This window comes from Pseudomonas sp. PLB05 (assembly GCF_021106615.1).
In the GTDB taxonomy this organism is placed as follows: Bacteria; Pseudomonadota; Gammaproteobacteria; order Pseudomonadales; family Pseudomonadaceae; genus Chryseomonas; species Chryseomonas benzopyrenica.
In genome coordinates, this window is sequence record NZ_JAJOHO010000003.1 from 227,080 (window position 1) to 337,806 (window position 110,727).

General features: G+C 64.9%; 104 protein-coding genes, 7 tRNA genes and 4 pseudogenes (2 of these 115 cut by a window edge). 52 read left to right on the forward strand and 63 right to left on the reverse strand.

Features of this window, described 5'->3' with window-relative positions; genetic code table 11:
• Positions 1-1,484: the 3' portion of a carboxy terminal-processing peptidase gene (locus LRS53_RS13795; protein ID WP_231356294.1), read on the forward strand. Its footprint begins 598 nt before the window's first position; only the last 1,484 of its 2,082 coding nucleotides appear in the window; its start codon lies beyond the left edge, outside the window; it ends in the stop codon at positions 1,482-1,484.
• Between the two features lie 92 nt (positions 1,485-1,576).
• Positions 1,577-3,322: a bifunctional diguanylate cyclase/phosphodiesterase gene (locus LRS53_RS13800; protein ID WP_231356295.1), complete on the forward strand. Its 1,746-nt coding sequence runs from the start codon at positions 1,577-1,579 to the stop codon at positions 3,320-3,322.
• 3 nt (positions 3,323-3,325) lie between these two features.
• Here the strand turns inward: LRS53_RS13800 and LRS53_RS13805 are convergent, their stop codons facing one another.
• The 3 genes from LRS53_RS13805 to LRS53_RS13815 all read right to left on the reverse strand — a co-directional run bounded on the left by LRS53_RS13805 (position 3,326) and on the right by LRS53_RS13815 (position 5,091).
• On the reverse strand, positions 3,326-3,697 hold the full coding sequence (locus LRS53_RS13805) for a hypothetical protein (RefSeq protein ID WP_064307163.1): 372 nt from the start codon (positions 3,695-3,697) through the stop codon (positions 3,326-3,328).
• 5 nt (positions 3,698-3,702) lie between these two features.
• A complete protein-coding gene (locus tag LRS53_RS13810) occupies positions 3,703-4,167 on the reverse strand; it encodes a YkvA family protein (protein ID WP_231356296.1) in 465 nt (154 codons plus the stop codon).
• A gap of 150 nt (positions 4,168-4,317) precedes the next feature.
• On the reverse strand, positions 4,318-5,091 hold the full coding sequence (locus LRS53_RS13815) for an FKBP-type peptidyl-prolyl cis-trans isomerase (RefSeq protein ID WP_017642777.1): 774 nt from the start codon (positions 5,089-5,091) through the stop codon (positions 4,318-4,320).
• A gap of 255 nt (positions 5,092-5,346) precedes the next feature.
• Here LRS53_RS13815 and LRS53_RS13820 point away from each other — a divergent pair, with 255 nt between their 5' ends.
• From LRS53_RS13820 to LRS53_RS13855, 8 genes are all read left to right on the forward strand, one after another.
• Positions 5,347-5,637, forward strand: coding sequence for a hypothetical protein (locus LRS53_RS13820; protein WP_017642776.1), 291 nt, complete (start codon positions 5,347-5,349; stop codon positions 5,635-5,637).
• A gap of 63 nt (positions 5,638-5,700) precedes the next feature.
• Positions 5,701-6,375, forward strand: a complete 675-nt coding sequence (locus tag LRS53_RS13825; protein ID WP_231356297.1) for an ABC transporter ATP-binding protein — start codon at positions 5,701-5,703, stop codon at positions 6,373-6,375.
• Complete coding sequence (locus LRS53_RS13830; RefSeq protein ID WP_231356298.1) at positions 6,372-8,831, forward strand: FtsX-like permease family protein; 2,460 nt, start codon at positions 6,372-6,374, stop codon at positions 8,829-8,831. Before LRS53_RS13825 ends, LRS53_RS13830 begins: the two co-directional genes overlap by 4 nt.
• The gene (locus LRS53_RS13835; protein WP_231356299.1) at positions 8,821-9,873 is read left to right on the forward strand and encodes a lipocalin-like domain-containing protein; all 1,053 of its coding nucleotides are present in this window, start codon (positions 8,821-8,823) and stop codon (positions 9,871-9,873) included. Before LRS53_RS13830 ends, LRS53_RS13835 begins: the two co-directional genes overlap by 11 nt.
• 123 nt (positions 9,874-9,996) lie before the next feature.
• A complete protein-coding gene (locus tag LRS53_RS13840; RefSeq protein WP_231356300.1) occupies positions 9,997-10,308 on the forward strand; it encodes a DUF6482 family protein in 312 nt (103 codons plus the stop codon).
• A 163-nt stretch (positions 10,309-10,471) separates the two neighbouring features.
• The gene (locus LRS53_RS13845; protein WP_231356301.1) at positions 10,472-10,903 is read left to right on the forward strand and encodes a DUF4440 domain-containing protein; all 432 of its coding nucleotides are present in this window, start codon (positions 10,472-10,474) and stop codon (positions 10,901-10,903) included.
• Positions 10,904-11,046: 143 nt separating this feature from the next.
• Positions 11,047-12,072 (forward strand): TerC family protein, encoded by a 1,026-nt coding sequence (locus LRS53_RS13850; RefSeq protein WP_231356302.1) that lies wholly within the window; start codon positions 11,047-11,049, stop codon positions 12,070-12,072.
• Positions 12,073-12,088: 16 nt separating this feature from the next.
• Positions 12,089-12,376, forward strand: coding sequence for a hypothetical protein (locus LRS53_RS13855; RefSeq protein WP_231356303.1), 288 nt, complete (start codon positions 12,089-12,091; stop codon positions 12,374-12,376).
• A gap of 499 nt (positions 12,377-12,875) precedes the next feature.
• On the opposite strand, the gene LRS53_RS13860 is transcribed toward LRS53_RS13855, so the two are convergent.
• On the reverse strand, positions 12,876-13,349 hold the full coding sequence (locus LRS53_RS13860) for a GreA/GreB family elongation factor (RefSeq protein WP_231356304.1): 474 nt from the start codon (positions 13,347-13,349) through the stop codon (positions 12,876-12,878).
• Positions 13,350-13,488: 139 nt separating this feature from the next.
• Between LRS53_RS13860 and LRS53_RS13865 the strand changes: the two genes are divergently transcribed.
• On the forward strand, positions 13,489-14,322 hold the full coding sequence (locus tag LRS53_RS13865; RefSeq protein WP_231356305.1) for a DUF1206 domain-containing protein: 834 nt from the start codon (positions 13,489-13,491) through the stop codon (positions 14,320-14,322).
• Here the strand turns inward: LRS53_RS13865 and LRS53_RS13870 are convergent.
• From LRS53_RS13870 to LRS53_RS13885, 4 genes are all read right to left on the reverse strand, one after another.
• Entirely contained in the window at positions 14,296-14,529 is a 234-nt protein-coding gene (locus LRS53_RS13870; RefSeq protein ID WP_331275308.1) for a hypothetical protein, read from the reverse strand. The two genes, LRS53_RS13865 and LRS53_RS13870, sit on opposite strands and share 27 nt — an antisense overlap.
• 24 nt (positions 14,530-14,553) lie before the next feature.
• Entirely contained in the window at positions 14,554-18,579 is a 4,026-nt protein-coding gene (hrpA, locus tag LRS53_RS13875) for an ATP-dependent RNA helicase HrpA (RefSeq protein ID WP_231356306.1), read from the reverse strand.
• A 142-nt stretch (positions 18,580-18,721) separates the two neighbouring features.
• Positions 18,722-19,501, reverse strand: a complete 780-nt coding sequence (locus LRS53_RS13880) for an SGNH/GDSL hydrolase family protein (RefSeq protein WP_064307172.1) — start codon at positions 19,499-19,501, stop codon at positions 18,722-18,724.
• A gap of 152 nt (positions 19,502-19,653) precedes the next feature.
• Positions 19,654-21,333 (reverse strand): long-chain fatty acid--CoA ligase, encoded by a 1,680-nt coding sequence (locus LRS53_RS13885; RefSeq protein ID WP_231356307.1) that lies wholly within the window; start codon positions 21,331-21,333, stop codon positions 19,654-19,656.
• 259 nt (positions 21,334-21,592) lie between these two features.
• On the opposite strand from LRS53_RS13885, the gene LRS53_RS13890 reads away from it, so the two are divergent.
• On the forward strand, positions 21,593-22,063 hold the full coding sequence (locus tag LRS53_RS13890) for a MaoC family dehydratase (protein WP_017642763.1): 471 nt from the start codon (positions 21,593-21,595) through the stop codon (positions 22,061-22,063).
• A gap of 153 nt (positions 22,064-22,216) precedes the next feature.
• On the opposite strand, the gene LRS53_RS13895 is transcribed toward LRS53_RS13890, so the two are convergent.
• The 15 genes and pseudogenes from LRS53_RS13895 to LRS53_RS13960 all read right to left on the reverse strand — a co-directional run bounded on the left by LRS53_RS13895 (position 22,217) and on the right by LRS53_RS13960 (position 37,854).
• The gene (locus LRS53_RS13895) at positions 22,217-22,792 is read right to left on the reverse strand and encodes a DUF1349 domain-containing protein (protein ID WP_231356308.1); all 576 of its coding nucleotides are present in this window, start codon (positions 22,790-22,792) and stop codon (positions 22,217-22,219) included.
• A 53-nt stretch (positions 22,793-22,845) separates the two neighbouring features.
• Positions 22,846-23,913, reverse strand: coding sequence for a protein-glutamate methylesterase/protein-glutamine glutaminase (locus LRS53_RS13900; RefSeq protein ID WP_231356309.1), 1,068 nt, complete (start codon positions 23,911-23,913; stop codon positions 22,846-22,848).
• Positions 23,913-24,410: a chemotaxis protein CheD gene (locus LRS53_RS13905; protein ID WP_231356310.1), complete on the reverse strand. Its 498-nt coding sequence runs from the start codon at positions 24,408-24,410 to the stop codon at positions 23,913-23,915. The genes LRS53_RS13900 and LRS53_RS13905 overlap by 1 nt, the downstream gene beginning before the upstream one ends.
• Before the next feature lie 11 nt (positions 24,411-24,421).
• On the reverse strand, positions 24,422-25,234 hold the full coding sequence (locus LRS53_RS13910; protein ID WP_231356311.1) for a CheR family methyltransferase: 813 nt from the start codon (positions 25,232-25,234) through the stop codon (positions 24,422-24,424).
• Between the two features lie 2 nt (positions 25,235-25,236).
• Positions 25,237-25,719, reverse strand: coding sequence for a chemotaxis protein CheW (locus LRS53_RS13915; protein WP_231356312.1), 483 nt, complete (start codon positions 25,717-25,719; stop codon positions 25,237-25,239).
• On the reverse strand, positions 25,719-27,380 hold the full coding sequence (locus LRS53_RS13920) for a methyl-accepting chemotaxis protein (RefSeq protein WP_231356313.1): 1,662 nt from the start codon (positions 27,378-27,380) through the stop codon (positions 25,719-25,721). The genes LRS53_RS13915 and LRS53_RS13920 overlap by 1 nt, the downstream gene beginning before the upstream one ends.
• 334 nt (positions 27,381-27,714) lie before the next feature.
• Positions 27,715-28,221, reverse strand: coding sequence for a chemotaxis protein CheW (locus LRS53_RS13925; RefSeq protein WP_017642755.1), 507 nt, complete (start codon positions 28,219-28,221; stop codon positions 27,715-27,717).
• Between the two features lie 3 nt (positions 28,222-28,224).
• Entirely contained in the window at positions 28,225-30,399 is a 2,175-nt protein-coding gene (locus tag LRS53_RS13930; protein WP_231356314.1) for a HAMP domain-containing methyl-accepting chemotaxis protein, read from the reverse strand.
• Between the two features lie 48 nt (positions 30,400-30,447).
• Positions 30,448-32,205 (reverse strand): annotated as a pseudogene (locus LRS53_RS13935) (methyl-accepting chemotaxis protein); the annotation flags it as partial.
• A 177-nt stretch (positions 32,206-32,382) separates the two neighbouring features.
• Positions 32,383-32,883 (reverse strand): annotated as a pseudogene (locus LRS53_RS23970) (MCP four helix bundle domain-containing protein); the annotation flags it as partial.
• Between the two features lie 20 nt (positions 32,884-32,903).
• Positions 32,904-35,069, reverse strand: coding sequence for a chemotaxis protein CheA (locus tag LRS53_RS13940; RefSeq protein ID WP_231356316.1), 2,166 nt, complete (start codon positions 35,067-35,069; stop codon positions 32,904-32,906).
• Positions 35,066-35,371 carry an STAS domain-containing protein gene (locus tag LRS53_RS13945; RefSeq protein ID WP_231356317.1) on the reverse strand — a complete coding sequence of 102 codons (306 nt, stop codon included), beginning with the start codon at positions 35,369-35,371 and terminating at the stop codon, positions 35,066-35,068. The genes LRS53_RS13940 and LRS53_RS13945 overlap by 4 nt, the downstream gene beginning before the upstream one ends.
• 18 nt (positions 35,372-35,389) lie before the next feature.
• Positions 35,390-35,761, reverse strand: coding sequence for a response regulator (locus tag LRS53_RS13950; RefSeq protein WP_007162125.1), 372 nt, complete (start codon positions 35,759-35,761; stop codon positions 35,390-35,392).
• A gap of 11 nt (positions 35,762-35,772) precedes the next feature.
• The gene (locus tag LRS53_RS13955) at positions 35,773-36,801 is read right to left on the reverse strand and encodes a methyl-accepting chemotaxis protein (RefSeq protein WP_442968526.1); all 1,029 of its coding nucleotides are present in this window, start codon (positions 36,799-36,801) and stop codon (positions 35,773-35,775) included.
• A gap of 285 nt (positions 36,802-37,086) precedes the next feature.
• The gene (locus LRS53_RS13960) at positions 37,087-37,854 is read right to left on the reverse strand and encodes an FCD domain-containing protein (protein WP_231356318.1); all 768 of its coding nucleotides are present in this window, start codon (positions 37,852-37,854) and stop codon (positions 37,087-37,089) included.
• 221 nt (positions 37,855-38,075) lie between these two features.
• Here LRS53_RS13960 and LRS53_RS13965 point away from each other — a divergent pair, with 221 nt between their 5' ends.
• From LRS53_RS13965 to LRS53_RS13980, 4 genes are all read left to right on the forward strand, one after another.
• Entirely contained in the window at positions 38,076-39,770 is a 1,695-nt protein-coding gene (locus tag LRS53_RS13965) for a lactate permease LctP family transporter (RefSeq protein WP_231356319.1), read from the forward strand.
• A 73-nt stretch (positions 39,771-39,843) separates the two neighbouring features.
• Positions 39,844-40,668: a (Fe-S)-binding protein gene (locus tag LRS53_RS13970; RefSeq protein ID WP_231356320.1), complete on the forward strand. Its 825-nt coding sequence runs from the start codon at positions 39,844-39,846 to the stop codon at positions 40,666-40,668.
• A gap of 5 nt (positions 40,669-40,673) precedes the next feature.
• Positions 40,674-42,119 carry a LutB/LldF family L-lactate oxidation iron-sulfur protein gene (locus LRS53_RS13975; protein WP_231356798.1) on the forward strand — a complete coding sequence of 482 codons (1,446 nt, stop codon included), beginning with the start codon at positions 40,674-40,676 and terminating at the stop codon, positions 42,117-42,119.
• On the forward strand, positions 42,116-42,784 hold the full coding sequence (locus LRS53_RS13980; protein ID WP_231356321.1) for a LutC/YkgG family protein: 669 nt from the start codon (positions 42,116-42,118) through the stop codon (positions 42,782-42,784). Before LRS53_RS13975 ends, LRS53_RS13980 begins: the two co-directional genes overlap by 4 nt.
• Before the next feature lie 222 nt (positions 42,785-43,006).
• Here the strand turns inward: LRS53_RS13980 and LRS53_RS13985 are convergent, their stop codons facing one another.
• The 3 genes from LRS53_RS13985 to LRS53_RS13995 form a co-directional block, all read right to left on the reverse strand.
• A complete protein-coding gene (locus LRS53_RS13985; RefSeq protein WP_082731538.1) occupies positions 43,007-43,477 on the reverse strand; it encodes an MEKHLA domain-containing protein in 471 nt (156 codons plus the stop codon).
• Between the two features lie 104 nt (positions 43,478-43,581).
• A complete protein-coding gene (locus LRS53_RS13990; protein WP_231356322.1) occupies positions 43,582-44,703 on the reverse strand; it encodes a YncE family protein in 1,122 nt (373 codons plus the stop codon).
• A gap of 102 nt (positions 44,704-44,805) precedes the next feature.
• Positions 44,806-45,810, reverse strand: coding sequence for a ribonuclease Z (locus LRS53_RS13995; RefSeq protein ID WP_231356323.1), 1,005 nt, complete (start codon positions 45,808-45,810; stop codon positions 44,806-44,808).
• Between the two features lie 186 nt (positions 45,811-45,996).
• Here LRS53_RS13995 and LRS53_RS14000 point away from each other — a divergent pair, with 186 nt between their 5' ends.
• Positions 45,997-47,241, forward strand: a complete 1,245-nt coding sequence (locus LRS53_RS14000) for an acyl-CoA dehydrogenase family protein (RefSeq protein ID WP_231356324.1) — start codon at positions 45,997-45,999, stop codon at positions 47,239-47,241.
• Between the two features lie 65 nt (positions 47,242-47,306).
• Here LRS53_RS14000 and LRS53_RS23975 read toward each other — a convergent pair whose 3' ends face one another.
• A complete protein-coding gene (locus LRS53_RS23975; protein ID WP_442968527.1) occupies positions 47,307-47,738 on the reverse strand; it encodes a methyl-accepting chemotaxis protein in 432 nt (143 codons plus the stop codon).
• A 108-nt stretch (positions 47,739-47,846) separates the two neighbouring features.
• Positions 47,847-48,623: pseudogene (locus LRS53_RS23980) on the reverse strand (PAS domain-containing protein); the annotation flags it as partial.
• A 211-nt stretch (positions 48,624-48,834) separates the two neighbouring features.
• Here LRS53_RS23980 and LRS53_RS14010 point away from each other — a divergent pair.
• From LRS53_RS14010 to LRS53_RS14025, 4 genes are all read left to right on the forward strand, one after another.
• On the forward strand, positions 48,835-50,001 hold the full coding sequence (locus LRS53_RS14010) for an acyl-CoA dehydrogenase family protein (protein WP_231356326.1): 1,167 nt from the start codon (positions 48,835-48,837) through the stop codon (positions 49,999-50,001).
• Between the two features lie 10 nt (positions 50,002-50,011).
• Positions 50,012-51,097 carry a sigma-54 interaction domain-containing protein gene (locus LRS53_RS14015; RefSeq protein WP_231356327.1) on the forward strand — a complete coding sequence of 362 codons (1,086 nt, stop codon included), beginning with the start codon at positions 50,012-50,014 and terminating at the stop codon, positions 51,095-51,097.
• A gap of 77 nt (positions 51,098-51,174) precedes the next feature.
• Complete coding sequence (locus LRS53_RS14020) at positions 51,175-52,035, forward strand: pirin family protein (RefSeq protein WP_231356328.1); 861 nt, start codon at positions 51,175-51,177, stop codon at positions 52,033-52,035.
• 55 nt (positions 52,036-52,090) lie between these two features.
• Positions 52,091-52,432, forward strand: coding sequence for an FKBP-type peptidyl-prolyl cis-trans isomerase (locus LRS53_RS14025; RefSeq protein WP_231356329.1), 342 nt, complete (start codon positions 52,091-52,093; stop codon positions 52,430-52,432).
• Between the two features lie 13 nt (positions 52,433-52,445).
• Here the strand turns inward: LRS53_RS14025 and LRS53_RS14030 are convergent, their stop codons facing one another.
• Together LRS53_RS14030 and LRS53_RS14035 are read right to left on the reverse strand one after the other, a co-directional pair.
• Positions 52,446-52,634 carry a hypothetical protein gene (locus LRS53_RS14030; protein WP_231356330.1) on the reverse strand — a complete coding sequence of 63 codons (189 nt, stop codon included), beginning with the start codon at positions 52,632-52,634 and terminating at the stop codon, positions 52,446-52,448.
• Positions 52,635-52,858: 224 nt separating this feature from the next.
• On the reverse strand, positions 52,859-55,552 hold the full coding sequence (locus LRS53_RS14035) for a glycoside hydrolase family 5 protein (protein WP_231356331.1): 2,694 nt from the start codon (positions 55,550-55,552) through the stop codon (positions 52,859-52,861).
• Positions 55,553-55,995: 443 nt separating this feature from the next.
• Between LRS53_RS14035 and xth the strand changes: the two genes are divergently transcribed.
• Positions 55,996-56,784: an exodeoxyribonuclease III gene (gene xth, locus LRS53_RS14040; RefSeq protein WP_231356332.1), complete on the forward strand. Its 789-nt coding sequence runs from the start codon at positions 55,996-55,998 to the stop codon at positions 56,782-56,784.
• A gap of 6 nt (positions 56,785-56,790) precedes the next feature.
• Here the strand turns inward: xth and LRS53_RS14045 are convergent, their stop codons facing one another.
• Positions 56,791-57,183 carry a hypothetical protein gene (locus LRS53_RS14045; protein ID WP_017640340.1) on the reverse strand — a complete coding sequence of 131 codons (393 nt, stop codon included), beginning with the start codon at positions 57,181-57,183 and terminating at the stop codon, positions 56,791-56,793.
• A gap of 252 nt (positions 57,184-57,435) precedes the next feature.
• Between LRS53_RS14045 and LRS53_RS14050 the strand changes: the two genes are divergently transcribed.
• Positions 57,436-58,281: a sigma-54-dependent transcriptional regulator gene (locus LRS53_RS14050; RefSeq protein WP_160923051.1), complete on the forward strand. Its 846-nt coding sequence runs from the start codon at positions 57,436-57,438 to the stop codon at positions 58,279-58,281.
• A 126-nt stretch (positions 58,282-58,407) separates the two neighbouring features.
• On the forward strand, positions 58,408-59,418 hold the full coding sequence (rfbD, locus tag LRS53_RS14055) for a dTDP-4-dehydrorhamnose reductase (RefSeq protein WP_269216731.1): 1,011 nt from the start codon (positions 58,408-58,410) through the stop codon (positions 59,416-59,418).
• Between the two features lie 70 nt (positions 59,419-59,488).
• Here rfbD and LRS53_RS14060 read toward each other — a convergent pair whose 3' ends face one another.
• Positions 59,489-61,057: a catalase gene (locus LRS53_RS14060; RefSeq protein WP_231356334.1), complete on the reverse strand. Its 1,569-nt coding sequence runs from the start codon at positions 61,055-61,057 to the stop codon at positions 59,489-59,491.
• A gap of 260 nt (positions 61,058-61,317) precedes the next feature.
• On the opposite strand from LRS53_RS14060, the gene LRS53_RS14065 reads away from it, so the two are divergent.
• Both LRS53_RS14065 and LRS53_RS14070 read left to right on the forward strand, forming a co-directional pair.
• A complete protein-coding gene (locus LRS53_RS14065; protein WP_231356335.1) occupies positions 61,318-61,593 on the forward strand; it encodes a hypothetical protein in 276 nt (91 codons plus the stop codon).
• A 74-nt stretch (positions 61,594-61,667) separates the two neighbouring features.
• Entirely contained in the window at positions 61,668-61,874 is a 207-nt protein-coding gene (locus LRS53_RS14070) for a carbon storage regulator (protein WP_231356336.1), read from the forward strand.
• 21 nt (positions 61,875-61,895) lie between these two features.
• Here LRS53_RS14070 and LRS53_RS14075 read toward each other — a convergent pair whose 3' ends face one another.
• Complete coding sequence (locus tag LRS53_RS14075) at positions 61,896-62,366, reverse strand: hypothetical protein (protein ID WP_231356337.1); 471 nt, start codon at positions 62,364-62,366, stop codon at positions 61,896-61,898.
• A gap of 577 nt (positions 62,367-62,943) precedes the next feature.
• On the opposite strand from LRS53_RS14075, the gene LRS53_RS14080 reads away from it, so the two are divergent.
• Entirely contained in the window at positions 62,944-63,228 is a 285-nt protein-coding gene (locus LRS53_RS14080; RefSeq protein WP_231356338.1) for a hypothetical protein, read from the forward strand.
• Positions 63,229-63,286: 58 nt separating this feature from the next.
• Here LRS53_RS14080 and LRS53_RS14085 read toward each other — a convergent pair.
• The 5 genes from LRS53_RS14085 to dapA form a co-directional block, all read right to left on the reverse strand.
• Positions 63,287-63,376, reverse strand: a tRNA-Ser gene (locus LRS53_RS14085).
• A gap of 80 nt (positions 63,377-63,456) precedes the next feature.
• Complete coding sequence (gene purC, locus LRS53_RS14090; RefSeq protein WP_007162774.1) at positions 63,457-64,167, reverse strand: phosphoribosylaminoimidazolesuccinocarboxamide synthase; 711 nt, start codon at positions 64,165-64,167, stop codon at positions 63,457-63,459.
• Between the two features lie 157 nt (positions 64,168-64,324).
• Entirely contained in the window at positions 64,325-65,083 is a 759-nt protein-coding gene (locus LRS53_RS14095) for an MBL fold metallo-hydrolase (RefSeq protein WP_231356339.1), read from the reverse strand.
• The gene (gene bamC, locus LRS53_RS14100; protein WP_231356340.1) at positions 65,022-66,206 is read right to left on the reverse strand and encodes an outer membrane protein assembly factor BamC; all 1,185 of its coding nucleotides are present in this window, start codon (positions 66,204-66,206) and stop codon (positions 65,022-65,024) included. The genes LRS53_RS14095 and bamC overlap by 62 nt, the downstream gene beginning before the upstream one ends.
• Before the next feature lie 14 nt (positions 66,207-66,220).
• Complete coding sequence (gene dapA / locus LRS53_RS14105) at positions 66,221-67,099, reverse strand: 4-hydroxy-tetrahydrodipicolinate synthase (RefSeq protein ID WP_017640330.1); 879 nt, start codon at positions 67,097-67,099, stop codon at positions 66,221-66,223.
• Positions 67,100-67,252: 153 nt separating this feature from the next.
• On the opposite strand from dapA, the gene LRS53_RS14110 reads away from it, so the two are divergent.
• A complete protein-coding gene (locus tag LRS53_RS14110) occupies positions 67,253-67,813 on the forward strand; it encodes a glycine cleavage system protein R (RefSeq protein WP_007162770.1) in 561 nt (186 codons plus the stop codon).
• A gap of 22 nt (positions 67,814-67,835) precedes the next feature.
• Positions 67,836-68,309, forward strand: coding sequence for a peroxiredoxin (locus LRS53_RS14115; protein WP_231356341.1), 474 nt, complete (start codon positions 67,836-67,838; stop codon positions 68,307-68,309).
• Here the strand turns inward: LRS53_RS14115 and LRS53_RS14120 are convergent, their stop codons facing one another.
• A complete protein-coding gene (locus tag LRS53_RS14120; RefSeq protein WP_184290996.1) occupies positions 68,310-68,564 on the reverse strand; it encodes a sulfurtransferase TusA family protein in 255 nt (84 codons plus the stop codon). It abuts the gene before it with no gap.
• Between the two features lie 95 nt (positions 68,565-68,659).
• On the opposite strand from LRS53_RS14120, the gene LRS53_RS14125 reads away from it, so the two are divergent.
• Positions 68,660-70,099: a M48 family metalloprotease gene (locus LRS53_RS14125; RefSeq protein WP_160923041.1), complete on the forward strand. Its 1,440-nt coding sequence runs from the start codon at positions 68,660-68,662 to the stop codon at positions 70,097-70,099.
• Positions 70,100-70,117: 18 nt separating this feature from the next.
• Here LRS53_RS14125 and nadA read toward each other — a convergent pair whose 3' ends face one another.
• Positions 70,118-71,176 (reverse strand): quinolinate synthase NadA, encoded by a 1,059-nt coding sequence (gene nadA / locus LRS53_RS14130; RefSeq protein WP_231356799.1) that lies wholly within the window; start codon positions 71,174-71,176, stop codon positions 70,118-70,120.
• Positions 71,177-71,387: 211 nt separating this feature from the next.
• On the opposite strand from nadA, the gene LRS53_RS14135 reads away from it, so the two are divergent.
• Complete coding sequence (locus tag LRS53_RS14135; protein WP_231356342.1) at positions 71,388-73,241, forward strand: pyruvate kinase; 1,854 nt, start codon at positions 71,388-71,390, stop codon at positions 73,239-73,241.
• Between the two features lie 21 nt (positions 73,242-73,262).
• Here LRS53_RS14135 and LRS53_RS14140 read toward each other — a convergent pair whose 3' ends face one another.
• From LRS53_RS14140 to apbC, 5 genes are all read right to left on the reverse strand, one after another.
• Complete coding sequence (locus LRS53_RS14140; protein WP_231356343.1) at positions 73,263-74,153, reverse strand: S66 peptidase family protein; 891 nt, start codon at positions 74,151-74,153, stop codon at positions 73,263-73,265.
• Positions 74,150-74,953 carry an MOSC domain-containing protein gene (locus tag LRS53_RS14145; RefSeq protein WP_160923038.1) on the reverse strand — a complete coding sequence of 268 codons (804 nt, stop codon included), beginning with the start codon at positions 74,951-74,953 and terminating at the stop codon, positions 74,150-74,152. Before LRS53_RS14145 ends, LRS53_RS14140 begins: the two co-directional genes overlap by 4 nt.
• A gap of 72 nt (positions 74,954-75,025) precedes the next feature.
• Positions 75,026-75,955 (reverse strand): chemotaxis protein CheV, encoded by a 930-nt coding sequence (locus LRS53_RS14150; RefSeq protein ID WP_231356344.1) that lies wholly within the window; start codon positions 75,953-75,955, stop codon positions 75,026-75,028.
• A 115-nt stretch (positions 75,956-76,070) separates the two neighbouring features.
• Positions 76,071-76,637, reverse strand: a complete 567-nt coding sequence (gene dcd, locus LRS53_RS14155; RefSeq protein WP_007162761.1) for a dCTP deaminase — start codon at positions 76,635-76,637, stop codon at positions 76,071-76,073.
• An 81-nt stretch (positions 76,638-76,718) separates the two neighbouring features.
• Entirely contained in the window at positions 76,719-77,813 is a 1,095-nt protein-coding gene (apbC, locus tag LRS53_RS14160; RefSeq protein WP_158896505.1) for an iron-sulfur cluster carrier protein ApbC, read from the reverse strand.
• Positions 77,814-77,935: 122 nt separating this feature from the next.
• Between apbC and LRS53_RS14165 the strand changes: the two genes are divergently transcribed.
• From LRS53_RS14165 to LRS53_RS14185, 5 genes and pseudogenes are all read left to right on the forward strand, one after another.
• Positions 77,936-79,087 carry a M14 family metallopeptidase gene (locus LRS53_RS14165; protein ID WP_231356345.1) on the forward strand — a complete coding sequence of 384 codons (1,152 nt, stop codon included), beginning with the start codon at positions 77,936-77,938 and terminating at the stop codon, positions 79,085-79,087.
• A gap of 220 nt (positions 79,088-79,307) precedes the next feature.
• On the forward strand, positions 79,308-81,347 hold the full coding sequence (metG, locus tag LRS53_RS14170) for a methionine--tRNA ligase (protein ID WP_231356346.1): 2,040 nt from the start codon (positions 79,308-79,310) through the stop codon (positions 81,345-81,347).
• Between the two features lie 171 nt (positions 81,348-81,518).
• Positions 81,519-82,514 (forward strand): annotated as a pseudogene (locus LRS53_RS14175) (RnfABCDGE type electron transport complex subunit B); the annotation flags it as partial.
• On the forward strand, positions 82,511-83,149 hold the full coding sequence (gene nth / locus LRS53_RS14180; protein WP_160923034.1) for an endonuclease III: 639 nt from the start codon (positions 82,511-82,513) through the stop codon (positions 83,147-83,149). The pseudogene LRS53_RS14175 and the gene nth, both read left to right, overlap by 4 nt.
• Before the next feature lie 140 nt (positions 83,150-83,289).
• Positions 83,290-83,469, forward strand: coding sequence for a PA3496 family putative envelope integrity protein (locus LRS53_RS14185; RefSeq protein ID WP_231356348.1), 180 nt, complete (start codon positions 83,290-83,292; stop codon positions 83,467-83,469).
• Positions 83,470-83,678: 209 nt separating this feature from the next.
• Here the strand turns inward: LRS53_RS14185 and LRS53_RS14190 are convergent, their stop codons facing one another.
• Together LRS53_RS14190 and LRS53_RS14195 are read right to left on the reverse strand one after the other, a co-directional pair.
• Positions 83,679-84,896, reverse strand: coding sequence for an argininosuccinate synthase (locus LRS53_RS14190; RefSeq protein WP_017640314.1), 1,218 nt, complete (start codon positions 84,894-84,896; stop codon positions 83,679-83,681).
• A gap of 116 nt (positions 84,897-85,012) precedes the next feature.
• A complete protein-coding gene (locus LRS53_RS14195) occupies positions 85,013-85,963 on the reverse strand; it encodes a flagellar protein MotY (RefSeq protein ID WP_231356349.1) in 951 nt (316 codons plus the stop codon).
• 141 nt (positions 85,964-86,104) lie between these two features.
• On the opposite strand from LRS53_RS14195, the gene pyrC reads away from it, so the two are divergent.
• From pyrC to bfr, 4 genes are all read left to right on the forward strand, one after another.
• A complete protein-coding gene (gene pyrC, locus LRS53_RS14200) occupies positions 86,105-87,148 on the forward strand; it encodes a dihydroorotase (RefSeq protein ID WP_231356350.1) in 1,044 nt (347 codons plus the stop codon).
• Between the two features lie 2 nt (positions 87,149-87,150).
• Entirely contained in the window at positions 87,151-87,822 is a 672-nt protein-coding gene (rnt, locus tag LRS53_RS14205; protein ID WP_442968528.1) for a ribonuclease T, read from the forward strand.
• A 118-nt stretch (positions 87,823-87,940) separates the two neighbouring features.
• Entirely contained in the window at positions 87,941-88,156 is a 216-nt protein-coding gene (locus tag LRS53_RS14210) for a bacterioferritin-associated ferredoxin (protein WP_231356352.1), read from the forward strand.
• A 193-nt stretch (positions 88,157-88,349) separates the two neighbouring features.
• A complete protein-coding gene (gene bfr, locus LRS53_RS14215; RefSeq protein ID WP_017640309.1) occupies positions 88,350-88,826 on the forward strand; it encodes a bacterioferritin in 477 nt (158 codons plus the stop codon).
• 60 nt (positions 88,827-88,886) lie between these two features.
• Here bfr and grxD read toward each other — a convergent pair whose 3' ends face one another.
• Positions 88,887-89,213: a Grx4 family monothiol glutaredoxin gene (grxD, locus tag LRS53_RS14220; protein ID WP_017640308.1), complete on the reverse strand. Its 327-nt coding sequence runs from the start codon at positions 89,211-89,213 to the stop codon at positions 88,887-88,889.
• A gap of 243 nt (positions 89,214-89,456) precedes the next feature.
• On the opposite strand from grxD, the gene LRS53_RS14225 reads away from it, so the two are divergent.
• Positions 89,457-89,861, forward strand: coding sequence for a DUF3597 domain-containing protein (locus tag LRS53_RS14225; protein ID WP_231356353.1), 405 nt, complete (start codon positions 89,457-89,459; stop codon positions 89,859-89,861).
• A 193-nt stretch (positions 89,862-90,054) separates the two neighbouring features.
• The gene (argF, locus tag LRS53_RS14230; protein WP_231356354.1) at positions 90,055-90,972 is read left to right on the forward strand and encodes an ornithine carbamoyltransferase; all 918 of its coding nucleotides are present in this window, start codon (positions 90,055-90,057) and stop codon (positions 90,970-90,972) included.
• Positions 90,973-91,017: 45 nt separating this feature from the next.
• On the opposite strand, the gene LRS53_RS14235 is transcribed toward argF, so the two are convergent.
• Positions 91,018-91,800: a PhzF family phenazine biosynthesis protein gene (locus tag LRS53_RS14235; RefSeq protein WP_231356355.1), complete on the reverse strand. Its 783-nt coding sequence runs from the start codon at positions 91,798-91,800 to the stop codon at positions 91,018-91,020.
• A gap of 295 nt (positions 91,801-92,095) precedes the next feature.
• On the opposite strand from LRS53_RS14235, the gene LRS53_RS14240 reads away from it, so the two are divergent.
• The 5 genes from LRS53_RS14240 (at position 92,096) to metR (ending at position 98,195) form a co-directional block, all read left to right on the forward strand.
• Entirely contained in the window at positions 92,096-92,968 is an 873-nt protein-coding gene (locus LRS53_RS14240) for an MIP/aquaporin family protein (protein WP_017640304.1), read from the forward strand.
• Positions 92,969-92,998: 30 nt separating this feature from the next.
• Entirely contained in the window at positions 92,999-94,507 is a 1,509-nt protein-coding gene (gene glpK / locus LRS53_RS14245) for a glycerol kinase GlpK (protein WP_017640303.1), read from the forward strand.
• Between the two features lie 171 nt (positions 94,508-94,678).
• Positions 94,679-95,443 (forward strand): DeoR/GlpR family DNA-binding transcription regulator, encoded by a 765-nt coding sequence (locus LRS53_RS14250; RefSeq protein WP_007162742.1) that lies wholly within the window; start codon positions 94,679-94,681, stop codon positions 95,441-95,443.
• 156 nt (positions 95,444-95,599) lie between these two features.
• Positions 95,600-97,129, forward strand: coding sequence for a glycerol-3-phosphate dehydrogenase (gene glpD / locus LRS53_RS14255; protein ID WP_231356356.1), 1,530 nt, complete (start codon positions 95,600-95,602; stop codon positions 97,127-97,129).
• Between the two features lie 148 nt (positions 97,130-97,277).
• The gene (gene metR, locus LRS53_RS14260; RefSeq protein ID WP_064307222.1) at positions 97,278-98,195 is read left to right on the forward strand and encodes a transcriptional regulator MetR; all 918 of its coding nucleotides are present in this window, start codon (positions 97,278-97,280) and stop codon (positions 98,193-98,195) included.
• A 22-nt stretch (positions 98,196-98,217) separates the two neighbouring features.
• Here metR and LRS53_RS14265 read toward each other — a convergent pair whose 3' ends face one another.
• Positions 98,218-98,478 (reverse strand): type B 50S ribosomal protein L31, encoded by a 261-nt coding sequence (locus tag LRS53_RS14265; protein WP_059314409.1) that lies wholly within the window; start codon positions 98,476-98,478, stop codon positions 98,218-98,220.
• 393 nt (positions 98,479-98,871) lie between these two features.
• Between LRS53_RS14265 and LRS53_RS14270 the strand changes: the two genes are divergently transcribed.
• Genes LRS53_RS14270 through LRS53_RS14285 form a run of 4 tightly spaced genes read left to right on the forward strand, consistent with a single transcriptional unit; the run spans position 98,872 to position 103,866 of the window.
• Complete coding sequence (locus LRS53_RS14270; protein ID WP_231356357.1) at positions 98,872-100,644, forward strand: N-acetylglutaminylglutamine amidotransferase; 1,773 nt, start codon at positions 98,872-98,874, stop codon at positions 100,642-100,644.
• 13 nt (positions 100,645-100,657) lie between these two features.
• A complete protein-coding gene (gene ngg, locus LRS53_RS14275; protein ID WP_231356358.1) occupies positions 100,658-102,397 on the forward strand; it encodes an N-acetylglutaminylglutamine synthetase in 1,740 nt (579 codons plus the stop codon).
• Positions 102,394-103,581, forward strand: a complete 1,188-nt coding sequence (locus LRS53_RS14280; RefSeq protein ID WP_017640298.1) for an osmoprotectant NAGGN system M42 family peptidase — start codon at positions 102,394-102,396, stop codon at positions 103,579-103,581. The genes ngg and LRS53_RS14280 overlap by 4 nt, the downstream gene beginning before the upstream one ends.
• Positions 103,582-103,635: 54 nt before the next feature.
• Entirely contained in the window at positions 103,636-103,866 is a 231-nt protein-coding gene (locus LRS53_RS14285; protein ID WP_007162735.1) for a YheU family protein, read from the forward strand.
• Between the two features lie 15 nt (positions 103,867-103,881).
• On the opposite strand, the gene LRS53_RS14290 is transcribed toward LRS53_RS14285, so the two are convergent.
• The 13 genes from LRS53_RS14290 to LRS53_RS14345 all read right to left on the reverse strand — a co-directional run bounded on the left by LRS53_RS14290 (position 103,882) and on the right by LRS53_RS14345 (position 109,977).
• Positions 103,882-104,211: a YnfA family protein gene (locus LRS53_RS14290; RefSeq protein WP_007162734.1), complete on the reverse strand. Its 330-nt coding sequence runs from the start codon at positions 104,209-104,211 to the stop codon at positions 103,882-103,884.
• Entirely contained in the window at positions 104,205-105,347 is a 1,143-nt protein-coding gene (locus LRS53_RS14295; protein WP_231356359.1) for a GNAT family N-acetyltransferase, read from the reverse strand. The genes LRS53_RS14290 and LRS53_RS14295 overlap by 7 nt, the downstream gene beginning before the upstream one ends.
• A gap of 134 nt (positions 105,348-105,481) precedes the next feature.
• Positions 105,482-105,557: transfer RNA gene (locus LRS53_RS14300), tRNA-Glu, on the reverse strand.
• 34 nt (positions 105,558-105,591) lie between these two features.
• Positions 105,592-105,667 (reverse strand) — tRNA-Ala (locus tag LRS53_RS14305).
• A gap of 40 nt (positions 105,668-105,707) precedes the next feature.
• Positions 105,708-105,783: transfer RNA gene (locus LRS53_RS14310), tRNA-Glu, on the reverse strand.
• Between the two features lie 33 nt (positions 105,784-105,816).
• A tRNA-Ala gene (locus LRS53_RS14315) sits at positions 105,817-105,892 on the reverse strand.
• 40 nt (positions 105,893-105,932) lie between these two features.
• Positions 105,933-106,008 (reverse strand) — tRNA-Glu (locus tag LRS53_RS14320).
• Between the two features lie 41 nt (positions 106,009-106,049).
• Positions 106,050-106,125, reverse strand: a tRNA-Ala gene (locus LRS53_RS14325).
• Positions 106,126-106,224: 99 nt separating this feature from the next.
• Positions 106,225-107,103 carry a ParB/Srx family N-terminal domain-containing protein gene (locus LRS53_RS14330; protein ID WP_026083922.1) on the reverse strand — a complete coding sequence of 293 codons (879 nt, stop codon included), beginning with the start codon at positions 107,101-107,103 and terminating at the stop codon, positions 106,225-106,227.
• Between the two features lie 70 nt (positions 107,104-107,173).
• Complete coding sequence (locus LRS53_RS14335) at positions 107,174-108,295, reverse strand: beta-ketoacyl-ACP synthase III (RefSeq protein WP_231356360.1); 1,122 nt, start codon at positions 108,293-108,295, stop codon at positions 107,174-107,176.
• Positions 108,296-108,367: 72 nt separating this feature from the next.
• On the reverse strand, positions 108,368-109,357 hold the full coding sequence (locus LRS53_RS14340; RefSeq protein WP_231356361.1) for a DctP family TRAP transporter solute-binding subunit: 990 nt from the start codon (positions 109,355-109,357) through the stop codon (positions 108,368-108,370).
• Between the two features lie 187 nt (positions 109,358-109,544).
• Positions 109,545-109,676 carry a hypothetical protein gene (locus LRS53_RS23650; protein WP_007162893.1) on the reverse strand — a complete coding sequence of 44 codons (132 nt, stop codon included), beginning with the start codon at positions 109,674-109,676 and terminating at the stop codon, positions 109,545-109,547.
• A 61-nt stretch (positions 109,677-109,737) separates the two neighbouring features.
• Positions 109,738-109,977 carry a DUF2789 domain-containing protein gene (locus tag LRS53_RS14345; protein WP_017641794.1) on the reverse strand — a complete coding sequence of 80 codons (240 nt, stop codon included), beginning with the start codon at positions 109,975-109,977 and terminating at the stop codon, positions 109,738-109,740.
• A gap of 139 nt (positions 109,978-110,116) precedes the next feature.
• On the opposite strand from LRS53_RS14345, the gene cprA reads away from it, so the two are divergent.
• Positions 110,117-110,727 carry the 5' portion of a cationic peptide resistance protein CprA gene (gene cprA, locus LRS53_RS14350; protein WP_231356362.1) on the forward strand. Its footprint extends 541 nt past the window's final position, so 611 of the gene's 1,152 nt are visible here — the first part of the coding sequence; the start codon lies at positions 110,117-110,119; its stop codon lies off the right edge, out of view.

Genomic DNA, 110,727 nt, shown 5'->3' on the forward strand with positions numbered 1-110,727 from the left:
AGCTGGCACGCCTCAACCAGACCCGCAGCGAAGACGTCTTCCAGGCCTATATCAACGCCTTCGCCGAGTCCTATGACCCGCACACCCAGTACCTCTCGCCGGAAAGCGCCGAGAACTTCGACATCAACATGAGCCTGTCGCTCGAAGGCATCGGCGCGGTACTGCAGAACGACAACGACTACGTGCAGATCCTGCGCCTGGTCCCGGCTGGCCCGGCCGACAAGTCCAAGCAGATCGCGCCGGCGGACAAGATCGTCGGCGTCGCCCAAGGCGATGGCGAGATGGTCGATGTCATCGGCTGGCGTCTGGACGAGGTGGTCAAGCTGATTCGCGGACCCAAGGGTTCCAAGGTGCGGCTGGAGATCATTCCGGCGAGCAACGCGCCGAACGACCAGAAGACCAAGGTGGTCGCCATCACCCGCGAAGCGGTCAAGCTCGAGGAACAGGCCGCCCAGAAGCACGTGATCGACGTTCCCCACGAGGGCAAGCACTACAAGCTCGGGGTGATCAACGTGCCGGCCTTCTACCTGGACTTCAAGGCCTACCGCGCGGGCGATCCGAACTACAAGAGCACCACGCGTGACGTGAAGAAGCTCATCGGCGAGCTGCAGAAGGAAAAGGTCGACGGCATCGTCCTGGACCTGCGCAACAACGGCGGTGGCTCGCTGCAGGAAGCCACCGAACTGACCGGTCTGTTCATCGACCAGGGGCCCACCGTGCTGGTGCGCAATGGCGACGGCAAGGTCGAGGTGCTGGCCGACGACGAAGGCGGTGCCTTCTACAAGGGCCCTCTGACCGTGCTGGTCAATCGGCTGTCCGCCTCGGCGTCGGAGATCTTCGCCGGTGCCATGCAGGACTATCACCGCGCGCTGATCGTCGGTGGCCAGACCTTCGGCAAGGGCACCGTACAGACCATCCAGCCGCTCAACCATGGCGAGCTGAAGCTGACCATCGCCAAGTTCTACCGCGTCTCCGGTCAGAGCACCCAGCACCAGGGCGTGCTGCCGGACATCGACTATCCAGCGGTGGTGGATACCAAGCAGATCGGCGAAAGCGCCCTGCCCGACTCCATGCCCTGGGACACCATCCCCCCGGCGGTGAACGGCCTGAGCAACCCCTTCGCCAACTATCTGCCGGAGCTGGTCAAGCGGCATGACGTGCGGGTGCAGAAGGATCCCGACTTCATCTTTGCTCGCGAGCGGCTGAAGCTCGCCCAGGAACTGGCGGCGGATACCACCGTCAGCCTCAACGAGCAGAAGCGGCGCGCCGCACAGACCGCCCTGGACAACCGCCAGTTGGCCATGGAAAACCAGCGTCGCCAGGAGAAGGGCGAAGCCCCGCTCAAGGAGTTGAAGAAGATCGACGAGGACAATCCCGCGATCGACGACGACAAGACCAAGCCGCAGGATGACGCCTACCTGATGGAGTCCGGTCATGTAATGCTGGACTATCTCGACCTGAGTCAGACACCGCCCAAGCGCTGACATCAAAGCGTCACATCTCTGTCGTGAAATGCCCGGGGGTCGCCAAGTGCGACCCCCGGGCATTTTCGTTTCTGGGTTCTTACAGGTTTACCATGACGCTTAACGACCAGGCTGGGGTGTTGGATCGCATTCTCGCCAACTGCGAGCTGCATTCGCTCTTTCAACCCATCGTTTCGTTGAGCGAGCGGCGCATCCTGGGCTATGAGGCCCTCATTCGCGGCGCCTCCAATACCCCGCTGCACTCGCCCCTGCCCCTCTATGCCACCGCCCGTCAGGCCGGCCGCCTGTCCGAACTGGAAATCGCCGCGCGCCAGCAGTCTTGCCTGACCTTCCGCGAACTGGCCCTGGATGGTCTGCTGTTTCTCAACGTCTGCCCGGAAACCCTGCTGGAACCGGCGCACCAGTCGGGCCAGACCCTCAAGTTGCTGCAGCGCCTGGGGTTGTCTCCCGCGCAGGTGGTCATCGAACTGACCGAGCAGGCGCCCATCGATGACTTCGCGCTGCTGGCCACCGCCCTGCATCACTACCGGGCCATGGGCTTTTCCATCGCTCTGGACGATCTGGGTGCCGGCTATTCCAGCCTCAGACGCTGGTCGGAATTGCGCCCGGACTTCGTCAAGATCGATCGGCATTTCATCGAATCCATCCACCGCGATGCGGTGAAGCGCGAATTCGTCGGCTCCATCCTGAAGATGGCCGCAGCCTCCCGCGCCCAAGTCATCGCCGAAGGCATCGAGACCCACGAAGAGTTGTCGACCCTGGCCAGCATGGGTGTCGACCTGGTCCAGGGCTATCTGCTGGGCCGCCCCACCGCCGCGCCACCGCGGGAGATCCAGACCCTGTTGCCGGTCATGGTCAGCCGCAGTTCGGAGCTCGCCGAGGAGTCCACCACGGTCGCCGGCCTCCGGGTGGAACAGGTCGCCGTCGGCCAGGACATGCTGATCCCGGCGGTGCTGGAGCGCTTTCGTCTGCAACCCAGCCTCAATACCCTGGCGGTGGTGGATGACGACGACCGCCCAGTAGGCATCGTCCATCACCACGAGCTGAGTTCGGCGCTGCTCAAGCCCTTCGCCCACGAGGTGTTCGCCCGCAAGCCCATCGCCCGGTTGATGAGCCAGGACTTCCTGGCGACCGAATCCAACCAGTCGCTGCAACAGGTCAGCCGCCTGCTCACCACCCGCGCCCGCCAGCGCATCGAAGAGGATTTCATCATCACCGAAGGCGGCCGCTATGTCGGGGTCGGTCGAGTCATGGATGTCTTGCGGCTGATCACCGAGCAACGCATTCAGCAGGCCAAGCATGCCAACCCGCTCACCCAGCTGCCCGGTAATGTGCCCATTCAGCAGTGCCTCACGCGTTTGCTGGATCAGCAGCGCGAAGCCGTGGTGTGCTACGTCGACATCGACGGTTTCAAGCCCTTCAATGATCTCTATGGCTACGCCAAGGGCGACGAGGTCCTGCTCTGCCTGGCGCAGACGCTTTCCGAGCGCCTGGATCCGCAGCAGGATTTCGTCGGCCACATCGGCGGCGACGACTTCCTGGTGGTGCTGGGTTCGACGGACTGGCGGAAAAGACTGAACGGTCTGATGGCGGCCTTCCAGGAGCGCTGCCGGCATTTCTATCGCAGCGAGCACCTGGAGGCTGGCTGTTTTCTCGCCTACGACCGAGATGGTCGCCGTCGCGAGTATCCGCTGCTGTCGCTGTCACTGGGGGTCGTGGAGCTGGACAAGGAGGCCGGCAAGCGAGTGGATGCCAGCGGCCTGGCCGGCCTCGCCTCGGAAGCCAAGCGCAACGCGAAGCAGGTACCCGGCTACAGCCTGCACCTGATGCGCGCCTGACGCCTACTCCTGGTGGTGATCGGGATAGCGGTGCTCGAACACCCGCGTCACCTCGGCCGCATGCCAGCTGACGGCATCGGTCACCTGGGGCGAGCCTTCCAGCGCACCCAGGCGCAGGGCGCAATCAAAGAAGCCCTCACGGGGGATACGGGTGCCGCTCTGGCTGACCACCAGCGCACTGCGCAGCGGTCGACCCTCGCGACGATCGAGAGCGGCCAGGTATTCCAGCGCCGTGGTCAGGGTCACCATCGCCGGCTGGGGCAATCCCAACCGTTCGATGACCGAGCGATAGGTCAGGAGGCTGCGGCTACGCCGCGCGCTCTCCAGTTCATCCAGCAGGGCCAGCCAGTGCTGGCGACTGATGCGTACGCTCAAGCCGTTCAATCCCGCAGCTGATCGAGGGCGACACCTGCCGCCGGCCGCTCGTGCTTGTCAGGCAGGGCCGCAAGGGCCGCCTGCTGACTCGCGGTACGGTTATCACGCCAGGCACGGAAGCCGTCCAGCTCATCGCTGCAGGCCTTGCCGATCCAGGCCAGGACGGCGAGGTCGTCGAGCAGACCGAGCATGGGTACCCAATCGGGAATGAGGTCGATGGGCAGGAGGAAGTAGACCAGGCCGCCCGCCACGGTCAGCAGCGTCTTGCGGCTGATCCCGCGGTATTGGCCACGCCACCAAGCCAGCAGCAGCTGATGGAACAGGCTCAGGGTATCGCGCGCCTCGCCGAGCTTGAGCCCCCGCTTGCTGGTCTTGCGTGCGACTCCCAGCAACAGGGCTGGCAGCCGGCCGCGGATCAGCAGCCGCTGGGCGATACCAAGGTAGCGATCAAAGTTCTTCGGCGGCTTCATGGACACCTCGAGCGGGTAAGGACGATAGGTGCGGACCTGCAGGGCACAGGGCGTTGCACACCCGGGTTTGGATCGCACCGATGTCCCAGGGTTTCCCCGGCACCATGTAAAACGCCCTGCGAGCAGGGCGTTTGGCGGAGCGAGAACCCCTTACTTCTTGGCCGGGGCCTTTTCGGCAGCGGCCGGAGCATCGGCAGCCGGAGCAGCCGGGGCGTCTTCGGCGTCCGCGGCAGCGGCGTCCTTGATGCCGAGCAGTTCCAGGTCGAACACCAGCACGGAGTTGGCCGGGATCGCCGGGCTCGGGCTCTGGGCGCCGTAGGCCAGCTCGGAGGGGATGTACAGCTTGATCTTCTCGCCGACGTGCATCAGCTGCAGCGCCTCGACCCAACCCGGGATCACACCGTTGACCGGCAGGTCGATCGGGGTGCCACGCTTGATGGAGCTGTCGAACACGGTGCCGTCGACCAGCTTGCCCTCGTAGTGCACGGTGACCACATCGGTGGGCTTGGGCTGCGGGCCATCGGCCTTCTTGACCACTTCATACTGCAGGCCGGAGGCGGTGGTGATCACGCCAGGCTTCTTGCCGTTCTCTTCGAGAAACTTCTTGCCGGCCTTGGCGTTGTCTTCGCTGACCTTGGTCATCTTCTCTTCGGCACGCTTCTGCAGGGCGGCGAAGGCTTCGGTGAGCTGCTGATCGGTCAGCTTCTGATCCTTCTTGCCTACCGCATCCTCGATACCCAGGGCGACGGCCTTGGGATCCAGGTCGTCGATGCCTTCCTGGGCCAGGCTCTTGCCCATGTTCAGGCCGATGCCGTAGGACGCCTTCTGGGCCGGGCTTTCCAGCTCGACCTTGGGCTTGGAGTCGCAGCCGCTCAGAACCAGACCCACCAGGGCCACCGCTGCTGCCAACCGATACTGTTTCATGTTGATTCCTTATCCGTGCGCATTGTGCGCGTTCAAACAACTGATCGAGCTTACAAGGAGACCTGCTCGCTTGCCATCGCCAGGCCTCTAAATGGCTGCAAAGGATAAGATTTCAAGCTTATGTCTGCCTGAACATCGCGTGAACGAGCGGCGGGCAGCCCCTGCGACGTCTTGTCCGGGGCACCCGAGCAGTGGCGACCGCCAGGCGTCCAGGCGCTAAACTAGCGCCTTCTTCAGTGCCTGTCAGAGACCTCCATGTTCGAGCCCAACGATCTGAATCGCCCGCCCCTCGACCTCGCCCGCGAATCGCGCAAGGCCGGTGGCTACGGCCTGCTGTACTCGGTGCTGCTGGCGATCGGCATTCTGCTCTATCACCACTGGGTGCCCAGTGCCTTCCCCGGCAGCCTGCTGCAGATGTCCCTGGCGCTGCCCGTCATCCTGTTCGCCGGCAGCGCCGTGTACTACCTCACCATGGTGCGCAAGTGCGAGCGCCTGCAGCGCGAGGAAGACGAGAAGACCGGCAAGGGCAAGACCAGACGCCGCTAGCCGCGCTGAACGTCGCCGCCCCCGCCCGGTCGATTGCAGACCACGACCGGCGCTGGAGGCGCAATGCTGACCATCACCGATCTGCACAAGAGTTATCCTACGCCCCAGGGCCCACTGCCGGTCCTGCGCGGCGTGGACCTTAGCCTGGCACGGGGCGCGAGTCTGGCGCTCATGGGCGAATCCGGCAGTGGCAAGAGCACCCTGCTGCACCTGGTCGCCGGGCTCGACCGGCCTGACCAGGGCCACATCCAGGCCGCTGGCCAGGAGCTCTCCACCCTCAACGAACGGGCCCTGGCTGCCTGGCGCCGCGAGGGCATCGGGCTGATCTTCCAGCAATTCAACCTCATCGCCAGCCTGACGGTGGCCGATAATCTCGCCTTCCAGGCGCGGCTGGCCGGCCGTCATGATCCGCGCTGGCAAACCGAACTCGCCGAACGCCTGGGGCTGGCCGCCCTGCTGGAGCGCTATCCGGAGCAGCTTTCCGGCGGCCAGCAGCAACGCGTGGCCCTGGGGCGCGCCCTCGCCTCCCGGCCGCCCCTGCTGCTGGCCGATGAACCCACCGGCAATCTCGACGAAGCCAGCGGCGACCAGGCCCTGGCGCTGCTGCTGGAGCTGGTGGCCGAGACCGGCAGCAGTCTGCTGATGGTGACCCACAGCGCGCGCATCGCCAGCCATCTCGATCGCACCCTGCAGCTGGAACGCGGACGCCTTGGCGGCGCAGCCGTGGCCCGGCCATGAGGCTGCTCTTCTGGAGTCTGCACAGCCTGGTCAGCCACTGGCGGCGGCATCCCATGCAACTCGCCGGCCTGATCGCCGGCCTGTGGCTGGCGACGGCACTGCTGATCGGGGTGCTGGCGCTCAATGCCCAGGCCCGCCAGAGCTATGCCCAGGCCAGCGCGCTCTTCGGTGCCGACCAGTCGAGTCTGGAGGCCCGCGACGGCAAGCGCTTCACCCAGGCGCTGTTCGTCGAACTGCGCCGGCAGGGCTGGCCGGTGTCGCCCGTCCTACAGGGCCGCCTGACCCTGGCGGAGCGCGAGGGCACCCTGCCGTTGCTGGGCATCGAGCCGGTCAGCCTGCCCAGTGACCAGGGGGTGGCGGCCGGTGCCTCGCCCGCGGCCCTGTACGACTTCCTCAGTCCGGCCGGGACCACCTGGATCGCGCCGGAAACGCTACGTGAATGGCAGCTCCAGGCGGGCCAGGTGCTACACCGCGCCGACGGCCTGCCGCTGCCACCGCTGCAACCCCGGCCCGGCCTGGCGCCCGGCACCCTGGTGCTGGACATCGGCCAGGCCCAGCGCCTGCTGGACGCACCGGACCAGCTCTCTCGGCTGATCCTGCCAAAGACCTTTCAGCGCGCGCTGCCCACCTTAGCCGGCGTCGACCTGCAACGGGTGGAAAACGACCAAGGCGCCGAGCTGGATCGTCTGACCGACAGCTTCCACCTCAATCTGCTGGCGCTGGGCCTGCTGGCCTTTGCCGTCGGCCTGTTCATCGTCCATGCCGCCACTGGTCTGGCGCTGGAACAGCGCCGTGCCCTGCTGCGTACCCTGCGCGCCTGTGGTCTGTCGGCCGCGACCCTGGTGCTGGCGCTGACCCTGGAACTGGCGCTGATCGCCCTGGTGGCCGGTGCCCTGGGCGTGGCCAGCGGTTATGCCCTGGCGGCGCTGCTGTTGCCCGATGTGGCGGCCAGCCTGCGCGGGCTCTATGGCGCCGAGGTCGCCGGCAGCCTGACCCTGAGCTCGGCCTGGTGGCTGGCCGGCCTCGGCCTCAGCCTGGGCGGCGCCCTGCTTGCCGGTGCCGATGGCCTCTGGCGCGCGGCGCGGCTGCCGCTGCTGGCCCTGGCCCAGGGCGAAGCCTGGCGCGCGGCCCATGGTCGCTGGCTCAGGCGCCAGGCCTTGGGCGCCCTGCTGGTGGGCCTGGCAGCGCTGGTCCTGTGGCTGGGCGGCAACAGCCTGGCCAGCGGCCTGGCCCTGCTCGCCTGCCTGTTGCTGGCTGCTGCCCTGGCGCTGCCGCCGCTGCTGAGCGCACTGCTGGATCTCTTGCTGAAGCGAGCGAGGCGTCCCCTTTCGCGCTGGTTCCTGGCCGACGCCCGGCAGCAACTGCCCGGGCTATCCCAGGCGCTGATGGCGCTGCTGCTGGCCCTGGCGGCCAATGTCGGCGCCGGCAGCATGACCGAGGGTTTTCGCCGCACCTTCGATGGCTGGCTCGACCAGCGCCTGGCCGCCGAACTCTACCTGCGCCCGCAAGATGCTACCCAGGCAGCGGCCCTACTCGACTGGCTGCCCCGGCAACCCAGCGTGGGCGCGGTGCTGCCGGTGTACGAACTGGAGACGGGCATTCAAGGCCAGCCGTCCACCCTGAGCGGTATCCTGGACGCTGATCTCTATCGTCGACACTGGCCGCTGCTGGATGCCGGTGGCGAGGCCTGGACGCCCTTCTTCGCCGGCGACGGCCTGATGCTCAGCGAGCAACTGGCCCGCCGCCTGGGCGTGGTCAAGGGCCAGCGGGTGGAGCTGCAGGGGAGCCAAGGTCGCTGGTCCGCCCCGATATTGGCCACCTACGCCGACTATGGCAATCCGCGCGGTCATGTGCTGCTGTCCCAGGCACAGCTGCGGGCGCTGTGGCCGGAGGCCACCCTGGTGCGCATCGTCGTTCGCATGGCGCCCCCACAGGTAGAGGCCTTGCGTAGCGAGCTGCAGCAGCGCTTCGGGCTGGATACCAGCCATTCCATCGACCAGGGGCAGTTGCGTCGCTATGCCGATCAAGTCTTCGAGCGCACCTTCAGCGCCACCGCGGCGCTCAACGCTCTGACCCTGGCGGTGGCCGGCCTCGCCCTCTTCATCGCCCTGCTCGGCCAGGCGCAGCGGCGTCTGGGCCAGCTCGCGCCGCTCTGGGCGCTGGGCATCGAGCGTCCACGACTGATCCTGCTCAGCCTGGGGCAACTATTGGGGCTTGCCCTTCTCACCCTGGCCCTCGCCATTCCCCTGGGCATCCTGCTGGCCTGGTGCCTGGTGGCGGTAGTGAACGTCCAGGCCTTCGGCTGGCGACTGCCCCTGCAGGTCTTCCCAGGTCAACTGCTGGCGCTTTCTGCCATTGCCCTACTGGCGACCCTCCTGGCGGCCGCCTGGCCGTTGTTGCGGCTGCAGCGCAGTCAACCACTGGATCTGCTGCGAGAACTCGGCAATGAACGCTAGGGCCCTGCTGGTCGCACTCCTGCTGCTCACCGGTTGCGACAAGCAGCCGGCATCCGAGGGCTTCGCCGGCCTTGGCCAGGGCAGCGAAGACTTCGCCCCGGTGGTACCGGGCAAGGTGTTCAGCTTTCCCGCCGATCACGGTCCCCATCCGGATTTTCGCATCGAGTGGTGGTACGTCACCGCCAACCTCAGCGATGCCGAGGGCCATCAGTACGGCGTGCAGTGGACGCTGTTCCGCAATGCCCTGCGCCCCGGCGCCGACCAGCCCGGCTGGGGCAACGGCAACCTCTGGCTAGGCCATGCCGGGCTCACCAGCGAAACCCGCCAGTTCTCCGCCCAGACCCAGGGTCGCGGCGGCATCGGCCAGGCCGGGGTGACGGCCGCCCCCTTTTCCGCCTGGATCGACGACTGGCGGCTGAGCGGCGACCTGACCGGGCGGGCCGAGGTCCAGGCCAAGGGGCCGGGTTTCGCCTATCGGCTGGATCTGGCGGCCACCGGTCCACTGGTGCTCCAGGGCGAAGGCGGAGTCAGTCGCAAATCCGCCAGCGGCCAGGCGTCCTACTACTACAGCCAACCCTTCTTCCAGGCCCAGGGCGAACTGCAGATCGAGGGCCGGCGCGTGCCGGTCAAGGGTCTCGCCTGGCTGGATCGCGAATGGAGCAGCCAGCACCTGGCCGCAGACCAGCTCGGCTGGGACTGGTTTTCCCTGCACCTCGACGACGGTCGCCAGCTGATGCTCTATCGCCTGCGCCAGGCCGACGGCCAGCATTATCTGTTCGGTAACCTGATCGCCGCCGATGGCCACAACCAACCCCTGCATCCCGGCGATATCCGCCTGGCACCGGAGTCCACCCACAGGGTAGCCGGACGCGAGGTGCCGGTACGCTGGTCCATCACCCTGCCCGGGCAGCACCTCGACCTGCGCATCGCTGCCGTCAACCCTGACGCCTGGATGGCCCTTGGCACTCCCTACTGGGAGGGACCGGTCAGGGTGGAAGGCAGCGCCAAGGGGGTGGGCTATCTGGAGATGACGGGGTACTGACAAGGACAGCGGGACGCACTCAGGAGACCGCCGCCCGGAACTCCCAGCCCCGCTCCCGCCTCGAATCCATACCTGTCCCTGCCGTCACGCAGGGCTCCTTAGCGTGATAACCGAGGTTTCTCGATGAATGTCAAAGAGCTGAATCAGCAGATCAAGGCCGGCGCGGTCAAGGAAGTCAATCTGGTGTCCATGGAAGGTGGCTCCTATGTCATCCATGCGCTGGTGGACGGCACCTCGATACCGGTCGCCGACGACAAGGGCGCGACCCTGCACGTGGCCTCGGTGGAAGAAGCCCGGCGTATCCTCGACGACGTCAAGGATGTTCGCCTGTTCATCGCCCAGCCGGCGGTCTATGAAGAGATGGTGGGTCAACCGGTGAGCGACACGGATTCGCGCGAAGAGATCCCGCTGCGATCGAAAATCGAAAATCGCTGATTCGCCTTCCCCTTCCGTCGCCGGCAGCCGACGGCGACCTTGCCTTGCGCTGACCTAGACGCCACGAACTGGTGTCATCCTCCAACGATGTGTCCGTGCAGCTCACCTGCACCAGGCAAGATGTTATATTATAACAATTGCACTTTCGCCTGAGGATAACGCCATGTCCGTCGCGACGCCTGGCTACGCGCCTGTTCGCTCCAATGAAGAAATCGCCTGCCTTGCCGGGGCCAAGGCCGCCCTGCATACCTGGGCCGCGACTGTGGCCACCCACGAGGTGGAAGCCATTCTCGCCCTCTATGCACCCGACGCCATCCTGGTGCCCACCCTTTCCAACGAAGTCCGTGATTGCGAAGACAGCCGGCGGCAATACTTTCGCAACTTCCTCGCCAACGAAGGGCTGGTGTGCGATGTGCAGATCTTCAAGAAAAGGGTCAGCAGCACGCTCGGCACCGTGGTCGTCGGCGGGCTCTATGTCTTTCACTATCGGGAAGGTGAGCAGGTCGTCAGTGTCCCAGCGCGCTTCCTCTTCACCTTCGAGCAGATCGAGGGTCGCTGGCTGATCACCGGCCACCATTCTTCCCGAGAGGCCTGACCTAGAGCGGTTGCATTTTGTAAAACTGCGACTCTTGCCGAATGTGCGCGAGTTCGAAATCCTGTATGGGTGACCCGGGCCCCTCTGACGGCGTATGCCGCCATGTCGAGTCATAGTCTTGCAACTTGACTAAGGAGGGGCTCATGAACGCCCTGCATGCATTCTTCTTCGCCGACTTCCTCGGCACCGCCACCTGGATGTGGCTCACCTTCTTCACCGTCGTCATCGCCCTGCTGGCCTTCGACCTGGGTGTCCTCCACAAGGAGAACAAGCCCATCGAGGTCAAGGAGAGCCTGCTGCTATCCGCCGGCTACATCACCGCGGGTCTGCTGTTCGCCCTCTTCGTCTGGCAGCTCAAGGGCGCCGATGCCAGCCTCGACTACGTCACCGGTTTCCTGATCGAGAAGTCGCTGTCCATGGACAACGTCTTCCTCATGGCGGTGATCTTCGGCTTCTTCGCCATTCCGCGCGAATACCAGCACCGGGTGCTGTTCTGGGGCATCCTCGGGGTGATCGTGCTGCGGGCCGTCATGATCGGCCTGGGCGCCGCCCTGATCCACAGGTTCGATTGGATCCTCTATGTCTTCGGCGCCTTCCTGGTGATCACCGGGGTCAAGATGCTGTTCGCCAAGGTGGACGAAGAGCCCAAGCTCGACGACAACGCCTTCATCAAGTTCCTGCGCAAGAAACTGCGGGTGACCGATGAGCTGCATGGCCAGCACTTCTTCGTGCGCCAGCCCGATGCCAGCGGCAAGACGGTGCTCTGGGTGACGCCGATGTTCCTGGCGCTGATCGTGATCGAGTGCGCCGACCTGGTGTTCGCCGTGGACAGCGTGCCGGCGATCTTCGCCATCACCCAGGATCCCTTCATCGTCTACACCTCCAACGTCTTCGCCATCCTGGGCCTGCGCGCCCTGTACTTCGCCCTGGCGGCGATGATCCACCGCTTCGCCTATCTCAAGTACGCCCTGGCGCTGGTACTGGTGTTCATCGGCTGCAAGATCTTCCTGGTGGGCATCATCGGCAAGATCCCGCCGGTGATCTCCCTGAGCGTGACCCTGGGCCTGCTGGCCGGTGGCGTGCTGGTCTCGCTGTACAAGACGCGCGGCGAAGCCAAGCACACCGCCGCCGGTCAGGAATCACGCGATTCGCTGAATCGGCCTTCGTGAACAGGAGCAGTCGACCATGAACACCAGAGCCATCCTCAGTCTTACCGGCATCCTCCTGCTGCTCGGCCTCGGCGGTTGCGACAGCGCGGAGAAGGCGGCGGACAGCTTCGCCACCAAGGTGGAAGAAGCCGCCCGCGAACAGGCCCGGGAAACCCTGGGCGGGACCCTCGACGAGCTGAACAAGAAGGTCGACGAGGCCCAGAACCAAGGCCGCGCCTGGCTGGATCAGCACCGGCCAAAGCAGGAAAAGGAAGAGGCAACCCCACCCCGGGCTACCAAGTCAGTGGAGGGCGTCGAAGCCTAAGGCTTTGGTCGCAAGAGCGTGTAGGTCGGGCTGAGACAACTTCATCGTCGAAGCCCAAAGGAACCCGCACCGAAGGTAGGCACTGTTGGGCTTCGCTGCGCTCAACCCAACCTACGGTGTTCCTTTGGCAGCGCGGATCGTAGGCTGGGCTGAGACAGCGCCATCGTCGAAGCCCAACAGGGCATGCATCGAGGCTGGGCTCTGTTGGGCTTCGCTGCGCTCAACCCAACCTACATTGTTCCTTTGGCAGCGCGGATTGTAGGTTGGGCTGAGACAGCTCCATCGTCGAAGCCCAACAGGACCCGCACCGAGGCTAGGCGCTGTTGGGCTTCGCTAACGCTCAACCCAACCTACGGTGTTCCTTTGGCAGCGCGGATCGTAGGTTGGGTTGAGACGGCTCCATCGTCGAAGCCGAACAGGGCATGCACCGAGGCTGGGCTCTGTTGGGCTACGCTGCGCTCAACCCAACCTACGGGGATCCCTGAGGGCAGCCTGAGGCTCAGTGCACCGCCACGATCTCCTGGCGGTGCACCTTGCCCTCCACCGTCACCGCCACCTCATCGCCCTCCTCCCGACCGAGCAGTGCCTGCCCCAGGGGCGCACGCGGCGAGATCACCAGCACCTCCTGGCCGTCCAGCCTGACCTTGAGCCCCGCCGCATCCGGGCCGAGGAACAGCCAGCGGCTGGCCGTCGGGGTGGTCAGCTCGATCAGGGCACCGACGCGGATACCATCGGTCATGGCCACGGGCGTCAACGCCCGGTAGGCGGCCAGCGCCAGCTCGATCTCGTGCAGGCGGCGGCGTTGGCCATCGGCCAGATAGGCCGCCTCCAGACCACGGGTGTCGTACTTGTTCTCGGCCTTGCTTTCGCCGTGGGTGGCCGCTTCGTGACTGGCCGTCAGCTGTTGGCTGATGACGTCGCGGTCGGCTTCCAATGCCTGAAGAATAAGGGTAAGCAGTCGTGCCTTGTCCATGAACCGATCGCCGGGCAAAGGGTGCGAGCCTAAGGCCTAACGCCGCGTCCTGCCAGCACTCTGGTGCGCCTGTCCGCCCGGCAGAACCCGCGCGCGGCCCATCGGTCAGTACAAGGCAGGATGTAACAGGACATAACAGATGCGCACCCGTACCGGACTCACTCTTCTGGCCCGCGGCGGCTATGCCGCCCGCGGTCTCGTCTATCTCATCATCGGCGTGCTGGCGTTGCTGGCCGCACGGGGCTCCGGCCAGCCGGCGGACAGCCATGACAGCCTGGAAGCCCTGCTCGCCCAACCCTTCGGCCACTTCCTGGTCGGCCTGGTGGTGGTCGGCCTGGTCGCCTTCGCGGCCTGGCGCATCCTCCAGGCCATCCGCGATGTCGATGACCATGGCAGCAAGCCCAAGGGCCTGGTCATCCGCGCCGGTCTGCTGGTGGGTGGCATCACCTATGGCGCCCTCGCCTTCTTCGCTCTGGGCCTGCTGGTCAGCGGCCTGCGCCAGGGCAGTGGCTCGGGTGGCGACACCAATGACTTTCTGCAGATGCTGCTCAGCTGGCGCTATTCCAACCTGCTGGTGTACGTCGCTGCGCTGATTCCGCTGGGCGTGGGCCTCGCGCATTTCGTGAAGGGCTGGAAGGCCAGCTTCGAGCGCTATCTCGAAGCCAGTCCGGAACAGCTGCGGCTGATCCGCCCCATCGGTCGCTTCGGCCTCATCGCCCGTGGGATAGCCTTCGTCGAGATCGCGGTGCTGCTGGTGGTCAGCGGCTCGCGCTATCAGGCGCTGCATCCGCCGGGCATGAAGGACGCCCTGAACGGCCTGCAGAATCTGCCCTTCGGCGGACTGATCCTGTCCGTGGTCGGCCTCGGCCTGATCGCCTTCGCCTGCTACAGCTTCGCGGAAGCCTGGTGGCGGCGCATCGAGATGGACCTGCCGGATGTGGGCGGGTCATTGCGCCAGGTATTGCCACGCTAGGCCAGCGCCAGACGTCAACGTTTGGCGCGCCAGTTCGAGCGGTACGCCGAGAGCCTCGATCTGATGCTTGACGCCTGCCACCGCCGCGCACTCGAACCGGATCACCCAACCGGGACGGGCCGGAGTCAGAACGCGTTCGAGGGCGCCGCGGACGCGAAAACTGGCCTGGGTCCTGGCTTCACTCAGACAACGGCCGACCCGGGCCAGCGGTGGTTCCGATGAATGACCGCGCTAGGCTTCCACCTGGCTCCACTGCTTGTTCAAGCGCTTGTCCGACACCGGCATCCGGGTCCCCAGCTGCTGGGCCCAAAGCGACACCCGATACTCTTCCAGCATCCAGCGATAGAGCTCCAGATTGGCGTCGCGCTTGCCCTCCTGACCATGCTTGGCGGCGCGGGCGCGGTACTGCTCCCAGAGTCCGGCCAGCTCGCCGCTCCAGACGCGATCACGCTGCACCTGGCCGCCGAGCTTGTCGAAACGCTGCTCGATGGCCTTGAGGTAGCGCGGGTATTCCTTGAGCCATTCCAGGGGCGTATCCCGGACGAAGCCGGGATAGACCAGGCGGGCCAATTGCGCCTTGATGTCGTTCAGGGCCACCGCCTGGGCCAGGTCGATGCGGCCCTTGAATTTCTTCTGCAGACCATGCCAGAGCTTGAGGATCTCCAGGGTCAGGCGTGCGATCCGTTCAGCCTGTTCGGTCAAGCCCGCCTTGCGTCGCTCGGCCAATGAAGCCAGGCCGGCGCCATCGCGGGGCAGCTCGGCTTCGTCGGCGAGGATGGCGGCGTCCAGGCTGGCCAACAGGATGTCTTCCACCAGGGCTTCCGGCCGACCCAGTTCGCGGTGCAGCAGACTCAACTCGGTGAGGCCGGGCAACTTGCCGCGCAGGAACTTGGCCTGCTCCGTCAGTTGCTGCAGCAGCAGTCGCTGCAACGCGCGACGGTGCTGGTAGCGGGCCTCGGCCTGGGTGGCGAAGCGGCCTTCGCGCACCGTGCCCTGCTCGTCCACCAGTGCCGGATAGACCGTCATCGACAGCCCCGCCACCTGCTGCTGGGTCTTGGCCGCCACCTCGGCGAAGGCCTTGGCCTCCACCGGGCGCTGCTCCTGACGCCGCTGTGTCGGTAGCGCCAAGGCCGCCTGGCTTTCCTGGGCGAAGCGCGCCGTCACCTCGGCCAGATCGCGACCTTCGCCCAGGGGCTTGCCCTGAGCATCGACGACTTCGAGATTCATGCGCAGATGCGGATCCAGGCCGGCTTCGGCTTCCGGCCAGGCTTCGTCGGGAATACGCGCGCCGGTCATGCGCTGCAGTTCACGCCCCAGGGCTTCGTGCAGCGAACCCTCGCCGAAGGGAATCTTGTCCAGGGCGGCGCGAACGAAATCCGGGACCGGGACGAAGTTCTTGCGCAAGGCCTTGGGCAGGTTGCGCACCAGGGCCACGCAGCGATCATAGAGCAACCCCGGCACCAGCCAATCGAGGCGCTGGGGTGGCAACTGTGGCAACAGCGGCGCGGGCACCCGCAGGGTGACGCCATCGCGCGGATGGGTCGGGTCGAATTCATAGGACAGCGGCAGGGTCAGTTCGCCCAGGCGCAGGGTGTCCGGGTACTGGGCAGCGGTCACCTCGCTGGCTTCGCGGGCGAGGACGTCCTCTTCGCGCATCAGCAAGAGGTCGGGCTGCTTGGCGCTCTCGCGGCGATACCAGCTGTCGAAGGTGGCAGTCTGGTAGACGTCCGCCGGCAGGCGCGCGGCATAGTAGTCGAACAGCGTCTCTTCGTCGGCGAGGATGTCACGGCGCCGCGCCTTGGCCTCCAGCTCGTCCAGGCGTTCCAGCAGGGCGCGGTTGGCCGCCAGGCACTTGGCGCGGCTGTTGATCTCGCCACGCACTAGGCCTTCGCGGATGAGCAGTTCGCGGGCGGCAGGCGGATCGATGGGGCCGAAGTGCACCGGGCGGCGGCCGACCACGATCAGGCCATAGAGGGTGACCTGTTCATAGGCCACCACCTGGCCACGCTTCTTCTCCCAGTGCGGTTCCAGATGGGTCTTCTTGACCAGGTGGCCCGCCACCGGCTCGATCCAGTCCGGTTCGACCTTGGCCACCATACGGGCGAACAGCTTGGTGGTCTCCACCAGCTCCGCGGCCATGATCCAGGTGGGTTTCTTGCGGCCGATGACGCTGCTGGGATGGATCCAGAAGCGTCGCTGACGCGCGCCCAGGTAGTCGCCGTCCTCGCTCTTCTGGCCGATCTGGCTGAGCAGACCGGCGAGAATGGCCTTGTGCAGCGCCGCATAGCCGCGGGCACGCACCGCCGCCTCGCTGGCCTCGGCCTGTTGCTGAGCCTTGGCGTTGACGTGCTTGTCGGTCGTGGGCGCAGGTCTGTTGCCGATCTCCGCGAGTGCCGGCGCCGGACTTTCGGTCTTGCGCGCCTGGAGCCCCAGCTCGCGGCAGAGCAGGGTCAGCTGGCGATGGGCATCGCGCCATTCGCGCAGCCGCAGGTAGTTGAGGAAGTGCTTGCGGCACCAGCTGCGTAGGGCATTGGAGCCCAGCGCCTGGCGCTGCTCCTCGAAGCCGTGCCAGAGATTGACCAGGGCGGCGAAATCCGAATCCGGGTCCTTCCACTGGGCATGGGCTTGATCGGCCTGGGTCTGGCGATCGGCCGGGCGCTCGCGCGGGTCCTGCACCGACAGCGCACTGGTGACGATCAGCACCTCGGCGAGACTGCCCTGCTCCGTCGCCTCCAGCAGCATGCGGCCCAGGCGCGGATCGACGGGCAGGCGCGCCAACTGCCGGCCCAGGGGCAGCAGGCGGCCTTCGACATCGACCGCCGAGAGCTCCTGCAACAGGGTGAAGCCGTCCTTGATGGCCTTGCCATCCGGCGGCTCGATGAAGGGGAAGTCTTCGATGCGACCCAGGCGCAGGTGCAGCATCTGCAGGATCACCGCCGCCAGGTTGGTGCGCAGGATCTCCGGATCGGTGAAGGTCGGCCGTCCCAGAAAGTCTTCTTCGCTGTAGAGGCGAATGCAGATGCCCGGCTCGACCCGTCCGCAGCGGCCCTTGCGCTGGTTGGCGCTGGCCTGGGAGACGGCTTCGATAGGCAACCGCTGGACCTTGGCTCTATAGCTGTAGCGACTGATGCGCGCGGTGCCGCTGTCGATCACGTAGCGAATGCCCGGCACTGTTAGCGAAGTCTCGGCGACGTTGGTGGCCAGCACGATCTTGCGTCCGGGACGCGGCTGGAAGATCTTCTGCTGCTCGGCCGGGGTCAGCCGCGCATAGAGCGGCAAGACCTCGGTGAATTTCAGCTGGGCCTTGCGTAGCACCTCGGCGCAATCGCGGATCTCACGCTCGCCGGGCAGAAACACCAGCACATCGCCCGGGCGCTGGCCAACGCTGCGCTCGTGGGCCTCGATCTCGTCCAGGGCCTGGAGGATCCCCTGGTCCACAGAGAGGTCGTCCACCAGCCGCTCGCCGTCTTCGTCCACTTCGGCGCTGAGGGGACGGTACCAGGTCTCGACCGGATAGGTCCGCCCGGACACCTCGACGATGGGGGCACCGTCGAAATGCTGGGAGAAGCGCTCCAGGTCGATGGTGGCCGAGGTGATGATCAGCTTGAGATCGGGTCGGCGCGGCAGCAGGGTCTTGAGAAAGCCCAGCAGGAAGTCGATGTTGAGACTGCGCTCGTGGGCCTCGTCGACGATAAGGGTGTCATAGCGTTCGAGAAAGCGGTCGTGCTGGGTCTCGGCCAGCAGGATGCCGTCGGTCATCAGCTTGATCAGGGTGGCGTCGGTGCTCTGGTCTTCGAAGCGCACCTGATAGCCCACCAGCTCGCCCAGCGGCGAACCCAGCTCCTCCGCTACCCGCGCACCCACGCTGCGTGCCGCCAGCCGGCGGGGCTGGGTGTGGCCGATCAGCCCTTGTACACCCCTGCCCAATTCCAGACAGATCTTGGGCAACTGGGTGGTCTTGCCCGAACCGGTCTCGCCGGCGATCACCACCACCTGATGGCCTTCGATGGCGCGCTTGATCTCCTCGCGCTTGGCCGCGATCGGCAGGGCATCGTCGTAACGGATGCGCGGCACGCTGGCACGCCGCGCCTCGACCTTGGCGCAGGAGGCCTGAAAGCGTTCCAGCCACTGGGCCTCTCGGGCTAAATCGGGCTGTTTCTGCAAGGCCTGGAGCTGGCGTCTCAGGCGATGGCGATCGGCGTTGAAGGCCTGATCCAGGTTGGCGGCAAGACGGGCAACGGAGGGGGTATCGGTCATGAAACTCTTTCGACGGCGGTCGCTTGGACCGGTAAGTGTAAAAGAGTTGGGGGGTGTGGCGGGGCTTTACAAGAACGGCGGGCGGAAAACCGCCCGGAAAGCGGATCCTGCGCGACGGACGTCGCGCAGGACTAGCGCAGGATCAACGCTTGGCCTGGACACTGGCCATGTTCAACCCGGCCGGCGGCGTGCGCAGCGCCATGTCGAGGGATTGCAGCGCCTTCCAGGCATCCTGCTGCAGATCGGCCGGATCGGCATGATCGAACTTGATCTTCTCGCCGGCGGCCGGCAGCGGCGGACGGGTGCCGTAGATCAGCGCATAGAACACCGAAGCGGTCAGGTAGGTGCCAGTAAAGGACGGGTGGCTGCCGTCGGGCAGGAACAGCCCCGGCTGCGGCTGATCGGCCAGGGCCTTCTGCCAGGCCTGGCCCACCGGGGCCAGCAGCGCGCCGGTTTCCTTGGCCAGGGGGGTGTAGACGCTGTCCAGCTGCGCCTGCATGGTCGGGTTGTTCTGCCGTGCCCAGGTCAGGTAAAGGATCGGCTGGGCGCCGTCCTTGCGCGCCAGATCGGCGATCAGGCGGACGTACCGACGGGTGAGGTCCGGATTCTTCACCGGCATCATGCTGTGATCCTGGATCACCACGTAGTCGTAGTTGGCCTTGGCCAGCTCGTCCTGCACGTCGTGGCGCTTCCAGTGTTCCTCGAGGCTGGCGCCGCTGAAGGTCACATGCTTGACGTCCAGCGGGCGGGGTTGACCGGCCTCGACGGACATTTGACGGACCATCGCCGGCAGATCGTTGACGAAGGTATAGCTGTTGCCCACGAACAGGACGCGGATGGGTTCACCCGCCTGGACCTGGCCGAGCATGCTGGAGCCCAGCAGGAAGAGGCCCAGCAAGGCCTGGCGTACGCAAATTCGCATGGTGTGTCCTCAAGGAGAGAGGTCGAAGAGATGACGGCAAAATGCCGCCTGCGGTTTATACCCGAACCTCTTGCGAAAACCATGCTTGGAGACCGGCGGCACCGCTACCAGTCGACGAGAGGTAGCGGCGCGGGGGACATGGTGAAGCCCTGTTACGCCTTCTTGAGTTCGGCGTCACGCAGTTCGCGGCGCAGGATCTTGCCGACGTTGGTGGTCGGCAGGCTGTCGCGGAATTCCACCAGCTTGGGTCGCTTGTAGCCGGTGACGTTGTCATGCATGTGCTTGAGCACCTGCTCGGTGGTCAGGGATGCACCCGGCTTGGGCACCACGAACACCTTGATCTTCTCCCCTGCCACCTCGTCGGGGATGCCGATGGCCGCGCACTGCAGCACCCCGGGTAACTGGGAGAGCACCTCTTCCAGTTCGTTGGGATAGACGTTGAAACCGGACACCAGGATCATGTCCTTCTTGCGATCGACGATGCGCAGATAGCCATCGGGTTCGATGACGGCGATATCGCCGGTGCGCAGCCAGCCTTCGGCGTCCAGGACTTCGGCGGTGGCCTCGGGGCGCAGCCAGTAGCCCTTCATCACCTGAGGCCCCTTGACGCACAGTTCACCGGGGGTGTCGAAGCCCAGGGCCACGCCATCGGCATCCACCACCTTGCAGTCGGTACCTGGTACCGGTACGCCAATAGTGCCCAGCCGGCGACGCTCCAGCGGATTGAAGCTCACCACGGGACTGGTCTCGGTCATGCCGTAGCCTTCGCAGATGCCGCAGCCGGTGACCTCTTCCCAGCGCAAGGCCACGGACTGCTGCAGCGCCATGCCACCGGAGAAGGTCACCTTGAGCTGGGAGAAATCCAGCTGGCGGAACTCCTCGCTGTTGCACAGGGCGGCGAACAGGGTGTTGAGACCAACGAAGCCGTTGAAGCGCCACTGCCTGAGTTCCTTGACCAGCGCGGGCAGGTCGCGGGGATTGGTGATCAGGACGTTGTGGTTACCTTGGATCAGCATGGCCATGCAGTGAATGGTGAAGGCATAGATGTGGTAGAGCGGCAGCGGCGCGATCATCACCTGGGCACCGCCGCCCAGGTACTTGGTCATCAGCACCTGGCACTGCAGCATGTTGGCCACCAGGTTGCGGTGGGTCAGCATGGCGCCCTTGGCGATGCCGGTAGTACCACCGGTGTACTGCAGCACGGCGACATCCTCCGCCGCCGGATCGGCCTCGACGAAATCGACGTGCTCGCCCTTGGTCATGGCATCGACGAAGCGGATGGCATGGGGGATACGATAGGCCGGCACCATCTTCTTGACGTGGCGGACCACGGCGTTCACCAGCAGGCGCTTGAAGGTCGGCAGCAGGTCGCCGACCTCGGTGATGATGACGTGCCGGATGTCGGTCTGCGGCAGCACCTGTTCGGCCAGGTGCGCCATGTTAGCCAGGCACACCAGCGCCCGAGCGCCGGAATCCTTGAACTGGTGCTGCATCTCACGGGCGGTGTACAGCGGGTTGGTGTTGACCACCACCAGGCCGGCGCGCATGGCGCCAAAGACTACCACCGGGTACTGCAGCACATTGGGCATCTGCACGGCGATGCGATCGCCGGGTTGCAGGTCGGTGTGCTTCTGCAGGTAGGCAGCGAACTGACCGGACAGCTCATAGAGTTCGCGGTAGCTCAGCGTCCGCCCGAGATTGCTGAACGCCGGGCGCTCGGCGTAGGTCTGGCAGGCCTCGCGGAATACCGCCAGGACGTTGCGATAACGGTCCAGGTCTATGTCTGTCTGGATGCCCTCGGGATATTTGTCACTCCAGAAATTCGGCATCATGCAGCCCGCTCCCGCTCTATGGTTATTGTTCGTTGGCGTGCCGTGATCAGCGCTGAACCGGCCCTGCGAGCCTAGCAGCTTTGCCCTGCCCGCAACAGCATCAATATCCGCCCTTAACGTCACCTAATGACCATAAAGTCATTTATGGTCACCTTCTCTGTCGGCTTTTCCGGGCGTCGATTAGCCTCAGACGACCAGCCTGGGTAGAATGCCCGGCTTCGCGGCGTCTGCCGCCTTGTCACAGCTGCCGGAGCGCCTCATGAGCCTGACCGAAAACATCCCTTATGAAGCCCTCGAGATCGGCCAGAAGGTGACCGTGACCCGCACCATCGAGCAGCGCGACGTGCTGCTGTTCGCCGCCCTCTCCGGGGACTGCAACCCGTTGCACCTGGATGCCGACTTCGCCGCCAAGACGCTGTTTCGCGAGCCCATCGCCCACGGCATGCTCAGTGGCGCCCTGATCAGCGCCGCAGTGGCCTGCAACCTGCCGGGCCCAGGCACTCTTTATGTCGACCAGACCATGACCTTCGAAAAGCCGGTCAAGCTGGGCGATACCCTGACGGTGGAAATCGAGGTGCTGGAAAAGCTGCCGAAGTTTCGCGTGAACCTGGCCACCCGCGTGTTCAACCAACACGGCGACAAGGTCGTCGACGGCGTCGCCAAGGTGGTCGCGCCGCGCAAGGCGGTGCAGGTGCAGCAGGTCGAACTGCCCCCCGTCACCGTCGGCTGATGTTCAGCCACGATCTGCTGCGCGTCGGCCTAACTGCGTTAAAAACGCCTTCGGAATGCTCATTTACCATTTGTAAACTCCGCTTCCTCAGGCGTTTTTGCCTTGTTTGGCTCTAGCTCGCTAGATCGTAAAACATAGCTTATCAACACTACCTCAACTCAGATCGGCCAGGCCGCGTTGCAGCGGGGCTTGCAGACTGAACTCGCTGAACGCCACTTCCATGCCGCCCCGCTCTGGGGTGCCACAGACCGGGCCGACCCGGTATTCCGCGGCGGCTGGCAAGCTGGCCAGGCGCAGCAGCGGCCAGCGCTGACCGTCCAGCGAGGCCTGCACCCGCAGGCTACCCTGGGCCAGGGTGACCCTCAGCCACACCTCTTCCCGCTCGCCCAGCGGTGCGCCCACGGCAAGATCCGAACGGCCCTGGGTCAGGACGCTGAGCAGTTGCGGCGTGTCGTCGAAGTAGCCGATGCCAGCGCGCAACCACTGCTGCTCGTCGATCCGCACCATCAGCCCGGCATGGTCACCCTGGTTCTTGCAGCGCGCCACGACCCGCACCTGCGCGGTGAAGCCGCTGGTAACCCGGGCGCCGAAGAAGTGACCACTGTGGCGCTCGGCGCCGTCGTGGGTCTGGCGCCAGAAGTCACTGTGGCGATCAGTGATGACCCGGAGCCGCTCGGGCTCGGCCAGCCAGGTCTCGGGTTCATTGATCCATTGGCAGATGTCGAACATGGGGCTCTCCTCGCGTGCTCGCGCTTGGAGTCCGGACTGCCCCGCAAGTTCGTCTAGACCCCACCTTTGAGGATGGCGGCGGCGATCTGGTTGAGACCGATTTCCTGCTCCACGGCGCCGAGTTTCATGGCCTCCTTGGGCATGCCGTAGACCACGCAGCTGTCTTCGTCCTGGCCGAGGGTACGGCCGCCGGCTTCGCGTAGTTCCTTGAGGCCACGGGCGCCGTCGTCGCCCATGCCGGTCATGATGATGCCGAGGGCGTTGCTGCCGGCCGCCCGCGCCACCGACCGGAACAGTACGTCCACCGAAGGTCGGTGGCGGCTCACCGGCGGGCCGTCGACCACGTCCACGTGGTACTGGGCACCACTGCGCTTGAGCAGCATGTGCCGGCCACCTGGGGCGATGAGCACCCGTCCCGGGGTGACGCGATCACCGTGCCGCGCTTCGCGGACCTCAAGGTCGCAGAGGCGATCCAGGCGCTCGGCGAAGGCGGCGGTGAAACGCTCGGGCATATGCTGCACGACGACGATGCCGGGACAGACCCGCGGCAGGGAGGTGAGCACGGCTTCCAGCGCCTGGGTACCCCCGGTGGAGGTGCCCAGCGCCACCAGCCGCTCGGTGGTCCGGGCCATGGCCGTGCCACCGGCGGGTAGGATGACATCGGCGCTGAGCTTGGGCGCTGCCACCACGGGCGCCGCCCGCGGCGCCAGGCGCTTGAGATTGGCGCGGGCTGCCGCCTTGATGGCATGCACCAGGTCCTCGGTCGAGCCCTGGAGGAATTGCTTGAGATTGGCCTGGGGCTTGGTGACGATGCTAACCGCGCCGGCCGCCATGGCCTGCAGGGTGGTAGCAGCACCCTTCTCGGTGAGGGTGGAGCAGATCACCACCGGGGTCGGCCGCTCGGACATCAGCTTCTTGAGAAAGGTGATGCCGTCCATGCGCGGCATCTCCACGTCCAGCACCAGGACGTCCGGCCATTGCTTGCGCATCTTGTCCATGGCGAACACCGGATCGGCCGCTACGCCGACCACCTCGATGCCCGGATCCAGGGCCAGGCTCTGTGCCAGCACCTGACGCACCACGGCTGAATCGTCGACGATGAGAACCTTGATCTTATTCATTAGGGGTAGTCCGGAGAGGAGGGATTTGCGCTCAGGGTCGCCTGCTGGAGAGAGACAGCGCCCGTGCGCAGATCGAGGATCAACTTGCGGTGCCCGATGCCTTCGACATGGGTCTTGTCGCACCTTAGACCATAGGCGGCCAGCAAGGCGCGCGCGGCCTCTACGTTGCGCTGCCCGATGGACGCCGCCGGCGTGCTCGGCACTCCGGGGAACATGGAGCCACCGCCATAGAGGTGAATGCGATACCCGCGTGGATCGCTGCCGTGGCGCGCCATGGCCCTGAGGATCAGATAGAGGGCATCGTCGATGTAATGACCGTCGCGCCGGGTGGTCTTGGCGCCACCCAGCCGACTGGGCAGCAGGGAGTGGGTCATGCCCCCCAACCGATCACCCGGGTGCCAGAAGACGAAGGACACGCAAGAGCCCAGTACCGTCCGCAGTTGCAGATCGCCACGACCGAAATACCAGTCGCCGGGGGTGAGGAAGCGTTCGCCCACCGCCACGGTGCTCAGATCGGCCGCTGATAGATGGAAGGCGACACCATGCGCAAGGCCTCGGTCACGCCATTGAGGGTTTCCGAATGGCTGATGAAGAAATAGCCACCCGGACGCAGATGGCGGACCAGCCGTTCGACGACCTGGCGCTTGGTGGGCAGATCGAAATAGATCATCACGTTACGCAGAAAGATGACGTCGAATTTGCCCACCTCCGGCAACCGGGTATTGAGGTTGATCTGCATGAAGGAGATGCGCGCCGCCAGTGCCGGATCGACCAGGAAGATGCCGGCGTTGTCACCCACGCCCTTGAAGCAGTACCGCCGCAGCAGGGCTGCGGGAATGCCTTCGGCCTCCTCCAGCGGGTACTGCCCGAGGCGCGCCTTTTCCAGCACCCGGGTGCTGAGATCGGAGGCGAGCATCTCCCAGGGCTTGTCACCGAGACCTTCGGCCAGGGTCATGGCCAGGGTGTAGGGCTCTTCGCCGGAGGAACAGGCACCGCTCCACAGGCGAAACGGCAAGCTGCTCTTCCAATTCGGCAGCACCTGGGTGCGCAGGAAGTCGAAGTGCTTGGGCTCGCGGAAGAAATAGGTCTCGTTGGTGGTGAGCAGGTCCACCGCCATCTGGAACTCCCCCCGATCCTGCTGGATCAAGCGGAAGTAGGCGCCGTAGCTGGCCAGCTGGCGCAGGCGGATGCGCTTTGCCAGCCGTCCGCCCACCAGCGGCTTCTTGGCATCGGACATGCTGATGCCCGCGACCTTGAAGATGAGGGAGCGGAATTGCTGGAACTCGGCATCGGTGAGTGCGAGGGCCTCGGACACGCTCATGCTCAGGCAGCCGGAATGGCAGCGAGCTGCTGGTAGTCGTCCTCACCGAGCACGCGCTCGATGTTGAGCAGGATGACGAAGCCGTCGCCCTGCTTGGCCATGCCGAGGATGAAATCGGTGCGCACCCGGGCGCCGAAATCCGGCGCCGGCTCGATGGCATCCGCGCCGATTTCCAGCACCTCGCTGACGGCATCCACCACCACCCCCAGCACCTGGGTGCGCTGCCCGCCCTGCACCTCCAGCACCACGATGCAGCTGCGCCGGGTCACCTCGGTGGGCTGGCCATGAAAACGCACGCCGAGGTCCATCACCGGTACCGCGGCGCCGCGCAGGTTGATCACCCCGCGGATCGATGGCGGCAGCATGGGTACGCTGGTCACCGCGCCATACTCGATGATCTCGCGCACGCAGCCGGTACCCACCGCGTACATGTCGCCGCCCAGCTGGAAGGTAAGAAACTGCCGGGGCAGCTCAGCAGTACTCATCAGACACTCTCCTCGAAGTGGGCGAAGCCGACCGGCGCCTTGCCCCGGGTGGTAACGGTCACAGGTGCGGAGCGGAAGGCGGATGCCTTGCGCTTGGCCTTGCCCTGGCTCGAGCCGGTATTCGGGGACAGACCCGCGTTGACGCCCGGCAGGGCATTGTTCAGGGTGAAGAATTCCATCAGCTGCTGCAGTTGCTCGGCCTGGCCGCTCATCTCCTCGGAGGTGGCCGCCAATTCTTCCGACGCCGAGGCGTTCTGCTGGGTGAGCTGGCTCAGTTGCAGCATGGCGCTGTTGATCTGATCGACCCCGGCACTCTGCTCTTCGGAAGCAGCGGTGATCTCCTGCACCAGATCCGAGGTCTTGTTGATCGAGGGGACCATCTCGCTGAGCAGGGTGCCGGCGCGCTCGGCCAGGGCCACGCTGTTCTTGGCGACCTCACCGATTTCCTGGGCCGCGACCTGGCTGCGTTCGGCCAGCTTGCGCACCTCGGCCGCCACCACCGCGAAGCCCTTGCCGTGCTCGCCGGCGCGGGCCGCTTCGATGGCGGCGTTGAGCGCCAGCAAGTTGGTCTGGTAGGCGATGGCGTCGACGATGCCGATCTTGTCGGCGATGGTCTTCATCGCCACCAGGGTATCGCGCACCGCTTCACCACCCTCGCCCGCTTCCCGCGCGGCCTTGCCGGCCATGCCGTCGGTGACCCGGGCGTTCTCGGTGTTCTGGGCGATGGAGGCCGACATCTGCTCGATGCTGGCGCTGGTCTCTTCGACCGAGGCAGCCTGCTCGGTGCTGGCCTGGCTCATGCTCTGGGCGGTGGCCGAGACCTCTTCGGAGGCACTGGCCAGGGAATCGGCGTTGCCGCGTACCTCGCCGATGATCTGCCCGAGGCGTTCGGTCATGCCGCGGATGGCCGCCAGCATGCTGGTGGTATCGCCCTCGCGGGTCTCCACCACGACGCTCAGATCGCCGCGGGCGACCCGACTGACCACATCGGCGGCATAGGCCGGCTCGCCGCCCAGCTGGCGGATGAGGCTGCGGGCGATCAGGTAGCCCATGGCGACCGACATCAGCAGCGCCACGGCACCCAGGACGATCATCAGGTTGCGGGCGTCCACATAGGCGCCGGTCGCGGCTTCGCCGGACTCGATCATGCGCTGGGCCTGGAAGTCATTGAGCTGATTGACCGCGGTGACCAGCTCATTGTTGTTGGGGGCGAAGACGTTGAGCAGATAGTCACGCGCCTGCCCATGGTCAACGTCCAGCAGGCGGAAGAATTCGCTGTACTTGTCCTGCAGGCGCTGGCGGCTTTCCAGCACGGCCTTGAGCTTCTGCTTGCCTTCGTCGCTCTGGATCTTCTTGCCCAGGTCGGTGAGGATGTCGCCGTTCTCGCCCCGAATGCGCTTGATCTCGTCGAGGGTCTTGGCACGCTGGTCAGCGCCGTCCTGCAGCAGCAGGTTACGCATCTGGCGGCCGGAATCCAGGGTGTTGCGGGCCAGGGTGTTGGCCTGCACCGTCATGGGAAAGCGATACTGCGACATGGAGTCAGCGGCTTCCCTCATCGTCCCCATGTTCAGCAGCGCCACGCCGATGGTCAGCAGTAGCATGAGGATGGCGGCGCCGAAGCCCAGCATCAATTTGGTCGAAACACGCATCTTGTTCAGCATGGGATTGCATCCTTGGGATCACTGTCCAGTTCTTCGGCCTGTCCCGGCTCTTCTTTAGCGGGTCGAAGGTTCGGGACGTACCACGCGTCGCCTCTGGGCCGCGCTTCATCCGCCGGCCGGAACCTCAGGGCTACCCGTGCTGCTCAGGGGAGCGTGCCGCGACCGCTGCGGCACCGGATGAATGGCGACGCCCTGCCCTTTCGCCGTCGCTCAAGGGACCAGGCCCGGACCTGGGAGAGGGGGAACAGCCACCGCCGGTGGCTGGGAAGACGACGACAGCGGTCGGGCCAGCCCGGCAACGAAGGCGAGCCTCCTGTCCAGGCAACGGCGGCGCTCAGCTGGTACTGCGCGCGGCCAAGCCGGCCAGCTCTTCGATATCCAGCACCCGCGGGACATCGAGGACGACGACGAAACCGCTGCCAGACTTGACCATGCCGGCGATGAAGTCCGGGCGCAGGCGACTACCGAAGCTGGGCGCCGGGCGGATGTCGCCGGGGGCGATCTCCAGCACCTCGCTGACCGCATCGACGACCACGCCAAGCACCTGTAGGTCATCGCCCGTGGGCACCTCCAGGATGACGACGCAGGTCCGTGGCCCTACCTGGGTCGGACTACCGCCGAAGCGTGCCTCAAGATCGATCACCGGCACCACCGCCCCGCGCAGGTTGATGACGCCGCGGATGCACGCCGGCATCCGCGGAACCTGGGTGAGCTGGCCGAATTCGAGAATCTCGCGCACGGCCAGGGTATCCACCGCATAGGTCTCTTCCTGCACGACAAAGGTCAGGTGCTGGTGACCCAGGGTGTCTTGCTCTAGATCGGAGATCGTCAGGGCGTTCATGGGTTACTCCGAGAAACGTACGTAGCCTTCCGGCAGGCGACCACCGGCGGCGGACTGGGAACGGACGGCGACTTGCGGACTGCGCGGAGCGGCTGGCCGAGCCCGCTCCATGGCCCGTTCCAGGTCCTGTACCGCACGGCCTTCACCGGTGTGGAAGAAGCCCATCAGCTGCTGCAGTTGCTCGGCCTGGCCGCTCATTTCCTCGGCAGTGGCCGCCAGCTCTTCCGAGGCCGAGGCGTTCTGCTGAGTCAGCTGATTCAACTGCAGCATAGCCCCGTTGATCTGACTTACCCCACTGCTCTGCTCTTCGCTGGCCGCAGCGATCTCCTGCACCAGATCCGAGGTCTTGCCGATGGAGGGCACGATCTGGTCCAGCAGGGTGCCGGCCCGCTCCGCCAGGGCTACGCTGTTCTTGGCCACGTCGCCGATCTCCTGGGCCGCGACCTGGCTGCGCTCGGCCAGCTTGCGCACCTCGGCCGCCACCACTGCGAAGCCCTTGCCGTGCTCGCCGGCGCGGGCCGCTTCGATGGCCGCGTTGAGCGCCAGCAGATTGGTCTGGTAGGCGATGGCGTCGACGATGCCGATCTTGTCGGCGATGGTCTTCATCGCCACCGTGGTATCGCGTACCGCTTCACCACCCTCACCCGCTTCCCGCGCGGCCTTGCCGGCCATGCCGTCGGTGACCTTGGCGTTCTCGGTGTTCTGGGCGATGGAGGCCGACATCTGTTCGATGCTGGCACTGGTCTCTTCCACCGAGGCGGCCTGTTCGGTACTGGCCTGGCTCATGCTCTGGGCAGTGGCGGAAATTTCTTCCGAGGCACTGGCCAGGGCATCGGCCGACAGGCGCACGTCGCCGATGATCTGATTCAGTTTGCCGACGGTGCCGTTGATCGATTCCTTGAGCTCCAGCAGCTGGCCCTGGTAGTCACCGCGCACGGTGCGGCTCAGATCACCCTGGGCGAGGCCGGCCATGACGCCCATGGCTTCGTTGACCGGGGCGACGATGGCGTCGAGGGTGCCGTTGATGCCGGCGACGATGCGGCGGAAATCGCCCTGGTGGGCGCTGGCATCGGCACGGGTATCGAGACGTCCGGCCATGGCCGCCTGGCTGAGCTGGTTGGCGTCCTCGACCAGACGCTGGATATTGCCGCGCACCTGCTCGAGGTTGTCGTTGATCACCGCCTTCTGGCCGGGGAAGCGCTCCAGCGGCACCGACAGATCGCCTTCGCCAAAGCTCTTGACGCAAGCCATGGCCTTGGCGGAATCACTGAGATGACCGGCAACCATGCCGTTGACGCCTTCGGCCATGCTGCGATAGGCACCCTGGAAACGGTCCGCCGGAATGCGGACCACGGTTTCGCCGCGGTCATGGGCAGTCGACATGCTGGTCATTTCGGTGATCAGCCCGCGCAGGGTGGTAACCATGTTCTGCATGGCCGCCATCAGGCTGGTCTTGTCGTCGCCCCGCAGCTTGATGTCGTCGGGCAGATCGCCTGCAGCCACGCGGCCGGCCAAGGTGGCGACCACGGAGGGCTCACCACCCAACTGACGCAGCAGATTGCGAGTGATGAAGAAACCCAGCAGGGCAACGGCCAGCAGGGTCGCGAGGGCGATGGACAAGGCCAGCCAGGTGGCCTCGACCTTGGTCTTCTGGGCGACTTGCACGCCCTGCTGCGCCAGGGTCTGGTTGTAACTGACGTGCTCGTCGAGGGCCTTGTTGATGGCGAGCATCACGTCGGTACGGCTGCGCATCAGGTTCTGGGCGTCGTCGTTGCGATTCTGCCGCGACAGGGCAATGACCTGCTCGCCCAGGCTGAACAGGGCATTGAAGGCAGCCTGATCGGTTGCCAGCAGTGTGCGATCGCGATCATCCGAAACCAACGCATCGTACTTGCCGAGGTTCTGGCCGACGCGCTCCTTGGCCGCGGCCAGGTCCTGCTCGGCGGTGGTCATGGCTTCGCTGCTGGTCGCCAGCACGTGACGATAGATGCCTACCACGTAGTCGGAGCGGCTATCGTTGATCTCGCCGAGCGCCTTCAAACTGGGCACGGTGTTGTCGTTGCCATAGTTGGCGGCCTGGAACACCTGGTCGATTTCGTATTGGCCGGTGCCGGCCAGCACAATGATGCCCAATAGCGCGGACAGCACCAGCAGCAGCATTTTCTTGATGACAGTCATGTCGGTAGTCTCAAAAAGGCCACCTGCAGGTGGCCGTTGGATAAGGGGTCAGATGTCGAAGGGGGCATAGCCTTCAGGTACGCCCGAAGTGTCATTACGCAAGGCCTTGCCGGGGACCCGCGCCGTCCTTGGCCGTGTGGCTTCCAGCGCTCGATCCAGGTCCTGCACGACGCGGCCTTCGCCGGTGTGGAAGAAGCCCATCAGCCGCTGCAGTTGCTCGGCCTGGCCGCTCATTTCCTCGGCAGTGGCCGCCAGCTCTTCCGAGGCCGAGGCGTTCTGCTGAGTCAGCTGATTCAACTGCAGCATAGCCCCGTTGATCTGACTTACCCCACTGCTCTGCTCTTCGCTGGCCGCAGCGATCTCCTGCACCAGATCCGAGGTCTTGCCGATGGAGGGCACGATCTGGTCCAGCAGGGTGCCGGCCCGCTCCGCCAGGGCCACGCTGTTCTTGGCCACGTCGCCGATCTCCTGGGCCGCGACCTGGCTGCGCTCGGCCAGCTTGCGCACCTCGGCCGCCACCACCGCGAAACCCTTGCCGTGCTCGCCGGCGCGGGCCGCTTCGATGGCCGCGTTGAGCGCCAGCAGATTGGTCTGGTAGGCGATGGCGTCGACGATGCCGATCTTGTCGGCAATGGTCTTCATCGCCACCGTGGTATCGCGTACCGCTTCACCACCCTCACCCGCTTCCCGCGCGGCCTTGCCGGCCATGCCGTCGGTGACCTTGGCGTTCTCGGTGTTCTGGGCGATGGAGGCCGACATCTGTTCGATGCTGGCACTGGTCTCTTCCACCGAGGCAGCCTGTTCGGTACTGGCCTGGCTCATGCTCTGGGCGGTGGCGGAGATCTCTTCCGAGGCACTGGCCAGGGCATCGGCCGACAGCCGTACGTCGCCGATGATCTGGTTCAGCTTGGCGACGGTGCCGTTGATGGAATTCTTCAACTCCAGCAGCTGGCCCTGGTAGACGCCCTGGACGGTACGGCTCAGGTCACCCTGGGCCAGACCGGCCATCACGCCCATGGCCTCGTTGACCGGGGCGACGATGGCGTCCAGGGTGCCGTTGATGCCGGCGACGATACGGCGGAAGTCGCCCTGGTGGGCACTGGCGTCGGCACGGCTATCGAGACGCCCGGCCATGGCCGCCTGGCTCAGCTGGGCGGCGTCTTCGACCAGGCGCTGGATGTTGCCGCGCACCTGTTCGAGGTTGTCGTTGATCACTGCCTTCTGCCCAGGGAAGCGTTCCAGCGGCACCGACAGGTCGCCTTCACCAAAGCTCTTCACACAGGCCATGGCCTTGCGCGAATCCTCCAGGTGCCCGGCGACCATGGCATTGACGCCTTCGGCCATGCAGCGGAAGGTACCCAGGAAACGCTCCACCGGAATGCGGGCGTCCGTCGCGCCGCGATCATAGGCCTCGGACAGCTGCACCATTTCCGCGACCAGGCGCTGGATGTTGCTGCGCACCTGTTCGAGGTTGTCGTTGATCACCGCCTTCTTGCCGGGGAAACGTTCCAGCTCGGCCGCCAGATCGCCTTCGCCAAAGCTCTTCACGCAGGCCATGGCCTTGTGGGAATCCTCCAGGTGACCGGCGGCCATGGCATTGACGCCTTCGGCGACGTTGCGGAAGGCCCCCTGGAATCGCTCCTGCGGCAGGCGCGCGTCCGTCTCGCCGCGATCATGCTCGGCGGCCATGGTGGTCATCTCCTGCACCAGGCCGCGCAGGGTCCGCACCATGCGCTGCATGGCGGCCATCAGGCTGGAATCGTCGCCAGCGCGCAGCTGCAGATCGTCGGGCAGGTCGCCCGCGGCCGTGCGGTTGGCGACCTTGGCCACCTCGGCCGGTTCGCCGCCCAGCTGGCGCAGCAGGTTGCGGGTAATGAAGAAACCGAGCAGGCCGACGGCCAGCAGGGTCACCAAGGCGATGCCGATGGAGAGGACGGTGGCCTGGCTCATGGTACGGCCGGCGACCTGCGCCTGCTCGCTGCCGAGCTTCTGGTTGTAACTGCGGTGCGCATCGAGGGCATCGCCGACATGGTCGATCACCTTGCGCTGCTCGCCGAGGATGCGTTTGACGTCCTCGTCCTGGCTCGCCCGCGACAGAGGCAACACCGTTGCCACCAGATCGTTCAGGGCCACGATGGCCTGGCGATCGTCCTGCAGCATGCGCCGATCGGCTTCGTCGGAGATCAGCGGCTCATAGTCCTTGAGCGCCTTTTCGGTCAGTTGCTGGGCCTCGGTCAGTTCCTTCTCGGCCTCGCGCGTGGCGACGTCGCCGTCCGCGGCCAGGTGGCGGTAGATGCCGGTGATGATGTCGGCCGAATGGGCATCGATGGCATCGATGCCCAGGATCGACGGTACGGTGTTGTCGTTGCCGTAATTGCCGCGGTCGTACACCTGGCTCAACTGCTGGTAGGCGATACCCGCGAGCAGGATGATGCCCAACAGGGCGGACAGGACCAGCAGGGACATGCGCTTGGTAACGGTCATGGATTCGATTTCCTTGTCGATCAGACCGGTACGGCGGCGTGGGCGGAGACGGTGGTGGACGAAGCCTCGCCGATCAGCCCGGGCACGCTGAGGATCAGCGCCACGGCGCCGCTGCCGAGGATGGTGAAGCCGCCCAGGCTGCGGTTGTGGTCGAACAACGGACCGAGAGGCTTGATCACGGTCTGGAATTCACCGAGCAGCTGATCGACCACCAGACCGGCGCGCTGGCCGGCGTAGCGGACCACCACCACGTTCTGGCGCCGCGGCGGCGCTTCCTCGATGGCGAACAGCTGGCGCAGGCGCAGCACCGGCAGCACCTCGCCGCGCAGGTCGAGATAATCGTTGCCACTGGCCTGGACGCTGGCCGCCTCGGTCAATTCGATGCACTCCTCCACCGCTTCCAGGGGCACCACGTAGGCGGCCTTGCCAACGCCGATGAGGAAGCCGTCGATGATCGCCAGGGTCAGCGGCAGGCGGATCGTTACCGTGGTGCCCCGGCCCTCCTCGCTGGTGAGGTCGACGCTGCCGCGCAGGGCGGTGATGTTCTTTTTCACCACGTCCATGCCGACGCCGCGACCCGACAGGTTGCTGATCTGCTCGGCGGTGGAGAAACCCGGCTCGAAGATCAGGTTGAACACCTCCTTGTCGCCCAGCACTTGGCCTTCGCTGATCAGGCCGCGCTCGGTCGCCTTGCGCAGAATGCGCTCGCGCGACAGACCGCCACCGTCATCGGTGACCTCGATGACGATGCTGCTCGACTCGTGATAGGCGTTGAGGCCCACGGTGCCCTGGGCCGGCTTGCCGCGGGCCAGGCGCAATTCGGCGGATTCGATGCCATGGTCCATGGCGTTGCGGATCAGGTGGGTCAGCGGATCGCCGATCTTTTCCACCACGGTCTTGTCCAGCTCGGTATCGCCGCCGCTGATGCGCAGGGCGATGTCCTTGCCGATTTCCTTGGAGACGTCGCGCACCACGCGCTGGAAGCGGTTAAAGGTGGTGCCGATCTGCACCATGCGCAGGGTCAGGGCGGTATCCCGCACCTCCTCGACCAGGCGCGACAGCACCCCGGTGGATTCCACCAGGGTGGTCAGGCCGCTCTGCTGAGCGATCAGCTGGGTGCCGGCACCGGCGATGATGAGTTCGCCAATGAGGTCGATGAGCTGGTCGAGCTTGGTGGCGTCGATACGGATCAGTTGGCCTTCGCTGGCTGGCGCCCGCTGTTCCTTGATCTTGCGCTGCTTGTTCAGGGCCGCGTCCACCACCGGCGGATTGACCAGTTGGGCCTCGACCAAGACCTCGCCGATGGGCTTGCGCGGCACCGCCGGATCGGCCTGGCGGCGCAGCACCTCGTCCAGCTCGGTGGCGGTCAGGGTGCCGCAGCGCACCAGGATTTCGCCCAGGCGCAGGTCTTCCTCGGGCAGGTCGTCGATCAGCTGGCAATAGTCGCTGCTGCGGCTGTGCGGCGGCAGGATGCGGATCTGGCTGTCTTCGCGGACGAATTCGAAGGCCGCCTCGATGGTTTCCTTGTCGGCGTCGCTGTCGAAGGCGACCTCGAAGCCCAGGTAGCAGGTTTCCGGATCCATCTCGGCGGCGGTCGGAATGGCATCGAACAGGGTAACGATGTTGACGATGCGGCCGAAGGTATTGAGGTAGCGCACGAAGGCCAGCGGATCCATGCCATTGCGCAGCATGTCCGGGCCGAAGCGCAGCGACAGGTGCCAATGGCCGGCGGCCACGCCATCCACCGGTGTCACCAGGGCGCGCGCCACGGCGGTCGGCTGGGCCGCCTGGGCGCTCGGCTGCAGATAATGCTCCAGGCGCTGCACCAGAGCGGCGCCCACGGCCTGGAAGTCGACCTCCGGCTCGCTGCCGGACGACACCCGAGCAATCAGGCCATTGAGGTGGTCGCAAACCTCCAGGAACAGTGCCGACAGCGTCTCGTCGAACGCCATTTCACCACTGCGGATGCGATCAAGCACGCTTTCGGCGACATGGGTGAAGGCCACCACATGGTCCAGGCCGAACAGCCCCGCCGAACCCTTGATGGTATGGGCGGCGCGAAAGATGGCGTTGATCAGCTCGGCGTCATCCGGCGCCTGCTCGATCTGCAGCAGGGCGGCCTCCATCTGCTGCAACAGCTCCTCGCTCTCGGCGATGAACGTCTTGAGGATCTCGTCCATGTTCATGCGGCAACACCTTCCGCGGCAGCCGCGGTAAAGAAGTCGGCGAGACCTGCCAGCTCCAGCAGTTCGGTGACGGCGAGGCTGGGGTCGACCAGTTCGAGGCTGCCGCCCAGACGCTGCGCCTCCCGGTGGGCCAGCAGCAGCAACTGCAGACCGGCGGAGTCGAATTCATCGACTTCGGCCAGCTCCAACGCCACGGTGCCCCCGGCGGCCAGGGGCTCCATCAGCAGCGGCTTGCTGTCCGCCGCGGTGTAGATGGTCAGCGGCCCGGAGAAGGGCAACCGGGTACGAATGACGTCGTTCATGGGTAGCCTCCGGGGCTATCAGGGCATGATCAGCTTGGAAACCGCTGCCAGCATCTGTGCGGGCTGGAACGGCTTGACCATCCAGGCCTTGGCCCCAGCGGCCTGACCGGCGGCCTTCTTGGCGGCATCGGATTCGGTGGTGAGCATGATCACCGGAGTGAACTTGTACGCGGGCAGCTTCTTGGCCGCGGTGACGAAGGTGATGCCGTCCATGTTGGGCATGTTCACGTCGCTGATGATCAGGTGCACCTTGCGACCGTCCAGCTTGGTCAGGGCATCGCGACCGTCACAGCCCTCGATGACGTCGTAGCCCGCGCTTTTCAGCGTCATGGACACTACCTGGCGGATGGAGATGGAGTCGTCGACGATCAGAATGGTCTTGTTGCTCATGGCAGCTTTCCTTAGAAGAAGGTGATATCGGATTCGGCAGCGGCGGCGGCCGGTCGCTTGCCGTGGTGCACGGCGACCTGCTCGGCCATGGTGTAGGTACGGGCCAGCTCGGCGAGCCAGCCCTTGGTGTCGAGGGGCGGCAGCGGCTGGCCGCTGGCGGCCAGGGCGCGACGCTCGATCACCAGGCGCTCGAGGCGGGCCTGGTCGTCGCGGATGTGGCCGAGCATCTGGCTGACGCGATCCTGGAACTGCAGGGCGACCAGCACCTCGGCGATGGCGCCGCCCACGGCCGCGGCGTTGTCGGCCAGAGCATCGCTGCGCTCGACCACGTCGCGGGTGGTGCCGCCAAAGCTACCGATGACCTGTTCGATGGTCTCGCCGGACTGGTTCAGGGTGCCGGTGTCGCGCTCGGCGTGGCGTTGCGACAGCTCCAGGGTGCGGGCGATGGCGCCATTCACCGTTTCCACGGTTTCGCCGATCTTCTGCCCGGTGTCGCCGGACAACGTGGACAGCTTGCGGACCTCGTCGGCGACCACGGCGAAACCGCGCCCGGCTTCACCGGCACGCGCGGCTTCGATGGCGGCGTTGAGGGCCAGCAGGTTGGTCTGGCGGGCCACGTCGCCGACGTCCTTGGCCATGCTCTTGAGTTGCTCGGTCAGGCCGGCCAAGCCGTTGACCTCGGTGAGCAACGCCCCCTTGCTCGACAGCGCCTCACGCAGCGATTGCAGGATGCCGTCCAACTGGTTCTGGCTGCTGGCCATCAGGCTGACCAGGCGATCGCCACTGCCGTGATCGTTGCCAGCGACACTGTGGATACGGTCCGCCAGCTCGGCGAAGCGACTGGTCAGACTGACGATTTCCTGCTCGGTATGGACGCGCGCGGCTTCGATCTGCTCGGACCACACTGGCAGCACGGCTACACAGAGGGCTTCGAGAGCTTCGTCCCGGCCGCTGACCAGCCTCTGGTGGATGGCCTGGCCGGCAGACCGCTCGACCTGTCGTGCCTGAGCGCGACGCAGCTGCCAGAAGCCCAGGCCCATGGCCAGGACCACCTGGGTGGCACTCAGGGCCAGGGTGGTCGCAGTGACACCGCCCGCGTACAGGATCGCGCCGGTGCCGCAGGCACCCAGCAATGCAGGGGTGAAGATAAAGTCGACGAGCGAAGGCGAGGAAGGGGCGTGTTCCACAGGAAGATACCGGTCTAGACGCCAGCGAAGGCGGGAAGGTGTGACCGGGTTATCAGCTCTGGAACGCTAAACTTTAGCCACGGACAGATAACTTATTGTAGTAGCTTAGTGCCACTACAGGTTTTTCCGCCAGCTTTTTCAGAGCTCGTCGCGCCGTTTGGCCCGTGCTAGACGGCCTGCCATGGCTCCCGCCTCTTCCAGCACCTCTCGTACATAGCCCAGATGCAGGCTCGCTGCCTCGCGCGCGCGTTCGGCTTCACCCGCGACAATGGCTTGGTAGAGCGTCCGGTGCTGTTCCAGCAAGCGCTCGCGGGTTTCGCCACGCTGGGCCTGCATGCCGCCGATATTGGTCACCATGTGATGCCGCAGCAGTTCGAACAGGCTGCGAATGCTGTGCAGGTAGACGGCGTTGTGGCTGGCCTCGGCGATGGCCAGGTGAAAAGCCGCATCGGCCTCACCCTCCTCCTCCCGAGCCAGGGTCTCGCGCCGCCGATAGCAATCTTCCAGTCGTTCCCAGGCCAGGGTCAGTCGCGCGAGATCAGGCTCGGTGGCTCGTTGCGCAGCGTAGTAGGCGCAGGCGCTTTCCAGGGTATGGCGAAATTCCAGCAGGTCGCGCCGGGTTTCCTCGCGGCTTTCCAACAGCGGCAGCAGCGGATCGGTGAAGGCACTGTTGAGCGCCTCGGTGACATAGGTACCGCCGCCCTGGCGGCTGAGCAGCAGTCCCCGCGCTACCAGTTTCTGGATGGCCTCACGCAGGGACGGTCGCGACACCCCGAAGCGCTCGGCCAGCACCCGCTCGGCCGGCAGGCGCTCGCCAGGGCGCAGCGAGCCTTCGGCGATCAGCGCTTCCAGGTGCTTGACGATGTCGTCGGACAAACGACGTTGCTTGACCGGTTCGAACCCCATGAAAAACCTCGAAAAATGCCGCGGACAGCAGCGGCCGTCCGCCGGGTGGAAGGGATGGGCCGACGAAAGTCGCACATCAAGGGGTTTGACAGAGGCAAAGACCCCGCTTAACGTGCGTGAAGTCGCCCTTGTAAATTGGTCTTACCAATTTTTGCCACAGGTCGCGATCTTGTGCAACCCCGTCCTGCCGCCTCCCTACAAAAACAATCAAGGAGCACCCGATGGAAACCTGGCAACAGATCTATCTCCCCCTTGGCAGCCTGGGCCTTTCGGCCTTCGTCGCCGCCTTGCCCATTCTGTTCTTCTTCGTTGCCCTCGCCGGCCTGAGACTCAAGGGCCACGTCGCGGGCGCCTTGACCTTGGCGCTCGCCCTGGCCATCGCGCTGCTCGTCTACCGCATGCCGGTGGACAAGGCACTGGCATCAGCCGGCTACGGTTTTCTCTATGGTCTCTGGCCCATCGCCTGGATCATCGTGACGGCGGTGTTCCTCTACAAGTTGACTGTCAAGTGCGGCCAGTTCGACATCATCCGCAGCTCGGTGCTGTCGATCACCGACGATCAACGCCTGCAGGTGCTGCTGATCGGCTTCTGCTTTGGTGCCTTCCTGGAGGGTGCGGCCGGTTTCGGCGCGCCGGTGGCTATTACCGCCGCGCTGCTGGTGGGCCTGGGCCACAATCCGCTGAAGGCGGCCGGGCTCTGCCTGATCGCCAACACCGCGCCGGTGGCCTTTGGCGCCCTGGGCATCCCGACCATCGTCGCCGGCCAGGTGACCGGCATCGACGCCTTCAAGATCGGCGCCATGACCGGTCGCCAGCTGCCACTGTTGGCGTTGCTGATACCGCTGTGGCTGATGTTCATGATGGATGGCATGCGTGGCCTGCGGGAAACCTGGAAACCGGCGCTGATCTGCGGTGGCACCTTCGCGGTGGTCCAGTACCTGACCTCCAACTTCCTCGGCCCAGAACTGCCTGACATCACCTCGTCTCTGGCTGCCATGATCGCCCTCACCGGCTACCTCAAACTGAGCCAACCGCAGCAGGCCACTGCCGGTGCCAACACCGTGGTGAGCGGCGGCGGCGCAGCTGCGCTAGGCGGTGGTGCCGGCTTCGGCCAAGGCGGTCGCCTGCCACCGGAGCATTCGCTGGGCACCGTGATCAAGGCCTGGTCACCCTTCCTGATCCTGACCGTGATCGTCACCCTCTGGACCACCAAGGCCTTCAAGGCACTGTTCGCCACCGGCGGCGCTCTCTATGCCCTGGTAATCAACGTCCCAGTGCCCTATCTGGACAAGCTGGTGATCAAGACACTGCCGATCGTGGCCACCCCGACGCCCATGCCGGCGGTCTACAAGCTCGACCTGCTGTCGGCCTCGGGCACGGCCATCCTGATTTCCGCCTTGATCTCCATGGCCATCTTCCGCATCAAGCCCTCGACCGCCCTGGGTGTGTTCAAGGAAACCCTGGTGGAACTGCGCAAACCGATCCTCTCCATCGGGCTGGTGCTGGCCTTTGCCTTCGTCGTCAACTATTCGGGCATGTCCACCACCCTGGCCCTGATGTTGGCCGGCACCGGCGCGCTGTTCCCCTTCTTCTCGCCGCTGTTGGGCTGGCTGGGGGTATTCCTGACCGGCTCGGATACCTCCTCCAACGCCCTGTTCGGCTCACTGCAGGCGACCACCGCGCACCAGATCGGCGTTTCCGACACCCTGCTGGTGGCCGCCAACAGCTCCGGCGGCGTGACCGGCAAGATGATCTCGCCGCAGTCCATCGCCGTGGCTTGCGCTGCCACCGGGATGGTGGGCAAGGAGTCCGACCTGTTCCGCTTCACCGTGCGCCACAGTATCGGCTTCGCCATCCTGGTCGGCTTTATCACCCTGGCGCAGGCCTATGTATTCACCGGGATGCTGGTGCACTGATAGCGCGTTTCCCGGCGGCGGCTCAGGCCATCGCCGGTCCTCTTATTACCGGGCTAACCCGGAGTGACGCCTGATGAACAATCTTTTCTACAACGCCGCCCCTAACGCCACCCGTACCGCGCCGCCCCTGGCGCCGCCACGGACCTATCCGCAGCAGAAACCGACCCAGGTCTATCTGTTCGGCACCTGCGTGGTGGACCTCTTCTATCCCGAAGCCGGCCTGGACAGCATTCGCCTGCTGGAGCGCGAGGGTATCCGCGTGCATTTTCCCCAGGCGCAGAGTTGCTGCGGCCAGCCGGCCTACACCTCGGGCTACACCGAGGAAGCCCGTGCCGTGGCCCGCGCCCAGTTGGCGCTCTTCGCCGAACCCTGGCCGGTGGTGGTGCCCTCCGGCTCCTGCGCCGGCATGCTGCGCCATCATTATGCCGAGCTGTTCGCTGACGAGCCGGAGACCTTGCGCCAGGCGCTCGACCTGGCCGAACGCACCTACGAACTGGCGGAATTCCTGCTCAACGTCTGCCAGGTCGACTACCAGGACCGCGGCGCCCCGACCAAGGTCGCCCTGCACACCTCCTGCAGCGCTCGGCGCGAGATGCAGACCCACCTGCACGGCCGCGCCCTGCTCAGCCAGCTGGCGGCCGTGGAGCGCGTCGACCATGATCACGAGAGCGAATGCTGCGGTTTTGGCGGCACCTTCTCGGTACGCATGCCGGACATCTCCGGCGCCATGGTGGCGGACAAGACCCGCGCCCTGCAGGACAGCGGTGCCGCTCAGGTGCTCACCGCCGACTGCGGTTGCCTGATGAACATCAACGGCGCCTTGGAAAAGCAACGCGCCGCCTTGCGTGGCGAACACCTGGCGAGCTTTCTCTGGCGCCGTATCGGAGGTGCAGCGTGAACGAGATGCTGAAGATTCCCCTTACCGACATCAGCGAGGCGCCGCCCTTCAAGACGCGTGCGCGTCAAGCCCTGGGCGACGACCAGCTCAGGCGCAACTTCCGCACGGCCATGGATTCGCTGATGACCAAGCGACTGGCCAGCATGAGCGACGCCGACGAGCGCGAGCGCCTGCGCGAGTTGGGCAATCGCATCCGGGCCCGGGCGCTGTCCAAGCTGCCGGATCTGCTGGAGCGGCTGGAAGCCAATCTCAGACGCAATGGCGTCCAGGTGCACTGGGCCGAGACCACGGCCGAGGCCAACGCCATCGTCCAGGGGATCGCCGAGCGCCATGCGGCCAAACTGCTGATCAAGGGCAAGTCCATGGTCAGCGAAGAGATGGACATGAACCACGTCCTCGGCGCCCAGGGCATCGACTGCCTGGAGTCGGACATGGGCGAGTACATCATCCAGCTCGCCGGGGAGAAGCCCTCGCACATCATCATGCCGGCCATCCACCTCAACCGGCAGCAGGTGGGCACCCTCTTCCACGAGCACCTGGCCGAGCCCTACACCACCGACGTCGATGAACTCATCCAGACCGGCCGGCGGGTGTTGCGGCAGAAATTCTTCGAGGCCGACATCGGCATCTCCGGGGTCAACTTCGCCGTGGCCGAGACCGGCACCCTGCTGCTGGTGGAAAACGAGGGCAACGGGCGAATGTCGACCACGGTGCCGCCCGTACATATCGCCGTGACCGGCATCGAGAAGGTGGTGGAAAATCTCAGAGACGTGGTGCCCCTGCTGTCTCTGCTGACCCGCTCGGCGCTGGGTCAGCCCATCACCACCTACGTCAACATGATCTCCGGGCCGCGCAAGGCCGAGGAACTGGACGGGCCGCGCGAGGTGCACCTGGTGCTGCTGGACAACGGCCGCAGCCAGGCCTTCGCCGACAGCGAATTGCGCCAGACCCTCAACTGTATCCGCTGCGGCGCCTGCATGAACCACTGCCCGGTCTATACCCGTATCGGCGGCCACGCCTATGGCGAGGTCTATCCGGGCCCCATCGGCGCCATCATCACCCCGCATCTGGTCGGCCTGGAACGGGCGCCCGATCATCCCAGCGCCTCGTCGTTGTGCGGCGCCTGTGGTGAAGTCTGCCCGGTGAAGATCCCGATTCCCGCCCTGCTGCGCCGACTGCGCGAGGAAAACGTCAAGGCGCCCGAGGCAGAGCCGCAGCTCCTGCGCGGCCAGGGCAGCAAGTTTTCCGCCCGCGAGCGCTGGACCTGGCATGCCTGGCAGAGCCTCTTCACCTCGCCGCTGCTCTATCGCGGCTTCAGCTACCTGGCCACCCGCTTCGGCCGCTTCACCCCGGGCCAACTCGGGCCCTGGACCGAGCACCACAGCGCGCCCAAGCCAGCGAAGCGCTCGCTCCACGAATTGGCCCGCGAACACCTGGAGAACCGCCCATGAGCGCCCGCGACAACATCCTCGCCAAGCTGCGTGGCAGTCTGCAGGGTACCCAGCCCCTGGCCGACAACTTCGACGAAGCCCTGGTGACCGACCCTTGGCGCTACCCACCCACGGAGCGCGTCGCCCGTCTGCGGACCCTGATGGAAATGGTGCATACCGAGACGCACCTGACCACCACGGCGGACTGGCCGGCGCAGGTGGAGCGCGTCCTCGCCGAACGAGGTCTGGATCAGCTGTTGATCGCCCCCGGCACGCCGCATGGCGCGCGCCTGGTGGAGCGCTGGCAGGACCAAGGCCAGCCGCGCTGGAAGGCCTATGACCGCCCCGTGGAAGAGTGGAAGGCCGAACTGTTCAACGACACCCCGGCGAGCCTCACCGGCACCCTCGGCGCCCTGGCCTCCACCGGCAGCCTGGTGCTCTGGCCGGATCGCCAGGAACCTCGGCTGATGAGTCTGGTGCCGCCGTTGCACATCGCCCTGCTCAGGGCCAGCACCGTGGTCGACAACTTCTATGAGTTGCAGCAACAACACTGCTGGCAGGATGGCATGCCGACCAATGCCCTCCTGATCTCCGGACCATCCAAGACCGCCGACATCGAGCAGGTGCTGGCCTATGGCGCCCATGGGCCCAAGGACCTGGTGGTGCTGATCGTCGAGGACGAGTGAGGGTTTTGTCCCCTCACCCCAGCCCTCTCCCCAAGGGAGAGGGCGCGGTCCAGCTCACGGCGTAGGTTGGGCTGAGCGCAGCGACGCCCAACAGAGTCCAGCCTCGATGCATACCCTGTTGGGCTTCGACGATGGAGCCGTCTCAATCCAACCTACGAGCCTTATGGCCAAAGAGTCATCGTAGGTTGGGTTGAGCGTTAGCGAAGCCCAACGATCTCCCCCTCACTCCAGCTGCCCAACCCGCTGCGGATCCGGCCAGAACAACGCCGCCTGCCCCAACCGCTGTCCGTCGACATCGAGCAGATTCCAAACCACGCCGGCATGGATCTGGAAGGCCTCACCGTCTCGATCGACCCGCCAGCCCTCATAGCCACTGGCATAGCCCTGGCGCCCCACCGCCTCCATCAGGCGCTGACGCTCGTCCCGGTCCTTGGGCGAGGCGCTGAAGCGCGACGGCATGCCGAGAAACTCGGCGCGGGGATAGCCGAAGCAGCACAAGGCCTGGTAGTTGGCATAGCAGAACAGCGGATCCTGTTCGATGCCGTGGGCCAGCAGGGCATAGGGCGCCCTTTCGTGCAGCCACGTCAGAACGTCGGCCTGAGACAGGCCGGCAGGCCGCGGCAGCGGTTGGCCGAGCCAGTGGTGGTAGGAGGCGTCCAGCAGCGGAAGCAAACTGAGATCGGTAGCGGACAAACCGGTAGCTCCTTGGCGAGGGATCACCATTCAAGAGCAACCCGGCGGGCTTGGGAAGCCCAGGGCCCCCGCGGCAGGACGCCACGGCGGCCCGCAAGCGCGGTTTACTTCACCGCGGTCAGGTCGATGCGCACCACGCTTTCCGGCGCGGTGTTCATGTATTCCTTGTCGAAGGGCGTCTTCACCGTCGCATACAGCGTCTGGCCATCCGGACTCACCAGCAGGCTGTTGGGATTGGGCTTGAGGTCGTAGGCCTTCTTCTCGGCGTAGGTGGTGGCGTCCAAGATCAGCAGCCGACCGGTCTCGCGCTGAGTGATGTACAGCTCGTTACGCGTGGTATTGAGCTTGATGGCCAGGGCATCGCCCACCGGCAGGCGATTGATCACCTTGCCGCTGCGGATATCGAAGACCAGCACGGTCTTGGCTTCGGAATTGTCGGTGACGAACAACTGGTGGTTCGCGCGATCCTCGGCCAGATTCAGCAGCAGGTACTTGCCGCCATCGCCCGGGGTCCAGCGGTGCTCGATCTTGCGGGTACGCGGATTGATCACCAGCACTTCCCCGCTGCCGTTGGCCGCATAGAGACGCCCGGTATCCTCGGAGTACAGCAGGCCGGTCACCCACTTGCCGGCATTGGGAATGCGCGCCTTGAGGGTCAGGGTCTTGGCGTCCACCACCCAGATCACGCCCGGATCGCCAACGCCGCCGACATACAGCAGACCGTCATGCAGGATGACCTGGCGCGGATTGACCGGATGGCCGTCGCGGCCCATCTCGTTGAATTTCAGGCGCTTCTCCACCTTGCCGGTGCGCAGGTCGATGCGGCTCAGACCACCATCCAGGGAGTTGGTGACGAATAGCGTCTCACCACTGGCATCGGTGGTCAGGGCGAAATTCTTCAGATCGGTGTGGATCTGCCCGGTGATGGCCAGGGTCGCCGGGTCCAGCTGATAGATCACCCCGCCGGTGACGCCCTTGGTCAGTTGGGCGGTCGCAGCATAGACCGACTGCTTGGCCGGACTGTAGGCCAGTTCATAGACGCCGTAGCCCAGCTCGATACGCTTGAGTTCGGTGGGCGCCTGGGGCGCAGCCGGTTGCGCGGCCACGGGAGCCGGCGCGGGTGGCGGTGGCGTCGGTGCCTCCGGGCGATTGGAACAGGCGGCCACTGCCAGGGACAGTAGCGCCATGGCGCCCAGCGTCGAGACCTTGTTGAAAGACACCGCCATTTGCTTCTCCTAGGGACGAGGTACGAGAGATCAGGACAATCCTGAAATGATAAACGTTCGCACTATGCCCAAGGAGAACAGGTCAGACAAGGCCGAAAAATTTCAGCCTCTCACCTGATACGGGTCGTCATCCTCTGCCCCTCCGCTCTGGCCCAGGGTTTTCAGTCGTCCCTGACGATCCAGGCGAAAGCGCGAGAAATCCTCCGCTAGGTGCAGGTCGCCGCTATAGCAAGCCGCCGCCTCCTGGCGCAGCTCCTCGATGGAGGGCGAACGTCCCGGAGCGGCCTGGTAGCGCGGACTGAAATGGGTGAGCAGCAAGGCGGGTAGCCCCTGCGCCTCGGCAAAGCGAGCGACCCCGGCCGCACTGCTGTGACCCCAGCTCTGCCCGGTCTTGTCGATCTGCGCCTGGGCGTAGGTGGCTTCATGGACCAGCACCTGAGCGCCCCGGCAGGCCTCCGTCAGCAGCGCAGGATCGTCATTGTCCCCCGCCACCACCAGCCGCCGCTCCCCATGGGCCGCCTGCAGGAAGTCGGCGCTGCGCAGCAAGCGGCCCTCGTGCGGCACATCCTCGCCTCCATGCAATCTTCCCCAGAGTGGGCCACGCGGCACCTGGGCAGCCGCCAGGGCTGCCGGATCCAGCCGTTGCGGTCGGCGGGTCTCGCGGAAGCGAAAGGCGTGGCTGGGCACCCGGTGGGAAAGCGCGAAGGCGTCGATATCCCAGGCGCCCACGGCAAGCCCGGTGAAACCTTCCAGGGCATGGAACCGCAACTCGAAGGGCAGGTGCAGCGCGGTCAGGGCCTGGGTAGCGGCCAGCCAGTCCTGTACCCCCTGGGGCGCGATCAGCACCAGCGGCTGGCTGCGTCCGGTCATGGCGGCGCTGGCCAGCAGCCCCGGCAGGCCATAGCAGTGGTCGCCGTGCACATGGGTGATGCAGATGGCGCGCAGGTCCGCCGCCGACAGCGGCGTGCGCAGCAGCTGGTGCTGGGTGGCCTCGCCACAATCGACGAGAAACCAGCCCTTGCCCTGGTCCTCGATCATGGCAAGGGCCGAGACATTGCGCCGCCGGGTCGGCACCCCGGCCGAGGTGCCGAGAAACAAGAGGTCCATGGGGGCTCCAGGCAAAAGACCAGTCTAGCGTGGCCGCCCCGCTGTCGCCCGGGCAACAGCAGCCGGGCACTCCTGCTGCTGGCCAGGCAGGCCAGGCCCGGCAAACCCCGAGAACGCGGGCTTTTTCGCCCTGGCAACGCTCTTGCAAAGCCTCTGGCGTCGCCCCTACATCCGCCGAGGACCACCATGAATCTGCCCATTCGCCACCTACCGCCTGCCCGCACGGAAAGCCCGGACTACGAACAACTGGCTGCCCGCTTCCGCCCGATCTTTACCCGCATCGCCGAGGGTGCCCTGGAGCGCGAACGCAACCGCAACCTGCCCTATGCCCCCATCGCCTGGCTCAAGGAGGCCGGCTTCGGTGCCGTGCGGGTGCCCGTGGCATTCGGTGGAGCCGGCGCCAGTCTGCCGCAGCTGGTCCAACTGCTGATCGAGCTGGCGGCTGCCGACAGCAATTTGCCCCAGGCCCTGCGCGGCCACTTCGCCTTTGTCGAGGATCGCCTCAACGCCCACGCCAGTGCCTCCCAGCAGATCTGGTTCGAGCGCTTCGTCGCCGGTGACCTGGTGGGCAATGCCTGGACAGAGATCGGCACCGTCAAGCTTGGCGAGGTCATCACCCGGGTCAGCCATAAGAACGGCGAGTGGCGTCTCAACGGCACCAAGTACTACAGCACCGGCAGCCTGTTCGCCGACTGGATCGACGTCTACGCCCAGCGTGACGACACCGGCGGGGACGTCATCGCCGCCATTCGCACCGACCAACCGGGCGTGCGTCAGTCCGACGACTGGGACGGCTTCGGCCAGCGCACCACGGCCAGCGGCACCTCGGTGTTCGAGGATGTCGTCGTGGAACCCGACAACCTCATCGACTTCGCTACTCGCTTCAAGTACCAGACCGCCTTCTACCAGTTGGTGCTGCTGGCGGTGATCACCGGCAGCGGCCAGGCGGCCGTGCGCGAATTCGCCGGTGAAGTGCGCGGTCGTACCCGGGTATACAGCCACGGCAATGCCAGCGCGGCCAGTGCCGACCCTCAGGTGCAACAGGTGGTCGGCAAGGCCTCGGCCTTCGTCTATGCCGCCAAGGCGGCGACCCTGGCAGCCGCCGTTGCGGCCCAGGCCGCCTTCGAGGCGCGCTATGCCGGGGATGCCGCCGCAGAGCACGACGCCAATGTGGCGGCGGAACTGGAATCGGCCCAGGCGCAATCGGCGGTCGCCGAACTGGTGCTGCGCGCCACCAGCGATCTGTTCAATGCCCTGGGCGCCTCGGCCACCAGCACCCGCAAGGGACTCGATCGCCACTGGCGCAACGCCCGCACCGCCGCTTCGCACAATCCGCTGATCTACAAGGAGCGGATTGTCGGCGTCTGGGAGATCGAAGGCAGCGAACCGCCCTTCGTCTGGCAGATCGGCGGCGGCAGCAGGCAGGGCTGACATGGGGTACCTCTGAATGCTCAACGGCAACCCCAAGGTTGCCGTTGAGCATTCAGCGCGCTGGATCAGTTCGACAGCTGGCGGGCGAAGCGTCCCACGGCCCCAACCACCCGTTGGGCGCCGTGCTGGATCTCCACGATCACCTGCCCGGCCTGCCCGGCCAGTTCCAGACCCTGCTCGGCCTGGCGCCGGCCATTCTCGATCACTGTCACCGCTTCGCCGGCCAGTTGCTGGTTCTGCTGCACCACCCCGACGATCTCCTCGGTCGCCTTGCTGGTGCGCGAGGCCAGTTGCCTGACCTCGTCGGCCACCACGGCGAAGCCGCGGCCCTGCTCGCCGGCCCGGGCCGCTTCGATGGCCGCGTTGAGTGCCAGCAGGTTGGTCTGCTCGGCGATGCCGCTGATGGTCTTGATGATGGTGCCGATCACCTGGGACTGGTTATCCAGCGCCTCGATGCCCTTCACCGCCTCCTGCATCTGGGTAGCCAGGGCACGCATGACGTCCACCGTCTGCTGCGCCACTGCCGCGCCTTTACGGGCGGTGTCATCGGTATGCCGGGAGGTCTCGAAGGCCACGCTGGCGGCTTCGGACACCGCTTGCTCCTGGTGAACCTGATCGGTGATCACGGTGGCGAACTTGACCACCTTGTACAGGCGATCATGGGCATCGATCACCGGGTTGTAGGAGGCTTCCAGCCAGACATCGCGACCGTGGGCATCCAGCCGCTTGAAGCGATCCACGACGAATTCGCCGCGACGCAGGCGCGCCCAGAACTGCCCATAGGCGTCGGAGTTGGCCTCGGCTGGCTCGCAGAACAGCCGGTGGTGCTTGCCCTTGATCTGCGCCAGGGAATAACCCATGGCCTGCAGGAATCGGTCATTGGCATCGAGCACCTCGCCGTCGAGGTTGAACTCGATGACCGCCGTGGAGCGACGCAGGGCCTTGAGCAGGCTTTCGTGCTCGCGGGAGGTTTCGATGGTTCGAGTCAGGTTATTGCAGAACAACCGAAAGCGCGTCACCTGGCCCTGGCTATCATGGAAGGGATGCAGGATGCCTCTCAACCAGGCTTCCTGGCCGTCGCCACGCAGGAGATGCAGGGCACCGCTGTAGGGCTCACCGCGACTCAGACTCTGCTGCAGGCGCCGGCTGTATTCCTGGTTCCGAACGTGTCCCGGAATCAGCTCGGCCAGGGGGCGGTCCAGCAAATCCGCGGCCCGCAGCCCCATCTCCTTTTCGAAATTGGCGTTCACGGAGGTGATGCACCCCCTGCCGTCCAGCTCCAGGCCGATCATCTCCACATCGAGTTCGGCTTTCAGTCGCTTGAAGGAATCCACCTGCTCGCGGAGACGCTGCAATTCTTGTTTTAGTCCCTTGTTGAACATGACACGCCCCTGGTCGGGAGATTGAGTTAACTCGGTGTCGGCAGCCAATAGTCAGGTCTTAAACTCGATGGTCAAGGAAATGACCAGGCGAGCGGAATGCAAGATGGGTGGCATCGAGCCATTAACTAATAACAAAAAAATATTTCAAACCAGGGCTTACTCAGCATTACGTTCTAACGCCTGCCAGCTCCGTCTACGCTAAGAGTTCCCCATGTCCGACTCCCTGCTGGAACCACTCCCCCCCCTGCTGACCCTGTTCGCCGCCACGGCCGCGGAACGGGATCGTCAGGGTGGTACCCCCAAAACCGAGCGGGACGCCTTGCGCCAGAGTGGCCTGCTGGCCTTGAGCATTCCCGTCGAACTGGGGGGCCTGGGCGCGCCCTGGGACCAGACGCTGGAGGCGGTGCGTCGACTGGCCCGGGTCGACAGCTCCCTGGCGCATGTCTTCGGCTTCCACCATCTGCTGCTGGCCACCGCCCAGCTGTTCGGCCAGCCCGCGCAATGGCGTCCCTGGCTGGAAAGCACCGCCCGCGACGCCCTGTTCTGGGGTAACGCCCTCAATCCCCTGGATCGCCGTACCCTCGCACGCCGCAGCGGCGACGCCTGGCAGGTGGATGGCCAAAAGAGCTTTTGCAGTGGTGCCCTGGACTCCGATCTGCTGCTGCTTTCGGCCCTGGAAAACGACGACAGCGGGCGCCTGCTGATCGCCGTGGTCCCCACCGGCCGTGCCGGTATCCAGCTGTTCGACGACTGGGACAACAACGGCCAGCGCCAGACCGACAGCGGCAGCGCCCGCTTCGACGCCGTGCGTGTCGAACAGCGGGAATGGCTGCTCGACCCCGGCCCCCTGAGCACGCCCTTCGCCTGCCTGCGGCCGCTGCTGGCCCAGCTGATCTTCGCCAACATCTTTCTCGGCCTGGCCGAAGGTGCCTTCGCCGAGGCGCGCCGCTACACCACCACCCAGGCGCGCCCCTGGTTCAAGTCCCCGGCGGCAAGTGCCAACCAAGACCCCTACATCCTGCGTCACTACGGCGAGTTCTGGGTGGCCTTGGAAAGCAGCCGCCTGCTGGTGGAGCGGGCCAATGGCGCCTTCGCCCAGGCCTGGCAACAGGGACCGGCCCTCACCGCCGAAGTCCGCGGCGAACTGGCCGTCGCCATCGCCACCGCCAAGGTCGCCGCCAGTCGCCACGGTCTCGATCTCGCCAGTCGGCTATTCGAAGTCGGCGGCGCCCGGGCCACCGCCGGCGCCCTGCGGCTGGATCGCTACTGGCGCAACCTGCGCACCCAGACCCTGCACGATCCGCTCGACTACAAGCTGCACGAACTGGGCGACTGGGCCCTCAACGACGTCCTGCCCACCCCCAGCTTCTACTCCTGAGGAACCCGCGATGACCCTGCTGACCCTGACCCGCACGCCCGAGGTGCCCCGCTACCGGGCGACCGCCCAGGTCTTCGCCGACCCGAAATCACGAGAGCTGCTCGCCCATCTGGAAAAGATCGCGCCGAGCGATGCCAGTGTGCTGGTGATCGGCGAGACCGGTACCGGCAAGGAGCTGATCGCCCGGCATATCCATGCCCTGAGCCACCGCCATGCCGGCCCCTTCGTCGCCGTCAACTGCGGCGCCTTCGCCGAGAGCCTGGTCGAGGCGGAGTTGTTCGGTCACGAAAAAGGCGCCTTCACCGGCGCCCTGGCTGCCCGCGCCGGCTGGTTCGAGGAAGCCAACGGCGGCACCCTGTTTCTCGACGAGATCGGCGATCTGCCGCTGTCGGTGCAGGTCAAGCTGCTGCGCGTATTGCAGGAGCGCGAGGTGGTGCGACTGGGTTCTCGGCGCAGCGTGGCCCTGAACGTGCGCATCATCGCCGCGACCAACGTCCCGCTGGAGCGAGCGGTGGCCGAAGGAAGCTTTCGCGAGGACCTCTGGTATCGCCTCAATGTGGTCAGCCTGCCGCTGCTGCCCTTGCGCCAGCGCCAGGGCGACATCCTGCCCCTGGCCCGGCACTTCCTCCACGCCTATGCCCAGGTGCCGGTCTCCCTGACACCAGCGGCGGAGCGACGCCTGCTGGAACACCCCTGGCCGGGCAATATCCGCGAGCTGGAAAACACCCTGCAGCACGCTCTGCTGCTCAAACCCCAGGGCCAGCTGGAAGCCACTGACCTGTCGTTCGTCCAGCGGCCCAGCCTCGTTCCGCCAGCACCTCGGCCGGTCGAAACGGCGCCGGTGGACAGCCTGCTGACCGAGGCCTTCGCCCAGTTGTTCGAAGAGCAACCAGAGGCCCTGCACGAGCGCGTCGAGGCTGCCCTGGTGCGCGCGGCCTATCGCTTCTGCCATCGCAACCAGGTCCATACCGCGCGCCTGCTGGGGCTGAGTCGCAACGTCACCCGCGCCCACCTGATCCGCATCGGCGAACTGGTGGTCAATCACCGTCGCCCGCTCGTGGTCCGGCCGGAACGCGAGGTGCGCTTCTCCATCTGAAGGGCGCTCTTCACGCCTGGGGTACCCGTGTGCCGAGGTGCCCCCTACACTGGGGTTTTGCCCCCGCGAGGCCCCGCATGACCGCCCGTACCCTGCTGCACCGCCATCCCGCCCGGCGTGACGACATCGGTGACCTCCAGACCCGCCGCCCGCTGCCGGGCCCCGGCCTGCCGCATCTGGATCCCTTCCTGTTCCTCAACCACCACGGTCCCCAGGTCTATCCGCCGCACAATGCCGGCCTGCCCTTTGGTCCTCATCCCCATCGCGGCTTCGAGACGATCACCTTCATCCTCGCCGGTTCGCTGGCCCACCGCGACAGCGGCGGCCACGAAAGCGTCATCGAAGCTGGGGGCATCCAGTGGATGACCGCGGGCAGCGGTTTGGTGCATGCCGAACTTTCTCCCGCCGCCTTCAAGCGCGATGGCGGCGACCTGGAGATCCTGCAGCTGTGGGTCAATCTCCCCGCCCGCCTCAAGTTCACGCCACCGGCCTACCAAGGCGTCACTGCCGAAGCCATGCCGCTGATCGAAGAGGATGAAGGCCGGGTGCGCATCCGACTCACCTCCGGCACTCACCAGGGTGTCCAGGGCGCCGTACAGACGCCGACGCCCATCACCCTGATGACCGTCGAGATCGCCCCCGGCGGCCGCGCCAGCCTGCCCGCTCCCGCAGGTGCCACGGTGTTCTGCTATGGCGTCCGCGGCACCCTGCAGATCGCTGGCCAGGACGAAGCCCCCTGGCAGCTGTTCCAGTTCGCCGACGACGGCGACCAGATCGAAGTCGCCAGTCGCGACGGCGCGGTACTGCTCTATGGGCATGCGGCGCCCTTTGCCGAACCCATCGTCGCCCACGGCCCCTTCGTCATGAACAGCGCCGAGGAGATCCGCCAGGCAATCCGCGACTATCAGGCGGGCCTGTTCGGCGAGGTGCCGGAGTGAGTCAGCCATAAGAGCACGCTCAGGCTAGAATCCGGCTTTTGCCGGGAGCGCAGCGATGAGTGACGAAGTGCGGATCGAGGATCTGGTAGTGGGTGACGGCAAGGCGGTGGTCAAGGGCGCCCTGATCACCACCCACTACAAGGGCTGGCTGGACGACGGCACCCTGTTCGATTCGTCCCGTGCCAAAGGGCGGCCCTTCAAGTGTGTGATCGGCACCGGCCGGGTGATCAGGGGCTGGGACCAGGGGCTGATGGGCATGCGGGTGGGCGGCAAGCGGCGCCTGGAGGTACCGGCGGCGCTCGCCTATGGCGAACGTCAGGTCGGTGCTGTGATCAAGCCGCACTCCAACCTGAGGTTCGAAATCGAGTTGCTGGAAGTCCTGACGCGGGACGATTGATGCCTGACCGACTTCAGTTCGGCGCCTTGGTAATCCGGCGTACCAGCTCGAGTTGGGCTTCGAGCACGCTCAGCCGGGCAAACTCTCGGGTGTAGATGACGAATTGCTCCTGAAAGCTCTGCCGGCTCCGGGCGAGATCCTGTCGATGACTGCGAATTTGCTCTTCGAGAGTCTGCAGCCGCTGCTGGGTGGTTTGCGTCATGGCACCTACTCCTTGTGCTTGTGGTGTCAAGCGGACTCTAACCGTGCCCTGACAAATCGAGCTAGAGCCGTTCGTCGTCCCTTAAACCACCGCTACAGAGCCGTTTCGTCTCGCTGATGCGCTTCCGTGCTGCGTGAAAGGCGCGTGTTTCCTTACCAATCGGTCAAGAAAAAAGGCGACGAACCTCAAGAGGTTCGTCGCCTTCAGGATAGGCTCAGCGAACGCTAGCGCGGTCCTACCGCCGTGCAACTGTTGCTGGCATCGACGTACTTCTTCAGGGTCGGCCACTGCGGCCGCTCCACGCCATTGACCGGCTCCACCGCCAGCGCGGCAGTTCCCCAGCCCGGACCCGCCGCCCAGTACGTCAGCGGCATGCAGTTCTGCTGTAGGTAGGCCAGCAGATTGTCGGTAGCCGTCAGCCAGCGGCTGTCGCCAGCCGGTACGCCGAACTCGGCGATCATGCCGCGCTTGCCATTGCGCTTGAGCCATTCGACGAAGGGCTTGACGCGATTGACCCCCACCTGCGGATCGAAGTTGTTCATGTTCTGCGCGGCGTAGGTGCCACTGCCGTCCTCATCGAGGTAGACGTTCGCCGCGTAGATGATGTTGTTGGCCGGATCCTTCAGATTGAGCAAGGCATTGCTCGCGCTCGGCCAGTTGGCCGCGCTACCCCAGGCATTGCCCTGGACGATCACCGGGTGGGTGCGGTCCATGGTACGCACCCCGTCGATGCCGGACTGCGCCGTCACCGGCCAGCTGCTGTCGGCGCCATTGGGCTTGCCCATGATGTCATAGCCATAGAGCGCGGCATGGTTGCCCCACTGGTAGGCCAGACGGTACATCAGATCCCAGTAGTTGAAGTTGGTGACGGTACCGGTGCCGATCAGGGTGCCCTTGTAGCGGCCGCCGTTGTCCAGCGCCAGGATCACCTTCATGTTGTACTTCTTGGCCAGCTCCAGCACCTGGGTGACCTGCTGGGTGTACGCCCCTTCCAGGCTCCCGAAGAAGCGCGTCTGCAGACGTTCCCAGATCAACGGGAAGCGGATCAGCCGTACGCCCTTGGCGCTCCACTGCTGGAAATGCGCCTCGCCCGGCATGATGTAGTTGACGTTGAGCACCCCTGGCAGGCTCTGGGGCGCGAAGGCGGCACCCGAGAAGTTCAGCCCCACCAGATTGAGCTTGGCGCCATTGGCGGGTGTCCCCGCCGACCCTGTCGGCGTCGCCGCGGAACCGGTCGCCGGCGTGGTCACGCCCGAGCTGCCGGTGCCGGTCGCGGGCTTCACCTCGACCACCGGCGCCGTCACGACCGGAGTCGTGCTGCCCGAGTTGCTGCCCGAGCTGGTGCTACCGGTGTTGCCCGCACTGCCCGTGCTTCCCGTACCACCGGTCGAACCGGTCGTGGCACCCGGCACCGTCGCCGGCGTGCCAGAGGTGGTGGTACCGGTCTTCAGGGTCTTGGGATAGCCATAGGCATTGCCGTCGAGCTGCGGGCTCTCGATGAAGACACTCATGTTGCTGCCGACGACCTGGGCATAGGTCACCTTGTAGCTCTTGCCATCGGCCGGCGTGATCTGCGCACCCACCTTGAAGGCGCCCACATTGGCAGCCGAGGCCGGAATAGAGAAGCCGGCGGCCTTGCGATAGACGCCATGCAGCCAGTCTTCGTTGGTGAAATCGTTGATCGCGGTGGTCACCCCGGTCGTGGTGGAGCCTCCGGTATTGCCGCCGCCCGCGGCGGGAGCCGCGCCCGAGCTGCCACCGCTGCTCGAACCGGTATTGCCGCTGCTGGAACCACCGCTGCCGCCGGTGGCACCAGTGCCGCCACCCGTGGCCCCGGTGCCGCTGGCCGGGGTGCTGCCAGTACTGCTGGCGAAGGGACCGATGGCGGTGCAGCTGCTGTCATCGATGTACTTGCGCAGGGTCGGCCACTGCGGCCGGTCGGCGCCATTGATCGGCTCCACCGACAGGAAATAATTGCCCCAGCCCGGGCCGGCGGCCCAGTAGGTGGCGGGAATGCAGTTCTGCTTGAGATAGGCCAGCATCCGGTCCATCAACGGCAGCCAACGGGGATCGTTATCCGGCACGCCGAATTCGCCGATCATGCCCTTCTTCTTGTTCTTCTTCAGCCACTCGACGAACGGCCGAACACGCTCCACGCCGTAATCCTGGCTCAGCTTGCCGACATCGATCCCGGTGTAGTTGCCGCCGGCGCTCTCGTCGAAATAGGAGTGCGCCTGGAAGATCAGGTTGTCGGAAGGATCCTTGAGCGCCAGCAGGGAGTCGTTCCACAGCGGCCAGCGGGTCGCCTCCGACCAGCCGTTGCCTTCGATCATGATGGGCTTGGTCTTGTCGAACGCACGGACCCCGTTAATGCCGTACTGGGCGGCGATCGGCCACTGGGCCATGGAGTCGTGGGGCTCGTTCATGATGTCGTAGGCATAGAGCGAGGATTGGCTGCTCCAGCGCTGCGCGATCCGGGTCATGATCTCCTGATAGCGCTCGTAGGGAACCGCCGCGCTGCCGATCACCGATCCGCGATAGAAGGTGTAGTTGTGCAGATCGAGGATGATGCGCATGCCGTACTTCTGCGCATTGGCGAAGGTCTGGTCCACCAGCGCCGCATAGGTCGGGTCCAATGGACCGCCCAGCACGGGTTGCAGGCGCTCCCAGATGATCGGGAAGCGAATCAGCTTGATGCCCTTGCCACTCCACTGCTTGAAGTAGGCTTCGACGGGAAAGATGTAGTGGGTACCGTTGACACCCGGTAGTACCTGTCCGGCGAAACCGGCACCGGACAGATTGAGGCCCACCAGATTGACCTGCTCGGCCTTGGCACCGGCAGCCAGGGTCAGGGCGGCAACGAAGGGCAGCACCCGGGCTGCCCTGCGGGAAAACTTCAGGAAGGATGGATTCATCATCACCAACTGCGCTAAATCGACAGCGCGCTCCCTGAACACTGGCCGATATGAAGTGAGAGAAGAGTCGCGCGCAGGAAATTTGGCACGACGTTGCCTCCAGGCAGGTTGACCTATACAAGCCACATGCCAACTTCATCAGCAATTATGATGGCCACTATTTAGACATCACGGCAGAATAATAAAACCCTTTGTTTTTATTGAATTTTTTAAAATTTCCGCTCATCGACTCAGAAGGGTGAATCCATTCACCTCCGTTTTCCCAGCACCATACTCCCGCCCGCCGTCAAATTTACTTCCGCCATATTGGAACAACCGCCAAAAAGTTCCCTAAGGTGCCAAAAAAAGTAAGTCACAAATTAATGCGAAGTTGATCACATAATGGTACAAGAGGAACTGGCTATATCAGCGCCGGGTCATGGCTATAACCGACTCAGGAGCGACCCATGACCGCCCTCACCCTTGCCACCTATAACGTCAATGGCATTCGCGCTCGACTGCCCATCCTCCTGCAGTGGCTGGAGCGGGAGCAGCCCGACATCGTCTGCCTGCAGGAACTGAAGGCCAAGTCCGCCGACTTTCCCCAGGCGGAGCTGGAAGCGGCGGGCTACGGTGCGCTGTGGGATGGACAGCCGTCCTGGAATGGGGTCGCTATCCTGGCGCGGGGCGACCAGCCCCTGGAGATTCGGCGGGGCCTGCTGGGACTGGCCGACGATCCGCAACGCCGCTATCTGGAAGCGGCGGTCAAGGGCGTGGTCGTCGCCAGCCTCTATCTGCCCAACGGCAACCCCTGGCCTGGTCCTAAATTCGACTACAAACTGGCCTGGTTCGAGCGCTTCATCGACCACGCTCAGAGTCTGTTGGAGAGTGGTCATCCGGTAGTGCTGGCCGGGGACTACAACGTGGTGCCGACCGACCATGACATCTACGATCCGAAGTCCTGGCGCAAGGACGCCCTGCTGCAACCCGAGAGCCGTGCCTGTTTCGAACGCCTATTACGTCAAGGCTGGCTGGATGCCCTCCGGGCCTGCCATCCGGACGAGGCGATCTACACCTACTGGGACTATTTTCGCCAACGCTGGCAGCGCAACGCCGGCCTGCGCATCGATCATCTGTTGCTGAGTCCGGCACTACAGGATTCCTTGCAGGAAGCGGGCGTGCATCGCTGGGTACGCGGCCTGGAAAAGACCAGCGACCACGCCCCCACCTGGATTCGCTTCAAGGCCCCTGCCTGAGCGCGCTCAGGCGTCGCGCAGCAGATCGTTGGCATTGAGCAGCGCGAAGAGGACTTCCGGACGCTGGTTAAGACCACGGCGCACCGCCGCCGGTATCGACTGATGGAGCTTGCGGCACAGTCCCGGTCGCGGCTGCAATTCGATCAGCATGCCACGGGCGCTGCGTACCTCTCCGGGTCCCGGCCCGATCTCCAGGCGGATGCCAAGCTGTTCCTGCAGGCGCTGCTGCAGTCGCTCCAGCTCAGCTACGCTGGCGATGTTTTCCAGCCGTTCCAGTAGCCGCTGCTCTTCCTGGCGATTGAGCAACAGCGCTCGGGCATCACCGGCGGGGTCCGCCAGAATGGCGTCACGCTCGCAGGTGCAGACACCAGGTGGACAGGGAGCACGCAGGGAAGCCATCTGACCTCGATTCCTCTTCTTCAGGGGCAACAGGAATAGGCCCGTGGCTCCACCCTAGCGATAGTGGCAGCGGTCACGCAATGCAGCCTTGTTGGAAGAGGCAATTGCCGGTCTTCAGCAGACCTTCAGGTCACTACCCGGACTCCCAGAGCTGCGATCAATTCATACCCGATCCGTATAGATAACCAAACGAGCTAAAGGCATAGCTAAAGCTTATTTTTTGGCATAACAACTACCACGTAGGATGATGCTTTGACTGCCTACGACCTCACCATGCCTACGCTCTCGTCCGATCTGCTGATCGTCCCTGCGGATCAGCAAAGTACCCTGACCATCCGCGCCAAAGCACTGGCCTTCGCCGATCCCCGCTCCAGACAGCTGCTCGAACAACTGGACGAGTGGGCACCCTTGCCAAGCCCTGTCGTACTGTCAGGCGAATGGGGAACCGGGCGCGAGCTACTGGCGCGTCGGCTGCACGAACGCAGCGGCCGAAGCGGCCTGTTCAGCAGCCTGAATTGCGCCTCGCTCAGTCGCCGACATGGCGCTGCCGAATTGTTTGGCTATGTCCCCCGGGCCTATGCCGGCACCTCTGGCAGCCGCCTGGGCTGGTTCGGCACCGCTCACGAGGGCAGCCTCTATCTCGACGAAATCGCCGACCTGCCTGGCGCGTTGCAGGAAGAGCTGGTGGAGGTCCTGCTGGACGGCAGCATCCTGCGCCTGGGCAGTAGCTTACGCACAGCCGTGGATGTCCGCCTGATCGCCGGTTCCAGCGTCGACCTGGCACAGGCGGTTCAGGCGGGTAACTTCTCTGCTCGCCTCTGGGCGCTGCTTGCGCCAGGTCTGGTGCCCGTCCCGCCGCTCCGTGAGCGCCCGGCCGACCTGCTACCGCTGGCCCGGTATTTCCTCCAGCAGCACGCGGACCGTCTCGACCGCAGGGCGCCAGAGCTGACGGCCCAGGACCAGGCTGCATTGATCGCCTATCCCTGGCCGGGAAACATCCGCGAACTTGAACAGGTTCTCCATACCGCCTTGCTAACCGCCTCGACGGCAGGGCTGCAGCTTGGCAAGCTGCTGCCATCGTCCTCCGGCACGCGCTGAACTCCGCCGACAGACGGCAGTCCTAGCCGCGTACGCTATTTCGCTCGAGTCCTACCATGACCTCCATGTCCATCCCGTCGATGCCCACTCCGCCATAGCCAGCGGCTGCCATCTTTCTTTGGAAAGATGACCGCAAGCCTTGATTTGTCGCCTCGCGCGGCAGGCCTTGGTGCGTTTGGGAAAAGCCCGAGGCTTTTCAGGAATCGACTTTTTGGACTACGCCTTCAGCTGAGGGCGTTCAGGCAAGGTTTCATGAATATTGTGATCACTGGCCGCTCCGGCCAAGTTTCGCGCGCCTTGCAGCGCGAGTTCGGCAGCACCCATCAATTGACCGTACTGGGTCAGACGGACCTCGACCTCGCCCAGACTGAGCAACTGCGCGCGGCCTTCGACCAGCTGGCACCCGACCTCATTCTCAACGCCGCCGCCTATACCGCGGTGGATCAGGCCGAAGAAGACATCGAGCGTGCCGAGGCCATCAATGCCCGGGCGCCGCAGATCCTGGCCGAACTGGCGCGCGAACGGGATATCCCTTTCGTGCACTACTCGTCCGACTATGTCTTCGATGGCAGGCGCCGCCAGCCCTACACCGAGAGCTGCATCCCAGCGCCTCTCAGTGTCTATGGCCGCTCCAAGCTGGCGGGCGAGCAAGGGGTGCTGGCGGCAGGGGGTCGCGCCCTGGTGTTGCGCACCTCCTGGGTCTACTCCCATGACGGCCAATGCTTCTTCAACACCATGCGCCAACTGCTGGCCGAGCGCGACGAATTGCATGTGGTGGAGGATCAGCTCGGCGCCCCCACCTGGGCCCCTACCATCGCCACGGCCACTCGCCAACTGGTCGAACGCCTGCTGACGCACGACGACGTCGGTGGCCTCTATCACCTGACCAATGCGGGTCAGACCTCCTGGTACGGCTTCGCCGCCGCCATTGCCGAACGCCTGGATCAACGCGGCGAGCTGCGCGCGCGTCTCTATCCCACCACGACCGAACATTACCCCACGCCGGCGACGCGACCGCTTTACTCCTGTCTCGACTGCAGCAAGGTCGAGGCGGTTCTGCCGAGCGCCCTGCCGGACTGGCAGGCCGACTTCGACCGCTGCTGGGCGCGGTTAGAAAGCGATAGAACGCTGAATTGAGCGGGCCGGACCCCGGCGGCGCCTGTCCGCCGGGCCGCCTCGGTTTCAGCCGCAGGCGATGGCGTCCCCCTCAACGGCTTTCCCGTTCCCCACCCTGGTAGGTGGCTTCCGCTACGTCCTCGTTGGGCGCAGGATGGCCCGGCAGATTCGGTAGCGCTTTGGCCCTTTCCAAGTCGATGCCGGCGCCCTGGGCCACCTGGGTGCCATAGTCCGGGTCGCAATGCCAGAAGTGCCAGACCATCCGCAGCTGGATGTCTTCGGGACAGGCCTGCATGTCGGCAACCAGGTTGGCGATGAGATCGTCCCGCTCCCAGTCTTCGAAGCTGCGATAGCGCGCGCCGGTCTGCTGGTAATCGGCAGCCGTCTTGCGAGATTGATAGCGCCCCAGATGGCCCTCGATCCACTGACGATACTCGTGCTGCGGCCGCGGCGCCTCGCGCAGGCCACCCTGGGAGCTGGGTTCGTAATTGACGTGGGGATTGCTCCCGCTGCGATCCACCTGCAGCGCCATCTGACCATCGCGCTGATTGGTGGCGTAGGGGCATTTGGGGCCATTGATCGGCAATTGCAGATAGTTGGCGCCGACCCGATAACGCTGGGTATCGGAATAGGACAGGGTCCGCCCTTGCAGCATCTTGTCGTCGGAAAAGTCGATGCCCTCTACCAGCACGCCCGTGCCGAAGGCGGCCTGCTCGGTTTCGGCGAAGACGTTCGAGGGATTGCGATCCAGCACGAGCCGGCCCACCGGCAGCAGGGGAAATTGGTCCTCCGGCCAGCGCTTGGTGTCGTCCAGGGGATCGAAGGGTAATTCGTCGTGTGCCTCGTCCGCCATGATCTGCACGCACATCTCCCACTCGGGATGATCGCCGCGCTCGATGGCATCGTAGAGATCCCGACTGGCGTGGCCCACGTCGTACTTTTGGATCTCGGCTGCCTGCTCGCTGGTGAGATTCCGGATGCCCTGCTTGGGCTCGAAGGAGAACTTGCACAGCACCGCCACGCCCTGGTCGTTGACCAGCTTGTAGGTGTTCACGCTGGAACCCTGCATGTGCCGATAGTCCGCCGGGATGCCCCAGGGGCTCTTCACCCAGGTCACCATGTGCAGGGCTTCCGGGTGATGCTGGACGAAATCGTAGAAGCGCCAGGGCTCCTGGCGATTGGTGATGGGGTCGGGCTTGAATGCATGGATCATGTCGGGAAACTTGATGGCGTCGCGAATGAAGAACACCTTCAGGTTGTTGCCCACCAGATCCCAGTTACCGTCCTCGGTATAGAACTTGATCGCGAAGCCCCGCGGATCGCGCGCGGTCTCCGGTGACTCCTTGGCACCGATGACGGTGGAAAATCTCAGGAAGACCGGCGTCTTCACCCCGGTCCTGGTCAGCACCTTGGCGCAGGTGTAGCGGCTGGCCGGCTCATCGCCGATGGTGCCGTAGGCTTCGAACCAACCATGAGCAGCGGTCCCCCGGGCATGCACGACCCGCTCGGGCACCCGCTCCCGGTCGAAGTGAGTGATTTTCTCGATGAACTGATAGTTTTCCAGCGTGGCAGGGCCTCGCTCGCCCACGCTGCGCAGGCTCTGATTGTCCCGTACCGGATGACCCTGACGGGTCGTGAGAGTGATCTTGTCGTCGCTCATGGTGGTCTCCAGGCTAGTCACGTCGAACACAGCAGTGACCGGACCCGTCCACAGCAGTTGTCCTCTGTCAGACGAGCTGTCCAGAGACGAAACGGCGCCACGGTCGCTTATGCTGACCACCCGAGGCTCTAGCCGATACCTCTCGTCCGTTCGGCGGAAATTATCGCTGATCGCGCTATCGATCCCATCCAGACTGTTCATCGTCAGTCGATAAGACTCATGGCGATACTCTCCAACAAGAACAGCAGCCGGAGCCTCCCATGGCAGAAGAATATGAAAGCGACCTCCAGCCCTTCTCGCAACCTGCGTGCGAATCCGACTTCAACGAGATGGCCGCAGCCGTTGCGACCGCCATTTGTATGTGGGCGCTGACAACCTTGATCGCGGTGGTCGGGGGCTACCATGGTGGTGTGGTCACCAACACCATCAACCTGCTGGTAGTGGCCGCAGGCACGCTGGGCTACCTTGGGCGACGCTGGCAACTGAGGCGCCGATATCGCTCTGGGCGCCGTACCAGAGCTTTTCCGCAGCGCTAATACTCTGCCTACTGGTTCTCAGCCGGAGCGGAACTGGCTATCATCAGAGCCCTGAAATCATGGCAGGGATGCTCATGTCTTATCTGGTCTTAACCCGTCGCACCGACGAAATCATCAATCTATCCCTGAAACCGGGAGGCGATGAAGAGCAGGTGCTGGATCTGCTGTTCAACGGCGGCATCAATATCCGCATTCTCAAGGTTCAGGGCGATCGCGTGCAGGTGGGTATTCAGGCCCCTGTCGACATCAGCATCATGCGCCAGGAGTTGCTGCCCTTCTAACTCGGCCGGTAGCTGGCGTCGCTACCGCGACCAGGGCGAATGGCGATTGCGCACGTACTCGAAGCGCCCGTCCAGCCCACGCCATTCCACCCCCTGCCATAGCTCCGGTGCCAGCGTCCCTTCCGCCTGCAGATCCGCTCGGTAATGGGCGAAGAACGGTTGGCCATCGCGCAGCACGATGACGTTGTGGCGTTCTTCGATCTGGGCGATCAGATCCAGTACCGCTTCGGCCGAGCGCCCGCCGTTCAGGCAATAGCAACTTCCATACTGGTGAAGCATGCTTTCGAAGCGGTAACGATAGAGGGTGCAGCGATCGGTTTCGAGGTGAACGCTCTGCCCCTTGGCATCCTGCAGGGCATGATGAACGCAGTGATCGCAGTCTTCGAACTCCTGACGCGACTCCACCCACTCACCGAGAAACTGCTTCTTCCACCGCCACACCAGCAGCCCACGATCTTCAGGCCGTGAATACACGCTGACCTTGTAGAACATCGCTCGACTCCTCTTTTATTGTTATGCGCCGAAGTCACCTTCCAAGGTCTGCCGTTTGCCGCTCGCCCCTTGGGATCGCACGCGCTGTGGCGTACGTTTTCAGCATCGCTCCATTTGCCTGGGGCGTCCAGCCATTCCCAGGCGCCGGCCACTACCGCTCGACGGCGCGCAGTTTCGTCGAAGCCATTGCGCTTGGCTGCCGAAAAAGTCGCGGCTTCGTCCAATTTCCATACAAGATGCAAGCGGCGGCACTTGCCGGATCAACTGTTCCAGATCACGGCAAAACCCCGCTCCAGAGCCGGATACAAGACAGGTACAGCTTTTCGTACCGCCTATCAGGCAACTCGATGTGGCCTGCTCAAGGTCTCGGAAGCGGACTAGTATTCAGCCAACATCGGCGCCTGGACAGATTCAAAGGCTCGCGTTAACAAGGCCTTGGCAGGTCCTGGCGTCATGCTGCCGACGCCAGACCGCGCTGCTAACGAGCAGTTGAAGAGGCGCTCCAGAGCGCTCGTCCTTTCGATAGTGATAAAGGCAAAGCTACTCGAAGAACCCCTTATCGACTCAAGGACTTTTTATGTCTGGTCTGGATAGCGACTTCAACGAAGCGCTCCATTACGCCATCAGAAACTGCCCTGCCCGTACGCCTGAGCAACGGGCCGCCATCGACCATGCCGAGAAGGTCATCCGCCAGGGGCCAGCCGCGCTCTCTCCGCTGGAGCGCAAGACCCTGGTCTTGGAACTGGGCTTCTGGCTGGACCGTTACCAGCGCCTGCAGGAATTCTCAGGCCAACGCCTGGTTGGTGCAGCGGCGGAGCCAAGCGGCTGCCTTGCGAACCAGGTCAGGGGCAAGGCTAGCTAGCCAAACGTCAGGCAATAAAAAACCCCGAGGTGCCTGGCACGCTCGGGGTTTCTGGATATGGCGGAGAGATAGGGATTTGAACCCTAGGAGCCATTGCTGACTCAACGGATTTCGAATCCGTCCCGTTCGACCACTCCGGCATCTCTCCAACGCGGCGCATGATACCAGCCATGGGGGCAAAAGCGAACAAGCAATTGCAAAAAAAGCTCTGGTATCAGCGGCTTGCGTTTAGAGTGGGACGCCCAGGCGCTGGGCGACCTCTTCGTAGGCCTCGATCACACCGCCCAGACCCTGGCGGAAGCGATCCTTGTCCATCTTCTTGCGGGTTTCCTTGTCCCAGAGACGGCTGCCGTCCGGGCTGAATTCGTCGCCCAGCACGACCTTGCCGTGGAACAGGCCGAATTCCAGCTTGAAGTCCACCAGCAACAGGCCGGCGTCGTCGAACAGCTGCTTGAGGATGTCGTTGATGCGGAAGGTCAGCGCCTTCATCTCGGCCAGTTGGTCGAGGGTGGCCCAGCCGAAGGCCTGGACATGGCTTTCGTTGACCATGGGGTCGTGTAGCGCATCGTTCTTCAGGAAGAGTTCGAAGGTCGGCGGAGTCAGCTCCAGGCCCTCTTCCACACCCAGGCGGCGGACCAGACTGCCGGCAGCGAAGTTGCGGACCACGCACTCCACCGGAATCATCTCGAGCTTCTTGACCAGGCACTCGTTGTCGCCCAGCAGCTGTTCGAACTGGGTGGGAATACCGGCGGCTTCGAGCTTCTGCATCACGAAGGCATTGAACTTGTTGTTCACCATGCCCTTGCGCTCGAGTTGCTCGATACGCTCGCCATCGAAGGCAGAGGTGTCGTTGCGGAACAACAGGACCAGGCGATCGGGATCGTCGGTGGTGAATACCGACTTGGCCTTGCCACGGTAGAGTTCTGCGCGTTTTTCCATCTTGGACTCCGGTTCGAATGGCTTGCAGGCTGTGGACGAACGCAGGTGAGACGACCGGTTCGGGACGAGTACAGCCGGGAAGCGCAGTTTACATAGGATCGTGGGTATTTTGGCCGTACAGCAGCGCCCGGCTGTTAAAGAAAGCTCGGCCAGCGTCCTAGGCGATGGCCTGCCATCCCAGCCCCTGCTGCTGATCGGCGATCTGCAGCCAGTCCGCGTCGCAGCCCAGCACACTGGTGAAGCAGGCGCGAGCGAGCCAGGGGTTGTTGTTCTTCTCGCTCAGATGGGCGAGCACCAGGTGCTGCAGGCCTGGGCAGGCCAGCTCCATCACCAGATCGGCCGACTGTCGGTTGTTGAGATGCCCGCGCACCCCGCCGACCCGTGCCTTGAGGTGATAGGGATAGGGCCCTGAGGCAAGCATATTGCTGTCGTGGTTAGCCTCGATCACCAGGGCATCGAGGCCGCGGTAATGGGTCAGCACACCAGGCGTCGCCTCACCGAGATCAGTGAGCACGCCCAGGCGCTTGCAGCCATCGTCGAAGACGAATTGCGTCGGCTCCAGGGCATCATGGGAGACCTGCACCACCGTCACCTCCAGCGCATCCAGCACCAGCCGCTCGCCATCCACCAGCAGCCCCTGGGCCGCCACCGGCTTGCGCAGGCCGCGCCCGGTACCGGTGCTGTAATAGACCGGCACCCCGTGCTTGCGCGCCAGGAGCTCGACGCCCTGCACGTGATCGGAGTGTTCGTGGGTGACTAGAACGGCGTCCAGCTGGGCAGGTACCACGCCCAGCCGGGCCAGACGACGTTCGGCTTCCCGCAGGGAGAAGCCGCAGTCGATCAGCACATAGCTGTTATGGCTGTGCACCAGGGTCGAGTTGCCCCGACTGCCGCTGCCCAGGATTGCGAAGCGCATACTGCATGCTCGTCTGAAGCTTTTTCAGCACGCCTTCGGCGATGTCCTGGGGTGCTGCGGTGTTAATGGTCTTGTCCAGGGTGACCTGGACGGTGTTGCCCACCGAGGTGAGGCGCACCTGGAAGCGCCGTGCGCGGGCGTCTTCCTCTTCCTTGCTTTCGCCCTTGCCGAACAGGCGACCGAAGAAACCCGGCTTGCGCTCTTCGGGTTTCTGCGCGCCTTCGGCCAGGTTCACATAGTAGACGCCCAGGCTGCGGTCCATGTCGTCGACGCGGATGTCGGCGCCTTCGATGGCGCGACCCACGCTGGACCAGGCGCGATTCAGGTCGCTTTCCAGCACCAGCATGGGCACGCCGCTGCCGTCGACCTCGTAGGTCACGCGCTCGGGGGTATCGTAGCCACCGGCGGCCAGCAGCGAGACCGAGCCACTGCCCTGCTCGCTACGGTCCAGGCCGGCCAGTACCTGATTCAGCAGGGCGTCATCGAGCGCCGAGCTGTTCTGGCTGCTGGACCAGGACGGCTCGCTGGAGCTGCCCTGGCTGCGGGTCTGGGTCTGGAGGAAGATCTCGCTGCTGCCCGATTGCACGCCCGGCTCGATGCGCAGGCGAGTGCGCAGCTCGGTGCCCGGCTGCAGCCGGCCATTGGTGCTCAGGCTGCGGGCCAAGGGCGTCGACAGCTCGGTCGGCGACTGCCAGGCGGTGATGATCTCACCGGTCTGCGGACGCTCTTCGGCGATGCGGAAGCCATTGTCGGTCAGGTACTGACGGGCCACCGGCCAGACGTTGGCCGGGACCTTCTGGGCGGCCAGCCAGCGGGCGTTGCCGCTGCGCTGCACGCTGAACTGCTCGTTGCCACTGCCCTGGACGGCCAGCGCCTGGGGTTTCGGCACTTCGAAGCCATAGGAGCGATTCAGGGTGTCGGCCACGTTGGCCGGGATCGGCAGCAGTGGATCCATGGGTTTGGCCTGGACATCGGTCGGCACCTGCATGGGGCCGGTTTCGCGGGATTCGAGATAGTCATTGCCGCGATCGCGGAAATAACCGTGCTCGCCCCACACCCAGCTGCAGCCACTGGCGGTGGCCACGGCCAGCCCCAGGGTGGTCAAACCCAGAACACGTTTCATCGACTGTTTCCTGATCACGCCAGCACTCCCGCCTGACGCAGGGCCTGACGTACCACTTCGTGGCAGCGCGAGCTGAGCCAGGTCAGCGGCAGACGGATACCGGCGTCGATCATGCCCATTTCATGCAGGGCCCACTTCACCGGGATCGGATTCGATTCGATGAACAGATTCTTGTGCAGCGGCATCAGCTTTTCGTTGAGCGCGCGTGCGGTGTCGGCATCGCCCCGCATGGCCGCGGCGCAGAGTTCGCTCATCGCCCTGGGCGCCACGTTGGCAGTCACCGAGATGTTGCCCTTGCCGCCCAGCAGCATGAGTTCGGCAGCGGTGGCATCGTCCCCCGAATAGACCAGGAAGTCCTTGCTGACACGGGAGAGAATGTCGCGTGCGCGGGCCAGGTCGCCGGTGGCTTCCTTGATACCGATGATGTTCGGCACCTTGGCCAGGCGCTCGACGGTCTCGGCCAGCATGTCGCAGGCGGTACGGCCCGGCACGTTATAGAGGATCTGCGGGATGGCGACGGTTTCGGCGATCATGCGGAAGTGCTGATACAGCCCTTCCTGGGTCGGCTTGTTGTAGTAGGGCACGACCAGCAGACAGGCATCAGCGCCCGCGTCCTTGGCGGCGCGGGTCAGGTCGATGGCCTCACGGGTGGAATTGCCACCGGTGCCGGCGATGACCGGGATGCGGCCCTTGACCTGCTCGACCACATGACGGATCACGGCCACGTGCTCGTCGACGTCGACCGTGGCGGATTCACCCGAGGTGCCCACCGCGACGATGGCGTCGGTGCCTTCGGCGAGATGGAAGTCCACCAGCTTGGTCAGGTTGTCCCAGTCGATACGCCCCTGGGCGTCCATAGGGGTGACCAGCGCCACCATGCTCCCCGCAATCATGCAACCGCTCCTGCCGGAAAAAGAGAGCGGTAATGGTACTGACGCCTCTGCGCCAGCACAAGCAACGTGCCCCCAACGGGCATTCCCCCCGCGAGCGCTTTTCGCTACCCTTTCGCCTTTGCCAGTCTGTATCTCCCCCTGCCAGGAACCCTAATGTCCGCTACCCCCCCGATTCGCGAACAATTTCTCGTCATCAGTGCGCTGGGCGCCAATCCCATGGAACTGACCAACGTGCTCTACCGCAGCTGCATGGATAACCGGTGCGCGGTGGTCAGCAGCCGGCTGAGCCGCCACGGGGAATACAGCGCGTTGATCCTGCAGGTCTCGGGCAACTGGGACGGTCTGGCGCGCCTCGAAGGGGGCCTCGCCGGCCTTGGCAAGCGTCACGGCTTCACCGTTGGCGTCACCCGCAGCGCCGCCCTGGAGAATCGCCCCCAGGCCCTGCCGTACGTCGTCTATGTCAGCGCCGCCTATCGTCCGGACATCCTCAACGAACTCTGCCAGTTCTTCGCCGACCACAAGATCGAGGTGGAGAACCTGGTCTGCGATTCCTACCAGGCGCCCCAGACCGGCGGCACCATGCTCAACGCCACCATCACCGTGACCCTGCCGGCTGGCACCCAAATCAGCTGGCTGCGCGACCAGTTCCTGGATTTCGCCGACGCCCTCAATCTCGATGCCCTGATCGAGCCCTGGCGCCCGCAGAGCAACTGATAGGACCCGCAAGGAGCTGCCCATGAGCGTGACCCTCGACCAACCGCTTCCCGATTTCCAGGCCCAGGCCACCAGCGGCCTCGAGGTCTCGCCCGCCAGCCTGCGCGGTCGCCAGGCGGTGCTGTACTTCTATCCCAAGGACAACACCCCCGGCTGCACCACCCAGGGCCAGGGCTTTCGTGATCTGCACGAGCAGTTTCTGGCGGCCGATACCCGAATCCTCGGGGTCAGCCGCGACAGCCTGCGCACCCACGAGAATTTCCGCACCAAGCAGGGCTTTCCCTTCGAGCTGATCAGCGACAAGGACGAGACCCTCTGCCAGCTGTTCGACGTGATGCGGCAGAAGAAGCTCTATGGCAAGGATTACATCGGCGTGGACCGCAGCACCTTCCTCATCGACCGGGAAGGCGTGGTGCGCCAGATCTGGCGCGGCGTGAAGGTCCCCGGGCACGTCGCCGAGGTGCTGGCCGCCGCCCAGGCGCTGAACGGGGCCTGATCAGGCCTTGCGCAGCCAGTAGCGGAAGGTCTCCCCTACCACCTCTTCGCCCACCAGGGCGTGTCCCGACAGCTTGGCGAAGGTGCGGAAGTCGCGTTGCGAGCCGGCATCGGTGGCCGTGACGGCGAGGACCTCGCCGGCTGCCAGACGGTTGAGTTCCAGCTTGGCCTTGAGCAACGGCATGGGACAGTTCAGGCCGGTGGCGTCCAGCTGGGCGGTCACCGCGCCGGTGTAGGGTTGGCTCAGGTCGGCCATGGGATTCTCCATTGTGGGGTACGCCAGTGTCAGGGTCGCTAGGCACCTAGACGGCGGGCCGCTAAAGTAGCCCTTTTGCGGCTACGAGTCATGCCATGAAAGTCCTGCGCCCTGCCCTGCTGTCCCTGGCGCTGCTCGCCGCGCCCTTCCTGGCGCAGGGGGCGAACGATCTGCCGTCGCTGGGCGATGCCAGCTCTTCGATCGTCTCGCCCGAGCAGGAGTTTCAGATGGGCCGCGCCTGGCTGAGCATGTTGCGCGGCCAGGTCCCGGCCATCAACGATCCGCAGCTCAAGCAATTCGTCGAACAGACCGTCTACAAGCTGGCCGAGACCAGCGACCTGCAGGACCACCGCCTGGTCTTCATCCTGATCAAGGATCCGGAGATCAACGCCTTCGCCGCGCCCGGAGGGGTGATCGGGGTCAATGGCGGGCTGTTCCTGAAGTCGGAGACCGAAGCCGAGTACGCGGCGGTCATGGCCCATGAGCTGGGTCACCTCATCCAGCGCCATTTCGCCCGCGGGGTGGAAAACCAGCAGCGCATGCAGTTGCCGCTGATGGCCGCGCTGCTCGCCGGCATCGTAGCTGCGGCCGCGGGCGGTGGCGATGCAGGAATCGCCGCCATTGCCTCGACCCAGGCGGCGGCCATCCAGAGCCAGTTGCGCTTTTCCCGGCTCAATGAGCAGGAGGCCGACCGGGTCGGCATCGTTAATCTGGAGCGCGCCGGCTACGATCCGCGCGCGATGCCGGAGATGTTCGGTCGGCTCGCCCGCCAGTATCGCTATGACCGTACCCCGCCGGAATTCCTGCTGACCCACCCGGTCACCGACAGCCGGATCGCCGATACCCAGGCGCGTGCCGAGCGTTTTCCCAAGGGCGGCGTCGAGGACAGCAAGCGCTTCCAACTGATGAAGGTGCGTGCGCAGATGTATTTCGAGGAAACCGCCGGCCTGCTGGTGAAGCGCTATAGAGCCCAGCTGCAGGAAAACCCGGACAACGATGCTGTACGCTACGGCCTGGCCATGGGACTGACCAAACAGGGTCAGCTCAACGAGGCGCGCGACACCCTGGCGCCGCTGCTGCGCAAGGCGCCGGACGATATCAGCTACAACCTCGCCCAGGTCGATCTGGACATCACCGCCAATCGCCTGCCCGACGCCCAGAAACGGGTGCAGCGGCTGCTGGAGCTCTATCCGGACGATCTGGCCGTGAGTCTGGCCCAGGTGGACATGCTCGGCCGCACCAAGCAGGCCAAGGCCGCCAGTCAACTGCTCGACAAGCTGCTCAAGCAGCGGCCGATTGATCCGGATCTGTGGAACCAGGCGGCGGACGTTCGCGGCCAGGCCGGTGATCTGGTCGGGGTGCATCAGGCGCGAGCCGAGTATTTCGCCCTGACCGGCGACTACAACCAGGCCATCCAGCAACTGGGCTTCGCCAAGCAGCGCGCCGCCAGCAACTATCAGCTAGCCGCGCGGATCGACGCCCGTCAGCAGGAGATGATCGCCCAGCGCAAGCTTAGCGAAGAGATCCTGCGCTAGAGTCCCAGGCAGCGCCTATTAGGCGTTGCCCTTGACCCTTAGCTGCAGCGCCTGGGTGAAATCGAGCATGCGCTTGAGCGGCTTGACCGCCCGGGGGATGAGGGCTGGATCGACCAGCACCTCGCTGGAGCCGTCGAGCAGGCAGTTGAGGGTGCGCTCCAGAGTGTTCATCGCCATCCAGGGGCAGTGGGCGCAACTGCGGCAGGCGGCGCCGTTGCCCGCGGTGGGCGCCTCGATGAAGGTCTTGTCCGGACAGGCCTGCTGCATCTTGTAGAAGATACCGCGATCGGTGGCGACGATGAACTGGCGATTGGGCAGCGTCTGGGCGGCCTTGATCATCTGGCTGGTGGAACCGACATGGTCAGCCAGTTCGATCACCGCCTCGGGCGATTCCGGATGCACCAGAATGGCGGCCTCCGGGTAGAGCCGCTTGAGGTCTTCCAGCTGGCTGGCCTTGAACTCCTCGTGGACGATGCAGGAGCCTTCCCACAACAGCATGTCGGCACCGGTCTCGCGCTGGATGTAGCGACCCAGGTGACGATCGGGCGCCCAGAGGATGGTCTCGTCGTTGTCCATCAGGTGCTCGACGATATCCAGCGCGCAGCCGGACGTCACTACCCAGTCCGCGCGCGCCTTCACGGCGGCGGAGGTGTTGGCATAGACGACCACGGTGCGCTCGGGGTGCTGGTCGCAGAAGGCGGAGAATTCGTCCACCGGGCAGCCCAGGTCCAGCGAGCAGGTGGCTTCCAGGGTCGGCATCAGCACCCGCTTTTCCGGGTTGAGGATCTTGGCCGTCTCGCCCATGAACTTGACCCCGGCCACCACCACGGTGGACGCCGGATGGCGATTGCCGAAGCGGGCCATCTCCAGGGAATCGGCGACGCAACCGCCGGTCTCCTCGGCCAGGGCCTGGATCAGCGGATCGGTGTAGTAGTGGGCCAGGAGCACCGCGTTTTGCGCCTTGAGCTCGCGGGCGATGGCGGTCTTGTAGGCCGCGATCTCGTCCGGACCGAGCGCCTTGGGCTGCTTGGCGGCCAGATGGGCCTGGACCAGGAGACGTTCGGAAATCTGCACCATGGCGGGTACCTGAAAACGGTGGTCGTCAAGGCCGCGCATGATAGCAGCATCCTCGCCGACTCCCTATGGTCGCCAGCGGCACCTCCGTGATGAGTGGCCATGTGCCGCTAATGTCTGGCAACACTTGGCTTTTCACTTCTCCAGCGGCCGGGGGTCCGACACAGGAACGCCCGGCGAGCGTCTCGCCGGCCCCTGCTGCTGGAGACCTATCGTGCCGCCCCGTTCGACCTCGCGCTCCCGGACCCCCGATCACGCTCTCGCCACCCTCCTCGATGAGCTACGCGCCCTGCACGGCGCTCTGCAACAGGCCAGCGCGGACCCACGGCTGGATCGGCAGGCGCTCAATCCCGCCTACCGGGCCAGCGCGCAGAACCTGCTCGCCTATCTGGCGCTGCGCGATGGCGACCTGCATAGCCTGCAGCTGCAGCTCTCCGCCCTGGGGTTGTCCTCTCTGGGCCGCTCCGAAGCTGCGGTGCTGCCGGCGGTGACGACGCTGATCAACACCCTGGAACGATTGCTGGGTGGCAGCCCAGCGGCACGGCTTACCACCAAGACCGTCAACCCCCTGGTCGAACACACCCGGACGCTGTTCGGCACCCCGTCCTCCGCACGGGCGGTGCGCATCATGGTCACCCTGCCACGGGAGGCCGCGGACAACTATTCGCTGGTACGCGACCTGCTGGCGGCGCACATGGATTGCGCGCGCATCAACTGCGCCCATGACGAACCGGCCAGCTGGCGACGCATGATCGAGCACGTGCGGCGGGCCAGCGCGGAGCTGGACCTGCCGTGCAGGGTGTTCATGGACCTGCCGGGACCCAAGTTGCGCACCGGCCCCATCGCCACGGGCGCGGCGGTGCAGAAGGTAAAGCCCGAGCGCGACGCCCAGGGTCGCGTACGCCATCCGGCGCGGATCTGGCTGACCGGTCGCCGCCGGTCGCGACCGGCGCCCTCCCCCGCGGCGGCCAGTATTCAGGTAGGCGAGCGCTGGCTGAGCGGCTTGCAGCCCGGCGACCGGATCCAGCTGACGGACACGCGTCGGGCGCAGCGCCACTGGACGATCATCGAGCTCACGGACCGCGGCTGCTGGGCGGAGGCGGCCAAGACCACCTATCTCGCACCTGGGCTGCGCCTGAGCGTCGAGCGCGACGGACGCAAGCGGCACAGCCGCATCGGTGACTTCGCTCCGCAGCCGGGCGCTCTGCGGTTGGCCGAGGATGACCTGCTGATCCTGACCGCCGACCAGACGCCCGGGCAGCCCGCCAGCCATGACAGCGGCGGTCGCCTGCTGACACCGGCCACCCTGGGCTGCACCCTGCCCCAGGTGTTCGCCGACGTGCGCGGCGGCGAGCCGGTCTGGTTCGACGACGGTAAGATCGGCGGGGTGATCGAGCGCGCCGATCAAGACGCGCTGCACGTGCGCATCACCCATGCGCCCGGCGGCGCCAAGCTCAAGGGTGACAAGGGCATCAACTTTCCCCAGAGCACCCTGCGGCTGGCAGCGCTGGGCGACCAGGACCTCGCCGCCCTCGCCTTTGCCGCCGAGCATGCTGACGGCATCGAGATGTCCTTCGTCAACAGCGCGGACGACGTCCGCGCCTTGCTCGCGGAATTGGAACGCCTGCAGGCCGACCAGTTGGCCGTGGTATTGAAGATCGAGACCCGGCGTGGCTTCGACAACCTTCCCGCGCTGTTGCTGGCGGGCATGCAGCGCGGCGGATTCGGCGTCATGATCGCCCGTGGCGATCTGGCGGTGGAAGGCGGCTTCGAGCGTCTGGCGGCCCTGCAGGAAGACATCCTCTGCCTGTGCGAAGCGGCCCATGTGCCGGTGATCTGGGCGACCCAGGTCCTGGAGAACCTGGCCAAGAAGGGCTCGCCTTCCCGCGCCGAGATCACCGATGCCGCCACCGGGGTCCGCGCCGAATGCGTGATGCTGAACAAGGGCCCGCACATCCTCAAGGCGGTCGCCACCCTGGATGAGCTGCTGGTGCGGATGCAGGGCTACAACAGCAAGAAGCGCCAGATGCTGCGCAAGCTGGAGCTGGCCTCGCCCTGGGCGGACTGATCCGCCCAGGGCCGGTCAGGCCTAGAGGACCTGCAGGCGACCCGCTTCCAGACGGACACGAGCCCCATAGGGCCAGGCTTGGTTTTCCGGGCCGTGACCACTGGGCAGGCCGCGATAGAGCGCGATGCCACGCGGGGCCAGCCATTCGGTGAAGATCTCTTCCAGCGACTGCTCGACGTTGCGTGGCGGACAATCGGTGAAGGTGCCCAGGCAGACGGCGCCGATGCGATGTTCGGTCAGGTTGCCGAGCAGTTGGCAGAGGCTGCTCTCCAGCCGGTAGTAGGGCTCGCCGACGTCTTCCAGCATGAGGATGGCGCCGTCGTGCGGACGCAGCGCTGCCGCCGTGCCGACCACGCTGGCCAGGGTGGTGAGGTTACCCCCGATCAGCTCGCCGGCAGGCACCTGGGCCGGACCGGTCAGGCGCTCCAGTGGCCAGGCCGGACGAGCACCGGCGCACAGCTCCAGCACCGACTCCAGCGAGCGAGTGCGAGCGGCCTGGGCTTCAGGATCCTCGTCACGACGCCCCCAGTCCAGCGCGCCGGGACCGTGGATTGCGGCGAGGCCACGGCGGTGAAAGGCTTCCAGCAGTACCGTCAGATCGGAATAGCCGATCAGGGGCCGACCCTTGCTGCTGGACAGCCGCGACCAGTCCAGCCAGGGCAGCAACTGGGCGGAACCGTAGCCACCGCGCAGGCACCAGACCGCATCCACGTCCGCCTGGCTGAACGCCCAATGCAGATCCGCTGCCCGCTCCTCGGCGGTTCCGGCGAGATAGCGATGGCGCTTGAGCGCCTGCTCCCCCAGCACCGCTTCGATACCGGCGGCCTGCAACTGTTCGACCGCTGCCGTGACCAGCTCTTCCTTGACCGCACCTGCCGGACTGACCAGCGCCACACGCCGCACGGGACTCATTCCAGCACCTCCACTGGCATGCCGGCCTCGATGACGCCACGGCCCAGGGGGATGACGTTCATGCCGAACAACATGCGGTTGTCATTGAAGCGGTATTCGCGCAGCGCGGTCAGCGGTTGCCGATCCGGATCCTTCTCGCCGGTCACCGGATCCTGGGTGATGACGATGCAGCGCGCGCAGGGACAGGCCACGGCGAAGTCCACCGCACCGATGCGCAGTCGCTTCCAGCCGTCCTCGGCATAGGCCGGAGTACCCTCCACCACCAGATTCGGCCGGAAGCGCAACATTTCCAGCGGCTTGCCCACGCGCGCCACCAGATCGGCCAGGGAGGCCTCGCTGGTCAGCAGCAGAGGAAAGCCATCGGCGAAGTGGACCTTCTGCCCCGGCTCGGCGAAGTCGGTGTTGATCTGGCGGGCATGGCTTTCGGCGACGTGCACCAGGCGGCAGCGACGACCGAGGAAGTCGCTCAGCCAGGCATCGGCTTCGGCAGCCACCGGCGCCTGCAGGGTGTCACGCCAGATGGTCACGCCGAGTTGCTCGTCTGCCGCGCCCGGCACCGCCACCTCGATCGGCGTCCGTCCCGGTGCGCTCAGGCGCAGGCGATCGGCGGCCAGCCAGCGCGCCTCGATGTGATTCATCTGCGCCAGTTGGCGCAGGGTCAGGAAGCGGCCGGTGTCGGCATCCACCACCATCCAGCGGCGATCACCCACCAGGCCCAAGGCGTCCACCTCGGCCTGCGCCAGGGATTCCACGGCCGTCGACTTGACGGGATAACGATAGAGGGCACTGAGGTGCGACATGGGCGCGGCTTCCTGGCGGCGGACAAAGGCCGCCAGTGTAAGGGAGGCGCCGGAGCGGCGAAACCGCGGGGATTACTCCTCGGCCAGCGCCAGGCGCCGGCGCACTTCCTCGACCAGTTGATCGGGCTGGAACTTGGAGAGGAAGGCGTTGCAGCCCACCTTTTTCACCATGGCTTCGTTGAAGCTGCCCGACAGCGAGGTGTGCAGCACCACATAGAGGTCGGCGAGACGCGGATCCTGGCGGATCTCGGTGGTCAGGCGGTAGCCGTCCATTTCCGGCATCTCGGCATCGGTCAGCACCATCAGCAGCTTCTCGGTCAGCACCACGCCCTCGTCAGCCCAGGCCTTGAGCTTGCGCAGGGCCTGCAGGCCGTCGGTGGCGACGTGGAATTTCAGATCCAGCTGCACCAGGGTGTCGCGCAACTGGCCAATGGCGGTGCTGGAGTCGTCGACCAGCAGCACCTCGCGGCCGCGGGCCTTGGCCAGCAGCGGATCGGCCAGGCGTTCCTGGGAGACCTTGACGTTATAGGGGGCGATCTCGGCCAGCACCTTTTCCACGTCGATTACCTCCACGAGGCGGTCTTCGATGCGGGTGATGGCGGTCAGGTAGTGCTGGCGTCCGGCGCCGCCGGGCGGAGCCTGGATGCTGTCCCAGTTGAGGTTGATGATGCGATCGACGCTACCGACCAGGAAAGCCTGCACCGAGCGGTTGTACTCGGTGACGATGATGGTGCTGTTTTCGTTGGGAGTGATGGGTCGCATGCCGATGGCGGCGGCCAGGTCGATCACCGGCAGGGTCTGGCCCCGCAGGTGGACCACGCCGCAGATCATCGGATGGCGCTTGGGCATCTGGGTCAGGCGCGGCAGCTTGAGGACTTCCTGCACCTTGAACACGTTGATGGCGAACATCTGCCGGCTGGACAGCTGGAACATGAGAATTTCCAGACGGTTCTCGCCAACCAGCTGAGTGCGTTGATCGACGGTGTCGAGAATGCCAGCCATGGAAAGTCCACTCCAAAGATAAGTCAGGTCACAGGCTATCGGCGGCTGACGCCAGTTCTTGAGTCCCGGAAATAGGAAAGCCGCCCGAGGGCGGCTTTCAGAACAGACGCGCGGATTAGGCGCGCGGCAGGGTCACGCCGCGCTGGCCCTGGTACTTGCCGCCGCGATCCTTGTAGGAAACCTCGCAGGCCTCGTCGGATTGCAGGAACAGCATCTGGGCCACGCCCTCGTTGGCGTAGATCTTGGCCGGCAGGGTCGTGGTGTTGGAAAACTCCAGGGTGACGTGGCCTTCCCACTCGGGCTCCAGCGGCGTGACGTTGACGATGATGCCGCAGCGGGCGTAGGTGCTCTTGCCCAGGCAGATGGTCAGGACGTCGCGCGGAATGCGGAAGTATTCCACGGTGCGCGCCAGGGCGAAGGAGTTCGGCGGGATGATGCAGACGTCGCTGACCACATCGACGAAGCTCTTGTCATCGAAGTTCTTCGGGTCCACCACCGCGGAATGGATGTTGGTGAAGACCTTGAATTCGTTGGCGCAGCGCACATCGTAGCCGTAGCTGGACACCCCGTAGGAGATCACCCGGCTGTCGTCCGCGCCGCGCATCTGGCGCTCGACGAAGGGCTCGATCATGCCGTGCTCCTGGGCCATGCGGCGAATCCACTTATCCGATTTGATGCTCATGGCAGGTCTGGCTCCGGGGCGAAAAAATTGACCGCGCATTCTAGTGGATAGCCGCGCGGTCTCAAAGGCGAACGGACGAAATCAGTCGTCGCTGACGGTGATGGTGGGCATGCCGCCGCCGGCCTGACCGCCCTGGGCGATACGAGCGCCGACCTTGCGCGCCAGCTCCTGGTAGATCAGCGCGATCTGGCTGTCGGGATCGGCGATGGCGGTGGGACGTCCGGCGTCAGCCTGCTCGCGGATGGCCATGGCGAGCGGCAAGGAAGCCAGGAGATCCACGCCGTACTGCTCGGCCAGCTTGCTGCCGCCGCCTTCGCCGAACAGGTGCTCGGCGTGGCCGCAGTTGGAGCAGATGTGCACCGCCATGTTCTCCACCACCCCGAGCACCGGGATGTTGACCTTCTGGAACATCTCTACGCCCTTCCTGGCGTCCAGCAGGGCCAGGTCCTGGGGCGTGGTGACGATCACCGCGCCGGCCACCGGCACCTTCTGCGCCAGGGTCAGCTGGATGTCGCCGGTGCCCGGGGGCATGTCGATCACCAGGTAGTCGAGGTCATTCCAAGCGGTCTGGGTGATCAGCTGGATCAGGGCGCCGGAGACCATGGGGCCACGCCAGGCCACCGGGGTCTTGTCGTTGGTCAGGAAGGCCATGGACATGACCTCGACGCCATGGGCCTGCAGCGGGATGAACCACTTCTCGTCGCGCACCTCGGGACGGGTGCCCTCGGCGAAGCCGAACATGATGCCCTGGCTGGGACCATAGATGTCGGCGTCCAGCACGCCCACCCGGGCACCTTCGCGAGCCAGTGCCAGGGCCAGGTTGGCGGCGGTGGTGGACTTGCCCACCCCGCCCTTGCCCGAGGCCACGGCGATGATGTTCTTGACGTTGCCCATGGCCTCCAGCTGCGGCTGGGCGGCGTGAGGCGCGATGATGCAATCGACCTGGATCTCGGCGGTCTCGACCCCGGGCACATTCTCCAACGCGGTCTTGAGCACCTGGGCCAGGCCACCCTTGAACAGTCCGGCGGCATAGCCCAGTTCGAAGCGGGCCCGCACCCGGCCACCGTCCAGCGCGAGGTCGCGCAGGGCGCCGGCGCTGAGCAGGTCCTGTTCGAGATAGGGATCGTGATACTGGCGCAGCGCGGCCTCGATGGCCTCGCGAGTCGGAGCGGTCATGCAGACTCCCGGAAACAGCGGATAGGAAAGAGAAGCTGCGGCCTATGCTACCCACTGTCCTTGCTAAAGCCTATCCACGCGGCGCTACACTCCCGGCTTTCCCCTCGCCCGTGGAGCCCTGCGTGAACGCCTCTTCCCTGCACATCAGTTCCACCTTCGACAGCGGCGCCGTCGAGGTGCTGTCCCTGGCCGATCACGCGGATATCCGCCTGCGCATTCGCCCGGACACCGCCTCGCCCTTCACCCAGTGGTTCCATTTCCGTCTCGAAGGCGCCCGCGACCTGCCCTGCCAGCTGAGCTTCGACAACGCCGGCGCGTGCGCCTACCCAGAGGGTTGGCGCGACTATGGCGTGGTCGCCAGCTATTGCGGCCAGGAGTGGTTCCGCATTCCCACCCGCTACGACGGCAAGACCTTGAGCTGGACCGTCACCCCGGAACACGACAGCCTGTTCTTCGCCTATTTCGAGCCCTATCCGGAGAGCCGTCACCTGGCCTTCATGGGCGAGGCGCAACGCCACCCCGCCGTCCGTCTGGAAACCGTCGGCCGTTCGCTGCTGGGACGTTCGCTGGACCTGCTGCGCATCGGTACGCCGGGCGCTGGCAAGAAGAACATCTGGATCATCGCCCGCCAGCACCCCGGCGAGCCCATGGCCGAGTGGTTCGTCGAAGGCCTGCTGCGCCGCCTGCTCGGCCTGGGCGAATACCAGGGCGATCCGGTCGGTGCCAAGCTGCTGGAGCACGCGGTACTGCACGTGGTGCCCAACATGAATCCCGACGGTTCGGCCCTGGGCAATCTGAGAACCAACGCCGCCGGTGCCAACCTCAACCGGGAATGGCTGGAGCCGGACGAGGAGCGCAGCCCCGAGATCCTGGCGGTACGCCGCGCCATCGCCGCGAGCGGCTGCGATCTGTTCCTCGACATCCACGGCGACGAGGCCCTGCCCTATGTCTTCGTCGACGGCTGCAATGGCCTACCCAACTTCGGTGAGCGCGAAGAGGCCGAGCAACAGGCCTTCCTGCAGCGCTTCCAACGTGCCAGCCCCGACTTCCAGACCCGGTACGGCTATCCCCGTGGTCACTTCGGCAGCGAAACCCTGAAACTCGCCACCAAGTACGTCGGCCATACCCATGGCTGCCTGGCCCTGACCCTGGAGCTGCCGTTCAAGGACAACGCCAATGACCCCCGCCCGGATGTGGGCTGGAACGGTGCCCGCAGCGCCGCCCTGGGCGCGGCCATGGTCAATGCCCTGTACTGGCAGCTGGCCGATCTCTAAATGCTCGAAGTCTGCTGCGCGTCGGCCAGACTGCGTTGGAAACTGCCTCAGAATGCTCATTTACCCGTTGTAAACTGCGCTTCTTCGGCAATTTCCACCTTGCCTGGCGCTAGCTCGCAGGACTTCGCGCTTTTTAACGCCCATCCCCACGGATGAAACCGACCGGCCATTTCGCTATGATGGTCGGTCAACTTATCAGCGCCGCGATCCAGCCAAGACCATGACCGAGCCCCGCAAGATTCTCGTCACCAGCGCCCTGCCCTACGCCAACGGCTCCATCCACCTCGGCCACATGGTCGAGTACATCCAGACCGACATCTGGGCCCGCTTCCAGCGGCTGCGCGGCAACCAGTGCATCTATGTCTGCGCCGACGACGCCCACGGCTCGGCCATCATGCTGCGCGCCGAGCGCGAGGGGATCACGCCCGAGCAGCTGATCGACAACGTCAAGCGCGAGCACAGCGCCGACTTCGCCGACTTCGGCGTGGCCTTCGACAACTTCCACTCCACCCATGCGGAAGAGAATCGCGAGCTGTCGCGCGCCATCTACCTGAAGCTGCGGGAGAACGGCCACATCGCCACCCGTCCGGTCACCCAGTATTTCGACCCGGACAAGCAGATGTTCCTGGCCGACCGCTTCATCAAGGGCACCTGCCCCAAATGCGGCAGCGCCGACCAGTACGGCGACAACTGCGAGAAGTGCGGCGCCACCTATGCGCCCACCGAGCTGAAGGACCCCAAGTCGGCCATTTCCGGCGCGACCCCAGTGCTGCGCGAATCCGAGCACTTCTTCTTCAAGCTTCCCGACTTCGCCGAGATGCTCAAGGGCTGGACCCGCAGCGGCGCCCTGCAGGAATCGGTGGCCAACAAGATCGCCGAATGGCTGGACGCCGGCCTGCAGGAATGGGACATCTCCCGTGACGCGCCCTACTTCGGCTTCGAGATCCCCGACGCCCCGGGCAAGTACTTCTATGTCTGGCTGGACGCGCCCATCGGCTACATGGCCAGCTTCAAGAATCTCTGCGACCGTCGCGACGACCTGGATTTCGACGCCTACTGGGCCAAGGACAGCACCGCCGAGCTGTACCACTTCATCGGCAAGGACATCGTCAACTTCCATGCGCTGTTCTGGCCGGCCATGCTCGAAGGCGCCGGCTACCGCAAGCCGACCGCGCTGAACGTCCACGGCTTTCTCACCGTCGACGGCCAGAAGATGTCCAAGTCCCGCGGCACCTTCATCAAGGCGCGCACCTACCTGGATCACCTGAATCCCGAATACCTGCGCTACTACTTCGCCGCCAAGCTCTCGCGTCACGTCGAGGACATCGACCTGAACCTCGAGGACTTCGTGCAGAAGGTCAATTCCGACCTGGTGGGCAAGGTGGTCAACATCGCCAGCCGCTGCGCCGGCTTCATCCACAAGGGCAACGCCGGCCTGCTGGTGGATGCCCAGGCCGCACCCGAACTGGAAGCCGCCTTCCGTGCCGCTGCGCCGAGCATCGCCGAGGCCTACGAGACCCGTGACTTCGGCCGTGCCATGCGCGAGATCATGGCCCTGGCGGACCGCGCCAACGCCTGGATCGCCGACAAGGCGCCCTGGAGCCTGGCCAAGCAGGACGGCAAGGCCGACGAAGTCCAGGCCATCTGCGCCCAGGGCATCGAGCTGTTCCGCCAGCTGGCGATCCTGCTCAAGCCGGTATTGCCCAACCTGACCGCCGCCGCCGAGGCCTTCCTCAACGTCGCCCCCCTGACCTGGGCCGACCTCGACACCCGCCTGGCCAATCATCAGCTCAACGCCTTCCAGCCCCTGCTCACCCGCATCGAACCCGCCAAGGTGCAGACCATGATCGACGCTTCCAAGGAAGACCTGGCCGCCCAGGCCGCGCCCGAGCCCGCCGGCAACGGCGAACTGACCAAGGCCCCGCTGGCCGAGACCATCGACTTCGATACCTTTTCCAAGGTCGACCTGCGCATCGCCCTGATCGAAAAGGCCGAATTCGTCGAGGGCGCCGACAAGTTGCTGCGCCTGACCCTGGACATCGGCGACGCCAAGCGCAACGTCTTCTCCGGCATCAAGAGCGCCTACCCGGAGCCGAGCCAGCTCGAAGGTCGGCTGACCCTGTACGTCGCCAACCTGGCGCCGCGCAAGATGAAGTTCGGCGTCTCCGAAGGCATGGTCCTGGCCGCCGGCCCCGGCGGCAGCGAGATCCACCTGCTCAGCCCAGACAGTGGCGCCAAGCCCGGCCAGCGAGTGATGTGACAGCGACGGCGCCGAGAGCCTGCTCAAAGGCGAGCGAGCTAGCGACAAACAAGGCGAACATGGCTGAGGAAGCGGAGTTTACAAAGCGTAAATGAGCATTCCGAAGCCATTTTCAACGCAGTTTGGCCGACGCGCAGCCGACTTTGAGCAGGCTCTCAGGGCGCCGTTCTTCCCCCAGCCCCGACCCTGATCATGAACGCCCACGCTACTCTCATCACCGCCATCGACGCCCTGCTGCCCCAGACCCAGTGCGGCAAGTGCGGCCATCCCGGTTGCCAGCCCTATGCGGCGGGCATCGCCGCGGGCGAAGCGCACAACAAGTGTCCGCCCGGGGGCGCAGCCACCATCCTCGAGCTTTCGGCGCTGCTGCAGCGTCCGCTGCTTCCCCTGGATTCGCCCTATCCGGTGACGCCCAGCCAGCGCGCGGTGATCCGCGAGGCCGAGTGCATCGGCTGCACCAAGTGCATCCAGGTCTGCCCTACCGACGCCATCCTCGGCGCGGCCAAGCTGATGCACACGGTGATCGAGAGCGAATGCAGCGGCTGCGAACTCTGTCTGGCCCCCTGCCCCGTGGACTGCATCGATCTGGTGGCTGCACCCGCGCCGGTCGATCGCGTCGAAGAGCTCCATCGCGCGCAGTACTATCGGCGCCGCTTCGATGCCCGCCAGGCGCGCCTGCAGCGGGACCGCGAGCGACTGGACGCCGAGCGCCAGCGCCGTCAGGTGCCACCTGCGACCGCCACGGTTGCAGAGCACCCCGCCACGGCAGAATCCTCGCTCAAGCCGCTGAAGATCGCTGCCGCCATGGCACGTGTCGCCCTGCAGAAGGCCGAACGGCAACTGGCCCAATACGGCACGCCCGCACTGGAAACCCAGGTGCAGCAGTTGCGTGAAGCCACCCAGCAGGCCCAGGCGGCCCTCGACCAGGCGCAGCAGGCGCCCGCCACTGTCAGCGCACCTGCCCTGGCGACGCCAGCCGCCGATCCCGCCGCCCTCAAGCAGGCGCGGATCGCTGCCACTCTGGCGCGTGCCCAGCTGACCAAGGCCGAGCGGGCCTTTGGTACCGAACCAACACCCGAACAGAACGCGCAACTGGAAACCTTGCGTAGCGCCGCTCAGCAGGCGACTCACCGCCTCGCGGCCCTGGAAGAGCGAATCGCCCCATGAACGCCGCCAAACGCCTGGAGATCTTCCGTCGCCTGCACGAGGACAATCCCGACCCCAAGACGGAGTTGGCCTATGCCTCGCCGTTCGAGCTGCTGATCGCGGTGATCCTCTCCGCCCAGGCCACCGACGTCAGCGTCAACAAGGCCACCGCCCGCCTCTATCCGGTGGCCAACACGCCCCAGGCCATCCTGGATCTCGGGGTAGAGGGTTTGTCGGAGTACATCAAGACCATAGGGCTCTACAACAGCAAGGCCAAGAACGTCATCGAGACCTGCCGGCTGCTGCTGGAACGCCATGGCGGCGAGGTACCCCAGACCCGCGAAGAACTGGAGGCCCTGCCCGGCGTGGGCCGCAAGACCGCCAACGTGGTGCTCAACACCGCCTTCCGCCAGCTCGCCATGGCGGTGGACACCCATATCTTCCGGGTCAGCAACAGAACCAATCTGGCCCCCGGCAAGAACGTGGTGGAGGTCGAGCTCAAGCTGCTCAAGGTGGTGCCGAAGGCCTACCTGCTGGATGCCCACCACTGGCTGATCCTGCATGGCCGCTATGTCTGCCAGGCGCGCAAGCCCCGCTGCGGCAGCTGCCGCATCGAAGATCTCTGCGAATACAAGGCAAAAACCTCTGACGATTGAAAAAGGGCGTATCAAAGCCCTTCGGCGATTGAAAAAATCTTTTTTACCGGCCCCTGCTTTGTCGTTATAAGGTGCGCGAAAAGGTCCCGCCGCCCTGTCATGAGTGCGTGTGACCCTGTCCAGCCTTGCAGGAGTTACCAATGGCCGAAGACAAAAGCGATATCGATGTAGATGACGATTTCGAGACCGATAACGACGCGCCTGAAACCGTCGAGCCCATCGTCAGCAAGACCAACCTGACCAAGCGGCGCCTGATCGACAACATGCTCGAAGAGCGCCGCCTGAAGCGGCAGATCTCCGAGTACGACTTCGATCTGTAAGAGCCTGTTCAAAGTCTAGCGAGCTAGAGCCAAACAAGGCGAAAATGGCTGAGGAAGCGGAGTTTACGAGTAGTAAATGAGCATTCCGACGGAGCTGGCCCTCCAGGCCATTTTCAACGCCGTTTGGCCGACGCGCAGCAGACTTTGAACAGGCTCTAAGCCATAAAAAACCCCAGCCTAGGCTGGGGTTTTGCGTTGCAGGGCCACCCTTACAGCAGGGTGCGACCCTTGCCGGCGGCGATGCGCATGCGCAGGGCGTTGAGCTTGATGAAGCCCGCCGCGTCCGCCTGGTTGTAGGCACCGCCGTCTTCTTCGAAGGTGGCGATGTTGGCGTCGAACAGCGACTCGTCGGACTGGCGACCGACGACGATGACGTTGCCCTTGTACAGCTTCAGCCGCACCACGCCGTTCACGTTGGCCTGGGAGGCGTCGATCATCTGCTGCAGCATCAGCCGCTCGGGACTCCACCAGTAGCCGGTATAGATCAGGCTGGCGTACTTGGGCATCAGCTCGTCCTTGAGGTGGGCCACCTCGCGGTCGAGGGTGATGGACTCGATGGCGCGGTGGGCCTTGAGCATGATGGTGCCGCCGGGGGTCTCGTAGCAGCCACGGGACTTCATGCCCACATAGCGGTTCTCGACGATGTCCAGACGACCGATGCCGTTCTCGCCGCCGATGCGGTTCAGTTCGGCCAGCACCGTGGCCGGGCTCAGCTCCTTGCCATCGATGGCGACGATGTCACCGTTGCGGTAGGTCAACTCGATGTAGGTCGGGGTGTCAGGTGCGGCTTCCGGGGACTTGGTCCAGCGCCACATGTCTTCTTCGTGCTCGGTCCAGGTGTCTTCCAGCACGCCACCCTCGTAGGAGATGTGCAGCAGGTTGGCGTCCATGGAGTACGGCGACTTCTTCTTGCCGTGGCGCTCGATCGGGATCTGGTGCTTTTCGGCGTAGTCCATCAGCTTCTCGCGGGACAGCAGGTCCCACTCGCGCCAGGGGGCGATCACCTTGACGCCTGGCTTGAGCGCATAGGCACCCAGCTCGAAGCGCACCTGGTCGTTGCCCTTGCCGGTGGCGCCGTGGGAGATGGCGTCGGCACCGGTTTCGTTGGCGATCTCGATCAGGCGCTTGGCGATCAGCGGACGGGCGATGGAGGTACCCAGCAGGTACTCGCCTTCGTAGACGGTGTTGGCACGGAACATCGGGTAGACGAAGTCGCGGACGAACTCTTCGCGCAGGTCGTCGATGTAGATTTCCTTGACGCCCATGGCCTGGGCCTTGGCGCGTGCCGGTTCGACTTCCTCGCCCTGGCCGAGGTCAGCGGTGAAGGTCACCACTTCGCAGTTATAGGTATCCTGCAGCCACTTGAGGATCACCGAGGTGTCCAGGCCGCCGGAATACGCCAGGACTACCTTCTTCACATCCGCCATGCCGTTCGCTCCCGTGTGTTGCGTTGAGTCGGAAAGCGACAAGTCTACTGGTCGCCTCGCCGCTTTTACAGGGGCGCGACGCACTCTGATGTCTGGGCGACATCCGGTCAGATGGATCAGCCCTTGGGTTTGGCGGGCGGTGACGGGGTAGGCACCGGCGGTTCGGCCGGATTGGCGGCGGTGTTGGTGGTTGGCGCGGCCGCTGGTTCGCTGCTTGCCGGCGCCCGCGAGAACACCAGGGTCACCCGGCGATTGAGCGCGCGATTGGCCTTGCTGGTGTTGGGTGCCACGGGATACTGCTCGCCAAAGAAGCGCAGCTCGATCTGCTCGGCGGCGAAACCCTTGCTCTTGAGGTACTCCATCACGGCGATGGCGCGCAGGCGGGATTCCTGGCGATTGTCCAACCGGGTGCCCTGGTTGTCGCTGTAGCCGGAGACGATGACGTGATTGACCGTCGGATCGGCCTTCAGGTATTCGTCGATGAGATCGAGCTTGGCCTTGGCGAGGTCGTCCAGGGTATCGCCGCCGCCTGGGAAGCCGACCTGGGAATGACGGATCTGCTCGAAGTTGACCGCCAGCAGCTTCTGGGTACAGGCCTGGAATTGCTGGTAGGCCGGCTCGAAGCGCACCGGCAGCAGCCGGACCTCGACCCGGTCGTCCAGGGCACCTGCCCTGCTCACCTGGGGCATACGCCCTTCCATCAGCCCCGCCAACAGGCGCTGCGCCTGCTGTGCGCTGGTGGCCAGCGCCTGTTCGCCCTCCACCACCTTGACCGAGCCGAGGCTGATGTCGCCGAGCCCCGGCTTCCAGGGCACTGCGGCCGCCTTGAGGTGGGCACTGCCCGCCGGCAGCCACTGGCCATTGGGCCGCAGCTCGAACACCGTGGCTTCGCCCGCGCGGCGCAGGAAGCCACCACTGCCGAAGCGCGGGATGGGCTGCAGCAGGCGACAGGCGAAGATGTCGCCCTCCACTTTCCATTCCACGCTCTCGAGCCGGCTCTGGAAGGTCATCCCCCAGGCCGGCACGGCGAGCAGCAGACAGGAAAGGAAGAGGTAGCGCGGGCGCACGTCGGGCTCCGGAAAGAAAAAGTACCTGGGCTTCTTATCGGTCGAGGGCGCGGAAAACTTGAGCGTGGTCCCGCCGCACGGGTGCCGGCTACCCCCTTTTCCGGTAGCATTTCCCCACTTTCCCGCAGCCTGGAATCCCGCATGACCGACCGGATCACCCTTGCCCGTCCCGATGACTGGCACATTCACCTGCGCGACGGCGCCGCCCTGCCGCAGACCGTCGCCGACGCCGCCCGGGAATTCGGTCGCGCCATCGTCATGCCCAACCTGGTGCCACCGGTGCGCAACGCCGAACAGGCCGCTGCCTACCGCGAGCGTATCCTGGCCGCACGCCCGGGCGGCAGTCGCTTCGAGCCGCTGATGGTGCTCTACCTTACCGACCGCACCAGCCCGGACGACGTACGTAGCGCCAAGGCCAGCGGCTTCGTGCACGCCGCCAAGCTCTATCCGGCCGGTGCCACCACCAACTCCGACTCCGGGGTCACCTCGTTGGACAACCTCTTCCCCACCCTGGAAGCCATGGCCGAGATCGGCCTGCCGCTGCTGGTGCATGGCGAAGTCACCCACGCCGAGGTGGATGTCTTCGACCGCGAGAAGCGATTCATCGACGAGCACCTGGTGCGTATCGTCCAGCGCTTCCCGACGCTGAAGGTGGTGTTCGAGCACATCACCACCGGTGATGCCGCTGCCTTCGTACGCGAGGCCCCGGCCAACGTCGGTGCCACCATCACGGTCCACCACCTGCTGTACAACCGCAACCACATGCTGGTGGGCGGGATCCGGCCGCACTTCTATTGCCTGCCGATCCTCAAGCGCAACACCCACCAGAGCGCCCTGCTGGACGCCGCCACCAGCGGCAATCCCAAGTTCTTCCTCGGTACCGACTCGGCGCCCCATGCCCGTCAAGCCAAGGAAGCGGCCTGCGGCTGCGCCGGCTGCTACACCGCCTATGGCGCCCTGGAGCTCTATGCCGAGGCCTTCGAGAGCCGCAACGCCCTCGACCGCTTGGAAGGCTTCGCCAGCCATTTCGGTGCCGACTTCTACGGCCTGCCGCGCAATACCGAGACCGTCACCCTGGTGCGCGAGGACTGGCAGGCGCCGGCCTCCCTGCCGTTCGGCGACCATGAGGTGATTCCGCTGCGCGCGGGCGAAACGCTGCGCTGGCGGCTGGAGGTGGGCGCATGAGCATGGACGAGACCTTCAGCGACGAACTGGATGCCAGCCAGCCGATGTCCGACTCGCGCATCCCCATGGCGCGCCGCTTTCGCGGCTATCTGCCGGTGGTGGTGGACGTCGAGACCGGTGGCTTCAACGCCGCCACCGATGCCCTGCTGGAAATCGCCGCCACCACCGTGGCCATGGACGAGGAAGGCGTGCTCTATCCGGATCACACCTACTTCTTCCGCGTCGAACCCTTCGTCGGCGCCAATATCGAACCGGCGGCGCTGGAATTCACCGGCATCAAGCTCGACCATCCGCTGCGCATGGCGGTAGGCGAAGAGCAGGCCCTGAGCGAGATCTTCAAGGGCGTGCGCAAGTCGCTCAAGGCCAGTGGCTGCAAGAGAGCCATCCTGGTCGGCCACAACAGCAGCTTCGACCTGGGCTTTCTCAATGCCGCGGTCTTGCGTTGTGGCCTGAAGCGCAATCCCTTCCACCCCTTCTCCAGCTTCGATACCGCTACCCTCGCCGGCCTGGCCTATGGTCAGACGGTATTGACCAAGGCCTGCCAGGCGGCCGGTATCGAATTCGATAATCGCGAAGCCCACTCGGCCCGTTACGACACCGAGAAGACCGCCGAGCTGTTCTGCGGCATCGTCAATCGCTGGCGGGAGATGGGCGGCTGGGTCGACCTGGACTGATCGGACAACCGCCTGTCGCCCAAAGGGCCTTTGATGAGATTTTGCCGCCTACAACTTTGACAATCATTCTCATTGTCATTAGCTTTGGCGGCACCTCCACTCATACAGCAGGCGATCCATGTACGTGTGTCTTTGCCGTGGCGTGACCGACAAGCATATTCGCGAAGCCATCTATGAAGGCTGCTGCAGTTATCGGGAAGTCCGGGAAAGCACGGGTTGCGCCACCCAGTGCGGCAAATGCGCCTGCCTCGCCAAGCAGGTGGTCAAGGAAACACTTGGTGAGCTGCATGGTGCCCAACAGCTCGCCTACGCCCTGGACGTCCCGCACGCCTGAGCGACATCCCCTGCAAAAAAATCCGGACCTTGCGTCCGGCTTTTTTATTGTCTAATCAAACGCTTACGGAAAGGATGGAAAAGCTTTCGATTACCGTTCGATTTTCGTCGATTTTTCAACAACTTAAGCTTTTGACAAAGGGCCCTTCCACGCTCAGACTGCCGGCAATCCCACCCGATTTGCAGGTCCGGCCATGAAAGGCGATATCACCGTCATCCAGCACTTGAACAAGATCCTCGGCAACGAACTGGTGGCCATCAACCAGTATTTCCTGCACTCGCGGATGTACAACGACTGGGGTATCCGCAAGCTGGGCCATCACGAGTACAAGGAATCCATCGACGAGATGAAGCACGCCGATCGCCTGATCGAGCGCATCCTGTTCCTGGAAGGCCTGCCCAATCTGCAGGACCTGGGCAAGCTGATGATCGGCGAGAACACCCAGGAAATGATCCAGTGCGACCTGCGCCTGGAAATCAGCGCCGTGGCTGACCTGCGTGAAGCCATCACCTATTGCGAAAGCGTGCGAGACTACGTGAGCCGCGACATGCTCAAGAGCATCCTCGAGTCCGAGGAAGAGCACATCGATTGGCTGGAAACCCAGCTGAGTCTGATCGCCAGCGTCGGGATCGAGAACTACATCCAGTCGCAGATGCACGACGACGATTGATCGGGCAAACGCCCATAAAAAAAGCCCGCACGCTGCGGGCTTTTTTTATGGGCCAAAGACTCAGGCGTCCTTGGTTTCCACGGCTTGCTTGATCAGGGTCTGCAGCTCGCCCTTCTCGTACAGCTCGGCCAGGATGTCGCTGCCGCCGACCAGCTCGCCGCCAACCCACAGCTGGGGAAAGGTCGGCCAGTTGGCGTACTTGGGCAGATTGGCGCGGATTTCCGGATTCTGCAGGATGTCGACATAGGCGAATTTTTCACCACAGGCCATCAGCACCTGAGCGGCACGGGAAGAGAAGCCGCACTGAGGCGCGTTCGGCGAACCCTTCATGTAGAGCAGCACGGGATTGTTGGCAATCTGGTCTTTGATGGTATCGATGATTTCCACGATGCACCTCGCTAATACGGTGGGACGATTGTAACGGAAAGGCCGGTGGAACGCCGGGATTTCCGCGACGTCCAGCCCGAAACAGGCGCGGCTCGACCTGGCAATCGACCACGTCTGTCGAGGCCCGTTCGCTCCGCCCGCAGCGATTTGGCAGACCAACTGGCAAACTTTGGCGGCGAGGCTGTGGTCAGGTTAAGGGTAGGCGCCACTCGGTGCGCCTGATCCAAGACCCAGGAGAACTCCATGAGCCTGTTCAGCAAGATCCTCTCGAAGCTCGGCATTGGTGAAGCCCACGCGGATACCCCCGCCGCAGCGCCCACCACTGGCACGACCGATACCGCCGCACCTGCCGGCAACCCGGCCGCGACCGGCAGCGCCACTTCCATGAGCCAGGTGGACGTCGCCGCCAAGCTCGACGGCCTGGCCGCCCAGAAAGGCGAACAGCTCAACTGGAAGACCTCCATCGTCGACCTGCTCAAGCTGCTCGACCTGGACAGCAGCCTGACCGCGCGCCAGGAACTGGCCAAGGAGCTGAACTGCCCCGCCGACAAGCTGAACGACTCCGCCCAGATGAACATGTGGCTGCACAAGGCCGTTCTGCAGAAGCTGGCCGACAACGGCGGCAACGTTCCCACCGACCTGCTGTAACCCCCACCTATCCGCTACCCTGTCCCAGGCTAGCCGCCCTAAATTGAGGGCCTAGCCTGCGATGGTGGTAAAATGCGACATGAACTTATACCATTTCGCCTTTGGTCTTTCCGCCGTTTGAAACGGCATGCTCTCAGGTTCGCCGCGTCCTCCAGGGACGGCCGTTACCGGGACGGGACGCTAGGGTAACGAAATGACGGTTCGCCACTTTCTCTCTTTCATGGATTGTTCCTCCGCGGAACTCCGGCAACTCATCGCACGGGGCATCGAGCTCAAGGCCCTGCGTAACCGGGGTGTGCTGCACGAGCCCCTGCGCAATCGCGTCCTGGGCATGATCTTCGAGAAAGCCTCGACCCGCACCCGCCTCTCCTTCGAGGCCGGCATGATCCAGCTCGGCGGCCAGGCGATCTTCCTCTCCTCCCGGGATACCCAGCTCGGCCGCGGCGAACCCGTTCCGGACAGCGCCCGCGTCATGTCGAGCATGCTCGACGGTGTGATGATCCGCACCTACGCCCACGAGATGCTGACCACCTTCGCCGCCCATTCCCAGGTGCCGGTGATCAATGGTCTGTCGGATGACCTGCACCCCTGCCAGCTGCTGGCCGACATGCAGACCTTCTTCGAACACCGGGGCGATATCCGTGGCAAGACCGTGGCCTGGATCGGCGACGGCAACAACATGTGCAACAGCTACATCGAGGCGGCCGAGCAGCTCGATTTCACCCTTCGCATCGCCTGTCCGGAAGGCTACGAGCCCAACCCACGCTTTCTCGAACGGGCCGGCGACCGCGTGCAGCTGACCCGGGATCCGCGCGAGGCCGTGGCCCAGGCGCACCTGGTCAGCACCGATGTCTGGACCTCCATGGGCCAGGAAGAAGAAACCCGTCTGCGTCTTGCAGCCTTCAAGCCCTACCAGGTCACCGCCGAGCTGCTCGATGGCGCCGCGCCCGAGGTGCTGTTCATGCACTGCCTACCGGCTCACCGCGGTGAGGAAATCAGCCATACCCTGCTGGACGATCCGCGCGCCGTGGTCTGGGACGAAGCCGAAAATCGCCTCCACGCCCAGAAGGCGCTGCTCGAGTTCCTCATCAAGCCGCCGCTGCACGTCTGATCCTGGCGCAGGCCTCGGTTGCGCCAGGCAGCCGAGGCCTTTGGCTCACAGCAACAGCTGCCCGCGCATGACCGTCACCGCCCGCCCGGCGATACTGACCCGATCGCCTTCCAACCGACACCTGAGTTGCCCACCGCGAGCGGAGAGTTGCTGGGCGGTGAGCATCCGCTTGGCCAGTCGCCGCGACCAGTAGGGAATCAGGCTGCAATGCGCCGAGCCGGTGACGGGATCCTCGTCCACACCCACTGCCGGGGCGAAGAAGCGCGAGACGAAGTCGACCTCCTGTCCCCGTGCGGTCACGATGACGCCCTGCCAGGGCAGCCGGGCGATGGCAGCCAGATCCGGCTTGCAGTCGCGCACCGCCTGTTCCGACTCCAGCAGCACCAGCAGCTTGTCCGCCGCCAGGGCATCCACCGGCGAGACCTGCAGGGCTCGCTCTAGCTCGGGCGTCACCCCCAGCTCCGTGGGCACCAACGACGGAAAATCCAGCGCCAGCAGGCCATCGCCCTCGCGAAACACCCGCAGCACGCCCGACTGGCAGATGAACTCCAGTCGATCTCCAGGCTCTCCATAGGCTTCAAACAGCACATGGGCGGCTGCCAGGGTGGCATGACCGCATAATGGCACCTCGGTCCGCGGGGTGAACCAGCGAATCCGCCAGGTCTCGCCCTCGCGCACCACGAAGGCGGTTTCCGAAAGATTGTGCTCGGCGGCGATTCGCTGCAGCAGCTCGTCGGCCGGCCAGCTATCCAGGCGGTAGACGGCAGCAGGATTGCCGCGAAAGGCCTGATCGGTGAAGGCATCGACCTGATGAAATTCTAGGGACATGCACGCTACCTGAGCAGAAGGAGAGAAACAGCAAGCGTCAACGTCGCGCGGGCACCCGGCCTCTGATGATCCCTGTAGCGACGGCTACAGCCTAAGACCGGCCGATGGACAGGTTGTCTTCACAAGTCCTATGACCAAAATAGCAGGCGGCGTCGCATCGGCAATGAATTGTCGAACGTCGTCACTGTTTTTGCGCTCAGGAGCTTTGACAGTTTTCATATTTGAAATTAGATTTTCGGTTGCGAACAAATGGCCCACTGGCCACCTATAAATACAACAACCACGAGGCTCCCCCATGAGTACTCTTCTCGCTCCAACACTACGCGGTCAATGCATCGCCGAATTCCTCGGCACAGCCCTGCTCATCTTCTTCGGTACCGGCTGCGTGGCGGCCGCGAAGGTCGGCGGCGCTACCCTCGGCCTGTGGGAGATCAGTATCATCTGGGGCGTCGGCGTGAGCATGGCGGTCTACCTGTCCGCCGGTGTCTCCGGCGCGCATCTCAGCCCGGCCGTCACCATCGCCCTCTGGCTGTTCGGTGGCTTCGAAAGACGCAAGGTTCCGGCCTACATCCTGGCCCAGGTCGCCGGTGCCTTCTGTGGCGCGGCGCTGGTCTACGGCCTCTACAGCAGCCTGTTTTTCGATTATGAACAGGCCCACAACATGGTCCGCGGCAGCCAGGCGAGCCTGGAACTGGCCGGCGTCTTCTCCACCTATCCCCATCCTTCCCTGTCGATCGGTCAGGCCTTCCTGGTCGAAGCCGTCATCACCGCCATCCTGCTGGCCATGATCATGGCCCTCACCGACGACGGCAACGGCCTGCCCCGTGGCCCGCTCGCCCCCCTGCTGATCGGCCTCCTGATCGCCGTGATCGGTGGTTCCATGGGTCCGCTGACCGGCTTCGCCATGAACCCGGCCCGGGATTTCGGACCCAAGCTGATGGCCTTCTTCGCCGGCTGGGGTGAAATCGCCTTTACCGGTGGCCGCGACATCCCCTACTTCCTGGTGCCGATCTTCGGCCCCATCGTCGGTGCCTGCCTGGGCGCCGCCGGTTACAAGGCGCTGATCTGCCGTCACCTGCCCGGCCTGGCTTCCGGTGCCTGCGACGTCCCGGCCAAGGCCGAGGACAGCGCCCGCACCGAAGTGAACTCCGCTTCCAAAGCGTCCTGATCGCCGCGAATCACAATAAGGAATACGACCATGACCGACCAGAACAAGCAGTACATCGTCGCGCTCGACCAGGGCACCACCAGCTCCCGCGCCATCGTACTGGACCGCAATGCCAACGTGGTGACCATCGCCCAGCGCGAATTCGCGCAGATCTATCCCCAGGCCGGCTGGGTCGAGCATGACCCCATGGAGATCTGGGCCACCCAGAGCGCGGTGTTCGTCGAGGCCCTGGCCCAGGCCAGCATCAGCACCGAGCAGATCGCCGCCATCGGCATCACCAACCAGCGTGAAACCGCCATCGTCTGGGACAAGCTCACCGGTCGTCCCATCTACAACGCCATCGTCTGGCAGAGCCGCCAGAGCACCGCGATCTGCGACCAGCTCAAGCGCGACGGCATGGAAGACCATATCCGCAAGACCACCGGCCTGGTGATCGATCCCTATTTCTCCGGCACCAAGATCAAGTGGATCCTCGATCACGTCGAAGGCAGCCGTGAACGCGCCCGCCGCGGCGAGCTGCTGTTCGGCACCGTGGACACCTGGCTGATCTGGAAGATGACCCAGGGCCAGGCCCACGTCACCGACTACACCAACGCCTCCCGCACCCTGCTGTTTGATATCCACAAGCGTGAGTGGGATGCCACCATGCTCGAGGTGCTCGACATCCCGCGCGAGATGCTGCCGGAAGTGAAGTCCTCCTCCGAGGTCTATGGCCAGGCGCACCTGGGCAGCGGCCAGACCACCGGCATCCCCATCGCCGGTATCGCCGGCGACCAGCAGGCGGCGCTGTTCGGCCAGATGTGCGTGGAGCCCGGTCAGGCCAAGAACACCTATGGCACCGGTTGCTTCCTGCTGATGAACACCGGCGAGAAGGCGGTGCAGTCCCAGCACGGCCTGCTGACCACCATCGCCTGCGGTCCTCGCGGCGAGGTCAACTACGCCCTGGAAGGCGCCATCTTCAACGGCGGCTCCACCGTCCAGTGGCTGCGTGACGAGCTCAAGGTGATCAACGATTCCCTGGACTCCGAGTACTTCGCCACCAAGGTGACCGACAGCAACGGCGTCTACCTGGTCCCGGCCTTCACCGGTCTGGGCGCGCCCTACTGGGATCCCTATGCCCGCGGCGCGCTGTTCGGCCTGACCCGGGGCGTGAAGGTGGACCACATCATCCGCGCCACCCTGGAATCCATTGCCTTCCAGACCCGCGACGTGCTGGACGCCATGCAGCAGGACGCCGGCGAAGCCTTGAAGTCCCTGCGCGTGGACGGCGGCGCCACCGCCAACAACTTCCTTATGCAGTTCCAGTCGGACGTGCTCGGCACCCGGGTCGAGCGACCGGAAATGAAGGAGACCACGGCCCTGGGCGCGGCCTACCTCGCGGGTCTCGCCACCGGCTTCTGGAGCAGCCTGGACGAGTTGCGCAGCAAGAGCACCATCGAACGGGTCTTCGAACCGGCTTGCGATCCGAGCAAGAGAGACACCCTGTACAAGGGTTGGAAGAAGGCCGTCGAGCGTACCCGCGGCTGGGCGCTGGACTGAGTCGAATCCGACCGGGAGGCGGCCGGTACTTGCCGGGCCGCTTCCCGCAAGGCTCCCCCACGAGGCCGGCGTCTTCCGACGCCGGTCTTGCTTTGCGCGACAAGCGCTTTCCACCTTGAAAGAGCTACGGCATCCTCTGTGAATTTACTCGATCACCTCAAGGAAGCCGTAATGAGCCTGGCGCCTCGCCAACAGCAGATTCTCGAACTGGTCCGTGAGCGCGGCTACGTCAGCATCGAAGAGCTGGCCCAGCATTTCTCCGTCACCCCCCAGACGATCCGCCGCGACATCAACCAGCTCGCCGAAGCCGGGCTGCTGCGGCGCTACCACGGGGGTGCCGCCCACGACTCCAGCGTGGAAAACACCGAATACAGCATGAGGGCCGGACAGATGCGCGAGGAAAAGCGCCTGATCGCCGAAGCCGTGGCCGCTGCCGTGCCCGACCATGCCTCGCTGTTCATCAACATCGGCACCACCACCGAGGCCATCGCCCATGCCCTGCTTGGGCATCGCAGCCTCAAGGTCATCACCAACAACCTGCACGTGGCCAACATCCTCAGCGCCAAGGACGACTTCGACGTGCTGATCGCCAGCGGCAAGGTACGCAGCGACGGCGGCGTAGTGGGCCAGGCCACCGCCGACTTCATCAAGCAGTTCAAGGTCGACTACGCCCTGGTGGGCATCAGCGGTATCGACGAAGACGGCACCCTGCTGGATTTTGACTACCAGGAGGTCTGCGTCTCCCAGGCCATCATCCACAATGCCCGCCAGGTGTTTCTCGCCGCCGACTCCAGCAAGTTCGGCCGCAACGCCATGATCCGCCTGGGCAGCCTGGAGCAGATCGATCAGTTGTTCACCGAACAGGAGCCCTCTCCGGCCTTCGCGCGCTGCCTGCGCGAATGGCAGGTCAAGGTCGAGGTAGCGCGCCCGCGCTGACCTCCAGGGGCGACGACCATTCGTCGCCTCCCCCCTCTCCATATTCGTTTTTTTTCGTTTTAGCGGTCCTAAGACACAGACCTGGCTAGAACCTGAGTTTTTGCTGGGCTATTATGTTCGAAACCGAATAATTATGTTCGTTTCACAGGAGGCACCATGGCCCAGGCACCCGCTGCAACTCCCCGGACCTACGATCTCGCCGTCATCGGCGGTGGCATCAATGGCGTCGGCATCGCCGCCGATGCCGCCGGTCGTGGCCTGTCGGTGTTCCTCTGTGAACGTGACGATCTGGCGAGCCACACCTCCTCTGCCAGCAGCAAGCTGATCCACGGCGGCCTGCGCTACCTGGAACACCATGAGTTCCGGCTAGTGCGCGAGGCGCTAGCCGAGCGCGAGGTCCTGCTGGCGAAGGCGCCCCACATCGTCAAACCTATGCGCTTCGTCCTGCCCCATCGCCCGCACCTGCGTCCGGCCTGGATGATCCGTGCCGGTCTCTTCCTTTATGACCACCTCGGCAAGCGCGAAAAGCTGCCGGGTTCGCGCGGCCTGAAATTCGATGCCCAGGGGCCGCTCAAGGCCGAGATCAAGCGTGGCTTCGAGTATTCCGATTGCTGGGTGGACGATGCCCGCCTGGTGGTGCTAAACGCCATGCAGGCGCGGGACAAGGGTGCTGACATCGTGACCCGCACCCGTTGCGTCAGCGCCCGCCGCGTCGAGGGTTACTGGGAGGTTGAGGTCGAAGGTCCTCAGGGTCGCCAGCAGATCCGTGCCAAGGGCCTGGTCAATGCCGCCGGCCCCTGGGTCGCCAGCTTCATCCGTCAAGACCTGCAGCAGAAGTCGCCCTATGGCATCCGCCTGATCCAGGGCAGCCATGTCATCGTGCCCAAGCTGTACGAAGGCGAGCAGGCCTACATCATGCAGAACGAGGACCGCCGCATTGTCTTCGCCATTCCCTACCTGGGCCAATACACCATGGTCGGCACCACGGATCGCGAATACCAGGGCGACCCGGCCAGGGTGACCATCACCGATCAGGAAATCGACTATGTGCTGGGCGTGGCCAATACCCACTTCCGCAAGCAACTCAGCCGCGACGACGTCCTGCACACCTTCTCTGGCGTTCGTCCGCTGTGCGACGACGAGTCAGATAATCCTTCCGCCATCACCCGCGACTACACCCTGTCGCTGGCCGAAGAACAGGGCGCCCCGCTGCTGTCGGTGTTCGGTGGCAAGCTGACCACCTACCGCAAGCTGGCCGAGTCGGCGATGGCGCAGCTGCAGCCCTTCTTCCCCCGGCTGGGCAACAGCTGGACAGCCTCGGCGCCGCTGCCCGGTGGCGAGAACATGACCACGCCCCAGGCCTTGACCCGCGAACTGCTGGACAAGGTCAGCGGCCTGACGCCGGCCCTGGCGCAGCGCTGGGCCACCACCTATGGCAGTCGGGTCTGGACCCTGCTGGGTGATTCGCGCTCGGTGGAGGAACTAGGTGCGGTAATCGGCGCTGACCTCCACGTGCGTGAAGTGGAATACCTGCAGCGCCACGAGTGGGTCACCCGTGCCGATGACGTGCTCTGGCGGCGGACCAAGCTGGGCCTGGTATTCACCGATGCGGAGCGGGCCGCTCTGGAAAACGTCCTGGCGCATTCCGAACCCGTCCGGAGCGCCAAGGACAGCAACGCGGCCTGACGCCTGCTGTTCCTGAGCGGGCAAGCCGCTCAGGAACAGTGGTGTTCACCCTTGTAATAGACACTGAAACAACGCGCCAGGCGCGTTGGAGCATAGGCAGCACCATGAAAAGTCTTCATGATGCACCTTTACCTCCAGCGCCGACGCCATGTTCGAACTTCGCCACCTGAAAACCCTGCATGCACTCCGCGAATCCTCCAGTCTGGTGGAGGCTGCAGAACGCTTGCATCTGACCCAGTCCGCCCTCTCCCATCAGTTCAAGGAACTGGAAGAGCGCCTGGGGACCCCGCTATTCATTCGCAAGACCAAACCCATCCGCTTCACCAGCGCCGGCTTGCGCCTGCTGCAGACCGCGGACGCGGTGTTGCCGCATCTGCGTAGTGCCGAACGAGATCTGGCGCGCCTGGTGGGTGGGACGGCGGGCCGGCTGCACATGGCCATCGAGTGCCACAGCTGCTTCCAATGGCTGATGCCGACCATCGACCAGTTTCGCGATTCCTGGCCGGAAGTAGAGTTGGACCTGGCCTCCGGATTCTCCTTCGCGCCCTTGCCCGCGCTAGCGCGGGGCGATCTGGACCTGGTGGTGACCGCCGATCCAGTGGACCTCTCGGGGGTCACCTATGTGCCGCTGTTCACCTACGAAGCCCTGCTGGCGGTGGCCAACCAGCATCCCCTGGCACAGCGGCCCTATATCGTGCCCGAGGACCTCGCCCAGGAGACCCAGATCACCTATCCGGTGGAGCGTGATCGACTAGATATCTTCACCCGCTTTCTCGATCCGGCCGATGTCGAACCGCTCTCGATTCGCACGGCGGAGATGACGGTGATGATGCTGCAACTGGTGGCGTCAGGCCGTGGCGTCTGCTGCCTGCCCAACTGGGCGATCCACGAGTACAGCTCGCGCGGCTACGTGACGGCGCGCCGGCTGGGGGAGAAAGGCCTCTATGCGACGCTCCATGCGGCGATTCGCGAAGACATGCTGGAAGCGCCCTTCATGCAGGATTTCCTGCTGACCGCCAAGGACACCTCCTTCGCCACCCTCGAAGGGGTCAGCAGCGCGCGCTGAGCCGGCGCGCTGCCCGTGGCGCTTACTTGCTGTTGCCACCCGGGAAGCCGGCGAACTTCTTGTTGAAGCTCGAGACGCGGCCTTCGACCTTCATCTGACGTTGCTCGCCGGTGTAGATCGGGTGGGAGGCGCTGGACACGTCGAGGCTGATATAGGGATAGGTCTGACCTTCGTATTCCTGGGTGCGGTCGCTCTCGGCGGTGGAGCGAATCAGGAAATAGGTGTCCGACGTGGTGTCGTGGAACAGCACAGGACGGTAGTTGGGATGGATACCGGGTCTCATGAAGGTTCTCCTGATCTGGAGCACCGATGACAGGATGTCTTCGGCACACTAAAGATACATTATAACATATTGAGGCCGATCTGGCAGCCCCTCCTGTGACGGTGGCGGCAGCCACGGCCATTCGCATGGAACCATCCGCCGTGCCCGGGGCTCGTAACCTGAGGCCCTGACCGGCGGCACCCCACCCTCTCTGAGACCTGCTGTCGGTCGATGCGTGCGTTCAGACCTGGAGCGCCAGACAGACGACCTGTCCGCCCCACGCCTCCCGCACGCACAGCGCCCCTGCATTGGCTTCTCAAGGATCGCGAGAAGTCCACACGCATTGGATGCGCACGCCGGGTTCGGGATTGAACTCACCGCGCCGCATCCCAAGGATTCAAGAGGCACAGAACCATGTGCGGCATCGCCGGAGAGCTTCGTTTCGATCAACAACCTGCAGCCATCAGCGCGGTGGAGCGCATCACCCACCGCCTCGAACAGCGCGGACCGGATGCCTGGGGCTTCCATAGCCAGGGGCCGGTCGCCCTGGGCCACCGGCGGTTGAAGATCATGGATCTGGCGGAAGCCTCGGGCCAACCCATGATCGAGCCGGAACTGGGGTTGTCGATGGTGTTCAACGGCGCCATCTACAACTACCCGGAACTGCGCAGCGAGCTGGAAGCCAAGGGTTACCGCTTTTATTCCGGGGGTGACACCGAGATCCTGCTCAAGGCCTATCACGCCTGGGGCAAGGACATGCTGCCCAAGCTCAATGGCATGTTCGCCTTCGCCATCTGGGAGCGTGACAGCGGCCGCCTGTTCATCGCCCGGGATCGCTTGGGGATCAAGCCGCTGTATCTGTCGTTCACCGACAAACGCCTGAGATTCGCCTCCAGCCTGCCCGCCCTGTTGGAAGCCGGTGACATCGACACCCGCATCGATCCGGTCGCGCTCAACCACTACCTGAACTTCCACGCCGTGGTGCCGGCACCGCGCACCATCCTGCAGGGCGTACAGAAGCTGCCGCCAGCCACCTGGATGACCGTGGATGCGTCTGGCCAGCAGCATCAGGAGACTTGGTGGAATCTGGACTACGGTCCCCGTGAAGACGAGCGCCGTTACACCCTGGATGACTGGGCCGAGCGCGTCCTACATGGTCTCAAGGACGCCGTGGCGATCCGCCAGCGCGCGGCGCGCGAGGTCGGTGTGCTGCTCTCCGGCGGGGTGGACTCCAGCCTGCTGGTGGGCCTGCTGCACGATTCGGGGGTCAAGGACCTGCTGACCTTCTCCATCGGCTTCGAGGATGCCGGCGGCGAGCGCGGCGACGAATTCCAGTATTCCGATCTGATCGCCAATCACTATGGCACTCGCCACCACCAGTTGCGCATTGCCGAAGACGAGATCATCCAGCAGCTGCCGCGCGCCTTCTCGGCCATGAGCGAGCCGATGGTGAGCCACGACTGCATCGCCTTCTATCTGCTGTCGCGCGAGGTCTCCAAGCACTGCAAGGTAGTACAGAGCGGCCAGGGCGCGGACGAACTCTTCGCCGGCTACCACTGGTATCCCCAGGTGCATGGCGCCGCCGATCCCTTCGCCGCCTATCGCGCCGCCTTCTTCGACCGCGACTATGCCCAGTACGCCGCCACGGTGCAGGCGGGCATGCGCCTAGAGGAAGACGCCGCCGAGGCCTTCGTCCGTCAGCACTTCGCCAAGCCGGGCGCCAGCGCCGGGGTCGACAAGGCCCTGCGCCTGGACAGCACCGTGATGCTGGTAGACGACCCGGTCAAGCGGGTCGACAACATGACCATGGCCTGGGGCCTGGAAGCCCGGGTGCCCTTCCTCGACTATCGCCTGGCTGAACTCTCGGCGCGCATTCCCGCTGAATTCAAGCTGGGCGACGGCGGTAAGCAGGTGCTCAAGGCCGCCGCGCGCAAGGTCATTCCCCAGGAGGTGATCGACCGGCCCAAGGGCTATTTCCCGGTGCCGGGCCTCAAACACCTGGAAGGCAACACCCTCAGCTGGGTACGCGAGCTACTGCTGGATCCCAGCCAGGATCGCGGTCTGTTCGACACCGCCGAGATCGATCGCCTGCTGACCAATCCGGCCGACCGCATCACGCCCCTGCGTGGCTCCAAGCTCTGGCAACTCGCCGCGCTCAACCTCTGGCTGAGCGAACACGGACTGTGAGGGTGCACGACGCATGAAAGCGACCAGCTACAACCAGCGCCTCCAGCGGGCCCAGACGCCCTCCTACGAACGGCTGCAGGCGCGCCTGGCGGAAGGCGACCATCCGACCTCCCAGCCGCTCTGCCTGCATTGCGGCTGGGGACGGCTGCTCGTCGGCCATACCTATCCCGACCCCGCCAGCCTGGCCAAGGAGCTGCTCACCGAAACGCCTGGCGAGCGCGACATTGCGCTCTACGTGGCCGCGCCGCATCAGGTGCTGGCCCAGGCACCCCAGCAGCTGTTCCTCGACCCTAGCGATACCCTGCGGATCTGGTTCAGCGACTATCGTCCGGCCCGCCGGATCTATCGCGGCTTTCGGATCCGCCGCGCCTGCTCCGCGCAGGACTGGAGCGAGATCAACCGGCTCTATCAGCAGCGGCACATGCTGCCCGTCGATACCGAGCGGCTGACGCCCCGGCACAAGGGCGGCCCGGTCTACTGGCTGGCGGAAGACGACGACAGCGGCGCCATCATCGGCTCGGTGATGGGTCTCAATCACGTCAAGGCCTTCCAGGATCCCGATGGCGGCTCCTCGCTGTGGTGCCTGGCGGTATCGCCCGAGTGCAGCCGACCCGGCGTCGGCGAGGCGCTGGTTCGCCACCTGATCGAGCACTATGCCAGTCGCGGCCTGGCCTATCTGGACCTGTCGGTGCTGCATGACAACCTGCAGGCCAAGCGCCTCTACGACAAGCTGGGTTTCCGACCGCTGCAGACCTTCGCCATCAAGTGCAAGAACGGCATCAACCAGACCCTGTTCCTTGGTCCTGGGCCAGCGGCCGAGCTGAACCCCTATGCGCGGATCATCGTCGACGAAGCCCTGCGGCGTGGCATCGAGGTCCAGGTGGACGATGCCGAGGGCGGCCTTTTCACCCTGATCCAGGGCAACCGCCGCATCCGCTGCCGCGAATCCCTCACCGACCTCACCTCTGCCGTGACCATCACCCTCTGCGCCGACAAGGTGCTGACCAGCCGTACCCTGGCGCGGGCCGGGCTGAAGGTCCCGGAGCAGCAACTGGCGGGCAGCGACGAAGACAACGCAGCCTTCCTGGAGAAGCATGGCGCCTTGGTGGTCAAGCCGGTCAATGGCGAACAGGGCAAGGGCGTGGCCGTGGATATCCGCGACGCCGAACACCTCGCCACCGCCATCCAGGCGGCGCAGCGTCATGACGACCGCGTGCTGCTGGAAAGCTTTCACCAGGGCCTCGATCTGCGGATAGTGGTCATTGGACACGAGGTGGTGGCCGCCGCCATTCGCCGGCCGGCGGAAATCGTCGGCGACGGTCAGCACAGCGTCCGGGACCTGATCGAAGCCCAGAGTCGGCGTCGCCAGGCCGCCACCGGCGGCGAGTCGCGCATCCCGGTGGATGAGGAAACCGAACGCGCCATCCGCGGTGCCGGCTACGAGTGGGACAGCGTGCTTCCCACCGGCACCCACCTGGCCGTGCGCAAGACCGCCAACCTGCACACCGGCGGCATCCTGGAAGACGTCACCGACAGCCTCCATCCGGTGCTGGCCGACGCTGCCATCCAGGCGGCTCGGGCACTGGACATCCCCGTCACCGGCATGGACCTGCTGGTCCCAGCTGCCGACTCGCCCGACTACGTCATCATCGAAGCCAATGAGCGGCCGGGCCTGGCCAATCACGAGCCCCGCCCCACCGCCGAACGCTTCATCGACCTGCTGTTCCCGCTCTCCCGGGAGGTTCCGCTATGAATCGCTTGCCCGAGCCCGATCTGGATTACCTGCGCAAGGTCCTGCTGGACATGCTGGCCATCCCCAGCCCCACGGGCTTCACCGACACCATCGTCATGTACGTCGCCGAACGGCTCAACGAACTCGACATCCCCTTCGAACTGACCCGCCGTGGCACCATCCGCGCCACCATCAAGGGCCACAAGGAGAGTCCCGACCGGGCCGTCTCCGCGCACCTGGACACCATTGGCGCCATCGTCCGCGAGATCAAGGACAATGGTCGCCTGGGCCTCGCGGCGGTCGGCCACTGGTCGAGTCGCTTCGCCGAAGGCAGCCGGGTCAGCCTGTTCACCGATGACGGCACCCTGAGAGGCAGTGTGCTGCCGCTGCTGGCCTCGGGTCACGCCTTCAACACCGAGATCGACAAGATGCCGGTGACCTGGGACCACATCGAATTGCGCCTGGACGCCGTGACCAAGAGTCGCCACGAGACCGAGCAACTGGGCGTGCAGGTCGGCGACTTCGTCGCCTTCGATCCGCTGCCAGAATTCACCGACAGCGGCTACATCAGCTCGCGTCACCTGGATGACAAGGCGGGCGTCGCCGCCCTGCTCACCGCGCTGAAGATGCTCAAGGAAACCGGCCAGACGCCGCCGATCGACTGCCATCCGCTGTTCACCATCACCGAGGAAGTCGGTTCCGGCGCCGCCGGTGCCCTGCCCTGGGACGTCAGCGAATTCGTCGGCATCGACATCGCCCCGGTCGCGCCCGGCCAGCGCTCCGACGAGCACCGCGTCAGCGTCGCCATGCAGGATTCCGCCGGCCCCTACGACTATCACCTGTCACGCCACCTGCTGCGCCTGGCGCAACGCAACGACATCCCGGTGCGCCGCGACCTGTTCCGCTACTACTACAGCGACGCCCACTCGGCGATCAGTTCCGGCCAAGACGTGCGGGTCGCCCTGCTGGCCTTCGGTTGCGATGCCACCCATGGCTACGAGCGCACCCATATCGTCAGCCTGGCGGCGCTCAGCCAGCTGCTGACCGGCTACATGCTCAGCCCGCCGGTGTTCGACAGCGATGCGCAACCGGCCGACAGCTCGCTGGACCGCTTCGGTCACCAGTTGCTGCCGGAAGACACCCAGATGGACAACCAGACGCACCTGCCGCCGCTGGAGGAGGTCGTTGGCGACGGCAGCAAATAGCGTTCGAACCAAGCGCCTGGGGTATCCTGGGCGCCTTTTTCCAGGCACCTCTCCATGATCATCCCCCACGACCAGCTCGCTGCCGCCACTCTCGACAACCTGCTGGAAGACTTCGTCACCCGCGACGGCACCGACAACGGTGACGAGACGCCCCTGGCGACCCGTACCCAGCGCGCGCGCCGTGCCCTGGAAACCGGCGAAGCCGTCATCCTCTTCGATCCGGACAGTGCCCTGTGCCAACTGGTGCTGCGCCGCGACGTACCGCCCGAGTTGCTCGACGACTAGCGCGTCTCGCGCCTGTCAGGCACTGCCGCGCGGCGCCAGCAAGATCACCAGCGCCCCGGCCACGCACAGCAGACCGCCCGCCAGATCCGTCCAAGTCGGCCGGGTGCGCTCGACCAGCGCCAGCCAGCCCAGCGACGCCACCACATAGATGCCGCCATAGGCGGCGTAGGCGCGCCCGGCGTAGGCCGCCTCGATACGGGTCAGCAACAGGGCGAAGAGCACCAGGCTGGCAAGCCCGGGCGCTATCCACCAGGGACTGCGATCCAGCCGGAGCCAGAGCCAAAAGGCATAGCAGCCGGCGATCTCGAATAGCGCCGCCAGCAGGAACCAGAGATAGTTCAGCATGGTGCCGCGCCGTCTTCCTGGCGATAGGGCAAGGCCTCGGCGGCCCGGCGCGCATAGGCCTGGACCCCCTCTCGCTCCTGGTCGAGAAATTCCGCCACAGCGGCTCTCAGACCCGGATGCACCAGATAGTGCCAGGAATGGGTCAGGGTGGGCTCGAAGCCCCGAATCAGCTTGTGCTCACCCTGAGCGCCGGCATCGAAGCGCTGCAGCCCTTCGGCGATGGCGTACTCGATACCCTGGTAGAAACAGGTCTCGAAGTGCAGCTGGTCGAATTCCTGCAGGCAGCCCCAGTAACGGCCATAAAGGGTGTCACCGTCCTTGAGATAGAAGGCCATGGCCACCGGCCGACTGCCCTGGCGCACCAGCACCACCCGAATCGCCTCGGGCAGCCGCTCGGCCAGCAGGCTGAAGAAGGCGCGGGTCAGGTAGGGATCCTGCCCACGCACCTCATAGGTATTGGCATAGCAGGCATAGACGAAGTCCCACTCGGCTTCGCTCAACTCATCGCCCTTACGCCACTCGAAACTCACCCCCAGGCCGGCGACCTGGTCGCGCTCCTTGCGCAGCTGCTTGCGCTTGCGCGAGGTCAGAGCGGCGAGGAAATCGCCATAGTCGCGATAGCCGCGGTTATGCCAGTGGAACTGGCAGCCAAGCCGAGCCAGCCAGCCATCGCGATCCTGGAGCAGGGCATTGGCCTTGGGATCGGTGAAGTTGACGTGCAGGCTGGAGAGCTCCAGACCGGCCAGGCTGCCCGTGGTGGCGTCTAGCAGGGTCGCGCAGGCGGCTGGCTCGCCCAGCAGACGCGCCCCCTGCACCGGCGAGAAGGGCACGGCGGCCAGCAGCTTGGGATAGTAGTCGATCCCGGCGCGCCGGCAGGCATCGGCCCAGGCCCAGTCGAAGACGTATTCGCCATAGGAGTGCGCCTTGAGATAGGCCGGCATCGCGGCCCGCAGTCGACCCTGTTCATCCTTGAGGATCTGGTGCGCGGGCTGCCAGCCGGTCCCCTGCCCCAGGCTGCCGCTGTCTTCAAGGGTGGCGAGGAATTCATGCCGCAGAAAGGGCTGGTCGTCCACCAGCAAACCGTTCCACTGCTCGGCAGACACCTGGGCCAGGCTGTAGAGATACTCGACGATCATCCCACTCCCCTTGCTTGGACTCGGCGTACAGGTCTAACACAATTCAATGCCCTGACGGGCACCTGGGAAAGACCCTGGTGAATGGCTTTCGTGCGGACGAAAAAAAACCGCCGTGAGGCGGTTTCTTTCGAGTGTGGCGTCCCCTAGGGGACTCGAACCCCTGTTACCGCCGTGAAAGGGCGGTGTCCTAGGCCACTAGACGAAGGGGACGTTACCCTGGTGCGACCCTTGCGGATCACGAAATTGGTGGAGCTAGACGGGATCGAACCGTCGACCTCTTGCATGCCATGCAAGCGCTCTCCCAGCTGAGCTATAGCCCCAAGTACAGCATCTTGCCACGCCTGGGATGCGTGACCTATATGGCGTCCCCTAGGGGACTCGAACCCCTGTTACCGCCGTGAAAGGGCGGTGTCCTAGGCCACTAGACGAAGGGGACGTTACCCTGTGGGATCCTTACGGATCACGAAATTGGTGGAGCTAGACGGGATCGAACCGTCGACCTCTTGCATGCCATGCAAGCGCTCTCCCAGCTGAGCTATAGCCCCAAGTACAGCATCTTGCCACGCCTGGGATGCGTGACCGATATGGCGTCCCCTAGGGGACTCGAACCCCTGTTACCGCCGTGAAAGGGCGGTGTCCTAGGCCACTAGACGAAGGGGACGAAACCCTCTACCGATTTCCCCCGAGGGCGAAACCGAAATTTGGTGGAGCTAGACGGGATCGAACCGTCGACCTCTTGCATGCCATGCAAGCGCTCTCCCAGCTGAGCTATAGCCCCGTCGGTCAGGACGGGGCGCATGTTAAGAGGCCCGGCCGCCCCTGTCAACACCAATCAGAAAAAAACCTGCTAGTAACAGACACTTAAGCCGGAAAAGGGTCAGATCGCCCGCGCCAGGGCCGCACGCTGGGCGCGGGCCGCCAGCAGGTAGGTGAACTTGCCATCGCTGGCGGAGAGCTTGCGCAGGACCTTCTTGTCCAGGGCGCGGTAGCCGCCCATCTCCAGCGCCGTACGCCCCGAGCTGCCGATCAGCATGCCGGGATTGGCCACCATCAGCCGGGCCGCCTGCTCCACGGCCTTGGCGTAGCTCTTGCGATCATTCAGGTCATAGCCTTGCAAGGGCAGCAGCATGCGCAGCCATTCGGCCCAGTAGAATTCAAGGAATTCCGAGGGCAGTACCCGGCCATCCGGCGTACGCGGCTTGTCGTAGCCGATCTGGCGGGTGAAATACACCAGGGCGCGGTAGGGATCGTCGGCCATGGCGGTGAGCCCCAGGGATTCGGGCAGCTGTTCGGGCAGGATCGGACGCCCCTGGGGGTCCTTGAGCCAGGCCTTGCGCTCGTCGAGCAGGCGAATCCAGAACTCGGCCATGCTCGCCGCGCCACTGAAATCGTCGGTGACCCTGACCCACACCGAGGTCTCGGCGCCACCGCCGGGGTGTTCCCAGAAGGCGGAAAAGGTGTGGTGACCATCGGTGAGGTAGAGCTGCTGTCCTGGGCCGATGACCACGGTCTTCATTTCGTCTGGATAGGTGCCGGGTGGCTTGACGCCCAGGGCGTCGCCAGCCGAGCGCAGACTGGTGCTCGGCTGAAAACCGCCACTCAGGTGCTGGCCGTTGGCTTCGCAGTAGTCGTCGAACAGCTTGCGTCGGTCGCAGGCGTACTTGCCAAGCTTGTACAGCACCTGGTCGTGGCCGATCGCGGGCTGGGTGGGGCGCAGCTGGCGCAATTGCACCCGGAGCAGGCTTCCTGGCGACACGGGGTCTTCCTTTCTCGAGAGGTCTTCCCAGGTCCGACAACGGTCCTCCCGGGAAGACTCCTGCCGTCGATCAGACCTTGCGCAGAACCACGCTGCCGATGGAATAGCCCGCGCCGAAGGAGCTGAGCACGCCGAGGCTACCGCTGGCCAGATCCTCATGATGCAGATGCAGCGCGATGACCGAGCCTGCCGAGCTGGTGTTGCCGTAGGTATCCAGGATGACCGGCGCCTCGTTGGGCGCAGGCTCGCGCCCCAGCAGGCGTTTGACGATAAGGTGGTTCATCGCCAGGTTGGCCTGGTGCAACCAGAAACGCGAAACCCGCTCGACCGGAATGTCCAGCTCGGCGAGGTGGTTGCCGATCAGTTCGGCCACCAGCGGGCAGACCTCCTTGAACACCTTGCGCCCTTCCTGGACGAACAGCTTGTCCGGGTGGGTCATGCCCTCCTCCGCCGCGCGGTTGAGGAAGCCGAAGTTGTTGCGGATGTTGTTGGAGAACTGGGTGAACAGCCGCGTGCCGAGGATTTCGTAGCGGTGCGCCGAGATCGCCTGGTCGGCGCGTTCCACCACCAGGGCGGTGGCGGCATCGCCGAAGATGAAGTGGCTGTCGCGGTCGCGGAAGTTCAGGTGCCCGGTGCAGATCTCCGGATCTATCACCAGCAGTGCCCGCGCCTGGCCCAGTTGCACGGCGTTGGCCGCCGTCTGCAGACCGAAGGTGGCCGAGGAGCAGGCGACGTTCATGTCGAAGCCGTAGCCCTGGATGCCCAACGCGGCCTGGACCTCGATGGCCACCGCCGGATAAGGCCGCTGCAGGTTGGAGCAGGCGACGATGACACCGTCGATGTCGGCCGCGGTCCGCCCTGCCCGTTCCAGCGCCTCGCGCGCCGCGGCGACGCCCATCTCGCAGAGGATCGAGGGCTCGTCGTTGGAACGCTCGGGGATGCGCGGCACCATGCGCGCCGGATCGAGGATACCGGCCTTGTCGACCACATGGCGGCTGCGGATGCCGGAGGCCTTCTCGATGAAGGCGGCGCTGGATTCCGGCTGGGGCGCCAGACTGCCTTGGGCGATGGCGTCGGCATGCTCGGCATTCCACTGGCCAGCCCACTGGTTGAAGGACGCAACCAGCTCGTCGTTGGAAATGCTTTCGGGCGGCGTATAGAGCCCACTACCGCTGATGACCGCGTGCTGCACGGCTATTCCTCTTGTTGTCAGGATGAAGCCGTGCCAGTTTGCCGCAAATCCAGGGTGGACGCCCGTGCAATCTCAACGCCGATTGGCGGCCTCGGCGGCGCGCAGGACGTCGCTGCCCACTTCGCTTTCGTACCTCTTGAGCAACGGCGCCACGGCCGTGCGCCAGGCTTCCCGCTCGGCAGGCGTCGGCACCAGGATCCTGCTGGTATTAGCTGCAACCACCCGTTCGCGCGCCTTGGCATTGATGGCTTCGGCATCCCGATTCACCGACTGGGTCACTTCGTCGAGGATGGCCTCCAGCTCGCTGCGGATCTGGAACGGCAGCCCATTCCAGAAGGTGGTGTTGGTGATGAGCATATAGGTGAGGAAGCTGTGGTTGTCCTCGACGATATAGGGCTGCACGCTGTTGATCTTCTGTCCCAGCAGGTTAGACCAGGGATTCTCCGCTCCCTGCACCTTGCCGGTCCGGAGGGCGTCGTAGACCTGGGCGAACGGCAGCTTGACCGCCTCGGCGCCCAGTTGCTGGTAGTAGGCGGCCAGCACCTCGGAGGATTCGACGCGGAAGGTCAGCCCCTTGAGATCGGCAGGAATGTGGATTTCCCGCGTGGCCGAGAGCTGGCGGCCGCCGTTGTTCCAGTAGCCCAATCCGGTGATGTTGTGGCTGACCAGGCTGCCCAGCAGTTCGCGGCTCTTGTCGCGGCGCTGGAAGCGCTTGACCGCCTCGATGTTGTCGAACAGGAAGGGCAGATCGTAGACCCTGAGTGGTTTGGCCAGGGCGTTGAGCTTGGAAACCGAGGGTGCCAGCAGTTGGACCTTGTTGCTGCGCAGGGCTTCCAGTTCGTCGGCGTCGCCCACCAAACTGGAATTGGGATAGACCTCCACCTTGACCTGGCCGGCCAGCCGCTCCTGCACCAGCTTCTGGAACTGCAGGGCACCACGGCCCTTGGGCGTATCGTCCGTCACCACATGGGCGAACTTGATGACGATCGGCTCGGCCACAGCGAAGGGCATGGCCAAGGCGATAAGCGAGCCGGCCAGGGTGGCGAAGAAGGTCTTGATCATGGAATTCCCTGCGTTTAACGATCCATCGGATCACCTGCGCGATCCCGGTCACGCTGCGTGCGCGACGCGGTTACCTTAGCAGTCGCGAGGTGAATGGCTGGTCAGCACAGGGAGATGGCACGACGAATGTGCAAGAAAGTAGGATCAGGGGTAGGACCAGCGCCGTCGAAACGGCGCCAGGAAATCATCAAGGCGAAATGGGATCGCTTGCAGGAAAGGTTTCCTCGACGGATTCGTCGAGCTGCTCTTCGCTTACCTCGTCTTCATCGTCGGCGACGGGCGGATCGTTCGGCTGCTGTTGGGCATGGACGGCGTTCATGGCAAATCTCCAGACGCGGAAAGAGAAGGACTACAGGGCCGAAAGGGTTCGGCCCTGTACGTTAGTCATGGCGATGCAGGCGGACGTTCAGCTCGTCGACGATCGGTGCCCAATCGGCATCTTCCATGATCTCGTCCTTGAGGAACGCCTTTTGCGACGGTGACCAGAAATCGGCTTCCGAGACCTTGACCTCGTCGGGCAGCGGGGAATGGCTGGCGATGAAAGCATCGATGGCAGCCGGATCGGAATCCAGGCCCAGTTGCTCGAAAAGGGTCGTCAGATCGTGAACGGGAAGTTCCATAGGGGTCTCCAGACAGGTATCGGTCGGTAACGGCAAGCATCTAGAAAGACGCCAGCCTGGAGGGGTTCCCCGGCCTTAATAAATCCTTCAGCGTCGGGCCTTAAGGTACGCCCACGCTTCGCCAACCAGGGCCTTCGCCATGTCGCTTCCCGTCTCTGCCATTCACTTCACCGCCGCACCGCGCCGCATTCTCGTCACCGGTGCCACCGGCTTTCTCGGCGGCGCCGTTACCCTGCGCCTGCTGGAGCTGGGACATGTCGAGGGGCTGCAATTCCTGGTCCGGGCGGCCACCCCGGCGGAAGGTCTGCAGCGGCTGCTGCAGAATCTCCGTGTCCATGACGTCGACGAGCGCCTGGCGGCGCTGCTCAAACCCGAGCAGATCCTCTGCGGTGATCTGCTGGACACCCATTGGATCGAGGCTGCCAAACCGCAACTGCTGGCGCTGGACGAGGTCATCAACTGTGCAGCAGTGGCCTCCTTCTCGCGCAATCCGAAGATCTGGCCGGTCAATGTCGAGGGCACCTTCGCCCTGGCCGAGGCCTGCGCCCAGTCCCGGCGGCTGAAGCGCTTCCTGCACGTCAGCACCGCCATGGCCTGCGGCCCACAGCGCCAGTCACCGGTCGCCGAGACCTGGGACTTCCCCGAACCCGAACAGCAGCTGGTGGACTACACCGCCTCCAAGGCCGCCATCGAACTCAAGCTGCGTAACGAATTGCCGCTGCTGCCGCTGGTGGTGGCGCGTCCTTCCAT

What these genes read in the sequence shown, in the direction of transcription:
- LRS53_RS13800 (WP_231356295.1), top strand. Translation starts at nt 1,577, where the DNA reads ATGACGCTTAACGACCAGGCTGGGGTGTTGGATCGCATTCTCGCCAAC.
- LRS53_RS13810 (WP_231356296.1), bottom strand. Translation starts at nt 4,167, where the DNA reads ATGAAGCCGCCGAAGAACTTTGATCGCTACCTTGGTATCGCCCAGCGG.
- LRS53_RS13815 (WP_017642777.1), bottom strand. Translation starts at nt 5,091, where the DNA reads ATGAAACAGTATCGGTTGGCAGCAGCGGTGGCCCTGGTGGGTCTGGTT.
- LRS53_RS13820 (WP_017642776.1), top strand. Translation starts at nt 5,347, where the DNA reads ATGTTCGAGCCCAACGATCTGAATCGCCCGCCCCTCGACCTCGCCCGC.
- LRS53_RS13825 (WP_231356297.1), top strand. Translation starts at nt 5,701, where the DNA reads ATGCTGACCATCACCGATCTGCACAAGAGTTATCCTACGCCCCAGGGC.
- LRS53_RS13830 (WP_231356298.1), top strand. Translation starts at nt 6,372, where the DNA reads ATGAGGCTGCTCTTCTGGAGTCTGCACAGCCTGGTCAGCCACTGGCGG.
- LRS53_RS13835 (WP_231356299.1), top strand. Translation starts at nt 8,821, where the DNA reads ATGAACGCTAGGGCCCTGCTGGTCGCACTCCTGCTGCTCACCGGTTGC.
- LRS53_RS13840 (WP_231356300.1), top strand. Translation starts at nt 9,997, where the DNA reads ATGAATGTCAAAGAGCTGAATCAGCAGATCAAGGCCGGCGCGGTCAAG.
- LRS53_RS13845 (WP_231356301.1), top strand. Translation starts at nt 10,472, where the DNA reads ATGTCCGTCGCGACGCCTGGCTACGCGCCTGTTCGCTCCAATGAAGAA.
- LRS53_RS13850 (WP_231356302.1), top strand. Translation starts at nt 11,047, where the DNA reads ATGAACGCCCTGCATGCATTCTTCTTCGCCGACTTCCTCGGCACCGCC.
- LRS53_RS13855 (WP_231356303.1), top strand. Translation starts at nt 12,089, where the DNA reads ATGAACACCAGAGCCATCCTCAGTCTTACCGGCATCCTCCTGCTGCTC.
- LRS53_RS13860 (WP_231356304.1), bottom strand. Translation starts at nt 13,349, where the DNA reads ATGGACAAGGCACGACTGCTTACCCTTATTCTTCAGGCATTGGAAGCC.
- LRS53_RS13865 (WP_231356305.1), top strand. Translation starts at nt 13,489, where the DNA reads ATGCGCACCCGTACCGGACTCACTCTTCTGGCCCGCGGCGGCTATGCC.
- hrpA (WP_231356306.1), bottom strand. Translation starts at nt 18,579, where the DNA reads ATGACCGATACCCCCTCCGTTGCCCGTCTTGCCGCCAACCTGGATCAG.
- LRS53_RS13880 (WP_064307172.1), bottom strand. Translation starts at nt 19,501, where the DNA reads ATGCGAATTTGCGTACGCCAGGCCTTGCTGGGCCTCTTCCTGCTGGGC.
- LRS53_RS13885 (WP_231356307.1), bottom strand. Translation starts at nt 21,333, where the DNA reads ATGATGCCGAATTTCTGGAGTGACAAATATCCCGAGGGCATCCAGACA.
- LRS53_RS13890 (WP_017642763.1), top strand. Translation starts at nt 21,593, where the DNA reads ATGAGCCTGACCGAAAACATCCCTTATGAAGCCCTCGAGATCGGCCAG.
- LRS53_RS13895 (WP_231356308.1), bottom strand. Translation starts at nt 22,792, where the DNA reads ATGTTCGACATCTGCCAATGGATCAATGAACCCGAGACCTGGCTGGCC.
- LRS53_RS13900 (WP_231356309.1), bottom strand. Translation starts at nt 23,913, where the DNA reads ATGAATAAGATCAAGGTTCTCATCGTCGACGATTCAGCCGTGGTGCGT.
- LRS53_RS13910 (WP_231356311.1), bottom strand. Translation starts at nt 25,234, where the DNA reads ATGAGCGTGTCCGAGGCCCTCGCACTCACCGATGCCGAGTTCCAGCAA.
- LRS53_RS13915 (WP_231356312.1), bottom strand. Translation starts at nt 25,719, where the DNA reads ATGAGTACTGCTGAGCTGCCCCGGCAGTTTCTTACCTTCCAGCTGGGC.
- LRS53_RS13920 (WP_231356313.1), bottom strand. Translation starts at nt 27,380, where the DNA reads ATGCTGAACAAGATGCGTGTTTCGACCAAATTGATGCTGGGCTTCGGC.
- LRS53_RS13925 (WP_017642755.1), bottom strand. Translation starts at nt 28,221, where the DNA reads ATGAACGCCCTGACGATCTCCGATCTAGAGCAAGACACCCTGGGTCAC.
- LRS53_RS13930 (WP_231356314.1), bottom strand. Translation starts at nt 30,399, where the DNA reads ATGACTGTCATCAAGAAAATGCTGCTGCTGGTGCTGTCCGCGCTATTG.
- LRS53_RS13940 (WP_231356316.1), bottom strand. Translation starts at nt 35,069, where the DNA reads ATGAACATGGACGAGATCCTCAAGACGTTCATCGCCGAGAGCGAGGAG.
- LRS53_RS13945 (WP_231356317.1), bottom strand. Translation starts at nt 35,371, where the DNA reads ATGAACGACGTCATTCGTACCCGGTTGCCCTTCTCCGGGCCGCTGACC.
- LRS53_RS13950 (WP_007162125.1), bottom strand. Translation starts at nt 35,761, where the DNA reads ATGAGCAACAAGACCATTCTGATCGTCGACGACTCCATCTCCATCCGC.
- LRS53_RS13955 (WP_442968526.1), bottom strand. Translation starts at nt 36,801, where the DNA reads ATGGGCCTGGGCTTCTGGCAGCTGCGTCGCGCTCAGGCACGACAGGTC.
- LRS53_RS13960 (WP_231356318.1), bottom strand. Translation starts at nt 37,854, where the DNA reads ATGGGGTTCGAACCGGTCAAGCAACGTCGTTTGTCCGACGACATCGTC.
- LRS53_RS13965 (WP_231356319.1), top strand. Translation starts at nt 38,076, where the DNA reads ATGGAAACCTGGCAACAGATCTATCTCCCCCTTGGCAGCCTGGGCCTT.
- LRS53_RS13970 (WP_231356320.1), top strand. Translation starts at nt 39,844, where the DNA reads ATGAACAATCTTTTCTACAACGCCGCCCCTAACGCCACCCGTACCGCG.
- LRS53_RS13975 (WP_231356798.1), top strand. Translation starts at nt 40,674, where the DNA reads ATGCTGAAGATTCCCCTTACCGACATCAGCGAGGCGCCGCCCTTCAAG.
- LRS53_RS13980 (WP_231356321.1), top strand. Translation starts at nt 42,116, where the DNA reads ATGAGCGCCCGCGACAACATCCTCGCCAAGCTGCGTGGCAGTCTGCAG.
- LRS53_RS13990 (WP_231356322.1), bottom strand. Translation starts at nt 44,703, where the DNA reads ATGGCGGTGTCTTTCAACAAGGTCTCGACGCTGGGCGCCATGGCGCTA.
- LRS53_RS13995 (WP_231356323.1), bottom strand. Translation starts at nt 45,810, where the DNA reads ATGGACCTCTTGTTTCTCGGCACCTCGGCCGGGGTGCCGACCCGGCGG.
- LRS53_RS14000 (WP_231356324.1), top strand. Translation starts at nt 45,997, where the DNA reads ATGAATCTGCCCATTCGCCACCTACCGCCTGCCCGCACGGAAAGCCCG.
- LRS53_RS23975 (WP_442968527.1), bottom strand. Translation starts at nt 47,738, where the DNA reads ATGCGTGCCCTGGCTACCCAGATGCAGGAGGCGGTGAAGGGCATCGAG.
- LRS53_RS14010 (WP_231356326.1), top strand. Translation starts at nt 48,835, where the DNA reads ATGTCCGACTCCCTGCTGGAACCACTCCCCCCCCTGCTGACCCTGTTC.
- LRS53_RS14015 (WP_231356327.1), top strand. Translation starts at nt 50,012, where the DNA reads ATGACCCTGCTGACCCTGACCCGCACGCCCGAGGTGCCCCGCTACCGG.
- LRS53_RS14020 (WP_231356328.1), top strand. Translation starts at nt 51,175, where the DNA reads ATGACCGCCCGTACCCTGCTGCACCGCCATCCCGCCCGGCGTGACGAC.
- LRS53_RS14025 (WP_231356329.1), top strand. Translation starts at nt 52,091, where the DNA reads ATGAGTGACGAAGTGCGGATCGAGGATCTGGTAGTGGGTGACGGCAAG.
- LRS53_RS14030 (WP_231356330.1), bottom strand. Translation starts at nt 52,634, where the DNA reads ATGACGCAAACCACCCAGCAGCGGCTGCAGACTCTCGAAGAGCAAATT.
- LRS53_RS14035 (WP_231356331.1), bottom strand. Translation starts at nt 55,552, where the DNA reads ATGATGAATCCATCCTTCCTGAAGTTTTCCCGCAGGGCAGCCCGGGTG.
- xth (WP_231356332.1), top strand. Translation starts at nt 55,996, where the DNA reads ATGACCGCCCTCACCCTTGCCACCTATAACGTCAATGGCATTCGCGCT.
- LRS53_RS14045 (WP_017640340.1), bottom strand. Translation starts at nt 57,183, where the DNA reads ATGGCTTCCCTGCGTGCTCCCTGTCCACCTGGTGTCTGCACCTGCGAG.
- rfbD (WP_269216731.1), top strand. Translation starts at nt 58,408, where the DNA reads ATGACCGCAAGCCTTGATTTGTCGCCTCGCGCGGCAGGCCTTGGTGCG.
- LRS53_RS14060 (WP_231356334.1), bottom strand. Translation starts at nt 61,057, where the DNA reads ATGAGCGACGACAAGATCACTCTCACGACCCGTCAGGGTCATCCGGTA.
- LRS53_RS14065 (WP_231356335.1), top strand. Translation starts at nt 61,318, where the DNA reads ATGGCAGAAGAATATGAAAGCGACCTCCAGCCCTTCTCGCAACCTGCG.
- LRS53_RS14070 (WP_231356336.1), top strand. Translation starts at nt 61,668, where the DNA reads ATGTCTTATCTGGTCTTAACCCGTCGCACCGACGAAATCATCAATCTA.
- LRS53_RS14075 (WP_231356337.1), bottom strand. Translation starts at nt 62,366, where the DNA reads ATGTTCTACAAGGTCAGCGTGTATTCACGGCCTGAAGATCGTGGGCTG.
- LRS53_RS14080 (WP_231356338.1), top strand. Translation starts at nt 62,944, where the DNA reads ATGTCTGGTCTGGATAGCGACTTCAACGAAGCGCTCCATTACGCCATC.
- purC (WP_007162774.1), bottom strand. Translation starts at nt 64,167, where the DNA reads ATGGAAAAACGCGCAGAACTCTACCGTGGCAAGGCCAAGTCGGTATTC.
- LRS53_RS14095 (WP_231356339.1), bottom strand. Translation starts at nt 65,083, where the DNA reads ATGCGCTTCGCAATCCTGGGCAGCGGCAGTCGGGGCAACTCGACCCTG.
- bamC (WP_231356340.1), bottom strand. Translation starts at nt 66,206, where the DNA reads ATGAAACGTGTTCTGGGTTTGACCACCCTGGGGCTGGCCGTGGCCACC.
- dapA (WP_017640330.1), bottom strand. Translation starts at nt 67,099, where the DNA reads ATGATTGCGGGGAGCATGGTGGCGCTGGTCACCCCTATGGACGCCCAG.
- LRS53_RS14110 (WP_007162770.1), top strand. Translation starts at nt 67,253, where the DNA reads ATGTCCGCTACCCCCCCGATTCGCGAACAATTTCTCGTCATCAGTGCG.
- LRS53_RS14115 (WP_231356341.1), top strand. Translation starts at nt 67,836, where the DNA reads ATGAGCGTGACCCTCGACCAACCGCTTCCCGATTTCCAGGCCCAGGCC.
- LRS53_RS14120 (WP_184290996.1), bottom strand. Translation starts at nt 68,564, where the DNA reads ATGGCCGACCTGAGCCAACCCTACACCGGCGCGGTGACCGCCCAGCTG.
- LRS53_RS14125 (WP_160923041.1), top strand. Translation starts at nt 68,660, where the DNA reads ATGAAAGTCCTGCGCCCTGCCCTGCTGTCCCTGGCGCTGCTCGCCGCG.
- nadA (WP_231356799.1), bottom strand. Translation starts at nt 71,176, where the DNA reads ATGGTGCAGATTTCCGAACGTCTCCTGGTCCAGGCCCATCTGGCCGCC.
- LRS53_RS14140 (WP_231356343.1), bottom strand. Translation starts at nt 74,153, where the DNA reads ATGAGTCCCGTGCGGCGTGTGGCGCTGGTCAGTCCGGCAGGTGCGGTC.
- LRS53_RS14145 (WP_160923038.1), bottom strand. Translation starts at nt 74,953, where the DNA reads ATGTCGCACCTCAGTGCCCTCTATCGTTATCCCGTCAAGTCGACGGCC.
- LRS53_RS14150 (WP_231356344.1), bottom strand. Translation starts at nt 75,955, where the DNA reads ATGGCTGGCATTCTCGACACCGTCGATCAACGCACTCAGCTGGTTGGC.
- dcd (WP_007162761.1), bottom strand. Translation starts at nt 76,637, where the DNA reads ATGAGCATCAAATCGGATAAGTGGATTCGCCGCATGGCCCAGGAGCAC.
- apbC (WP_158896505.1), bottom strand. Translation starts at nt 77,813, where the DNA reads ATGACCGCTCCGACTCGCGAGGCCATCGAGGCCGCGCTGCGCCAGTAT.
- metG (WP_231356346.1), top strand. Translation starts at nt 79,308, where the DNA reads ATGACCGAGCCCCGCAAGATTCTCGTCACCAGCGCCCTGCCCTACGCC.
- nth (WP_160923034.1), top strand. Translation starts at nt 82,511, where the DNA reads ATGAACGCCGCCAAACGCCTGGAGATCTTCCGTCGCCTGCACGAGGAC.
- LRS53_RS14185 (WP_231356348.1), top strand. Translation starts at nt 83,290, where the DNA reads ATGGCCGAAGACAAAAGCGATATCGATGTAGATGACGATTTCGAGACC.
- LRS53_RS14190 (WP_017640314.1), bottom strand. Translation starts at nt 84,896, where the DNA reads ATGGCGGATGTGAAGAAGGTAGTCCTGGCGTATTCCGGCGGCCTGGAC.
- pyrC (WP_231356350.1), top strand. Translation starts at nt 86,105, where the DNA reads ATGACCGACCGGATCACCCTTGCCCGTCCCGATGACTGGCACATTCAC.
- rnt (WP_442968528.1), top strand. Translation starts at nt 87,151, where the DNA reads ATGGACGAGACCTTCAGCGACGAACTGGATGCCAGCCAGCCGATGTCC.
- LRS53_RS14210 (WP_231356352.1), top strand. Translation starts at nt 87,941, where the DNA reads ATGTACGTGTGTCTTTGCCGTGGCGTGACCGACAAGCATATTCGCGAA.
- bfr (WP_017640309.1), top strand. Translation starts at nt 88,350, where the DNA reads ATGAAAGGCGATATCACCGTCATCCAGCACTTGAACAAGATCCTCGGC.
- LRS53_RS14225 (WP_231356353.1), top strand. Translation starts at nt 89,457, where the DNA reads ATGAGCCTGTTCAGCAAGATCCTCTCGAAGCTCGGCATTGGTGAAGCC.
- argF (WP_231356354.1), top strand. Translation starts at nt 90,055, where the DNA reads ATGACGGTTCGCCACTTTCTCTCTTTCATGGATTGTTCCTCCGCGGAA.
- LRS53_RS14235 (WP_231356355.1), bottom strand. Translation starts at nt 91,800, where the DNA reads ATGTCCCTAGAATTTCATCAGGTCGATGCCTTCACCGATCAGGCCTTT.
- LRS53_RS14240 (WP_017640304.1), top strand. Translation starts at nt 92,096, where the DNA reads ATGAGTACTCTTCTCGCTCCAACACTACGCGGTCAATGCATCGCCGAA.
- glpK (WP_017640303.1), top strand. Translation starts at nt 92,999, where the DNA reads ATGACCGACCAGAACAAGCAGTACATCGTCGCGCTCGACCAGGGCACC.
- LRS53_RS14250 (WP_007162742.1), top strand. Translation starts at nt 94,679, where the DNA reads ATGAGCCTGGCGCCTCGCCAACAGCAGATTCTCGAACTGGTCCGTGAG.
- glpD (WP_231356356.1), top strand. Translation starts at nt 95,600, where the DNA reads ATGGCCCAGGCACCCGCTGCAACTCCCCGGACCTACGATCTCGCCGTC.
- metR (WP_064307222.1), top strand. Translation starts at nt 97,278, where the DNA reads ATGTTCGAACTTCGCCACCTGAAAACCCTGCATGCACTCCGCGAATCC.
- LRS53_RS14265 (WP_059314409.1), bottom strand. Translation starts at nt 98,478, where the DNA reads ATGAGACCCGGTATCCATCCCAACTACCGTCCTGTGCTGTTCCACGAC.
- LRS53_RS14270 (WP_231356357.1), top strand. Translation starts at nt 98,872, where the DNA reads ATGTGCGGCATCGCCGGAGAGCTTCGTTTCGATCAACAACCTGCAGCC.
- ngg (WP_231356358.1), top strand. Translation starts at nt 100,658, where the DNA reads ATGAAAGCGACCAGCTACAACCAGCGCCTCCAGCGGGCCCAGACGCCC.
- LRS53_RS14280 (WP_017640298.1), top strand. Translation starts at nt 102,394, where the DNA reads ATGAATCGCTTGCCCGAGCCCGATCTGGATTACCTGCGCAAGGTCCTG.
- LRS53_RS14285 (WP_007162735.1), top strand. Translation starts at nt 103,636, where the DNA reads ATGATCATCCCCCACGACCAGCTCGCTGCCGCCACTCTCGACAACCTG.
- LRS53_RS14290 (WP_007162734.1), bottom strand. Translation starts at nt 104,211, where the DNA reads ATGCTGAACTATCTCTGGTTCCTGCTGGCGGCGCTATTCGAGATCGCC.
- LRS53_RS14295 (WP_231356359.1), bottom strand. Translation starts at nt 105,347, where the DNA reads ATGATCGTCGAGTATCTCTACAGCCTGGCCCAGGTGTCTGCCGAGCAG.
- LRS53_RS14340 (WP_231356361.1), bottom strand. Translation starts at nt 109,357, where the DNA reads ATGATCAAGACCTTCTTCGCCACCCTGGCCGGCTCGCTTATCGCCTTG.
- LRS53_RS23650 (WP_007162893.1), bottom strand. Translation starts at nt 109,676, where the DNA reads ATGAACGCCGTCCATGCCCAACAGCAGCCGAACGATCCGCCCGTCGCC.
- LRS53_RS14345 (WP_017641794.1), bottom strand. Translation starts at nt 109,977, where the DNA reads ATGGAACTTCCCGTTCACGATCTGACGACCCTTTTCGAGCAACTGGGC.